Source organism: Flagellimonas sp. 2504JD1-5 (assembly GCF_053618295.1).
In genome coordinates, this window is the sequence record NZ_JBSIOU010000001.1 from 988,665 (window position 1) to 1,104,007 (window position 115,343).

Annotated in this window: 87 protein-coding genes and 1 tRNA gene (1 of these 88 only partly in view); 58 read left to right on the top strand and 30 right to left on the bottom strand. The window is 40.7% G+C overall.

Annotated elements, in window-relative coordinates; translation table 11 throughout:
- Positions 1-470 precede the first annotated feature (470 nt).
- From ACULLG_RS04580 to ACULLG_RS04595, 4 genes are all read left to right on the top strand, one after another.
- Positions 471-1,586 carry an ATP-binding protein gene (locus ACULLG_RS04580; RefSeq protein WP_452125568.1) on the top strand — a complete coding sequence of 372 codons (1,116 nt, stop codon included), beginning with the start codon at positions 471-473 and terminating at the stop codon, positions 1,584-1,586.
- Between the two features lie 102 nt (positions 1,587-1,688).
- Positions 1,689-4,988: a hypothetical protein gene (locus tag ACULLG_RS04585; protein ID WP_452125569.1), complete on the top strand. Its 3,300-nt coding sequence runs from the start codon at positions 1,689-1,691 to the stop codon at positions 4,986-4,988.
- Between the two features lie 7 nt (positions 4,989-4,995).
- Positions 4,996-6,915 carry a DUF3857 domain-containing protein gene (locus ACULLG_RS04590; protein ID WP_452125570.1) on the top strand — a complete coding sequence of 640 codons (1,920 nt, stop codon included), beginning with the start codon at positions 4,996-4,998 and terminating at the stop codon, positions 6,913-6,915.
- 19 nt (positions 6,916-6,934) lie between these two features.
- The gene (locus tag ACULLG_RS04595) at positions 6,935-8,896 is read left to right on the top strand and encodes a DUF3857 domain-containing protein (RefSeq protein WP_452125571.1); all 1,962 of its coding nucleotides are present in this window, start codon (positions 6,935-6,937) and stop codon (positions 8,894-8,896) included.
- Positions 8,897-8,914: 18 nt separating this feature from the next.
- On the opposite strand, the gene ACULLG_RS04600 is transcribed toward ACULLG_RS04595, so the two are convergent.
- A complete protein-coding gene (locus ACULLG_RS04600) occupies positions 8,915-9,211 on the bottom strand; it encodes a tyrosine-type recombinase/integrase (RefSeq protein WP_452125572.1) in 297 nt (98 codons plus the stop codon).
- A gap of 35 nt (positions 9,212-9,246) precedes the next feature.
- The gene (locus ACULLG_RS04605) at positions 9,247-10,122 is read right to left on the bottom strand and encodes a site-specific integrase (protein ID WP_452125573.1); all 876 of its coding nucleotides are present in this window, start codon (positions 10,120-10,122) and stop codon (positions 9,247-9,249) included.
- Between the two features lie 612 nt (positions 10,123-10,734).
- Here ACULLG_RS04605 and ACULLG_RS04610 point away from each other — a divergent pair.
- Positions 10,735-13,362, top strand: coding sequence for a twin-arginine translocation pathway signal protein (locus ACULLG_RS04610; RefSeq protein WP_452125574.1), 2,628 nt, complete (start codon positions 10,735-10,737; stop codon positions 13,360-13,362).
- Positions 13,363-13,370: 8 nt separating this feature from the next.
- Here ACULLG_RS04610 and ACULLG_RS04615 read toward each other — a convergent pair whose 3' ends face one another.
- Complete coding sequence (locus ACULLG_RS04615; protein WP_452125575.1) at positions 13,371-17,561, bottom strand: two-component regulator propeller domain-containing protein; 4,191 nt, start codon at positions 17,559-17,561, stop codon at positions 13,371-13,373.
- Between the two features lie 292 nt (positions 17,562-17,853).
- Between ACULLG_RS04615 and ACULLG_RS04620 the strand changes: the two genes are divergently transcribed.
- The 10 genes from ACULLG_RS04620 to ACULLG_RS04665 all read left to right on the top strand — a co-directional run bounded on the left by ACULLG_RS04620 (position 17,854) and on the right by ACULLG_RS04665 (position 35,390).
- The gene (locus ACULLG_RS04620; RefSeq protein WP_452125576.1) at positions 17,854-19,212 is read left to right on the top strand and encodes a Gfo/Idh/MocA family oxidoreductase; all 1,359 of its coding nucleotides are present in this window, start codon (positions 17,854-17,856) and stop codon (positions 19,210-19,212) included.
- Between the two features lie 59 nt (positions 19,213-19,271).
- Positions 19,272-22,601 (top strand): SusC/RagA family TonB-linked outer membrane protein, encoded by a 3,330-nt coding sequence (locus ACULLG_RS04625; RefSeq protein ID WP_452125577.1) that lies wholly within the window; start codon positions 19,272-19,274, stop codon positions 22,599-22,601.
- A 26-nt stretch (positions 22,602-22,627) separates the two neighbouring features.
- The gene (locus ACULLG_RS04630) at positions 22,628-24,412 is read left to right on the top strand and encodes a RagB/SusD family nutrient uptake outer membrane protein (RefSeq protein WP_452125578.1); all 1,785 of its coding nucleotides are present in this window, start codon (positions 22,628-22,630) and stop codon (positions 24,410-24,412) included.
- Between the two features lie 21 nt (positions 24,413-24,433).
- Positions 24,434-25,993: a LamG-like jellyroll fold domain-containing protein gene (locus ACULLG_RS04635; RefSeq protein WP_452125579.1), complete on the top strand. Its 1,560-nt coding sequence runs from the start codon at positions 24,434-24,436 to the stop codon at positions 25,991-25,993.
- 133 nt (positions 25,994-26,126) lie between these two features.
- On the top strand, positions 26,127-27,539 hold the full coding sequence (locus tag ACULLG_RS04640; protein WP_452125580.1) for a sulfatase: 1,413 nt from the start codon (positions 26,127-26,129) through the stop codon (positions 27,537-27,539).
- 5 nt (positions 27,540-27,544) lie between these two features.
- Entirely contained in the window at positions 27,545-29,215 is a 1,671-nt protein-coding gene (locus tag ACULLG_RS04645; RefSeq protein WP_452125581.1) for a discoidin domain-containing protein, read from the top strand.
- Between the two features lie 16 nt (positions 29,216-29,231).
- Positions 29,232-30,956: a DUF3472 domain-containing protein gene (locus ACULLG_RS04650; RefSeq protein ID WP_452125582.1), complete on the top strand. Its 1,725-nt coding sequence runs from the start codon at positions 29,232-29,234 to the stop codon at positions 30,954-30,956.
- 37 nt (positions 30,957-30,993) lie between these two features.
- Positions 30,994-32,571: an arylsulfatase gene (locus ACULLG_RS04655; RefSeq protein WP_452125583.1), complete on the top strand. Its 1,578-nt coding sequence runs from the start codon at positions 30,994-30,996 to the stop codon at positions 32,569-32,571.
- Positions 32,572-32,615: 44 nt separating this feature from the next.
- Entirely contained in the window at positions 32,616-34,061 is a 1,446-nt protein-coding gene (locus ACULLG_RS04660; RefSeq protein ID WP_452125584.1) for a sulfatase, read from the top strand.
- A 30-nt stretch (positions 34,062-34,091) separates the two neighbouring features.
- Positions 34,092-35,390 carry a sulfatase-like hydrolase/transferase gene (locus ACULLG_RS04665; protein ID WP_452125585.1) on the top strand — a complete coding sequence of 433 codons (1,299 nt, stop codon included), beginning with the start codon at positions 34,092-34,094 and terminating at the stop codon, positions 35,388-35,390.
- On the opposite strand, the gene ACULLG_RS04670 is transcribed toward ACULLG_RS04665, so the two are convergent.
- On the bottom strand, positions 35,384-36,415 hold the full coding sequence (locus ACULLG_RS04670) for a LacI family DNA-binding transcriptional regulator (protein WP_452125586.1): 1,032 nt from the start codon (positions 36,413-36,415) through the stop codon (positions 35,384-35,386). The genes ACULLG_RS04665 and ACULLG_RS04670 overlap by 7 nt on opposite strands.
- 136 nt (positions 36,416-36,551) lie before the next feature.
- On the opposite strand from ACULLG_RS04670, the gene ACULLG_RS04675 reads away from it, so the two are divergent.
- The 5 genes from ACULLG_RS04675 (at position 36,552) to ACULLG_RS04695 (ending at position 42,188) form a co-directional block, all read left to right on the top strand.
- Positions 36,552-37,637: a GHMP family kinase ATP-binding protein gene (locus ACULLG_RS04675; protein WP_452125587.1), complete on the top strand. Its 1,086-nt coding sequence runs from the start codon at positions 36,552-36,554 to the stop codon at positions 37,635-37,637.
- Positions 37,638-37,651: 14 nt separating this feature from the next.
- Entirely contained in the window at positions 37,652-38,539 is an 888-nt protein-coding gene (locus ACULLG_RS04680) for a sugar phosphate nucleotidyltransferase (RefSeq protein ID WP_452125588.1), read from the top strand.
- A gap of 101 nt (positions 38,540-38,640) precedes the next feature.
- Positions 38,641-40,374: a SulP family inorganic anion transporter gene (locus ACULLG_RS04685; protein WP_452125589.1), complete on the top strand. Its 1,734-nt coding sequence runs from the start codon at positions 38,641-38,643 to the stop codon at positions 40,372-40,374.
- 45 nt (positions 40,375-40,419) lie between these two features.
- The gene (locus tag ACULLG_RS04690; RefSeq protein ID WP_452125590.1) at positions 40,420-41,829 is read left to right on the top strand and encodes an MBL fold metallo-hydrolase; all 1,410 of its coding nucleotides are present in this window, start codon (positions 40,420-40,422) and stop codon (positions 41,827-41,829) included.
- Positions 41,829-42,188 carry a rhodanese-like domain-containing protein gene (locus ACULLG_RS04695; protein ID WP_452125591.1) on the top strand — a complete coding sequence of 120 codons (360 nt, stop codon included), beginning with the start codon at positions 41,829-41,831 and terminating at the stop codon, positions 42,186-42,188. Before ACULLG_RS04690 ends, ACULLG_RS04695 begins: the two co-directional genes overlap by 1 nt.
- An 8-nt stretch (positions 42,189-42,196) precedes the next feature.
- On the opposite strand, the gene ACULLG_RS04700 is transcribed toward ACULLG_RS04695, so the two are convergent.
- Positions 42,197-43,078 carry a sterol desaturase family protein gene (locus ACULLG_RS04700; protein WP_452125592.1) on the bottom strand — a complete coding sequence of 294 codons (882 nt, stop codon included), beginning with the start codon at positions 43,076-43,078 and terminating at the stop codon, positions 42,197-42,199.
- Positions 43,079-43,172: 94 nt separating this feature from the next.
- On the opposite strand from ACULLG_RS04700, the gene ACULLG_RS04705 reads away from it, so the two are divergent.
- The 10 genes from ACULLG_RS04705 to ACULLG_RS04750 all read left to right on the top strand — a co-directional run bounded on the left by ACULLG_RS04705 (position 43,173) and on the right by ACULLG_RS04750 (position 58,511).
- Positions 43,173-43,730: a YeeE/YedE family protein gene (locus ACULLG_RS04705; RefSeq protein WP_452125593.1), complete on the top strand. Its 558-nt coding sequence runs from the start codon at positions 43,173-43,175 to the stop codon at positions 43,728-43,730.
- Position 43,731: 1 nt separating this feature from the next.
- Positions 43,732-44,145 carry a DUF6691 family protein gene (locus ACULLG_RS04710; RefSeq protein WP_452125594.1) on the top strand — a complete coding sequence of 138 codons (414 nt, stop codon included), beginning with the start codon at positions 43,732-43,734 and terminating at the stop codon, positions 44,143-44,145.
- Between the two features lie 93 nt (positions 44,146-44,238).
- The gene (locus tag ACULLG_RS04715) at positions 44,239-44,625 is read left to right on the top strand and encodes a response regulator (RefSeq protein WP_452125595.1); all 387 of its coding nucleotides are present in this window, start codon (positions 44,239-44,241) and stop codon (positions 44,623-44,625) included.
- An 87-nt stretch (positions 44,626-44,712) separates the two neighbouring features.
- Positions 44,713-44,784, top strand: a tRNA-Arg gene (locus ACULLG_RS04720).
- Between the two features lie 237 nt (positions 44,785-45,021).
- Positions 45,022-46,266: a site-specific integrase gene (locus ACULLG_RS04725; protein ID WP_452125596.1), complete on the top strand. Its 1,245-nt coding sequence runs from the start codon at positions 45,022-45,024 to the stop codon at positions 46,264-46,266.
- Positions 46,267-47,048: 782 nt separating this feature from the next.
- Positions 47,049-50,498, top strand: coding sequence for a hypothetical protein (locus ACULLG_RS04730; protein ID WP_452125597.1), 3,450 nt, complete (start codon positions 47,049-47,051; stop codon positions 50,496-50,498).
- A gap of 11 nt (positions 50,499-50,509) precedes the next feature.
- Positions 50,510-50,953, top strand: a complete 444-nt coding sequence (locus ACULLG_RS04735) for a hypothetical protein (RefSeq protein WP_452125598.1) — start codon at positions 50,510-50,512, stop codon at positions 50,951-50,953.
- Between the two features lies 1 nt (position 50,954).
- Positions 50,955-56,681, top strand: a complete 5,727-nt coding sequence (locus ACULLG_RS04740) for an Ig-like domain-containing protein (protein WP_452125599.1) — start codon at positions 50,955-50,957, stop codon at positions 56,679-56,681.
- A 17-nt stretch (positions 56,682-56,698) separates the two neighbouring features.
- Positions 56,699-57,391 carry a hypothetical protein gene (locus ACULLG_RS04745; RefSeq protein WP_452125600.1) on the top strand — a complete coding sequence of 231 codons (693 nt, stop codon included), beginning with the start codon at positions 56,699-56,701 and terminating at the stop codon, positions 57,389-57,391.
- 313 nt (positions 57,392-57,704) lie between these two features.
- Complete coding sequence (locus ACULLG_RS04750) at positions 57,705-58,511, top strand: CPBP family intramembrane glutamic endopeptidase (protein WP_452125601.1); 807 nt, start codon at positions 57,705-57,707, stop codon at positions 58,509-58,511.
- A 1,040-nt stretch (positions 58,512-59,551) separates the two neighbouring features.
- Here ACULLG_RS04750 and ACULLG_RS04755 read toward each other — a convergent pair.
- Positions 59,552-60,787, bottom strand: coding sequence for a hypothetical protein (locus ACULLG_RS04755; protein WP_452125602.1), 1,236 nt, complete (start codon positions 60,785-60,787; stop codon positions 59,552-59,554).
- Between the two features lie 114 nt (positions 60,788-60,901).
- Here ACULLG_RS04755 and ACULLG_RS04760 point away from each other — a divergent pair, with 114 nt between their 5' ends.
- From ACULLG_RS04760 to moaC, 10 genes are all read left to right on the top strand, one after another.
- Positions 60,902-63,253, top strand: a complete 2,352-nt coding sequence (locus ACULLG_RS04760; RefSeq protein WP_452125603.1) for a TonB-dependent receptor — start codon at positions 60,902-60,904, stop codon at positions 63,251-63,253.
- A gap of 110 nt (positions 63,254-63,363) precedes the next feature.
- On the top strand, positions 63,364-65,427 hold the full coding sequence (locus tag ACULLG_RS04765; protein WP_452125605.1) for a hydantoinase/oxoprolinase family protein: 2,064 nt from the start codon (positions 63,364-63,366) through the stop codon (positions 65,425-65,427).
- Between the two features lie 2 nt (positions 65,428-65,429).
- A complete protein-coding gene (locus ACULLG_RS04770) occupies positions 65,430-67,091 on the top strand; it encodes a hydantoinase B/oxoprolinase family protein (RefSeq protein WP_452125606.1) in 1,662 nt (553 codons plus the stop codon).
- Between the two features lies 1 nt (position 67,092).
- Entirely contained in the window at positions 67,093-67,890 is a 798-nt protein-coding gene (locus tag ACULLG_RS04775) for an aspartate/glutamate racemase family protein (protein ID WP_452125608.1), read from the top strand.
- Complete coding sequence (locus ACULLG_RS04780) at positions 67,890-68,213, top strand: hypothetical protein (RefSeq protein WP_452125609.1); 324 nt, start codon at positions 67,890-67,892, stop codon at positions 68,211-68,213. Before ACULLG_RS04775 ends, ACULLG_RS04780 begins: the two co-directional genes overlap by 1 nt.
- Before the next feature lie 4 nt (positions 68,214-68,217).
- Positions 68,218-69,417: a cytosine permease gene (locus ACULLG_RS04785; protein ID WP_452125610.1), complete on the top strand. Its 1,200-nt coding sequence runs from the start codon at positions 68,218-68,220 to the stop codon at positions 69,415-69,417.
- 2 nt (positions 69,418-69,419) lie between these two features.
- Positions 69,420-70,502: a DUF917 domain-containing protein gene (locus ACULLG_RS04790; RefSeq protein WP_452125611.1), complete on the top strand. Its 1,083-nt coding sequence runs from the start codon at positions 69,420-69,422 to the stop codon at positions 70,500-70,502.
- Between the two features lie 4 nt (positions 70,503-70,506).
- Entirely contained in the window at positions 70,507-72,090 is a 1,584-nt protein-coding gene (locus tag ACULLG_RS04795; protein ID WP_452125612.1) for a hydantoinase/oxoprolinase N-terminal domain-containing protein, read from the top strand.
- A 106-nt stretch (positions 72,091-72,196) separates the two neighbouring features.
- Complete coding sequence (locus ACULLG_RS04800; RefSeq protein ID WP_452125613.1) at positions 72,197-72,637, top strand: molybdenum cofactor biosynthesis protein MoaE; 441 nt, start codon at positions 72,197-72,199, stop codon at positions 72,635-72,637.
- Positions 72,638-72,640: 3 nt separating this feature from the next.
- Positions 72,641-73,069 (top strand): cyclic pyranopterin monophosphate synthase MoaC, encoded by a 429-nt coding sequence (gene moaC / locus ACULLG_RS04805; protein WP_452125614.1) that lies wholly within the window; start codon positions 72,641-72,643, stop codon positions 73,067-73,069.
- A gap of 3 nt (positions 73,070-73,072) precedes the next feature.
- On the opposite strand, the gene ACULLG_RS04810 is transcribed toward moaC, so the two are convergent.
- A complete protein-coding gene (locus ACULLG_RS04810; protein WP_452125615.1) occupies positions 73,073-74,020 on the bottom strand; it encodes an NAD-dependent epimerase/dehydratase family protein in 948 nt (315 codons plus the stop codon).
- A gap of 64 nt (positions 74,021-74,084) precedes the next feature.
- On the opposite strand from ACULLG_RS04810, the gene ACULLG_RS04815 reads away from it, so the two are divergent.
- Positions 74,085-74,582 carry a hypothetical protein gene (locus ACULLG_RS04815; RefSeq protein ID WP_452125616.1) on the top strand — a complete coding sequence of 166 codons (498 nt, stop codon included), beginning with the start codon at positions 74,085-74,087 and terminating at the stop codon, positions 74,580-74,582.
- Positions 74,572-75,072, top strand: a complete 501-nt coding sequence (locus tag ACULLG_RS04820) for a nuclear transport factor 2 family protein (RefSeq protein ID WP_452125618.1) — start codon at positions 74,572-74,574, stop codon at positions 75,070-75,072. Before ACULLG_RS04815 ends, ACULLG_RS04820 begins: the two co-directional genes overlap by 11 nt.
- On the opposite strand, the gene ACULLG_RS04825 is transcribed toward ACULLG_RS04820, so the two are convergent.
- The 3 genes from ACULLG_RS04825 to ACULLG_RS04835 form a co-directional block, all read right to left on the bottom strand.
- Positions 75,069-75,770, bottom strand: coding sequence for a hypothetical protein (locus tag ACULLG_RS04825; protein ID WP_452125620.1), 702 nt, complete (start codon positions 75,768-75,770; stop codon positions 75,069-75,071). The two genes, ACULLG_RS04820 and ACULLG_RS04825, sit on opposite strands and share 4 nt — an antisense overlap.
- A gap of 102 nt (positions 75,771-75,872) precedes the next feature.
- Entirely contained in the window at positions 75,873-76,682 is an 810-nt protein-coding gene (locus ACULLG_RS04830) for an NAD(P)H-binding protein (RefSeq protein ID WP_452125621.1), read from the bottom strand.
- Positions 76,675-78,954, bottom strand: coding sequence for a M28 family peptidase (locus ACULLG_RS04835; protein ID WP_452125623.1), 2,280 nt, complete (start codon positions 78,952-78,954; stop codon positions 76,675-76,677). The genes ACULLG_RS04830 and ACULLG_RS04835 overlap by 8 nt, the downstream gene beginning before the upstream one ends.
- A gap of 121 nt (positions 78,955-79,075) precedes the next feature.
- Between ACULLG_RS04835 and ACULLG_RS04840 the strand changes: the two genes are divergently transcribed.
- On the top strand, positions 79,076-79,546 hold the full coding sequence (locus ACULLG_RS04840) for a CBS domain-containing protein (protein WP_452125625.1): 471 nt from the start codon (positions 79,076-79,078) through the stop codon (positions 79,544-79,546).
- A 4-nt stretch (positions 79,547-79,550) separates the two neighbouring features.
- Here the strand turns inward: ACULLG_RS04840 and ACULLG_RS04845 are convergent, their stop codons facing one another.
- From ACULLG_RS04845 to ACULLG_RS04855, 3 genes are all read right to left on the bottom strand, one after another.
- A complete protein-coding gene (locus ACULLG_RS04845) occupies positions 79,551-79,904 on the bottom strand; it encodes a hypothetical protein (protein WP_452125626.1) in 354 nt (117 codons plus the stop codon).
- Positions 79,905-79,972: 68 nt separating this feature from the next.
- Positions 79,973-80,449, bottom strand: coding sequence for a DUF6265 family protein (locus ACULLG_RS04850; RefSeq protein ID WP_452125627.1), 477 nt, complete (start codon positions 80,447-80,449; stop codon positions 79,973-79,975).
- 38 nt (positions 80,450-80,487) lie between these two features.
- On the bottom strand, positions 80,488-81,189 hold the full coding sequence (locus ACULLG_RS04855) for an SIMPL domain-containing protein (RefSeq protein ID WP_452125628.1): 702 nt from the start codon (positions 81,187-81,189) through the stop codon (positions 80,488-80,490).
- A gap of 95 nt (positions 81,190-81,284) precedes the next feature.
- Here ACULLG_RS04855 and ACULLG_RS04860 point away from each other — a divergent pair, with 95 nt between their 5' ends.
- Entirely contained in the window at positions 81,285-82,421 is a 1,137-nt protein-coding gene (locus ACULLG_RS04860; RefSeq protein ID WP_452125629.1) for a glycerate kinase, read from the top strand.
- Between the two features lie 13 nt (positions 82,422-82,434).
- Here ACULLG_RS04860 and ACULLG_RS04865 read toward each other — a convergent pair whose 3' ends face one another.
- From ACULLG_RS04865 to ACULLG_RS04880, 4 genes are all read right to left on the bottom strand, one after another.
- Entirely contained in the window at positions 82,435-82,977 is a 543-nt protein-coding gene (locus ACULLG_RS04865) for a GNAT family N-acetyltransferase (protein ID WP_452125630.1), read from the bottom strand.
- Between the two features lie 68 nt (positions 82,978-83,045).
- Entirely contained in the window at positions 83,046-83,321 is a 276-nt protein-coding gene (locus tag ACULLG_RS04870; RefSeq protein ID WP_452125631.1) for an Ada metal-binding domain-containing protein, read from the bottom strand.
- The gene (locus ACULLG_RS04875) at positions 83,305-84,018 is read right to left on the bottom strand and encodes a 2OG-Fe(II) oxygenase (protein ID WP_452125632.1); all 714 of its coding nucleotides are present in this window, start codon (positions 84,016-84,018) and stop codon (positions 83,305-83,307) included. Before ACULLG_RS04875 ends, ACULLG_RS04870 begins: the two co-directional genes overlap by 17 nt.
- Positions 84,019-84,858: a bifunctional helix-turn-helix domain-containing protein/methylated-DNA--[protein]-cysteine S-methyltransferase gene (locus ACULLG_RS04880; protein WP_452125633.1), complete on the bottom strand. Its 840-nt coding sequence runs from the start codon at positions 84,856-84,858 to the stop codon at positions 84,019-84,021.
- A 117-nt stretch (positions 84,859-84,975) separates the two neighbouring features.
- Between ACULLG_RS04880 and ACULLG_RS04885 the strand changes: the two genes are divergently transcribed.
- The 7 genes from ACULLG_RS04885 (at position 84,976) to ACULLG_RS04915 (ending at position 92,218) form a co-directional block, all read left to right on the top strand.
- Positions 84,976-85,731, top strand: coding sequence for a LytTR family DNA-binding domain-containing protein (locus ACULLG_RS04885; protein ID WP_452125634.1), 756 nt, complete (start codon positions 84,976-84,978; stop codon positions 85,729-85,731).
- 240 nt (positions 85,732-85,971) lie between these two features.
- Complete coding sequence (locus tag ACULLG_RS04890) at positions 85,972-86,733, top strand: hypothetical protein (protein WP_452125635.1); 762 nt, start codon at positions 85,972-85,974, stop codon at positions 86,731-86,733.
- Positions 86,734-86,764: 31 nt separating this feature from the next.
- Positions 86,765-88,288, top strand: a complete 1,524-nt coding sequence (locus tag ACULLG_RS04895; protein WP_452125636.1) for a CRTAC1 family protein — start codon at positions 86,765-86,767, stop codon at positions 88,286-88,288.
- The gene (locus ACULLG_RS04900; RefSeq protein WP_452125638.1) at positions 88,288-90,483 is read left to right on the top strand and encodes a molybdopterin cofactor-binding domain-containing protein; all 2,196 of its coding nucleotides are present in this window, start codon (positions 88,288-88,290) and stop codon (positions 90,481-90,483) included. The genes ACULLG_RS04895 and ACULLG_RS04900 overlap by 1 nt, the downstream gene beginning before the upstream one ends.
- Positions 90,484-90,532: 49 nt before the next feature.
- Positions 90,533-90,934: a PH domain-containing protein gene (locus tag ACULLG_RS04905; protein ID WP_452125639.1), complete on the top strand. Its 402-nt coding sequence runs from the start codon at positions 90,533-90,535 to the stop codon at positions 90,932-90,934.
- Positions 90,935-91,326: 392 nt separating this feature from the next.
- Positions 91,327-91,659 (top strand): single-stranded DNA-binding protein, encoded by a 333-nt coding sequence (locus tag ACULLG_RS04910; RefSeq protein WP_452125640.1) that lies wholly within the window; start codon positions 91,327-91,329, stop codon positions 91,657-91,659.
- 136 nt (positions 91,660-91,795) lie between these two features.
- Positions 91,796-92,218 carry a hypothetical protein gene (locus ACULLG_RS04915; RefSeq protein WP_452125641.1) on the top strand — a complete coding sequence of 141 codons (423 nt, stop codon included), beginning with the start codon at positions 91,796-91,798 and terminating at the stop codon, positions 92,216-92,218.
- A gap of 253 nt (positions 92,219-92,471) precedes the next feature.
- Here ACULLG_RS04915 and ACULLG_RS04920 read toward each other — a convergent pair whose 3' ends face one another.
- From ACULLG_RS04920 to metG, 4 genes are all read right to left on the bottom strand, one after another.
- Positions 92,472-92,993, bottom strand: a complete 522-nt coding sequence (locus tag ACULLG_RS04920; protein ID WP_452125642.1) for a ferritin — start codon at positions 92,991-92,993, stop codon at positions 92,472-92,474.
- A 68-nt stretch (positions 92,994-93,061) separates the two neighbouring features.
- Entirely contained in the window at positions 93,062-93,898 is an 837-nt protein-coding gene (locus tag ACULLG_RS04925) for a phosphatase PAP2 family protein (RefSeq protein ID WP_452125643.1), read from the bottom strand.
- 86 nt (positions 93,899-93,984) lie between these two features.
- Complete coding sequence (locus ACULLG_RS04930) at positions 93,985-96,111, bottom strand: Tex family protein (RefSeq protein WP_452125644.1); 2,127 nt, start codon at positions 96,109-96,111, stop codon at positions 93,985-93,987.
- 148 nt (positions 96,112-96,259) lie between these two features.
- A complete protein-coding gene (gene metG, locus ACULLG_RS04935) occupies positions 96,260-98,335 on the bottom strand; it encodes a methionine--tRNA ligase (protein ID WP_452125646.1) in 2,076 nt (691 codons plus the stop codon).
- A gap of 164 nt (positions 98,336-98,499) precedes the next feature.
- On the opposite strand from metG, the gene ACULLG_RS04940 reads away from it, so the two are divergent.
- Positions 98,500-98,664, top strand: coding sequence for a hypothetical protein (locus ACULLG_RS04940; protein ID WP_452125647.1), 165 nt, complete (start codon positions 98,500-98,502; stop codon positions 98,662-98,664).
- An 88-nt stretch (positions 98,665-98,752) separates the two neighbouring features.
- Here ACULLG_RS04940 and ACULLG_RS04945 read toward each other — a convergent pair whose 3' ends face one another.
- Both ACULLG_RS04945 and ACULLG_RS04950 read right to left on the bottom strand, forming a co-directional pair.
- Positions 98,753-100,465, bottom strand: coding sequence for a DUF1501 domain-containing protein (locus ACULLG_RS04945; RefSeq protein WP_452125649.1), 1,713 nt, complete (start codon positions 100,463-100,465; stop codon positions 98,753-98,755).
- Between the two features lie 7 nt (positions 100,466-100,472).
- Complete coding sequence (locus tag ACULLG_RS04950) at positions 100,473-101,981, bottom strand: DUF1800 domain-containing protein (protein WP_452125650.1); 1,509 nt, start codon at positions 101,979-101,981, stop codon at positions 100,473-100,475.
- Positions 101,982-102,149: 168 nt separating this feature from the next.
- Here ACULLG_RS04950 and ACULLG_RS04955 point away from each other — a divergent pair, with 168 nt between their 5' ends.
- The 3 genes from ACULLG_RS04955 (at position 102,150) to ACULLG_RS04965 (ending at position 104,537) form a co-directional block, all read left to right on the top strand.
- Positions 102,150-102,509, top strand: coding sequence for a YraN family protein (locus ACULLG_RS04955; RefSeq protein ID WP_452125652.1), 360 nt, complete (start codon positions 102,150-102,152; stop codon positions 102,507-102,509).
- A 58-nt stretch (positions 102,510-102,567) separates the two neighbouring features.
- Positions 102,568-103,227 (top strand): aspartate kinase, encoded by a 660-nt coding sequence (locus ACULLG_RS04960; protein WP_452125653.1) that lies wholly within the window; start codon positions 102,568-102,570, stop codon positions 103,225-103,227.
- 149 nt (positions 103,228-103,376) lie between these two features.
- Positions 103,377-104,537: a serine hydrolase domain-containing protein gene (locus ACULLG_RS04965; protein WP_452125654.1), complete on the top strand. Its 1,161-nt coding sequence runs from the start codon at positions 103,377-103,379 to the stop codon at positions 104,535-104,537.
- Here ACULLG_RS04965 and ACULLG_RS04970 read toward each other — a convergent pair.
- From ACULLG_RS04970 to ACULLG_RS04995, 6 genes are all read right to left on the bottom strand, one after another.
- Positions 104,517-105,233: a Dph6-related ATP pyrophosphatase gene (locus ACULLG_RS04970; RefSeq protein WP_452125655.1), complete on the bottom strand. Its 717-nt coding sequence runs from the start codon at positions 105,231-105,233 to the stop codon at positions 104,517-104,519. The two genes, ACULLG_RS04965 and ACULLG_RS04970, sit on opposite strands and share 21 nt — an antisense overlap.
- 35 nt (positions 105,234-105,268) lie before the next feature.
- Entirely contained in the window at positions 105,269-108,778 is a 3,510-nt protein-coding gene (gene mfd, locus ACULLG_RS04975; protein ID WP_452125656.1) for a transcription-repair coupling factor, read from the bottom strand.
- A 137-nt stretch (positions 108,779-108,915) separates the two neighbouring features.
- Entirely contained in the window at positions 108,916-109,548 is a 633-nt protein-coding gene (gene pdeM, locus ACULLG_RS04980) for a ligase-associated DNA damage response endonuclease PdeM (RefSeq protein WP_452125657.1), read from the bottom strand.
- A 1-nt stretch (position 109,549) separates the two neighbouring features.
- Positions 109,550-109,843, bottom strand: coding sequence for a type II toxin-antitoxin system RelE/ParE family toxin (locus ACULLG_RS04985; protein WP_452125658.1), 294 nt, complete (start codon positions 109,841-109,843; stop codon positions 109,550-109,552).
- Positions 109,828-110,061 carry a hypothetical protein gene (locus ACULLG_RS04990; protein WP_452125659.1) on the bottom strand — a complete coding sequence of 78 codons (234 nt, stop codon included), beginning with the start codon at positions 110,059-110,061 and terminating at the stop codon, positions 109,828-109,830. Before ACULLG_RS04990 ends, ACULLG_RS04985 begins: the two co-directional genes overlap by 16 nt.
- A gap of 38 nt (positions 110,062-110,099) precedes the next feature.
- Positions 110,100-112,562: a ligase-associated DNA damage response DEXH box helicase gene (locus ACULLG_RS04995; RefSeq protein ID WP_452126530.1), complete on the bottom strand. Its 2,463-nt coding sequence runs from the start codon at positions 112,560-112,562 to the stop codon at positions 110,100-110,102.
- A 113-nt stretch (positions 112,563-112,675) separates the two neighbouring features.
- Between ACULLG_RS04995 and ACULLG_RS05000 the strand changes: the two genes are divergently transcribed.
- Complete coding sequence (locus tag ACULLG_RS05000) at positions 112,676-113,098, top strand: TerB family tellurite resistance protein (protein ID WP_452125660.1); 423 nt, start codon at positions 112,676-112,678, stop codon at positions 113,096-113,098.
- Between the two features lie 2 nt (positions 113,099-113,100).
- On the opposite strand, the gene fbp is transcribed toward ACULLG_RS05000, so the two are convergent.
- Positions 113,101-114,102 (bottom strand): class 1 fructose-bisphosphatase, encoded by a 1,002-nt coding sequence (gene fbp / locus ACULLG_RS05005; RefSeq protein ID WP_452125661.1) that lies wholly within the window; start codon positions 114,100-114,102, stop codon positions 113,101-113,103.
- Positions 114,103-114,214: 112 nt separating this feature from the next.
- Here fbp and ACULLG_RS05010 point away from each other — a divergent pair, with 112 nt between their 5' ends.
- Both ACULLG_RS05010 and ACULLG_RS05015 read left to right on the top strand, forming a co-directional pair.
- Positions 114,215-114,697, top strand: a complete 483-nt coding sequence (locus tag ACULLG_RS05010) for an N-acetyltransferase family protein (protein ID WP_452125663.1) — start codon at positions 114,215-114,217, stop codon at positions 114,695-114,697.
- A 28-nt stretch (positions 114,698-114,725) separates the two neighbouring features.
- Positions 114,726-115,343, top strand: the 5' portion of a protein-coding gene (locus ACULLG_RS05015; RefSeq protein WP_452125664.1) for an aspartate kinase. It continues 633 nt past the right edge of the window; the window shows 618 of its 1,251 coding nt (coding positions 1-618); it begins with the start codon at positions 114,726-114,728; its stop codon lies beyond the right edge, outside the window.

Genomic DNA, 115,343 nt, shown 5'->3' on the forward strand with positions numbered 1-115,343 from the left:
ATTTCCATAACTTTATAATGTTTTAAAATGGTTGCGTTGACTAAAACCTTTAATAGGGGATTCCTGAAATTCTATCTGGTCCTTTGTAACCTGATTAGAAGAGAATGGGGACTAATACTTACCATGGGCCGTTAACCCAGGATTTGGGTGAGTTCACCCCATTCTCTTTTTAAAAACCAAAGTTATCCACAAAAAAGGAAGTTATGAGTCTCCCCCGGACCCCCTCTTTTCAACATCATAAACAATGGTTTTAAATAGAAAGTTAATCTAAAGGTATTTGGGGAATTATAGCTATCGAATGCCAACCGCTAAAAACGTAACAAAGGCATTTGTACTATAATTGTTCTTATGTTATATATAATCAAAAAGTAATTATAATTACATACGGCTGTTTTCCAAATTCAGATAGTTAATAAGTGAACATATTCACTAAAAAACATTACTTTTGGTGAGTTAATTCACTAATAGGAATGATTAAAAGAGTTCTAGAGCAGACAATTGTTCAAAAATTAGGCAAAGGGAAAGCCATAATTCTAATTGGACCAAGACAAGTAGGAAAGACAACCCTTATAAATTCTATTCTGGAGAACAAAGAACATCTGTTTCTGGATGGGGACGATTCTACGGTAAGAGCATTACTCACCAACCCCAATACCGAACAGATCAAAAGTATTATAGGAGGTCATGAAATTATTTTCATAGATGAGGCCCAAAGAATTGAAAATATTGGGTTGACCCTCAAAATAATCACGGATCAATTCAAATTAGTGCAATTGTTGGTGAGCGGTTCATCAGCTTTCGAATTGAACAATCAAACCAGGGAACCTTTGACCGGACGAAAATGGGAATACAAGCTATATCCCATTTCGTGGCAAGAATTGGAAAGTAGCATTGGTTATGTGAAGTCTGAACAGCAACTTGAATTGCGGATGCTGTATGGCATGTATCCAGATGTCATCAATAATCTGGGAGATGAGGTTGAGGTATTGAAAGAACTAACCAATAGTTACCTGTACAAAGATATTCTGGCGTTCAGTGGTATTCGAAAACCCCAAGTATTGGAAAGGCTATTGCGCGCATTGGCTTTACAAATTGGGAATGAAGTGAGTTATAATGAACTTGCTCAACTTGTAGGAGTAGATAAGAACACGGTAAGCAATTATATCGATATTCTTGAAAAAGGGTATGTGATTTTTAGATTGACTAGTTTTAGTAGAAACTTACGGAATGAAATAAAGACCAACCAAAAGATTTTTTTCTATGATACGGGGGTGCGAAATGCCATCATTGGAAATTTTAATGCTCTTGATAGTCGTAGTGATACTGGTGGACTTTGGGAAAATTTTTTGATTAGTGAGCGCATCAAAAAATTGGCCTATGAAAATTCTTTGGCCAATTCTTATTTCTGGAGAACCAAACAGCAACAAGAAATTGATTACGTAGAGGAAATATCAGGAACGATAAAGGGCTATGAATTCAAGTGGAACCCTAAGGCCAAAGCGAAATTTCCAAAATCCTTTATGGAAACCTACGATGCCGATATTGACGTGATTCATCGGGAGAATTTTCGAGAGTTTGTCATGTGATCACTTTTTAAAACAGAATAAGTTAATCGATACTTCTGGCAATAACCTCGAAATTCCCTACAACAATAGTGGAATTATCAGGTGCTTTTTTATATTTGAGAAATGAAGAAACACCTACTCCTACTACCAACCCTTTTTTTTAGCCTTCTTATTTCTGCCCAGGAAAAAATCCCTTTCGTAGACTATAATACTGTAAATGAAAAGGTAGGTGAAACCGCAGAAAAAGGAGAGTATGAAAAAACAGTGGAATATCTTAACAAGATTAGCAAAAGTGACTCTACCTATTGCTCGGTAATGGTTACCAAATCATATTATTTGATGGCTCAAAAAAAGTATAATGAGGCCATTGCAATAACGGATGAAGGACTTGGTTCCAAATGCTATGATTTACATAGTTCATTTTACGTAAACAAAGTGGCTTCACTTTTGGGGCAGGATAAAAATCAAGATGCTCTTGATATTTGTGAAGTAGGATTAAAACGTTTTCCACAGAATAAGACCTTATGGTACAATAAAGGAGTTTGTTTGGAAAAAACAGACAAATGGGAGGAAGCAGTTGATGCATATCAAAAGACAATTCTTCTAGATCCCTTTTACAAAAACGCTTATTTAAAACTGGGAGACATCTGTTACAAACAAGAATTAATTAGCCAGGCCTTAATGTCCTATAACATGTACTTGGTGATTGAACCTGATGCCAGTAATGCGTTTAGCCTTTTAAAGCTGCTCAATACCACCGCGCAAAGTAAGAATACGTATGAGAAGAATCCTGATATAAATGTTTCTGAGGATGATGAGTCGTTCGAAGAAATTGACTTGATAATCAATAATCGAGTTGCATTGAATGAAAAGTATGAAACAGGCAACGAAATTGACATTGCGCTTATAAGACAAAACCATGCCCTTATGGAGTCTCTGAAAAACTTTTCAGGTAATGGGGGATTTTGGGATACCAAGTTTGTCCCATACTATCAATGGATAGTGAATCAGGGGCTTTTTGATGCTTTCAGCTATACCATCTCATATTCTATTGAGAATGAAACTTACGCAAAAGTTATAGAAAAGAAGATAGATGAGATTCAGGAGTTTTTTGACCTATCCAAACAGAAGTGGGTTGATATCGTAAAGAACAATACCATAAAACAAAATGGAAAAGTAGAAACGTTGACTTACTATTTTGAAGATGGCTATACCAAAGGCATTGGTAAAACTGAAAATAATGTTGTCGTAGGGCCTTGGGAGTTGTTCAATGATAAGGGAAGATTGACAGCAAAAGGAACATTTAGTTCTGATGGTAGTAGAGATGGAGAGTGGATTTTCTACAACGCACAAGGAAAAATTAAAGAATCGGCCCAATATGTAGATGGAAAATTGAATGGAAAAAATGTTCTATATCATGAGAATGGAAAACAAAATATTCTTGCCAATTACAAGAATGGTAATTTAGAAGGAGAGTATTTACTGTATAACAAAAATGGCGCATTGCAACAAAAAAAACAATTCAAAAATGATGAGTTGGATGGTGAGTTTTATTCTTACCATGATGTTGGTGAAGAACTACTAAAATCCAAAGCGTCGTATGTAAATGGAAAGGTAAACGGAAAGTATAGCGAATACTTTCCTACTGGAACGATAAGCTCCGAAATAAATTTTAAAGATGGAATGGCTCATGGTCAAGAGACTAAATATTATTTAAATGGGCAGCTAGACACCGATTTAAACAGCAAAAATGGATTTGTTGATGGGTATTACAAGCTGTTTTATCCAAATGGGTCGTCAAAAGAGGTTGGACAAACTTTTGAAGGGAATTATGTAGGACACTGGCAAACTTTTTATAGCAATGGCACTCTAGAAAGCGATTTTAACTACGATGACAAAAGCCAAACGGACGGTGAATATAAATACTATGACATTGATGGAAAGCTACACTATATTTTTGAATACCGCAGAGGTGAATTTATTGCCTATAAGTACTTTGACAAAGAAGGTAATGTGATTGAAGAAAACCGCAAAAAGGGAGGTGAATTTTATTACAAAGGGCATTCTTCATACGGTAAAATCAAGTCTGAAGGATTATATGATATTAAAGGAGGAAAGAAAGGCAAATGGAAGTATTATTCCAAACATGGCATTCTTACTGATGAAGGGGTGTATGAAGACAATAATTTACAAGGAGAGTATAAAGGATATTATACAAGCGGGGAATTGCAATCTATTTCCCATTATAAAAATGACTCACTAAATGGTTATTATGTCAATTACCATAAAAACGGAAAAATAAAAAGACAAGGATGGTACAAGGACAACAATCTTCATGGAGAATGGAAATCATACGCTCCAGATGGCATAGTTTCAGAAATCAATTTTTATCATAAAGGGTTGCTTCACGGAGAGCAATTGCTTTTTTCTGGAAAAGGACTTAAAACCCAAGCCAGTATTTACAATTACGGCGATCAATTAAACGACACTTATTATGATATAGATGGGAATGTTGCCTATACTATTAAATATGAGAGTGATAAAGAAAAATATGAGTTAGTATTCCAACATCAAAACGAAAAACCAGGTACGAAAATAACATACGTCAATGGCATAAGACATGGCCCTTTTTCATATTTTGATTTCTATGGAATAAAGAAAACCGAAGGTAATTACTTAAACGGAAAGTTACATGGAGAGGTGACTTGGTATCATGATAATGGAAAGGTCGAAACCGTGGCGAATTATATGAATGGAGAATTGGACGGGGATTATATTTATTATTATGAAAATGGGACTATAGACACCAAAAATTATTATAACTCAGGAAAGCTCCAAAAGAATGCTGTAAGCTATTATGAAAATGGCAACATAAAAAATAGAAGTGAATATTATGATGATATGCGACACGGTAGAAGAGAAACTTATAGTCCAACTGGAAAATTGCAGCTTGTTAGATTTTATGAGCATGGACGTTTAAAAGGTTACAGCTATCTGGATGAAAATTTAGAGGAGGTGCCAATGATTCCTATGGAGAACGAAACAGGTAAAATGTTGACCTATTATGATAATGGGAAGATATCAAGGGACATGGAGTATAGTAATGGGAACTTGGTCAATGTGTACAAAGAATATTATTACTCAGGGCAATTGCTAGAAGAAATATATTATATCAAAGGAGAAATTGACGGAAGAAGAGTTGAGTACTTTTCCAATGGCAATGTTAAAAAAGAGCGCAATTATACATTAGGTAATCTAAACGGTATTGTCAAAGAGTATTTTGAGAATGGTAATCTGAAAAGGGAAACAACTTATTTGCATGATGTTAAAGAAGGTGTCTCGAAAGAGTATGATGAGAATGGGAAATTAATAATTGAAGAAACTTATTTCAATGGCGATATTATTTCATCTACTTCCAAATAGAAAGGGTTTGAGAAAAAGAACGCTTATCATACTGCTACTTGGGTATACCTCATACTCACAAATTTCTACTGACTATAAAAAGTATAAGGAGCAATATCCAAACGCCCAATCTATTAGATTGAACCAAGAGACAGTTTTGAATATTGGTCTTGACAAGGGACAATTTGTAATATCCCAAGAGTTTTTAGAGGAAGACATATTCCTGTATGACAGTGCTAAAAATGACGCAAAACAATCTTTGAGCTATTCCTCTTTTTACGAGTTGGAAAAAATTGAAGCATCTTCATTTGTGATAAGGGACAATAAGTATGAAGAGCTAAAAGTTTCTGATTTTAAGGATAAAGATGAACTGGATGGATCATTTTACGATGATGTAAAATCAATCAATTTTATTTTCCCCAGTTTAGGCCAAGGAGCAAAAACTAGACTAAGTTATAAGCAAACAATAAAGAACCCACGTTTTTTAAGTGCCTTTTATTTCGGGAACTTTTACCCTATTCAAAATAACAAGTTCACTATCATTTCTGACAATGCCATTAACCTTAGGTTTCAAGAGGTTAACATGGAAGGTGTCCAAGTGGAATTCACTGAAAAAAGGACTAGAAAACAGAATATATATACTTGGCAAATAAAAAACATTGATGAATTCAAGTATGAGGAAAAAGCACCCAATTATAAAAGCATTTTACCACATATCATCCCAATCATTGTTTCATATCAAACCAATGGAAAAACTGTTAACCTTCTTGAGGATGTGTCGGATTTATATAGGTGGTACTTTTCCCTTGTGGAAAATTTAAATGAAGAGCCAGCTCCTAAAGAATTGGTGCAACTTGTTGAAGATCTAACAGCTGACAAAAAAAATGAGCTTGAAAAAGTAAGAGCCATTTATTACTGGGTACAAGAAAATGTAAAATACATAGCTTTTGAATATGCCTTGGGCGGATTCGTTCCAAGAGAAGCTAATGAAGTTTTTCATAAAAAGTACGGTGATTGTAAAGACAACTCCAATTTATTATTAAAAATGCTCGATATAGCCAATATCAAAGGAAACCTAGCTTGGATTGGCACAAGAAGTATCCCATATAGCTATAAGGATGTTCCAACTCCATCAGTTGATAATCATATGATTTTACATTATGAGTATCAAGGGAAATCTTATTTTTTGGATGCTACTGGGAGGTTTAACCCTATGGAAATACCTACATCTTTTATTCAAGGAAAGGAGGCATTGGTTTCGATGGGAAAAGATTCATTTATGATAAAAAAAGTCCCAATTATTGATCCATCAAAAAATATCTATAAGGATTATTCTGTTATCGAGTTGCAAGGCGATAATTTGAAAGGAAAATCAAGATCTGAATTATCTGGTTATGGAAAAATAGACCTCTTCTATCGCTTGGAAAAAAATAATACTAAAACAAAACTCCTTGATATATACAATTCAGGTTTTCGAAAGGGAAATAACAGTTTCCAAATATCCGATTTTACCGAGAACAACAAATATAGCTATGATAAAAACCTCATTGTAGAATATGATTTTAACGTGCCCAATTATGCCAAAACTTTGGGAGATGAGATCTATATTAACTTGAATCTGGGAAGGACTGTCATTTCTAACTTAAAAACAGATAGTGATCGAACTGTTCCATTGGAGCACAGATATTTAGATTCAGGAGAGTATCAATACGTATTTAATATTCCTGAGGGCTACACAGTTGATTATTTGCCTGAAGGCATAAATCTATCTAATCAATACTTTGACTATGGCATTACTTATGAACTTAAACCAAATCAAATAGTCTACAAGCGTCACTTTAAGCTTAATGCATTGATTTTTGATTCCGATGCTCAAAAAAAAGTAAACCAGCTTGCAAAAAAAATTGAGCGGCAACATAAAGAGGTTGTTGTGCTCAAGAAACAATAATATAACTTCCAAAACCCATATGAGAAATCTTTATTTTCTGGTAATTGTTTTTTTATCCTATTCGATTCACGGCCAAGACAAACTTTTCGTGTCAAACTACAATTGGGATGAAACCCCTAAATATGAATTACCTGTAGACAGTGAAGAGCCAATGATGGCTTTAAAGGAAAAATACGTTACAGAATTTGCCTATTCGGATAACGCTTTTACTGAACATTATCTGGAACACAAGGCGTTTTGGTTAAACAGCAATGAGAAAATTGAGGCATATAATAAAATATATTTGCCTTATTCCACAAATTCTGTGCTGCTTGAAAACAAAGCAAGGGTAATTACCAAGAATGGAAAAATCATTGACTTGGACGAATCAAAAATATTGACCGCTCAAGACGAAGAAACGGGGAAACACTACAAGTATTTTGCCTTCGAAGGAGTGGAAAAAGGTAGTGTCATTGAATATTTTTATGTAGAAAAGAAAAAGCCAAGCTACAGCGGAATAGCATTTCGGTTGCAATCAGATTTTGAGAAAAAAAATGTTGATTTTGACTTATACTCTCCATCGAACCTAGTATTTCAGTTCAAAAGCTATAATGGATTGCCAGAAGTCGTTAAGGATACATTATCAAAAGACAGATTGCATTGGAAATTAAATTTAAAGAATCTAGAAGGTTTACTCAAGGAGGAACAAGCTCCTTATGCTGCCTCTCGTGGCTATTTGATTTATAAGCTTGACAAAAATCTAAAAACCAATAAAAGCGACTTATCCTCGTATGGAAACGTTGCTCAGAATATTTATAACTATTACTATGCTGAACCAAGCAAGAAAGCAAATTATTTAATTCAACAGTTTGTAACCTCTTCAACTAAAAATAGTGATGATTTAGAATCCAAAATCAGAAGTATTGATAATAGAATAAAATCTGGCTTTATCTTATCGGAATCTGGAGGTGATAACCTGAAGAATCTAGAGGAAATTCTTGAAAAGAAGATTGCTAGTTCTACTGGAATGATAAAGCTTTATGTCACTCTGTTAAGACATTTTCAAATAGCTCATGAAATTGTTATAACATCTAATCGTAAAACTTTAAAATTTGATAAGGATTTTGAAGCCCACAATTTTTTGAAGGACTTCTTGATTTATTTTCCTGACCTGAAAACTTACCTTTCACCTACAGATATGCAATCCAGATATGGTTATCCACCAGCCTTTTTAACGGATAACTATGGTCTTTTCATAAAGGAGGTAAGTGTTGGGTCTTTTAAATCTGCTATAGGGAAAATAAAATATATTGAACCATTGAATGCTGATAAAACCATTGACAAAATGGTAATTGATGTCCAGTTCGACCAAGAAGATTTAACCTATAACTCGATAAAGTTACAGCGTTCTTTTTCGGGTTACTATGCAATGCCGTTCCATCCGTATATGGATCAAATAATTGGAGATAACAGAAATGAAATGATGGAGGGACTGGCAAAAACCATGAATGAGAATATTGAGGTTAAAAAAATGGAATTGGTCAATGAAAGCCCAAACCTTTTTGGGATAAAGCCAATAGAGTTTATAGTGGACTTAAAGTCTGATGCTTTTGTTGAAAAGGCAGGACGAAAATACTTATTTAAACTAGGGGAACTAATAGGCCCTCAAATAGAAATGTATCAAGATAAAAAACGCGTTCTTCCTTTGGAGAACGAGCATACCAGAAGCTATTACCGAACACTTAACATTACTTTACCAAAGGGCTACAGGGTGGTCAATCTGGATGAACTCGACATAGAGAACAAGTATGATGAAAATGGAGAAGAGCTCTTTTCATTTATCTCATTTTATGAATTAAAGGACAATGTTTTAAGCATTACCGCAGACGAACATTATAGAACCAATATTGTTGCCCCATCCATATTTGAGGAATTTAGAAAAGTGATCAATACCGCTGCGGATTTCAATAAAATAACATTGATATTAGAGCCTAAAGGATGATAAGGGAATTGACCCTATTTAAAGTAGAAGCTCAACCGCCTTGTCCAAAACTGAATTATCCAGTTCCTTGAGGTAAGCCTGGGTAATTGCCAAGTTCTGATGTCCAAGGGATTCACTGATAATGTCCGTAGCGACTCCCTTTTGTTTTAGGCAATTGGCAAAACTGTGTCGGGCAACATAACTACTGATGTTCTTTTTAATTCCACATAAATCTGCCAATTCTTTTAATTGTTTATTATAAATGCCCAAAACCTTATGCTTTCTGTTGGCTATTTGTACAGGGTCAAGGTCTTCCTTTAAAAGGATGGGAAACACATATTTCTTACTTCTACCATATAGCTTATAGTAATCTAAATGTCTTGTACGGGAGGGACTATTTTGACACTAAAGTTTCCTTTGGTCTTTGACCGGGTGTAATAAATGTAGCCCGAATGGATATTTTCCCATTCCAATTCCATCATGTCCTTAAAATTCATCCCCCTGGTATAAAAGCTAAAAACGAAGTAATTTTTTGTGTCAATTAAATGAGGATAATTGCTCATGTCAAGGTTTACAATGGCCATGACCTCATTAAAATCTAGGGCTCTTTTAGCAGCCTTTCCCTTTAGCTTGGAAATCTTATATGCTCTAAAGGGATAGTAGCTCTCTTTTGTGATACCTCGTTGAATGGCCATATTGTAAATAGCCCTGATCGCTCTCATTTTGACACCTATTCCCCCGTCGGTTCCTCCCTTAGACCTTAAAAATGCCTCATACTTGTTTAAGAAAGTCGGATTCAGTTCTCTAAATGTTAGGCTTTGAAATTTATTGAAAATTTTCACAGAGGTTTGTGCGTCATAAGTCACTTTGGCATTTCCAATTCGTCCTGCTCTTTTTTGTTCATCTATGATTTCATCCCAAAATGCAAAAACATCCTGTTTGATCGGATTGTAAGCGATTCTATATTTTCGGTCAAAATCATAAATCGTATAATCAGGGTTGTCAATTTCCAATTCAGTGATGACCTTAAATGCTCTTTCCTTAAACTTTAATAACAGCCTATTGTTTTGAATGTGGTTTTCTTTTCGCTTATTGAAACTTCTTGTTGAGTCTACCCACTCATCAATTTTGGAACTGAATGGTGTCTTGTAGAATTTGGATTGCCGTTCTTTGGTTACCCGAAGGAAAATGGGATAGGTTCCATCTGATAATTTTTTCTTCCTTAAAATGATTTTTATCGAGGCCATAACTGATATGTTTTTTAGGATGCCTTTTGATATTTGGGTACAACATAGGTACAACAAATAGGCTATTAAATGTAGAATTTATGCAACCAAAAACAAAGCCAAAATCGCTAAAATATTGGAAATCAGAACAAAAGAAATCAAATATAACTATATGATAATCAATATTTTAAGTCTGCTAATCAGAGAGTCCTTGGTTCGAGCCCAAGAGGGGGAGCAAAAAGAAAAAGAGCTGCACGAAAGTGTGGCTCTTTTTCTTTTTAACCTTTTGTTGCATGAAGTTTATCCCAAGCGCAGACGAGAGGAGCCCATGAGGAGGAGCAAAGCTAAATTAGGGTTTTCGGGAAACCGGAAGTCTTTCTAGATTTAAATAAAAACAAAGAGGTTCTCTTACTTTCTTGATGACAATAATAGGTTTTCTCGTATTAGAAGCGATCGGATACTATTGATTCACTATATTAGTACCTCATTGGACTAACACAAACATTTTTTATTTGGTTTTTTTTAAGGAAATGACTGTAATGCCTGTCATATCCAGAAGATTCTTATGCCTTATAAAACCTAGTTAAGTATTAACCAAGGGAATTAAAAAATTCCATGATTTGAGAACTGTCCATGAAAAGAAGAAATTATCTAAAAACCTTATTGGTTGGAGCTATTGCTCCCTGTATTTCACCTTCCGTACTTGCTAATAGCACGTTTAAACCTTGGCCTTACCCACAAGGACTGAGCTTTAATAGTAATTGGCATAATTGGCCCAATATGAAATGGGTGGGACCCGAATATTGGGGTAACCGACTGCAAGATTGGTATTTGGAGAATGGCAAGGTCATCTGCGATGTTACCGACAAGAATCGAAGCCTTCATTTACTCCCTGTTCAAAAGCCTGAAAAAATGGTTGGTTTTATCACTTCTGTTACGGTTGATGTGCTCCACCCAAAACTGGAAAGCTATGATGAAGGATGCTTAGGGATTCTGCTAGGGGTAAAAGGGCCTAATAATGATTATAGGTCTGCAGCAGTGTTTGGTAAAGGAACACCTTTTGGGTTCACGCCAAAGGGCAAGCTCAAAGTTGGTAACCGGATTTTTGAAACTCCGTTGAACACTATTCCTAAAAAATTTGGACTCATAGTTGAGGCAATTCCCGACAATAATTCTTATAAAGTTAACGTTTCCGTGACCAATCCAGAGGAGGATGTTCTACTTTACAAACAAGAATTGATTGAATGCTCTAATGCCCAACTCACTGGCAATTTTTCCTTGTTGTCCGATTTTAAACTTAAAAAAGGAGAAAATTCCGAAGTGCCAAGTGCCGCATTTTCCAACTGGCATATTGCTTCGGAGGATTTAACCTTCAATGAGGATAATTTCTTTGGACCGATTTGCTTTACCCAATATACCTTGAACAAAGGCAAGCTTAAGCTTACCGCCCAGATGGCGCCTATTGAGAAAATTGAAGGACATTTTGTTCATTTTGAAATGAAAAATGATGAAGATATCTGGGAAACTTTTCAATCAAAGACCATTGAACCTGAGGGGCGTTCTGTTCATTTTTCTGTTATCGATTTTGTACCAGAAAATGATGTTCCCTTTAGAATAAGCGTTGACATTCCTTTGAATCATAAAATTGAAACTTACCATTATGAGGGAACCATAACCAAAGAGCCTCATCACAAAAATGAAATCAAAACAGCAGTTTTCAGCTGTAATTTTCACTACGGTTTCCCGGACGTGGATATTCCGGAAAATGTATCCAAATTAAACCCGGATATTATCTTGTTTCTAGGTGACCAGTTTTATGAAGGAACAGGTGGTTTTGGAGCCACTTTTAGAGGAGAATTTGATAAAATGTGCCTGGATTACCTACGAAAATGGTATATGTTTGGCTGGTCGTATCGTGACTTGTATAAACATAAGCCATGTGCCATAATCCCTGATGACCATGATGTATATCATGGCAATATTTGGGGTGAGGAAGGTGAAAAAGCCAATACTTCCAGAGGTTTTGGGGCCTTTGCCCAAGATAGTGGCGGCTATAAAATGCCAGCGAAATGGGTGAACATGGTGCAACGAACCCAGACGGGTCATCTACCTGATGCGTACGACCCATCTCCCGTGAAGCAAGGGATAGGGGTATATTATACCCATTGGAACTACGCAGGGATTAGTTTTGCTATTCTAGAAGATAGAAAATTCAAATCGGCACCTAAGAATGTGCTGCCTAAAGAAGCTGAGGTGAATAATGGTTGGATAATGAGTGATGACTTCGACATAAAGAAATATCGTGATGTTGACGCCGACCTTCTGGGTGAAAGACAGCACAAGTTTCTTGATGACTGGGCTATGGATTGGAGCAATAATGTCCAAATGAAAGCAGTTCTTTCCCAAACCAATTTTGCCACTGTCGCAACACTTCCTGAAGGGGCCAAGACCGGAGCTGTTATACCTTCTTTGCCCATACCGAAAAAGGGAGAATATGTGAACGGTGATCGCCCAACGGTTGATATGGATTCCAATGGTTGGCCCGCCAAAGGGCGTGACTTTGCCGTAAAAAAGATAAGAAAAGCTTTCGCTTTCCACATAGCAGGAGACCAACATCTGGGCAGTTTTATCCAATATGGATTGGATGTGCATGGAGATAGTGGATATGCCTTTGCAGGACCGGCCCTAAACAATATATGGCCGCGTAGATTTTGGCCTGATATTGACAGTAGTAAACACACCTACGAAGATCCGGCTTATTTGGGTGAGCATATGGATGGTTTTGGAAATAGAATGACAGTTTTCGCAGTTGCAAACCCGCATGACACAGGTAAGGAACCCAAAATTTTGCACAATAGGGCAGTGGGCTATGGTTTGGTAACTTTCAACAAGAAAACAAGGACCATTAAAACCGAATGTTGGCCAAGGTTTGTTGACCCAACTATTCCGAACAGCCAATATCCAGGATGGCCGATTACCATCACGCAGGCTAACAATTACCCTAGAAAAGCGGTCGCGTGGCTTCCGAAGATTAAATGGACAGGGAACTTTCATCCTGTAATAAAGGTGTTCGATGGCCAAGAGCAACTTGTGTATGCCATAAGACCAAAAACCAGCGGTTATAGACCAAAGGTTTTTGAAAAAGGAATCTATAAAGTTGAAGTGGAGGTGCCAGAACTGGGGTTAAAAAAGACCTATACCAATTTGAGATCAAGAAATAAGGATAACAAGACCATTGTTGTCAATTTGGAAAGCGAATGATTTAAACCTTATGTAAGAGGTTCAGGTGCTACGGACTGTAAAGCCACTATATTATATTTTTCAATCAGTTTGGCTATACCCACCTCTTTACATTCACTTTTAATGGCCATGGGGGGTTTTCCAAATTCGTCTTTGAAACACTTGGTGAAGTATTTTGAATTTTTATAGCCTACCATATAGCCCGCCTCGGAAACATTGTATCCGTTTTCAAGGAATAACAGGGCCGCATGTTTCAATTTCAGGGTTTTGTGAAAATCGACAAGGGTCTTTCCGGTAATTTCTTGGCATTTTCTGTAAATCACCGAATAACTCATATTCATAAGGTCGGCCAGATCTTCTAACCTAAAGGTTGTGTTTTCCAAATGATTATTTAGCGCATTTACCAATCCTTCCAGGAAAAGATCATCCTTGGATTTGACTTTTTCCATTTGTGGGTCACTGATCACATCTGTTTTGTGCTTGCTTATTGTCTTTGCTTTGCTTTCAAGAATGTTGTTCACCTTTACCAAAAGCTCATTGGGATTAAAGGGTTTTTGAATATAGGCCAAAGCCCCGGTCTGTAACCCCACTAATTTGGTTTTGGCAGCATCCTTGGCCGTAAGCAAAACAATTGGAATATGGGTGGTCGCTTTTGATTTGATCAGGATCTTGCTCATGGTTATCCCATCCATCGCAGGCATCATAATATCACTGACAATAAGGTCGGGGAGGTTTTTTTTGGCCAACTTTAGCCCCTCTTGTCCGTTGTCGGCTATCAATACATGGTATTTCTCATAAAATAGGTCGCGTAAAAATATTTGCATTTCCACATTGTCTTCTACAATAAGTATCGTGGCACGCTTATCAACTTTGGTTTGTGCTGAAAGGTCCAACTCTCGGAGCAAATCCACTTCGGCAAGCAATTTGGGGAATTTAGGTTTTGTATTGATACCAACTCCTTTTTCTTCTTTGGAAAAGAAATCCCCTGTTTTTAAGCTAACCGTAAAGCACGTTCCCTCATCTGAAGAGGCAACTTTTATTTTACCATGATGCAGGTTCACCAACTCCTTGGTAAGTGCTAGTCCTATGCCCAATCCCTTTACATTCTTTCCCACTTCAGATTGATAGAACATCTCAAAGATATCTTCCCTCTCCTCTTGGGGAATGCCCGGCCCTGAGTCTATCACACAGATCTTAACCCTTTTTTTGCTCTCCTTCACTTGTAAAATAATTGTTCCGCCCCTTGGGGTGAACTTAAAGGCATTGGATAGCAGGTTGTAAAAAATATGTTCCAGTTTTTCCGCATCGTACCACAAAAACAATTTTTCTTTTGGGTAATCTTGAACAAAATCAATATCCTTGAACCTTGCCTGTTCAGCAAATGAATGGGCAATTTTACCAAGATCTTCAATGATATTTTTACGCAGTGCATAAACCCGGAGCTTGTTAAGCTCTCTATCACGAACTGTCATAAGACCTTTGGAAATCCTGGAAAGTCGTTGCGCATTGTTTTTGATCAAAGAAAGTCTTTGCCGCAACAGTTGATTTCCGTTGGACGCTGCCCTCTGTAACATGTCATCAATGGGTCCTGTGATCAATGTCAATGGAGTTTGTATCTCGTGGGACATCTTGGCAAAGAAATTCATCTTTAGGGCATAGAGCTCTTTCTCTTTGTTGAACTGAAACTCTTCCCTGTGCAGTTTGTTTCTGAGCCGTACCCAAAAAACAATGCCCAATACTAGTAAGACCGCGATAACGCCGTATATGGCATAGGCAAGTCCACTGGCCCACCAGGGTGATTTAATGGATATGGCTATTTGCTTTGTGGGAATATTCCAGATTCCTTTTTGGGTTCCAGCCTTTACTTCAAAGAAATATTCACCAGGAGGGATGTTCGTGTAGGTGGCAACACGCTCCCCTCTTGCGGTAATCCATTCCCTATCAAACCCCTCTAACCTGTAGGCGTAATGATATTCCGGTTTAAGTACATCCCCAATTGCGGCAAACTGAAATGAGAAAGAGGATTGGTCATAGTCCAACTTTAACGATTCTACATATTCAACCCCTTTTTCTATTTGGGTGGGGATCAAATCAGTAGCTGGTTTGTTCAAAACTTCTATCTGGCTAATTGCCAGATTCGGTGTCAGTTCATTTTTTTTAATCAAACTGGGATAAAAAGCGCTTACGCCATCATCTCCGCCAAAATAAAGCATGCCACGGGTTGCCTTAAAGGCACTTTTACGTGCAAAGTTATTTCCTTGAAGGCCGTCAATGTTAAAATATGAACCCAGTGAATCTCTTTTAACATCATAATGGTGGAGTCCATTTCTGCTGCTCAACCACAGTTTGTTTTCATCATCGAACAGCATTGCCGTTATGGTCAAATCTTTAAAACTGTCGTGGTTCATGAACGATTTATAGGAAAGGTCAAGTGTGTTTAGGTGCATCAGCGTGCCTGAAAGGGATGTTATCCAAAGATTATTATCCTTGTCGGATACCATATAGGCAGGATCGTAATTATTGGTGTCCTCACTGTGTGTCTTTTGATAATATTCAATTTTTTTGAAGGATGAGTTTTGTAGAATATCCGGGTTTTCGTCAAACCTAAAAAGACCTCCCCTGTTTACACCTACCCATGTTGTGCCATCCTGTGCTTCATAGATACTTTCTGAAATGACACCAGACAATCCATGCGAACCATAACTGAAATGTGCCAACAGCTTTTCATGTTCATTAAAAAGAAGAATACCCTCTGTTGTTGTGGCCCAAATGCGGTTTTTTGAGTCCAAATAAAGAAAACGAATGTCGGCACTTGATTTTTCGGATATTTCTGGAATCTTGACTTTTTTGAACTTATCCAGATCAGGATGGTATGCGTAAAGGCCATTTTTATAGGTAGCTATCCATACTTTTTGGTTCGAATCTTCAACAATACGTTGAATATATTTTCCTTTGAAGTTAGATGGGTTGTCACTTCTAATCCCATATTGAATGCTTTTTCCATTAGGAAACACCCTGTTCAATCCCTTTCCATCGGTACCTATCCAAAGCGATCCATCTCCTGTTTTGAGCATACAAAGAATGGGAGAGGGAACGTTGTCTTCCGATCCGGTATAGTATTGAACATTGCTATTATAGTTTGGAAGAATATGCATTATTCCTTGCTTGCATACAACCCAAAGATTGCCGTGGGTATCTTCTGCGATATTCGTGACGGTATTATTGGTAAGTGAAAACCTATTATTGTCTTGGTGCCTAAACTGTGTTATTTTATAATCCTCCGCATCAATTTTGATTAATCCTTCCCCATCCGTACCAGCCCAAATGTTTCCACTTTCATCGCAATAGAGCACATAGAATGTTGGGGTATGGCCGGACAGTTTCACATGGGTATCCGAAATTGGGAATGACTCCAATCTTTGGGAACTTGGCTCATACCAATAAAGCCCGAAATGTTCTGAGGCAATCCAAAGTTTGCCTTTTTTGTCGGCAACCAAAAGGAGAGAATGTGAAACTTCATCATCAAAAGGCACATCCAGTTTTTGGAGTTGTTTAATATCCTGTTTGTAACCATAGACCTTGCCCCCCAAGGTACTTATCCAAATCTGGTTCGAATCCGTTACTGCAATATTGTTGATTGCTTGGGGAAGATCTTGAATATTGGGCAGGGTTGCGACCCTGGACATTTGTGAATGGGAGTAATCATATTTGTAGAGAGAGCCTTCGGCCGAACCAAACCAAACAAAATCGTCATAAGGAACAACAGCGGTAATTCGGAAAGATTTTTCTCCTCCAGATAAACTATCCTTAAAATGGATATACTTACCACTTTTGTCCATTCGTGTCAACTCACCATTATATGTGGCCAACCAATAATTGTTCTTTGGGTCTTTTTTAAAATATACCTTACGCTTGTTAACAAACTGGTATCCAAAAATGGTAGAATAGGATTTAAAGTCGAAATCATACCCATTGAATTTATAAATACCGTTAGTGGACGAAATAAGGATATTTCCCAGACTGTCATTTTCTATATTGGTAGAGGGGTGGAACGCCCTTTCAAAATGGATGAAGTTATGCAGCTCTTGGCTTTTAAGAAATTGAAAGTTGGTCAGAACAAGAATGCAGAAAAGGCCAAGTTGAATATGAAAGGCATTTTCAGCTTTCAGCTTTACATTTTTAAGAAGTGTCTCCTTTATTTTTGTCAATCCAGTTCCCATGTTCTCATCTTATTCCAAGCCAAAATCTATATGGTATCGATTCGCGGAACAGTGCCACGACAATAATCGTATTCAAATTACATTTTTTTTGGACAAACAACGAATGTTGTCGTACACATAATGTAGTTAAAGATATTTTAAATTGAGGATATACAAACGGAAAAGGCCTAAAAGCTGAAAATTTAGGTGGTCTTAGACTAAAAAAGATACCCTTTTTGCTAGCGGTTATCCTAATATTTGACAATACTCAATTGAACGAGGACTAATCATAAAAATACCTTTTGAACATATTATGAATTCACGAAGAAGTTTTGTAAAAAAATCAGCGTTGGCAGGTACCGGTCTGGCGCTTGCGCCCAACCTATCTTTTGGTGCCGGAAAGAATACCTATGCAGATAAATTAAATGTTGGTCTTATAGGTGTTGGTCTGCGTGGAACCAATCATTTAAATAACCTTTTGCTAAGGGATGATGTTATAGTTGGGGCCATTTGCGATGTGGACGATGCAAGGATTCGATTGGCTTTGGATATCATTTCAAAAAAAGGAAAAGAAAAACCTAAGGTCTTTGGCAAAAATGACTATGACTATCAAAACCTGCTTGACCTGAAAGAGTTGGATGCGGTAATAATTGCAACACCTTGGTTATGGCATACCCGAATGGCCAAAGATGCTATGCGAGCCGGAAAATATACAGGACTTGAAGTATCGGCAGCGAATACCCTTGAAGAATGCTGGGATTTGGTCAACACCCATGAGGAAACCGGAGCACATCTAATGCTTTTAGAAAATGTCAATTACCGAAGGGATGTGTTGGCCGTGCTCAACATGGTCAAACAAAACCTCTTTGGGGAAATGGTTCATTATAGATGTGGGTACCAACACGATCTTAGGGGCGTACTTTTTAATGATGGCAAAACTGCCTATGGAAAAGGAGCTGAATTTGGCGAAAAAGGCATTTCCGAATCCAAATGGCGTACACCACACTCCCTATATAGAAATGGAGATTTCTACCCAACGCATGGGGTGGGTCCCATTGCCGCTATGGCCGACATCAACCGAGGAAACCGTTTTTCGACCATTACATCGCATGCCACCAAGGCCATTGGGTTTAAAAATTATATTGTGTCGCAAGGTGGTGAGGAACATCCCAATGCAAAATTAAAATGGAAGCAGGGAGATATAGTAACAAGCACTATCGAGACTACAAATGGTGAAACCATAATCATAACACACGACTGCAATTTGCCCAGACCCTACTCTTTGGGTTTCAGGGTGCAAGGTGCCAACGGATTATGGGAAGCAGATGGTCGCCGAATCTATATTGAAGGAGCATCGGAACCACATAGATGGGATGAGGCCAAGGAGTGGGTGGACAAATACGAGCATCCCTTATGGAAAAAATATGGAGAATATGCTAGAGGAGCTGGGCATGGGGGAATGGACTTCTTTGTAATCAATGCCTTTGTGCAATCTGCCCAGCAAAATATAGCACCGCCAATGGATGCTTATGATGCTGCCGCATGGAGCGCAATTACCCCGCTTTCAGAGTTGTCCATTGCCAACAATGGTGAGCCACAGGATTTTCCTGATTTCACAAGAGGAAATTGGATAAAAAGAAAACCCTACAATTGGATTAAGGACACCTATTAAATTTTAATGCAACCAACTATATAACTAAAACAAATTACTAACTAAAAAACGAATGATTAATGCAAAAACTGAAAGTTAAACTCGTATTTCTGTTGACCTTTGTTATTTGCGGTGCAATATCGGCCCAAAACATTAAGGTGACGGGAAATGTAACAGATGCTGATACTGGGATTCCCATTCCAGGCGCTAGCGTTATAGAACAGGGCACAAATAATGGAGTCGCAGCAGATTTTGACGGAAATTATGAAATAACCGTTGCTTCTAGTGCATCGCTTGTAATAAGTTCCATTGGTTTCGTTTCGCAAACGATTTCGTTAAATGGACGAACCACGATAAATGTTTCCCTATCCCCCGATGTTTCGCAATTGGACGAGGTGGTTGTGGTCGGTTTCGGTACCCAAAAGAAGGAGAATGTGACCGGAGCCACTTCATTTGTAAAAATGGAAGAAGTCCTTGGAGACAGACCCATTGTCAATGCGGCTCAAGCATTGCAAGGAACTGCTCCCGGATTGCAGGTGGTATCAAACTCCGGTCAGCCGGGTGCAACAGGAACCTCCATAAATGTGAGGGGATTTACCTCTATAACAGGAGGAACACCCTTAGTACTTATCAACAACGTTCCAGGTAGTATAAATGACATTAATCCGCGGGATATAGAATCGGTATCCGTACTCAAGGATGCCGCAGCATCATCCATCTATGGTGCTAGGGCGGCATTTGGTGTAGTGCTGATAACCACGAAATCCGCTGGCAGGAATCAAGCTGTGAAGTTTGCCTATGACGTGACCACAAGCGTATCCAGGGCAGGTGAAATTCCTGAAAAGGCCACAACCCGAGAGTTCGTCGAAGCATTGGACACTTTTGGAGAGAACAGTTATTTTGCCGGCCAAAATGTAGATCAATGGGTCCAATTTTTAGATTCGTATGACTCAGGGGGCGATGGTTTAAGTTTGGTGACAGACCCCATTTCTGGAGTAACATATCCAATTCATTATGATGAACCAAGCGGGCAATACTATCCATTGGATGAATCGGATATCATAGGTGATTTTATTGACAATTTTGGATATTCCACCATTCACAACTTTACAGTCAGTGGAGGGAGCGAGACCATTGGGTATCGTTTAGGAACAGGATACAGTTTTGAAGATGGGGTAATGGTTACCAATAAAGACTCATTTAGGAAGTACACTGTAAATGCCTTAGTTAATGCTGACATTTCTCCTAAATTGACCTCAACTTCCAATGTGATTTTTAGATCAAGCATAAGATCGGTCCCTAGCGCGCAGTACAACCAAGCGTTGCAGCTAAGAATGTACGATCCAACTGGCTTTTTTGAAGATGCCGATGGCTTGGTGCTGCCTTTTGCAAGTCCAGGAAATTTAGTCCGTTTTGTGGAACCCAACAAAATTGACGATGACAACCTTAGGTTGTTCCAAAAGTTGGAATATAAACCAACCGATGCAATATCTCTTACTGGGGAGTATACGTATGAGAAGAACAGTATTTTTCAGGAGAACATCAACAATGGTGCACGTTTTTTCAGCACTTTTAGATTCAACCCAACCACTAGTGCAGAGAATGCCGCCAGAAGCTCAAGTATTCGCAATTCGCAGACCCATAGGATTTATAATGGACTTAACCTATATGGAAAATACAGAACCAGTATAGCGGAAAAACACAATTTCGAAATTCTTTTGGGTGTTAACCGTGAAAGCGAAAAGCAGGAATTCTTCAGTGCATTTAGAAATGACCTGATTGACCCAACCACCCCAACATTTAATTTGGCCGTGGGTGAAGACTTTTCGATAACGGATTCCTATTTTGACTGGGCTGTAATTGGCTTTTTTGGTCGATTGAACTATAATTACAAGGAACGTTATTTCATAGAAGGTAATCTGCGTTATGATGGATCTTCATTGTTTGCTGAAGGTGATCGCTTTGTGTTGCTGCCCTCCGTTTCAGCTGGCTGGAATTTGGCCAAAGAGCGCTTTTTTGAAAATGTGGATTTTGTGTCCTTGCTTAAACTGAGGGCATCCTGGGGAGAAATTGGAAATCAAAGAGCAACTCGAATCAATCCAGATAATGGCAACATTGTTAGGGACTATTACCCTACCATTCCAGGTTTCGAGGATTTTAGAACAGAATGGATCAACCTAGGAACCGATTTAAGATATATTTCATTTAATCCGGCCCAATTGATCAGTGCTGGACTCACTTGGGAAACGATCACCAGTAAAAATGTTGGTCTGGACGCCAATTTTTTTGACAATAGATTAACTACCACATTCGACCTGTTCACTAGAGAAACATCTGGAATGTTGATTCCGGGAAATCCTTTGCCAGCTGTGCTTGGAACAGATCCGCCTTTTGAAAATGCAGCAGATCTGGAAACCAAAGGCTGGGAAGTACAATTGGGATGGCAAGACAGAAAAGGTGATTTCAGTTATGGGGTCAATATTAATGTTTGGGATAACCAATCAGAAATCACAAAATATGATAACCCGGGAGGATTGCTAGGGAATCATTTTAACAATACCCCAGATGATAATTTCTATTATGTTGGAATGAAACCTGGTGAAATTTGGGGTTACGTTACAGATGGATATTACACCGTGGATGATTTTGTAGATGGGACCTTGGATGCCGATTTAGCTGGACCAAACCGTGAGTTGAGAGATGGTGTGCCATTCATTGAAAACGCACCTGCCCCTTACCCCGGGGATATAAAGTACAAAGATTTAAACGGTGATGGATTTATCAATAGTGGCAATAATACCTTGATTACCGAGGTTGATGCCCAGGGGAATCCAGTTAGAAATGCAAATGGGGCTATCGATACTGGAACAGGTGACCGAAAAATCATCGGAAATACTACCCGAAGGTATCAATTTGGGATCAACGGAAACGTTGGCTATAAACAGTTCGATTTCTCATTCGTACTAAATGGTGTAGGTAAAAGGGATTTATGGCGAGGTACAGGACCGGATTTAGACCTTATTTTTCCATTCCCGGGAGGGTTTGACCATATTTACAAGCACCAATTGGATTTTTGGACCCCAGAAAACCAAAATGCATTCTATCCCAGGATTTATGGAGATGCATCAACTGGTAATACTGATAGCAACTATGGAAGAAGCCGATTTGTACAGACCAAGTATTTGAGCGATGAGAGTTATCTACGGGTTCAGAATATAACCTTTGGGTATTCATTGGGACAAGGGGTGCTGGACAAACTCAACATTGACAAGTTTAGGATTTTTGTGTCTGGTAATAACCTGCATACATTCGACAAACTGCCTAAAGGGATGGAGCCAGACCAGAGGAACGACGGTGGCAGGTACCCCATAATGGCGCAATTTACAATGGGCTTTAATCTTTCCTTCTAATGGCTAATGACGAAAACAACTCAGTTATGAAAAATATAAGAACAATATCAATGATGGCCCTTTGCCTTCTAATAGGTTTGGGAACTAGTTGCGAAGATGACTTGAACCTTGTTCCAAGGGATGAGCTTTCGGAGGCGACCATCTTTTCCACATATAACAATGTAAAAACATACGCATGGAGCTTCTATGACTTTTTGGAAGGACATCCAAGAACAGCCGCATGGTCCGCTACCCGAGATCTTGATGGTGATTTAATGCAAAACGGAGGCAGCACCGTTTCAAGGGCATACCTGTCGCAAAACATGTCCGTGCCTGCGAGTTCAGGAATTTGGACAAATTCCTATGCCAATATTCGCAAGGTTAATATTATGCTCGATAATATAGGAGATTCCGGTATGACCATTGAAGAAATTGCCCATTGGAGGGGAGTCGGACTATTTTTTAGGGCCCATGAGTATTTCAGGCTATTAAGTTTTTATGGTGGTGTACCATGGGTAGAAGAGACCTTGACCGATTTTGATACGGATATCCTTAATGGCCCACGTGATTCACGTGATACCGTGGCCAGTAACATTTTAAGGGATTTGCAGGAGGCGGTCCAAACCATCAAGGAAAATGGTGATGGCGATAACACGGTAAATGCCGATGTGGCTAGGGCTTTATTGTCCCGATTCGGGCTTTTTGAAGGAACTTGGAGAAAATATCACGGACTGGGTGATCATGAAAGGTATTTCAATGCCTCTATTGATGCTTCAGAAACACTCATTTCAAAATATCCAAACCTTCATCCAAGCTATGATCAAGTGTACAATAGTGAAAACCTTGAAGGTGTTACAGGTATCCTATTGTACAAGGCCTACGTAATCGATGAGCTAACGCATTGGGTTTCAACCAATACTAGGTCAACCAACAATAAGTACGATATCACCAGAAAAGGGATAGACATGTTTATGACCAAAAATGGTCTTCCGATCTATAACGCTACGAACACACAATATCAAGGAGACAAGGATTTCCATGCGGAATTCAGGGATAGGGACGATCGTTTGTTGGTTGTTACCCCACCTCCGTATCGCGTAAATGGGAATGGGACCCAAAATTGGACACCTACCGGAGACGTAGCAGATGAAGAATATTTTGATATACTCATCAACATTACAACCGGATATCCGTTCAAGGAGCTTCCCGATAGAAACTGGTCTGGAAGGGTTACAGGTGAAGTACCAAACTTTACCATGTTATTGCCGACACAGACAGGAAATGGATTTAGGTTCTGGAAGGTTTGGAACGATCATAACGATCGGGTTTCTTCTGCCGATATAAGCGATTTTGCCATTTTTAGAATGGGAGAAGTGTTTCTGAACTATGCAGAAGCAACCTTTGAAATGGGTCAATTTACCCAAAGTGTAGCCGATGCCACTGTTAACAAGTTGAGACAACGAGGCAATGTGGCGAATATGATAGTAGGATCCATAGGAGCGGACTTTGATCCGAACAGAGATCCTTCTATAGATCCAATTTTGTGGGAAATAAGACGTGAAAGGGCCATTGAATTGCTAGGAGACGGTTTCCGTCGCGAGGATCTGAGAAGATGGAGAAAAATGGATTATGCCACGGAAGTGAAATTGGGTAGATGGATCACGCAGGCAGATTACAGTCAAAATATTCCAATACAGGGAAATGCTCCAGTAGGATATGTTCAATTGATCCCAATTGATCCTCCAGTATTTCCGGACCACTATTACTTATTTCCGCTTCCTTCGGAGGAGTTGGTGCTCAACCCCAATTTGGAACAAAACCCAGGATGGTAAACCAAACAAAAAACAAAAAGTATGAAAAGCAATAAAATATTTTTTATCATATGTATTGGCCTATTGGTTTTGGCCATTGGGTCATGTACCAATGATGATGGCTATGCCAAAACGATCAACATAGATCCAACAAAGATTCCTGAGGTGTCGTTCACAGCCTCGGCCACAACAATTTTGCAGGATGAGTCAGTCACCTTTGAAGATACCTCTACAGGAGATCCATTTTTATACACATGGGAATTTGAGGGAGGAAATCCTACCCGAAGTACAGAGGCAAGTCCGACAGTTGAATATCCTATAGCTGGAACATTCAATGTCAGTCTAAAAGTTCGAAACGATTTTGGCGCCAATGAAGTAATCAGAGAAGGATTCATTACTGTTGAGAGTACTGCAGAACCTTTAGATCCGGCCATAACGGTTCGAATGAATTTTGAGGAAAGCTTTTTAAACGAAGGCTCTGTTGGTGGGGCGGGGGCCTCATCTGGGGCGCCTGCCTATGAAACCGGAATAATTGGCGATAACGCCTATACCTTTGACGGCTCCAATGCGGTCACCTTGTCGGGGCACACAGGGGTGAACGGGCCCAATCCGAGAACCGTATCGGCATGGGTAAAGACGACGACCACATCAAGGATAACAATTTCCCATTGGGGTGCATCAGGAACCGGTAGCAGGGCAACCTTTGCGGTGAACCCTGACGGTACCATACGTTCGGAATTCCAGGGAGGAGGCCTGAACAGCACCGCCGCCGTGAACGACGGTGAGTGGCACCATGTGGCCTATACCTACGATGGAGCCGTGCTCACGGTCTATGTCGATGGTATCGCAAGTGCATCCTTGCCCACCACAATAATCGATACAGGAAACGCCGGAGAGACCGATGTAGAAATAGGAGCACAGTTGGGGGCCAGGATATTCAATGGAGCCATGGATGATTTTAGAATTTATGATATTGCTCTTGACGCAGGGAGAATTGGCCTATTGGCGGCCCAACCAACCATCGAGACCCAGTTAAACTTTGAAGGCAGCCTTTTAAACGAAGGTTCTGTTGGTGGAGCAGGGGTGTCCTCTGGAGCACCTGCCTATGAAACTGGGATAGTTGGCAATAATGCCTATAGCTTTGACGGCTCAAATGCGGTCACTTTGTCCGGGTACACAGGAGTCAACGGGCCCAATCCAAGAACCGTGTCGGCATGGTTGAAGACCACTACCACGGAGCGAATCACAATTTCCCATTGGGGTGCATCAGGAACCGGTAGCAGGGCAACCTTTGCAGTGAACCCTGACGGCACCATACGTTCAGAATTCCAGGGCGGAGGCCTTAACAGCACCGCTGCCGTGAACGACGGCGAGTGGCACCATGTGGCCTATACCTACGATGGAGCTGTGCTCACGGTCTATGTCGATGGTATCGCAAGTGCATCCTTGCCCACGACAATTATTGATACAGGAAATGCCGGGGAGACCGATGTAGAAATAGGAGCACAGGCCGGGGCCAGAATGTTCAATGGAGCCATGGATGATTTTAAGATCTATTCAGCTGCTCTTTCTCCTGAAGCAATAATGCTTTTGTCACAATGATAATAATGTAAAAAAGAAGTTTAGTTTGAGTTAGTTCGTGAGAAGATGCCCGCAACATTCGAATTATGGGTTGATTGTTCGGGCATTCTTTCTTTTAATAATTTAGTCTGTTAATAGTAGAATCTGCGATTTTATGAAGATCAAACTCACATTGTATACCGTTTCGGTGTTATTGGTAATGAGTTGCGGAACCAGGCAATCATCCGACACTACAATTCAGCCAAAACCAAACATTATCCTAATCAATATCGATGATTTGGGTTGGGGCGAACCATCTTTTATGGGCAGTGCCTTTTATGAAACTCCGGTGATTGATAATTTGTCCAAGCAAGGGTTGATTTTTACCAATGCCTATGCCGCAGCGGCCAATTGCGCACCGAGCAGGGCGAGCTTAATGACAGGTAAATGGACGCAAAGACATGGAATTCTAACCGTGGGAAGCTCCGAAAGAGGAAAATCCGCTGATCGGAAAATGATCCCTATTGTGAACAAGACCGATATCGACGAAAAGTTTTTGCTTATTCCAGAATTGCTTAAGGAAAATGGTTACCACACCATCCATGCGGGAAAATGGCATTTGTCCGATAATCCCTTGCAAAATGGTTTCGCGGTCAATATAGCGGGCAGTCATGCCGGACATCCATCCGGGTATAATGCCCCATTTAAAAACATCGCCCTAAAAGCTGAGAAAGGAGAAAGATTGACTGGTTTGATCATGGACGAGCTTATTCAAACCTTGGAAAAAAACAAAGAACCATTCTTTGTGAACTATGCCCCCTATGCTGTGCATACACCCATTCAACCGGTGACCTCTTTGCTTGGAAAATATGAAACAAAGGAAAAAATCCCAGGGAAGAGCAATCCCAAATACGCGACCATGATTGAGGACGTGGATTCCAATATCGGAAAGCTCATTTCATATCTAAAACAAACGGATAGATTTAAAAACACCATAATCATATTCACCTCCGATAATGGGGGCTTGTTTTTTGTGAGCAATCAACATCCATTAAGGGCAGGAAAGGGGAGTTATTACGAAGGTGGAATTAGAGTGCCATTCTTCATGGTTTGGGAAGGTAAAATAGAGAGGGGCAATACAAATAGTACGCCCATCTCAAATATCGACATTTATCCAACCCTGTTAGAGATGGCCGAAATTGGCCCTCCGGGAGATTTGATTTTGGATGGGAATAGTCTTTGGCCAATTCTGTCAAAACAGGAAGTTTTAGAATCACGCCCCCTGTTCTGGCACTTTCCGGTGTATCTGCAAGCCGTTGTTGGACAAAATGAGAATCGCGACCCAAAGTTTCGTACACGACCCGGGTCAGTGGTTCGATACGGCAAATGGAAACTGCACCATTATTTTGAGGACGATGCCCTAGAGCTTTATAATTTGGAGGATGATCTAGGAGAAAAACACAATATGGTTGATACTTTTCCAGAAAAGGCGGAGGAATTGTACCAACTTCTAGAGCAATGGCGAGCAGATACCAATGCTCCCATTCCAACTGAAACTAACCCCGAATACCAGCAACCAACAAGATGATAACGATGAAATTAAACCACTATACACTGATTTTTTTGATGATTTTGATGGCCTCGTGCTCATCAGATAGTATCGAAACTCCAGATCCACCCACCACCAATGAAAAGCCTGATGAACCCAAAGAACCGGAAACCCCAGTTGAAGATATTTGGAGTGTAAACAGGGCGGATCAATACGCTGTAAATATCATTTTCTATAAGCCTTCAGATTTTAATGTGACAGACGATATCGTCAATCAACTGAGCGATATGGCCTTATACATACAAAAATGGTACGAAGTACAGATGAATCTTAACGGGTATGGCAACAAAACCTTTGGTTTGATTACAAATCAAAACGGAAAGGTCAGGGTTCATGTAATAGAAAGCAATAATCCCAGTTCTTACTACCGTTCCAAAGAAGAGCAGAATCCATATTCCACCCTCCAAGAATTGAATGCAGCCGTAAATAATTATTTCAATTCCAATCAGGGCTTTAAGGCGAGCTCACATTCCTTGATCTTATCCAACGAGGAAACCCTGATACGTTTTGTAGGCTCTGGTAAAAATGCCTATGCAAGATCGGCCGATTTTAATCTGGTTCCATCCGGAAAGTTTATTGGGGACCTACAGCTCATGAGTTCGGCAGGACTTGGCGGAATAATGCACGAGCTGGCACATGGATTAAATGTGCCGCACAACTGCCATAAAAATTCTGAACTGCCCAAAATATCGTTGATGTCTTTTGGTAATCACACTTATGAAAATGGACAGGAAGACATGGTTTTTATGACCAAGACCACAGCCGCCATTCTAAATGTGAACGAAGCCTTCAACAAAACCAACAATGGTGTTGCGTACTATGCCCAAGATGCCATGGAATTATTGTCTCTGACGGTGGCGAAGGATGCAGTGAACAGCCACATACATGTCGAAGGCACCATATCCTCGGATGTCACCCCGACGCATGTTTACATAAGTAACGATGGCGCTCCCAACGGTCAGGCCAACAACAATTATGATGATGTGACCTTCGTCACGGAGTTTACCAGTTTGGGAGATGGCAAATATGGTTTTAGTGCGGATATGCCCTATGCAGAACTGTTCAATAATTATAAGGATGATGGGAAGAACAACATGCTCCTGTCCATAAAGGGATTGACCACCCAAGGGAACAGGCATGAACTTTACAGATACAATTACACCATAGACCTTGCCACCCAAATACCCAATGACGATGTAAACAAAACCTATGAGATTTTTACATTTTCGGATCGTTCAGCATGGAGTATTACGGCAAATACCACAAGCCCGAACAGTGCCAGGAACGTAAATACAACTTTGGACGGGGATCTTTCCTCATACTGGCACAGTAATTATCCGTATGATATTTCGGCCAGTGGTAATCACGAATTGACCATAGATATGGGTAGCGAAATGGAGTTCACTGGATTATATCTGCATTCAGATAGAGGTGGAACCAACTTTCGTCCAAAGCACGTCATCGTTCAACAAAGTGCTGATGGAAACGCTTATAGTACGGTAAAGGAGTTCGATTTGGAAAATATTCCTGAAAACCACTTGCTTTTTGATGCTGCGGTAACCACAAGGTATCTGAAAATATCGGTGAGTGAGGTGCACATATCTTCAGGAACGGAAGAAAATCTTATCCTGAATGAAATAGACCTTATCAATTAATATTCATCCATCACCAATGAAATTGGATAGAAACATGTTAAAGGCAAATCTTATATTCTTGCTCCATTTTGTGTTTTTGTCTTGCTCGGCAAGTCAAAATGACATCGTTCCAGATATCAACACAAATGAAAAAGAGGAACCGACACCAAATACTGATAATAATGACGATGTTGAGGTTCAAGCTGCATTGGTATTTACGCCCAACGAGAGCTTTTTTTCTCCAGTTGGCACATTAAGGGCGCATTTGAGGGACAAAACCACTGGTAATGAATATAACAAGAATGAGTACTACGATTATATTTATGACTGGAAGGTACTTACGGACACCATTATTTTTGGGATTGATATAAAAACTGCTGGTGATTTGACCATAAAACCCGAAATGGGCATTCCTTCAAGCCAAGTAGGTTCGGAATTGCTCATTTACTTGGATAATGAAAGTCAAGCAATTACCTTGGCCGCAACTGGGTTGGAAACAACGTATCAAATCCAGAATGGAGCGGTCTTTGAGCATGTTTCAACAGGATTCCATACCATTAAGTTACAATTGAAATCCTTGGCGAATGCCAGTGTTGGGATTGGACGTTTGAATAATTTGCACATTTCGGGAACAGCGGCTACAAACTCAGAAAATGTTATGCGCCGTTATCGTGCCAAAGCGGTTCACTGTAAATGGGAAATCGCTGATGCTGATACACAAATTGAAATCAGTGTGCATGAACTTACGATAGCCAGTAAAAATGTGAACTTTTATCAACCGATTACCACCCCATTTGGCTATACAGGATCAACATGGGACAAAGACACACAAACCTTTGGAGGGTACAACTTTTCACTTTGGTCATACGGGGCCAACGACCCAGTACCTCCCTTTTATCAAGAAAGCCATCTGATTGCCGTAGGCCCAGGTCTAGAATTTGGCTCTTACGGCCATGAAGGTACCGGAGTTAAACCCCGTGGGCCGCACCCATATTTTGGAGAGGATACTGAGACACAAATTATAGCGGTGCGAATGCAGCCTGGTGAAATTTACGATACCTATTGGAGTTATTACCTAAGTCCAATCGATGGACATTGGAAACTTTATGGTTGTGGAAAAAAATACAATAAGAGCGGAGAAATCAAATATTTGACCACCGGGGCCTTTGTGGAAGTTCCGGGCGGCGCACATGTGGTAAGAAGCGGACATCAAGTCTGCGAGACCCAATATAAAGGCTGGCAACGTGATGTTTCGGGCAATTGGCATCCAATAACCACAATGCGGGGCACCACCAATGTGACCAATCTGAGCGCACGGGACTGGGAGGTAATCGGCAATAAATTTTCCATGCAAATGGGAGGTTGGGGAGCAACCGGAACGCCTAGCAAAACACTTTCAATAAGTTCACCAGATCCAGTTCCCTATTATTTGGAAGGAGATTATATAAGCGAACTATTTAAAATGCCCGCCAACTTTGAGCATGAGGATACCACCGAAATCTCATCAAGTTCTGTAAAAATAAATTTTACCATGTCCAACTTGGGAACCAATGCCGTTGCCCAAGTTTTTTGGGGAAAGGAGGAAGGATTGACCAAAGAAGAAAAGTGGCAAAATAACATGGCAATTCCTGTTTCCGAAGGAGCAAATACTATAACTTTGGAAGCCTTGTCACCTACAACGGAATATATGTACAGGATTAGAATCACCAATGATCAGGGTATTACTTGGTCTTTCGATACACAAAAATTTACAACCTTATAATATTTTTCATATTTATCGCACCTATCACCACAATACTATGCAACATACCAAAATAACCGCATTGGCTCTTCTGAGCATGCTAGTTTTATCCTGTAAAACAAAGCCTCAAAAAGAAAACGGGATTACAGAAACCCAAAAACCCAATATCATCTATATTTTGGCAGATGACCTTGGCTATGGAGAATTGGGAGCATACGGCCAGGAAAAAATTGAAACCCCAAATATTGATGCCTTGGCTCAAAATGGCATGCTGTTTACCCAACATTATACAGGGGCACCTGTTTGTGCTCCGGCACGTTATATGTTGATGACTGGCAGACATGCGGGACATTCCTATATCCGAGGAAACCATGAATGGAGAGAAAGAGGAAACGTCTGGGACTATCGTGAAATGATTTTGGACTCCACACTGGAAGGACAACACCCAATACCATCCAACACTGTTTTGTTTCCGCAGTTATTGCAAAAAGAAGGGTATACCACGGGAATGGTGGGTAAATGGGGACTTGGGGCGCCGCATACCGATGCCATTCCGACGAAAATGGGCTTCGATTTTTTCTATGGATATAATTGTCAACGACAGGCGCATACCTACTATCCGGTTCACTTGTATAAAAATGAAAACCGCGTTTACCTTAATAATGATACCATCCCACCAAATAAAAAATTGGCCAAAGAAGCAGACCCGAATGACCCGGCCAGCTATAAAAATTACAATCTAAAGGATTACGCTCCAGATTTGATGTTTGACGAAATGATGGGATTTGTATCTGAAAACAAGGATAACCCCTTCTTTTTATATTGGGCATCCCCAATACCCCACAATCCGATTCAAGCTCCGCAAAAATGGGTGGATTACTATAAAGAAAAGTTTGGTGAGGAAGAACCGTATTTAGGAAATGCTGGTTATTTTCCACATCAAAATCCAAGGGCTGGCTACGCTGCCATGATTTCTTATTTGGATGAAAATGTAGGAAAACTGGTAAAATACCTCAAAGAAAATGAACTTTATGAAAATACCATCATCATGTTTACATCGGATAATGGGGTGACCTTTACCGGTGGTACTGATGGAGAATTCTTCAATAGTTCGGGGGTTTTTGGTGAAGCATATGGAAAAGGTAAGGGCTTTGTCTATGAAGGCGGTATTAGAGTTCCCATGATCGCTTCTTGGCCCAATCGCATTAAACCCGGTTCCAAGACCGATCACATATCCGCACATTACGATGTAATGTCAACATTATTTGACCTTATAGATATAGAAAACCCTTTGGAAACCGACGGCATTAGTTTTTTACCAACACTTCTAAGTGAAGATGGTCAGGCTGAGCACGATTTTCTGTTTTGGGAATTTCCTGAATATGGAGGTCAAGTTGCCATTCGAATGGGGGATTGGAAAGTGGTACGACAAAACCTAAAGAATTCAAAAAAGGAACCGACATTGGAACTTTACAATCTTGTACAAGATCCCGCCGAGCAAAATAACGTTGCCGACGAAAATCCAGAAACCATCGCCAGAGCTGTGGAAATTTTCTCAAAAGAGCACACAAATTCAGAAGTGGAAAGATTCAGGATTCCTTTGGTTGAAAATGGATTGCTTTCAGAAGGGGAGTAAAATTCTCTTTCTTTGATTAGATTTATGATCAAATAACCAATCAAATGATGCCATGGAGATTCATGGGCGCAATACTGTGTCTAGCATTGTTTTCATGTAAGACCACTGTTGAAGAACAAAAAAGACCCAACGTACTTTTTATTATAGCAGACGACCTGACCACTACAGCCGTTTCTTCTTATGGAAATAGGGTGTCACGAACCCCAAACATTGATAGCCTTGCCGCTCAGGGAACAAGATACACCAGAGCCTACTGCCAATATCCTGTATGTGGCCCCTCAAGGGCATCATTTATGACCGGGTATTACCCAAATGCTACCCAAACCTATGGTTATGTCAGTGGAAGGGAAAATATTGGTGATGAGAGGGTCACATGGTCCCAATTGTTCAAAAACAATGGGTACTATACTGCTCGAGTGAGCAAAATTTACCATATGGGAGTTCCTATTGATATCGAAAAAGGCTCTGATGGAAAGGATGACGAGGCATCTTGGACGGAACGTTTCAACAGTCAAGGACCTGAGTGGACAGCTAAAGGTGATGGGGAGTTGGTGCAAGGAAATCCAGATGGAACCAAATCGATTCGAGGAGGAAATGTGATGACTATAGTAAAGGCAGATGGTGATGACTTCATTCATTCCGATGGAAAAACAGCAGAAAAGGCATCAGAATTGATCAAGAAACACAAAGACCAACCTTTTTTCCTTGCGGTTGGTTTTGTTCGGCCGCATGTTCCTTTCGTAGCTCCAAGAAATTATTTTGAACCCTATCCCCATAAAGAGATTAATCTCCCGTATAATTTTGAAGGAGACTGGGATGATATTCCCGAAAAGGGAATCAATTATGTGACCAGCAAGAATGCCCAAATGGATTCCATTCAAAAAAAGAAGGCCATTGCAGCATACTATACTTCAGTTGCTTATATGGACGCCCAAGTTGGTAAGGTTTTGAAAACTTTAAAGGAAGAAGGGCTGGAAGATAATACTATTGTCATCTTCACCTCAGATCATGGATTTCATTTGGGCGAACATGAATTTTGGATGAAGGTCAGTGTGAAGGAAGAATCAGCTAAGGTGCCCTTGATCATTAAAGTTCCTGGGAAAAAGCCAGCCACATGCAATTCTTTTGTGGAACTTTTGGATTTATACCCAACCGTTGCTGAATTGGCAGGACTTTCATACTCTGAGCATATTCAAGGAAAAAGCTTGGCAAAAACTCTGGATAACCCCAATCATAAAGTTCGGAATATGGCCTTTTCCGTAACCCAAAATGGAGAAACATTTCTATTGCGAACTGATGATAGGGCATATATTCAATATGGAGAAGATGCTTCTTTGGGGGTTGAATTATTCGATATGAAAAAAGACCCGGGTCAATACACGAACTTGGCACTGCTTCCAGAATATGTAGAAGAAGTAAAGGATTTTCAAGAAAAATTGAAAGAGAAACTAAAGAAGGTAAGATCCAACGATTTGGGAATTGATTATTAGAATCTTAAATTCTATGCCGAAAACCATCCAATGAAAAGTCATCTTCTGATATTTTTTGCAGCGCTTATAACCTGCTGCAAGCCCAATCCATCCATTCAAAACCAGAGGCCCAATATTATTTTGATCATGGCCGATGATCTTGGTTATGAAACCTTGGGAGTTTACGGCAGTGAAAGTTATAAAACTCCCCATTTAGATAAACTTGCCAACGAAGGCATGCGCTTTGAGCATTGTTATTCCACACCTCTTTGCACACCCTCAAGAGTTCAACTGATGACAGGAAAATACAATTTCAGAAACTACATTGGTTTTGGTTTGTTGGATCCAAATGAGAAAACTTTTGGGCATTATATGCAGGAGGCGGGATATAAAACTTGTATTGCCGGTAAATGGCAATTACTTGGGAACCCACACCAACAAAAACTGGCGGGAGGAAAGGTCGGAGCCCTTCCGGAAAAAGCTGGTTTTGACGATTATTGCCTATGGCAAATTGATGAATTCGGTTCGCGCTATAAAGATCCCCTGCTCAGTATCAAAGGAAAGGGAACAAGAAAATATGAAAATAAGTTTGGCCCCGATTTATTTGTGGAACATATAAACACCTTTATGCGTACCAACAAAGACAATCCTTTTTTTGTGTATTATCCCATGGTGTTGACCCATGATCCTTTTGTTCCAACTCCGGATAACGAAGAATTTAAGGGCTTCGATGCCAAATCCAAAGTCAATGATCCCAACTATTTTGGCGAAATGGTTACCTATATGGATAAATTGATCGGACGGATTGTCAAGGAAACGGAAGCTCTTGGAATTCGTGAAAATACCTTGATATTGTTTATTGGAGATAATGGAACAGACAGGAAAGTGGTATCAACAATTAATGGTTCACAGTTAAAAGGGGATAAGGGATTTACCACTGATGCAGGAACACATGTGCCGTTTATTGCCAATTGGAAAGGAAAGATAAAAGCGGGAAGTATCAACACCAATTTAATTGATTTTACAGATTTTTTGCCAAGTATTCTTGAAGCTGCCACCAGCCGAAAGCTTGCAGAGAATCTATCCGATGGCCTTAGTTTTTATTCCCAGTTGATAGGGGAAGAACATGTTGCCCGGGATTGGGTGTTTTGTCATTATAATCCCAATTGGGGAAAATTTGAGCCCAAAAGATATGTTCAAGACAAAACATGGAAGCTGTATGAAAATGGAGAACTCTTTAATATTGGGATAGACCCCTTGGAGAAAAATCCATTAAAAGTTGAACAGCAATCTGAAGTTGTAAAAATTAAAATAGAAGGCTTCAAAAATGTTCTGAAGGAATATCAATAAAGATAACTACCCATATTTTCGGAGTTAATAATTTGGATGGGGAGCAAACTTTTCTTCGAAAACTCCTTACCCAAAAGGAGGTTGTCCACCAGCCCTTTCAATCCCAAAGAAGCCTGTAGTTTAGGAGATTGATGGATCAGAAATTTAATGTCGCCAGCTTTTAAAGCTTCAATATTCTTCTCAAGCAGGTCATACCCCACCACAACCTTGGTCTGTCCAATTCCATTTAAGGCTTTTACAATGCGATAAGCTTTTGATGTGGTAACAAAAATACCATCGACTTGCTCATTACTTTCTATAAAGTCGGCGAATTTTTGTTCAAATCCATCTGCACCAAGCGTAAACGTAATCACTTCGTAATCCAGCAGTTCATCAAAAAATTGCCTAAAACCCCGTTCCTTTTCCCGCAAATGGACAGCGTTGGTCGATTCTTCATCAATATGCACAAGAGCAATTTTGGTTGGAGCATTAAGGGCATCGGCCATCAATTTTGCTGCCACCCTGCCACTTGTGAATAAATCCAATCCAACATAAAGATCTACAGTGCTGCCATGAAAACTGTTAAACGTACCCGTAAGCACATCCCTGTTCTTTAGCTCATCCAAAAGAAGGTCACTTTCCTTTTCAAACAGGGGTACAAATAGAAAGGCATCTATATGTTGATTCAAAAGACCCAGGCCAACATCTAAAAGTGATTTGGGTTCACTAGGATTATAATAATGCACGGAAATATCAATATCAAAAGCTGCATATTCGTTTACAACTTCTTCAATACCTTGCTTTCCAAATGACCAAAAAGGATCACCAGCAGCATCAGGCAAAAGCACTTTAATACTATAGACCGTATTGTTCTTAAGCGTACGAGCTATGGGATTGGGCTTATAGTTAAATTCTTTAAGTGCGTTGTTTACACTGAGTAAAGCTTTTTTGGATACTTTCCCGCGATTGTGCAGCACTCTGTCAACAGTACCAATGGATACTCCAGCTGCGGTTGCGATATCTTTTATCGTGTATTTTTTCCTCATTCCCTACAAATATATCAAAAAGAGATCGCTAAAAATGTGTACGTTAACACATTTTGTTATATTTGTCCCGTTCAAGGTAATATGGAACCCACAAATCGTATGGGAAATAGACGTATTTTCGTCGCAAAAGAATAAAATGCACAGAGATAGAATCGTAGTAAAGGCACCGGGGAGGACCTGTTTGTTCGGAGATCATCAGGATTATTTGGGTCTTCCAGTAATCGCATGTGCAATTGACAGGTATATGATTCTTACTGGAGAAATAAACAACAGTGAACAACTGGTGGTGAATATGCCAGATGTTGGTCATCAAAGAATTTTTACTGTCGCTGGAGAAAATCCTCTGCCCGAACCAGGAGATTTTTTGCTTACCGCACTTAAGGTACTTGAAAAATATGACTGTGTTCCCAATAGAGGTTATAATGTGGAGATAACCAGCAACATTGCCATAAACGCAGGAACTTCAAGCTCAAGTGCCTTGCTATTGACGTGGGCCCAGTTTTTGATTGAGGCTTTTGGCTGCAATCAAGAAGTTACCAAAGAATTTCTGTCTCGGGTGGCCTATGAAGCTGAAGTAACCTATCATGGAAGTCCCGGCGGAAAGATGGATCAGTATAGTATTGGAATGGGAAATATCATTTATTTGGAAACTGGTGACGAGTTTTCATATGAAATGTTCCATAAACCAATTGCAGGATTGATTGTTGCTGAGTCCGGAATACCCAAACAGACGACTGGTGTTTTGGGAGAATTGAAGACCAAAGCGCGGATGGCCATTGAGGAGGTTGAGAAGCAATGCCCGGATTTTGTCTTGGAAAAAACTACCGAGGATGAAATTTCAAAATATCTAAAACATGTCCCAGAGGATTTGAAAATTTATTTTTCAGCCGCAATCATCAACCATAGCATCACCCAGCAGGCCTTGCAAGAATTCAGGCAACCTGAATTGAATACATCCAAAATTGGGGAATTAATGAATCGCCATCACCATATCCTTAAAGATTATTTGGAATTAACCGTTCCTAAAATTGATTCCATGGTCGACGCCGCAATCGAAGCTGGAGCACTAGGCGCTAAAATTGTCGGATCCGGAAGAGGTGGTAGCATTGTGGTATTGGCGAAAGATGGAGATCAAGAAAAAGTAGTTAAAGCCTTGATGGAAGCAGGTTCCGAAAACGCTTATGCAGTTTCGGTAGATGAAGGTGTAAGAATTATTGAATAAAATCTAATTATAAAATGAGCAAACGTACTACTAGTTTAGTGGTTTTGGCCGGTGGAGCCTCTTCGCGAATGAAGAAACCACCGCGGGAAGGCAAAGGTCTTTCAGAAAAAGAGATTCAAGAAGCCAATCAGAGGAGCAAGAGCCTGATTAGTGTGGGCAACGACGGTCGCCCCATGATGGATTACGTGCTGTACAATATCAAAAAAGCAGGTTTCACCAACATTTATATCGTAATTGGCCCGAAGGGAGATTTGTTCAAAAAGTTTTATGGAGATCAAGACAAAAACAACGATTTTCATGGCATGAAACTGTCATTTGCGGTGCAACATATCCCTGAAGGACGTGAAAAACCTTTTGGTACGGCCGATGCCCTATATCAGGCCGTGGAACAGTACCCCGAATTGAATGAGACCAGCTACGTAGTTTGCAATAGCGACAACCTCTATTCAGTAGAAGCATTGAAATTACTATCTGAAAGTACCTCGCCCCATGCCTTTATTTCGTATGACAGAGATGCCTTGAGTTTTCCTGCGGAAAGAATCTCCAGATTTGCTTTGGTCGAATTGGATTCCAATGGGAGTCTGACCAACATTGTCGAAAAACCAGCTGAAGATCAAGTTGAAAATTATAGGGATGCATCTGAAAAACTAAGGGTCAGCATGAACATCTTTAAGTTTGATGGAGCCATGATGTTTTCCTATCTAAAAAATTGCCCTGTTCATCCAGAAAGGAACGAAAAAGAGCTTCCAACGGCTTTGATGAATATGTTAGCGGATAATCCAAAAACAATGGCAGGGATTCCATTGTCCGAACATGTACCGGATTTGACTTCCAAAGATGATATTGCAGAAGTAAAAAAATATTTGGAACAATACTATCCTGTCTTGGATTGGGATTTTTAAATCCCTCAAGGGAGACCTTGCAAAGGCCGACTTTTCAAGTTTAGGCCCTTTCACTATGCATTCCCCTTTTTGAACCTTATTTTTACATAAAGTTCAATTGAATGCTCAAAAAGCTTTTTCCTATTTTATCATGGATAAAGGAGTATGATCGCCAATATTTGTTTAGCGACCTAACCGCCGGCGTTACCTTGGGCATTATGTTGGTCCCACAAGGTATGGCCTATGCCATGATTGCCGGCATGCCTCCTATTTATGGACTCTATGCCGCCTTGGTTCCCCAGCTGATTTATGCATTGACGGGAACTTCAAGGCAATTGGGAGTGGGTCCTGTAGCAATGGATTCTTTGTTGGTCGCTGCCGGAATAGGAGCACTGCAACTTGCCGATACCCAAGATTATATTGCTGCCGTTTTGTTTCTTACCCTAATCATTGGAGGTATACAATTGCTTTTGGGATTCTTAAAAATGGGCTTTTTTGTCAATTTCCTATCCAAACCGGTAATCAGTGGCTTTACGTCTGCAGCGGCCATTTTAATAGGATTGGGGCAATTGAAACATATACTAGGCGTTGAGCACGGGCAATCAAGTAAGATATATACCCTTGTCGCCAATGTTTTTGAAGAATTGAATGAGATTAATTTGTACACTCTGGGATTGGGAATAGCTGCAATACTCCTTATTCTCTTGGTCGGAAAGATGAGCAAAAAAATACCTGCCCCATTATTATTGGTGATTTTGGGGATTGTCACTGTTTTTGTCTTTGGACTGGAAACCAAAGGAATCAAGATAGTTGGCAATATACCAAGTGGAGTTCCAGAATTTAAGGTGCCAAATTTCAACCTCAACAGCTTGGCGCAGTTGATGCCCATAGCAATAACGGTGGCATTATTTGGTTATATGGAATCCATTTCCATTGCAAAATCGCTGGAAGAAAAACATCCTGAATACGAGATTGATGCCAATCAGGAATTAAGGGCGTTGGGACTTTCCAATATATTGGGATCCCTGTTCCAATCCTTTCCCGTATCGGGCAGCTTTTCAAGAACAGCGGTAAACGATCAAGCTGGAGCAAAAACAGGAATGAGCCTGATCTTTAGTGCGTTGATCATTGTTGGAACCTTGTTGTTTCTGACCCCCTTCTTTTACAACTTGCCTACAGCGGTGTTGGGCGCTATCATTATTGTTTCAGTTTTTGGGTTGATAGACATAAAGTACCCAATAGTTCTTTTTAAACATAGGAAAGACGAATTCTTCTTGCTGATCACCACTTTTATTATGACCCTTTTTATTGGCTTGATTGAGGGAATTTTGCTAGGGGTACTGCTCTCCTTGCTCCTCTTGGTCTACAGAACCTCCCATCCGCATATTGCCATATTGGGAAGAATCAAAGGGTCCGACTATTTCAAAAATGTTGAGCGATTTGCCAATGAGGTGGAAATCGATAACGACAAACTAATTTTCAGGTTTGATGCCCAACTATATTTTGGAAACAAGGACTATTTTAAAAAAGAGTTGTACAAACATCTCGACCAGAAAGGGGCACAACTTAATTATGTGATATTAAATGCCGAGGCCATAAATTATATCGACAGCAGTGCCGCGGCTATGTTGGAAAGAATTGTAAAAGATCTGCAAGCAAAAGGCATTCGTTTTTTTATTGCTGGGGCCATTGGACCTACACGCGATATTTTTTACAGTAGTGGATTGATAAATATCATTGGAAAGGATAACCTTTTTGTGCGAACTTTCGAAGCTGTTGCCTTTTGCACAGATCAAAAGGGAAGAAATGAAATTCAAGAGAAAATATCATTGCAATCCAAAGCAAAGCATTTGTAACTTTGATTGCTTATTTGCGATGGATTTAATTTAAATCTTTATAAAATGAAAATAGAACAGATATACACCGGATGCCTAGCCCAAGGCGCTTATTATATAGAAAGTGAAGGAGAAGCAGCTATAATAGATCCGCTGCGGGAAGTAAAGCCTTATATCAAAAGGGCAAAAGATGATGGAGCCGAAATCAAGTTTATTTTCGAGACCCATTTTCATGCCGATTTTGTAAGCGGACATGTAACCTTGTCCAAAGAAACCGGAGCTCCAATTATTTATGGCCCCAACGCCAATCCATCTTTTGATACGATCATTGCTGAAGATGGCCAAGAATTCAAATTGGGCAAATTGACCATTGTGGTCTTGCACACTCCCGGTCATACCATGGAGAGTACAACCTATCTGTTAAGGGATGCATCTGGAAAAGACCATGCCATATTCAGCGGTGACACCCTGTTTTTAGGAGATGTGGGCAGACCCGATTTGGCTCAAAAAGCCGCGGACATGACACAAGAAGAATTGGCGGGCACCTTGTTCGATAGTTTAAGAAATAAAATTATGCCCCTGGCAGATGACGTAATCGTATACCCTGCACACGGAGCAGGATCTGCCTGCGGGAAGAACATGATGAAAGAAACCGTGGATACACTGGGGAATCAAAAGAAAATGAACTATGCCCTTCGGGCCAATATGTCACGGGAAGAATTTATCAAAGAGGTTACAGATGGCCTGTTACCCCCACCTCAGTATTTTCCTTTGAATGTAAAAATGAACAAAGAAGGTTACGAGGACATCGACGCCGTTTTGGAGCGTGGCACCCAAGCTTTGTCACCGGATGCCTTTGAAGCAGCAGCCAATGAAACCGGAGCTGTTGTTTTGGATGTTCGACATCAAGACGATTTTGCCAAAGGACATGTGCCGAGATCCATTTTTATCGGATTGGGAGGTAGCTTTGCCCCATGGGTCGGAGCCTTGATCGCGGACGTGGAACAACCTATTCTTCTAGTCGCTCCGGATGGTAAGGAAGAAGAAACCATAACCAGACTCTCCAGAGTTGGATTTGATGGCTCACTGGGCTATTTGAAAGGTGGGATGGATGTTTGGAAAGCAGCCGGCAAAGATGTTGATACCGTTGAAAGTATAAATGCAGAAACGCTTAAACAAAAGCTTGAAGCCAAGGTTCCGGTATTCGACGTTAGAAAAGAACCTGAATATAATGCCGAGCATATTGAAGAGGCCAAATTGACGCCATTGGATTTCCTCAATGATCATTTGTCTGAATTTCCAGAGGAAGAAACCTTCTATGTGCATTGCGCCGGAGGATATCGAAGTATGATTGCAGCCTCTATTTTAAAAAGTAGGGGAATCCATAATCTGGTGGATGTAGCCGGTGGATTCAAAGCTATAAAAGAAGCTGGCATCCCAGTTACCGATTTCATATGCCCAACGACACTGAAATAATGGATTTTCGAAAGTTTTGGATTCTCATTTTAATTGTTGGACTGGGTTGCAAACAACAAGAATCTGAGGTCATTACAATCACAAAACCTGAACTGACAGCGGTTTTGGAACATGAAGATGTCCAATTGATAGATGTTAGAAGGCCGGAAGAATATAATCAAGGGCACATTAGCGGATCTATAAATATCAATATTTTGGATTCCGGAGGCTTCGAAAAAGCAGCGGCTTTATTGGATAAGCAAAAACCAGTTTATATCTATTGCCAGGCGGGGAAAAGAAGCAAAAAAGCCTCCAAAAAATTGAAGGCAATGGGATTCATCACCATTTATGATTATTCTGACGGGTACGGATCCTGGTAAAGCAAAAACTAGGCTTCTTCTTTTTTTGATTTGAATCCATAAACCAGTTGTTTCCAAAAACTTTTTGGCACCGCCTTGTCCCCGGGAAAACCAAGTGGAATGGTTCCACTTTGTTCTGGAATGTAATTGGTCTTAAAAACATAATCCCACAAACTTAAACTGATGCCAAAGTTCACTCCGTATTTACCCTCTGGTAAAGTGTACGAGTGATGATATAAATGCATTACAGGGTTGTTCAAAATGTATTTCAATGGTCCCCAGGTCAATTTGATATTTGCATGGTTCAAATGCCCAATGGCAATCGCGGCAAAATGGACAATGTAAGCCTGTTCAGGTTCAAAACCTCCCAAAAGCATTACTCCCAATGTTTTTAGAGGTTTGTACAAAATGTTTTCCATCCAGTGATAGCGTAAATGGGCTGCAAATCCCATTTCTTTAACACTGTGGTGAATTTTATGAAACTGCCACAACGCCGGAAATCGATGTAAGCAGATATGAGTGAACCACTGCACAAAATCGAGTAGAACGAAGAATATGACCAATTGTAACCATTGCGGCCATAATGAGGGGTTGACAAGGGCAAAACTTTTGGAAGTGATTCCAATGTCAAGGAAAAGAGCTTCAAGAAGTTTGTAAAAACCACTGATAATTATAGCAAAAATGAAAAAATTGAAAAACATGTAAAACGCATCCAGCCAAAAATCCTTTCGAAAAACAGACTGTTCTTTTCGCCATGGGAAAACAATTTCCATACCCCACACCAACAAAGAGATTGCAACCAGCCCCCAAAAATAATTGGTGTACCAGGGCACATCAAAAAGTATAGAATTCCAGGTCCATCGCAAAGAACCTTCAAAGCCCTCTACCAAGGCCAAGACATAATCATTCATAACCGAAAGATAGAACTATTTTCAACCATTATTAAGTGTCATTTCATCCATATTTTATTTAAAGGCTTAATTTTATAAAAATAAGAGAAACACTATGGAAACTATTTATCAACCTTGGCCTTGGTATGTGTCGGGACCGTTGGTTGCATTGGTCATGTTTATCTTGATGATGGTGGGGAAAAACTTTGGAATGTCCTCGAACCTAAGAACGCTTTGCACCATGTGCGGAGCTGGTAAGCATGCGGATTTTTTTCGATTTGATTGGAAATCCCAACGTTGGAACCTAATGGTGGTTATTGGAACCATTATTGGAGGATACATTGCGGCAAATTTTCTATCACCCGAATCATCGGTGGCCATCACAAATGATACCGTTGCGGAATTACAGACCTTAGGGTTTGAGAGTGCTGGCTCGACCTATCTGCCCACAGAACTTTTTGGGAATACAGTATTTGCTGATTATAAAAGCCTCATTTTACTTGTTGTCGGCGGCTTTCTTGTGGGATTTGGTGCCAGGTACGCTGGCGGATGTACCTCGGGCCATGCGATTTCAGGTCTCAGTAATTTACAATTACCGTCATTGATTGCCGTAATCGGTTTTTTTGTTGGCGGCCTGTTCATGGTTCATATTTTGTTTCCTTTGATTTTTTAAGATGAGAACACTTGTATATTTAATAATAGGAATATTTTTTGGGATTTTATTGTTTAAATCCGAAGCAGCATCATGGTTTCGCATTTATGAGATGTTCCAGTTTGATGCATTTCATATGTATGGGATCATTGGCTCGGCTTTGGCAATAGGAATTGTATTGATACAGCTGATAAAAAGATTCAATCTTAAATCTTTTTACGGAGAGAAAATTGTAATACCTCCAAAAGCCAAAAGCTTTAAACGGTATATGTTCGGAGGTATCCTTTTTGGACTTGGGTGGGCACTTGCCGGAGCATGTCCTGGGCCTATTTTTACATTATTGGGAGCTGGCTTTCTTCCCATTGTGGTTGTTTTGGCCTCTGCAATTTTGGGAACCTTTGTATACGGGGTTTTAAGGGATAGATTACCGCATTAAGAGGGTCTTGACGAGATATTTTGGCATGATGACGAATTTGACAGGTCATTTAAACCCAAGATACTAGATTTATGGGTTTGTAAAGCTTTGAACGTGCAAAGAACAGTTTGTATAATCGATGATGATATGGTATCGCAGTTTGCTACCAGATATTGCATTCAGCAATACCAAGAAGATTTTAACATCATTACTTGTGCCAGTGGTGAGGAAGGAATCTCAATGTGTCTTGATTTGGTGGAAAACAATATAAGTCTTCCAGATATCATTTTTCTCGATTTGGTCATGGATGGAATGGATGGATGGGCCTTTATAGAAAATCTCCAGAACCTCTTTAAAGAACAACAGCTGCCTAAAATTTATGTGCTCTCGGCTTTTACCAATACAAAGGACCGCGCTATTGCCAAAGAACACAAATTGGTTTCCGGACATATAGACAAGCCATTGTCAAGAAATCGTTTGGAAGGAATTTTTGAAGGATGATATTGGAACTTATGCCAAATTAGGAAGGTGGCGTGCACTAAAGTTTTTCCACAAAAAAGCATATTTTTGCTATCCATTTTTGGGAACGGCCCCGTAGTTCAATGGATAGAATAGAAGTTTCCTAAACTTTAGATGCAAGTTCGATTCTTGCCGGGGCCGCTTTTTAACATTTAAAGGAATCTAAAAAACCTTTAAATATATTGATTTTCAGCGTTTTACATTTTTTTGATTTTAAATGACATCGTTTAAAACCATTCAATTGAGTTCACAAATCGTCAACATTTTTAACCAAGTGTTTTCGTATTTTGAACCTTGTCATTTTAGAACTGTTAAATAAACGATTTATAGGTGATTCGACTTTCGTCTTAAACTAAGTTTAACTTAAAGACGATTGTAATGCGTACTTCTTCAACATTTTCTATCCTATTTTGGATATACTCTAAAAGAGTCAAGAATAACCAAGCACCGCTCTATGCTAGGATAACTGTAGACAGGCAAAAACTGAACATTAGTCTCAAAAGAAGGGTTCATATAGGGTTATGGGACCCTCAAAAGCAAAGAGTTAAGGGAATTGGTGAAAAATCCAGGAGTATTAACCAATATCTTGATGAGGTATATACCAAACTATTTCTATGCTATCAGGAGTTAAGAACCGAGGATAAGCGAATTACACCTCAAGCCATAAAATCAAAGTTCATAGGTGACGATAAGTCAGAGCGTTATACTTTGAGAGATATCTTCGAGTATCACAATACAAATATGTTCGGCAAACTACATTATAATACTTCAAGATTATATATTACAAGTCAAAATTATATACTGCTTTTTTTAAAAAAGAGATACAAAATCGAAGACATTGAACTTGCTGACCTTGACTATAAATTCATTCTTGATTTTGAAAGCTTTCTACGAAACCATAAACCAAGAAACTATCGGGAGAAAATTGGAAACAATGCAGTGATGAAGCACATTCAAAGACTACGCCGAATGATTACTCTTGCCTATCAATTAGAGTGGATTAATCGTGACCCATTCCACAAATTCAAACAAAAGCTACTGCCAACACAAAGGGGTTTCCTTACCTCAGAAGAGTTGGACAATATGGAGAAATTGAATATAAAATCTATCCGCTTGCGAACAGTTAGAGACTTATTTGTGTTCAGTTGCTATACAGGTATTAGCTATATTGACGTAATGCTATTGACCAACCAAAGTTTAGTTCTTGGCGTGGACAATACCACCTGGATTGTTACGCAGAGGCAAAAAACTAGAAACTCAGTAAAAATACCTTTACTCTCAAAAGCTACAACCATAATTGAGCGCTATCAGCTAGATAAACGATCAAGGATGAGTGGCACATTGTTTCCAAAGATATCCAACCAAAAAGTGAATGCTTATTTAAAAGAGATAGCAGTATTAGCAGGAATCGAAAAAAACTTAACCTTTCATATGGCTAGACATACGTTTGCAACAACAGTAACTCTAACCAACGGTGTACCTATTGAAACTATTTCAAAAATGCTGGGTCATTCCAAATTGACTACTACACAGATTTATGCAAAAGTTCTTGAAAGAAAAGTATGTGACGACATGCAGCTTCTGAGAGAAAAATTGGAGGGAAAAATTAATATAGCCCAATAACAGTTGTGTTGTTGGTCATTGGTGATGACTGGCAGACGTCCAATCTTCCTTATCTCTTTGTTTATGGCACTTCCAGGAAATTTTCCAATTGAAGGTAGCCAGAACAGGTAACTTTTTATTTGATATAACCATATATGGCATGTATACCCATTTGGTCAAAACTGTTCCAAATCGGTCGATGATCATCAATCTGTACCGAACAGTAATTTTGCGGGTTCAATTTTGAAGTAACCATTCAAAAAGTTATCAACAATGCACAATGGGGTTTAAATTTCTGTTTTTTAAACACTTACACTAAACCATTGAAATTTCTTCATGTTTATTAGGGATAAAAACTATGTATAAAAGTTGAAAAAAATTAGAAATTTCATATAATTTTCTTACAGCTAATTCATTTTTTACTTCATACCCGTTTATCAATGACCACAACCACAATTCCCGAGGCATTACTTTCCGGCATTTCCCTTCACTATTTCAAAAAACATAATCAACACTATTGCCCTCATCAGCAAGATACGGGTTGACGTTGTATGTTCCGCAGCTTTGCCACCCAATCCAAAAACTTTGTTCGATTTATAAATCGAACAAAAAAAGCAAGCTGTTTTTTTCCGCTGGCCAATAGAATCCTGTAAGATTACCTAGGCATAATTTTCATAATAGACCAAAAAGAAACAATCGGTGGCATCCATTTTTAGAACATAAGAATGTGCTCCTCCCAAAAATTCATTTCAAGATGAACCATATAAACATTAACACAATCAATAATCCTAAATAGCGCTCAGATGGACAATAAACACTCTTTCCTGTTCCTCATATCATTGCTGTTGCACATCGCTTTAGGTGTTGCACAGGAAAACGGGAATGTGCAGGACCTCTACAAGACCGAACTCGATAAAATGGTAAAAGTGCCCGTTTCGCCCGAAGCGGCCGCCTTTATGCAATATGGCGACACCCCGGTGAGCCTTTATTCAGGTGTGCCACAGATCAGCGTGCCCCTACACACGCTACAGGGAAGGGAGTTCAACCTGCCCATGACGCTGACCTATGATGCCTCAGGCATCAAAGTGGAACAATTGGCAACATGGGTGGGCCTTGGGTGGAACCTGAATGTCGGTGGCCGCGTCACAAGGGTCGTAAATGGACTCGCCGACGATTATCTCCAAGGTGACTACGCTTCCATAACGACCAGCACCTCCCTTATGGGCAGTGCCACGGTGGTGAGCAGGATAAACCAGTACAGGGCAAATAACAGTACTTTTTCCAGTACACCTGCCGTAGAAGACTATTTTGACTTTCTCTACGAGATCAGCCGGAACTTTATCGATACCGAGCCGGACTACTTCCAGCTCAATGCCCCAGGGATCAATGCAACCTTCGTAAGGGACATTGAGGACAATAACAAGCTCAAGGCCCTGAACAACCCCAGGATAAAAATTATCAAACTCTCCAATGGCTGGGAAGTGACCAATGATGATGGCACGGTGTACGAGTTCCTTGGGGAGATCGAGACCACCCTGAAACACGGGAACGACGAGCTTCCCAACGGAGCGGTCATCAACGAATATGAATCCTCATGGCTGCTTACCAAGATCACCTCGCCCAACGGCAAGGATGTCTATGCCTTCGCTTACACCGATTTTGGATATTGGGCCCAAGAACAACTGGGATCCTCCGCAAATCGTGTGACCACAAACTTTGTGGACAATGTATATACCTATCCCGCACCCACTCCCCAATATGGAAGTGGTGCCGGTTATTGGGTCAAACAACAGTTCCTGACCTCCATTTCGCATAACGGTACCATGTTGATGAGCACCAACATGGGGACAAGGCACGATATCGATGAAAATGGCAACAATACCCGATTGACGAGCATCGATCTATTGGACCTAGAAGGTAACGACCTCAAGACCATAGAGTTCGATAATGACCACTACTTCAACTTGGACGGTGGCAATCCGGCGACAAAGGACCGCTATGATATCCGGTTGAAACTTGACGGTATCACAATCAAGGGGAAACAGAACGGGGTACACCAGACCTATGGGTTCGAGTACGAGAACCCGGATGGGGTGCCTCCTCGGGATTCCAACTCCCAGGATTATTTTGGGTATTACAACGGACAGAGCAATTCATCGCTCATCCCACACTACGAAACAGGAAATTATGTTTTCAACGGGGCCAACAGGGAGCCCAATACAGCCTATGCAAAGAGGGGAATGTTGACCAAGATCACCTACCCGACAAAGGGTTACACAGAATTTGAATATGAAGGGCACGATATCTATAGAACGGAAACCGTTCAGTCCACGGTCCACTATTTGGACATTGGCTTGACTGGATCTAGTTCCACAGATGGCAACCTGTACTATGATGACAACGGGCAACTCTGTGATGACCGATTTTTGGACCATAGCCTGCCCAAGATACTCATTAAGAAGTTCACGATCACGGATCCCGGCAGCTATAATATTTCCTATACGGCAAATGGGGCCGAAGCTGAAGGCTATATCATGTATGTGGGTTCCAATGGGAGCTATGATAATTATTGTGACTTCTATACGGCGTCAAGCGCAGCCCATTGGTTCTCTCTTTCCAGCTACAGCGGGTCGGTCACATTTGGTGCCGGGATCTATCAGGCCATGATCGTCCTTGACGAAAACTCCCCGGGCAACTATGGAACCGTGGATCTTGAGGTTACACGATTGGAATCGGCCACCAGTTCGGGCAACTATGACATCGGGGGAACCCGAATCAAAGAGATCCGTGATTATTCCGGTACTAATGAGCTTGCCCGTACCAAATCCTATTCCTATCGGGACGATCAAAACAAGAGTACTGGCCATGTCAATTTCCAGCCCGTCCTTTCCACGGTCAAATCTTTCAATACGAGCAGCAACCCGGTCACCCAGTTGGTACGTACGGCTACATTTTCCAAGGGAGATGAACCCTATGTGGTATATCCCTCGGTAAGGGAATATGTTTTGGACGGCCAGGGGAACTCCGAAGGCTATACCCTACATACCTTCCATAGGGATTCCAAAGGGGCCGTACCGCGGATGACACCCCCTTATGAGAACAACTACTATGGGGACCTAAAGGCCAGCCAACTTGTTGGACAGACACAGATTGATGCCAGCGGGAACATTGTCTCCAAACAGGATATCGACTTTTACCAGACCTCCACCGGGCATGTATCCATGAACGGATGGGTGAACTATACCGAAGAGGGCAATTCCGACAAGCGGATCGCCATAAAAGAGTACACCTCGGGAGGGGGCAGCATCTACTATACCTATGAATATCTATTAAATTTTGAGTGCACCGGAACCAATTTCTGCGGGGTTCCAGGCTATATATCCAATCCGCAGGCCTACGGGTATGAGTCCCTCCTTGACCAAAAGTACAGTGCGCTGAAGGGTAGGTTCAGTTTTATTTCAGGGGCCTACGGAGGAGTTTCCTCGGTCGTGGACAGCCTGTACCTCAAGGATTCCAATGACAATCCCCTGCAGTTGGTCACCACAAGGGAGACCACATTTGACCCTGTGGTGGATTATTTGCCAAGGACGGTCAGGACCACCGACAGCAACGGGGAGATCTTCGAGACCACAAATTATTATCCAAAAGATAATAACGTAACCGGCGCATCGGGCCTTATCACCAAGAACAGGTTGGCCGAGCTGGTGAAATCAGAGACCGTTAAGGACCCGGATGCCACCAACCCTATCAAGATCCAGGCCACGGAGAAGGAGTATGCCAGTGTCGGGGCCCTGATACTACCTTCCTTGGTAAAAACTAAAAAAGGGGAGAGCAACACCCTTGACAGGGTGGCCTTTACCCATCATAGCAACGGGAACCTAAAAGAGGCCAATGTGATCGATGGCCCCCAGACCACCTATGTTTGGGGATATGGGAACCGGTATCCCGTGGCCGTTGTCAGCAATGCCTCCCAGACCGACGTCAATGGGGTGAACCTCAATATGGTCCTGGTCAACGATGTAACGACCTCGGATGCGGCCATGCGGACAGAGCTCGACAAGCTAAGGGCTAACCTGAGCGGTGCAATGGTGACCACCTATACCTATGACCCCTTGGTCGGGGTGACCAGCGTCACCGATCCAAGTGGTCGCACTGCCTATTACGTATACGACCAGCACCACCGGCTCATAGAGATCAGGGACCAGGACAACAATCTTGTGACGGACCACCAATACCATTACCAAGGACAATAAAACATATAACCATGAAATACATTTTGTACAACGCGACCATATTGATCTTTTTCCTTTTTAGCGGGGCACTTTCCATGGCCCAGGAATCTGGGGCACATCCCTTGGTGGGCACCTGGGCCTTCGACCAGGCCGCCTCGTTTGAAAAGATGCTTCCCGAGGACAAGCAGTTCCTTGATTCCGATCCCAGGGCCAAGGCGGAGATCTTGACCAGCTATGCCGGTAGGGTGCTCATGTTCGGACCCGACGGAAGCTTCATTCAGAACGACCCATCGGGAAGACGGGTCAACGGCACATGGGCACTGCAGGGGCAGAACCTTGTCATACAGGGTATGAACGGTAGCCAATGGGTCCAGCAAGTGGCATATTTGGACAGTTACCGACTGGTCCTCAAACAGATCGCTAAAGGGGAGGCAAAGCCCTTGCTCCCAGAAATCCACCTCACCAAAAACCAATAACATGAAGATTTCCATCATAAAATCACTATCCGCAAAGATCCTTGTACCAAAACTGGTGCTTTTCCTTGGCCTATTGACGGCCATTCCGGCAACGGGGCAATATACCCTGATCGGCCCCTCCAGTGCCCTTCAGGGAGAGACACATACCTATACCGTGAGCGGGTCGAACATATCCAACATCACCTGGTACACGGGCAATGGTGCCACAACCTCCAACCAGACCCCCTATAGTATTGATTACACCTTCCCGAATTCGGGATACTCATTGGTCAAGTGCAAGGTGGACGACGAGTTCAACAACTCCTATTGGCTCAAAAGGAACGTCAATGTCTGTGGCATCCTATCGCCGGGCAGCCTTGACAGCAACCAGACCATATGTTACCAAGGGGACCCGGGTCCGATCACCGGAACATCGCCCACTGGGGGAAGCGGGATCTATACCTATAGCTGGCAGTACTCGACCAATGGCACAAGTGGTTGGACCACCATCAGCGGGGCAACCGGCTCTTCCTATGACCCCCCTGGAGGGCTTACCGCATCCAGGTGGTACCGAAGGAGCGTCAGTTCGTGTAACCAAATCAAATTCACAAGTGCCAGAAAGGTGACCGTCAGCATCGTCTCCGAGGCTGGGGGGACCAACAAATCCCGTTGTGGCAGTGGGACAGTGGCCCTTACCGCCACAGTGGGCACCAACGGGAACACCATCCGTTGGTACAGTGCATCATCCGGGGGCACGCTCCTTCACACGGGAACCAGTTACACCACACCGAGCTTGGGCTCCACTACCACTTATTATGCGGAGAGCTACAATACATCCACAGGGTGCAAGGCCCCTACAAGAAAGGCCATTCAGGCCATCATAAATCCGGTACCATCGACCGCCGGGGGAAGCAATGTCGCTCGCTGTGGCACCGGGACACTTACACTCACCGCCACGATCGGAAGCAATGGGAACAATATTCGCTGGTACAGTGCATCATCCGGTGGGACCCTTTTGTATACGGGACCCAGCTTTACCACACCGAGCTTGGGTTCCACCACCACCTATTATGCGGAGACCTTCAACGCATCCACAGGGTGCAAGGCAACCACAAGAAAGGCCATTCAGGCCATCGTCAACCCAATCCCGTCAACGGCCGGGGGGAACAATGTTTCCCGTTGTGGTCCAGGGACTGTGTCCCTGAGCGCTACCGTGGGTAGCAATGGGAACACCGTCCGCTGGTACAGCGCCTCTTCCGGCGGCACCCTTTTGCACACAGGGACCAGCTATACAACGCCCAGCATCAGTTCCACCACCACCTATTATGCGGAGAGCTACAACAGCTCCACAGGGTGCAAGGCATCCACTAGAAAGGCCATACAGGCCATCGTTGACCCGTTGATGACCTGGTATGCGGACACCGATGGTGACGGCAAGGGAAATGTATCGGCAAGCACTTCTGCCTGTACCCAGCCTTCCGGGTATGTATCCAACAGCTCAGATTATGATGATTCCACGGTGATGATCACCGACATTGCCCCGCAGACATTCTATTATGATGTGGACGGTGACGGGTTCGGTGTAAGCAGCCCTACGATCTATGCAAGTTTTAGGCCTTTGGGCTATGCCACCAATGCCTCCGACCAATGTCCGGACAGAGCGGGATCCAACAATGGTTGTGACTACGTTGCCCCTACCCTTAGCGATGCCAACTATGTCAGCACCCGTGTCTACCAATCGGCCATGTCATCGGCGAGCAGCATCAAAAACAACAGTGATGTCCTGGAGAGCGTCGGTTATTTTGACGGGCTTGGAAGGAGCAAACAGCAAGTCTCGGTAAAAACCTCAGGCACGGCTACCAGGGCCTCAAGCCCAAACACCCCTGCAGAATGGAGCATGGACTGGAGCGTTGGAACTGGGGGTACGCCCTTTTTCAACCAAAATGGAGCCACCACGGAGAATGAGCGTTTCTATGGTCCAAACCCTTTTGGGGAGACCGATCTTATATGGCGTTGTGGGAACGAACCCGATAGCGGTTCCGATGGCGGCTGGAACACCGATTATATCAATGTGGACAAGACCAAGACCTACCGCTATATGGTATGGGTACGCCGTGATGGCTCACATAATGGGTCGACCTACCATGGAACACAAAACGTTGAAGTAATTACTGGGGGCAACCGGGACAATCCCTATTTCTGGTCGGGCGACCTACCCCAATTGGGAGAATGGTATCTTCTAGTGGGCATAATACACCCCTACACACATGGCAGTACCGATACCGGGGTCAGCGGGGTCTATGATATCAACGGTAACCGGGTAATAGACAGATATGAGTATAAATGGAGAAGTGACACTACCACCTCCAGGTTCCGGAGCTACTTTTACTACAGCACCGATGTGAACGCACGTCAATACTTCTACAGACCCATACTGGAGGTAGTGGACGGCAACGAGATCCCATTACAGGAAATGTTCAAGACCGGAAAAACAGATGACATTGTCAGCCATGTCAGTTATGACGGCTACGGGCGACAGGACAAACAGTGGCTGCCCTTTGTTGCACAGACCGGCAATTCCGGGAGTGACCGCGGCGATGTCTCCACTTCCATCCAACAATATTATCTGGACAATTATGCGGATGATTTCACCGGTGTGGCCCTGGCCAATGTAAACGCCTATTCCCAAACGGATTTTGAGGCCTCGCCCCTGAACAGGGTCCTCGAACAGGCCGCTCCGGGCAAGGATTGGAAACTAGGTGGTGGTCACTCCATCCGACTAGATTATCAAACGAACGGAACAGGAGAGGTCCGTAGTTATAAGGTGACAACATCCTTGGCCAACAATACCTATACGCCCATCCTGGTGTCCAATGGACATTATGATCCGGGCATGCTCACCAAAAACGTGACCAAGGACGAGAACTGGCAATCGGGCCAAACAAACGTGAACGACCATACCGTGGAGGAGTTCACCGACAAACAGGGCAGGCTGGTGCTCAAGCGTACCCACAACAATGGGGAGCACGACACCTATTATGTGTACGACGATTTTGGCAACCTTACCTATGTGCTGCCACCAAAGGTGGTGCACGACAGCAGCATCTCGGCCACCGAGCTCACGGAGCTGTGCTACCAATATGTATATGACGACCGTAACCGTATGGTGGAAAAGAAGGTGCCTGGAAGAGGATGGGAATATATCGTATACAACGTTTTGGACCAGCCCGTGCTTACTCAGGACGCCATACAAAGGCCTAATAAAGAATGGTTGTTCACCAAGTACGACGCCTTTGGAAGGGTGGCCTTTACAGGACTACATCTTCATCCAAGTGTCATTAGCAGGGAAACCATGCAGGGTTATGCCAATAATACCTCAGGGTACAGCCAATATGAGACCAAACAAGGAAGTTCTTCGACCCTGGCCGGAACCACGATTTATTATTCCAATACTTCCATCCCATCGACGGTTACAGAAATCTATACCATCAATTATTATGATAGCTATGTGGACACTGATGGGTTGAATGTTCCGGCCACTGTGCTCGGGCAATCCACTGCCAGCGGAACAAGTTTAAAAGGCCTGGCCACTGTAAGCAAGGTACGGGTTTTGGGCACCAGCGACTGGACCACCGCCATAACCGGTTATGATGTCAAAGGAAGGGCCATCTATGCTGCCAGTAAGAACAATTACCTGAACACCACCGATGTGGTCTGGACCAAACTTGATTTTACGGGCAAACCGGAACAGGTGCAGACAGACCATACCAAGGCCGGGCAAAGTACCCTGACCACGGTGGACGATTTTACCTATGACCATGCTGGAAGGCTCCTAAAGCAGGAACAGACCATTGGCGGAATCAAGGAGACCTTGGTGGAGAACCATTATAACGGGCTCGGGCAATTGATCACCAAAGAGACCGGAGGTGGACTGCAGACCGTGGATTACGACTTTAACGTACGCGGATGGCTCAAAAAGATAAACGATCCGGGCAACCTCGGCGCGGACCTCTTTGCTTTCGGCATCAATTATAACATGGTGGGCCATAGTGGTAGTGCCTTGTTCAATGGCAATATTGCCGAAACCGAATGGAAAACGGCCAACGACAATACCTTGCGTTGGTACCGCTATTCATACGATGCCCTAAACAGGATTACCAGTGGGACCAGTGGTAGTACCAATGGTTCATGGGACAATAAGCATAACCTGAAACTGGTGGAGTATGATAAAAACGGTAATATCACAAAGCTTAGAAGGAACGGCTACCACTCAAATGGTACCTTTCAGGAATATCTTGACCAAATGGATTACACATATGATGCCGGAAACAAACTAACCGATATCTATGAGGCTGGGCATCACTATGCCGGGTTTGCCGACAAGGCCAACACACAAACAGGGGATTACGCCTACGATACCAATGGTAACCTTACCATGGATTTGAACAAGGGCATACAGACAGATGGCATTACATACAACCATCTGGACCTGCCCACCTCTGTGACCGTGCCCAGTGGTACAATTTCGTATATTTACGATGCCGTGGGCACCAAGCTGAAGAAGACCGCGGGAAGTTCTGTGACAGAGTATGCCAATGGTTATGTGTATACGGGCAATACCACCTCCACTACCCTTCAGTTTTTTAACCACCCAGAGGGCTATGTGTACAAGGATGGTAGTGCCTATAAATATGTGTACCAGTACAGGGACCATTTGGACAACATACGTTTGAGCTATGAAAACAACGGTGGCACGGCTGAAATTGTGGAGGAAAACAACTACTACCCCTTTGGCCTTAAGCACAAAGGCTATAACGATGCGGTGTCCCCCCTTGGGAACAGTGTAGCGCAAAAGTGGAAGTTCGGCGGCAAGGAGCTCGATGACAGTTTTAACGGCGAACTGGACACCTACGACTTTGGTGCGCGTAACTATGACCCTGCATTGGGTAGGTGGATGAACATAGACCCCATGGCAGAGGCCATGCGTAGGCACTCACCGTATAACTATGCGTTAAACAACCCGATGTTCTTTATAGATCCTGATGGAAGGTCGCCGATTGGACATAACGGCGATGATATTTGGGGACGTACAAACCCTTTTGGGGATACCCCTGGAATAATTGCCTACGCAAAGACACCTGATCCGGATGATGAAGAGGAGGAATGTCCAAGATGTGATGACATTCACGTTCTGGTAAATACAATCCATAGAGCAGCGGAAAAACATGGAAGGGATTTCGCAGAAGCAATTATTAAGGCTTCAAAGGGAGAAGCGAACGATTACAACGAGCTAATTGGCACGGAGTTCTTTGAATTGGAGGAACCTGTAGCTTTGGGAGACAACCTTCCTGAAACAAAGAAAGATGATAAGCCATATAAATTTACCTATAGCTCAATTCCGGTTTTAAGTGATGATGATGTAAAGATGTTGCAAACTGCTATAAACAGAATTTACTTACAAAAGGATAAATCGAAACAAAATATTGCAAGAGTACAAATATTGGTAAATAGCGAGAACCAGCTTGGGGGTGCAAGACCTGAAGGTACAGTTAGATTTCGAAACAGTGATGGAAAACATATAGCCAATTTATGGATAACAAAAAACGAAGACGCTACCAATTTCTGGAGAACTCATTTTACAAACATTCGAAATACATCTTTTATGAGCACCTTAATGGCTCATGATAGGGACAATGGGACCAGTTTGGCAGAAAAATATAAAGAAACTACTTATGGAATTATTGAATGAATCAAAATGAATAAATTATGACAAAAATAAAATTCAAGACTATCAGCTATATCCTGGTGTTCTTAATATTCGTAAATATCTCCTGCAAAGAAAATCTGGTAAATAATGGAATTTATGTGACATATGAAAGCTCTGATATTAATTTTGATGGTGAACATTATGGTTTTGTCACCGTAATAAATGACACCATAAGGGCAAATAGTTATGGACTTCCGAATGATGGAATATATTCGAATGAAAAAAAATTCTTCAAAGTTAATGACAATACCTATCAAAGTATATATGACTCGGATAAGATTAAAGCCATCCCCCTCAATGACTCTATCATCCAAATTGATTTTGAAGATGAGATAACTCAGAGATACCTTAAGCTGGAAAGTAAAACCAACATCATTAGTTTAAATTTAGAAAACAAGAGATACAGATATAAACTAGGAGAAAATTCTTATTCCATTGCTTTCAAAGACAATGGAACTGCGATAGGTGTTAATGAGGCAACCTCTGATACAGTAAAATATGACTGGAAAAAGATTGTACTTTCAAATAATGTGTTGATTATCCTAAACAACGACCTCTATTCCTACCATTTGCGTGTTGATTCTTTAAAAACTGATGAAATTATATTATCTCGTTTTGTTGAAAACACAGCACAGATAAGATTTAAGGAGGTGGAAATTGTTACCAATAAAACAGATAGTCTAACTAGGTAATGGGGTAACGTAGTAAAATAATTTTTTTTTCGTGGATTTAAGGCCAGAAAACCCTCCCCTCCCACTGGTTTCCAACTAGTGGCTTAAAAACAACCAACAACAGCAGTTCATAATGGGCTGCTGTTTTTTCACCCGCCCAACCCCTCTACCCTTTTTGGTTGGTTAAGTGGAGGAGCTGTTCGAGATTTTTCTTTTTATTCAATTCAGAGATACGAAACCATAATTTACATTTCCCCCAGCTAAGAGAAAAAACACGTATTCCTTAATTTTAAAAGAAAGCTACTTTTGCCAGAAATGAATAAATACAGATAATTTGAATCAATTACTGAAATGGTTTGGGCTCACCCTAGTATTTTTGATAACCTATAACATTCTCAATCTTATCGTTCTAATGAGTTTTGAAGCACTTTTAGGCTTGAGGTATATCAATTTTGCACTTCCAATTGCCCATGTTATTGATGCAATAATTGTTCTTTTTATTTACAGAAAATATGGAAGACCAACTCTGTTAGGGTCCAATAATCTGATTTCAATATGGGATATATTTCTATTGCTGATAATTTCCGCATCTGTGGTAGTCATAAAAGATCCCATTTTAAACTTGTATGAAATCTTAGGAATAAAAGAATTACCTAAAAACACATCAAATCAAGTTTTAGATGTTTATCAATTAGGATATGCTTTCTATACCATCCTGTTGATACCAATAATAGAGGAGTTGTTTTTTCGTGGAATCATGTTGGAAGAATTTTTTAAAAAAAACCTGGGTCTTAAAAAGAGTATATTGTTTAGTTCCTTTTTATTTTCATTGATTCATTTTAACCCAATAGAATTGGAAATCTCCTTTTTCTATGCTTTGAGCAATTTTGTTTTTGGATTGATTGCAGGAATAATCTACTGCTATAGGAGAAATGTTTTACCTGTTATATTCTTTCATATAATGGTCAACCTAATTGCATCCGTGATCAAACTGTATTACGGAAGCTATGTCGCAACCTTGTCAAGTTTGAATTTCAACATTATTTACTGGGGATTGTTCCTCGTTTCGTTCTTAGTTTTATTAATTATGCTCTATTTGTTCGCTATTAAAGGAAGTAATAGTGAAAAGGCAATAAACTAATTTCTTCACCGACAACAGCAGTTCAATTTGAGCTGCTGTTTTTTCACCCGCCCAACCCCTCTACCCCTTTTTGGCTGGTTAAGTGGAGGAATGGAACACTGGTTGTTTAAGTCATGCAATAATTAAAAACAAGGGATATTCTTATTGAAAAAATGAATTCAAGATGTGTCTTTGTTACCACAAAGACATCTTGTTTTGCTCCCTTTGGTCGCAAAATAAAACCTTCCGTTGCATGAAACCTCTTCGCTTGCAAAATGAAAGGGCGAGTGAAACTTCGTTTCACGCTGCAAGCCCAAATCATACCAAAACAAACCTGCTGAGCGAGGTAAAAGTTCTATTGTAAAGCAAAATTGGGTCAACTTTTTACCCTGTTTATGTGGCTTCCCAAAGGATTTGACCCAATTCTGAAAAATATTGATTGGAAAACGGTTTATTTCCTATGTTCATGAATCAACCAAAAAGCATCATTTCGTTATCCTTGGTTTTTGTGTTTTTACTGTAAATTTTTTCAATGTTTTCAGGGGTTCCTAGGGTTTTTACAGCAAAAAATGAAAATTTTATTAAGAGAAGTAATCTGCAAGAAGTATTAATTTTACTGGCCTTTTGGCCAGAACTTGGATAACGTAGCACCGGCTTGCCGTGCTACCCTCTCGCTGTACAGATTTGGCCTACTTCGTATCCCAAATGCTGCACACCCCACTGGCCTTAAAAATAGGTTGTGCGCCCTCTTCCAATTTTATTTGACGCTTATCTCCCGAATCGCTATAAAATCGGAACAGGGACCGTGCGCATAGTTTAAAGGTAAGGATTTGGGAAAAATGCAAGATTTAATCGAAACTCATTTCATTTAAGCTCTTTCAATTACATTTGTAATGACGAAGGAAAAATCACCAAAAAAGTTCACAAATCGTCAACATTGAAAATCATAAAAAGCTGAAAACCCTTTAAACAAAGGGGTCTAAGGAAAAAGTTCGATTCTTGCCGGGGCTACTTTTTAAACCTTGGGATATTTGTTTTTGATTTGAAAACATGGGTTGGGATTAATCCAGACTACAAATGTTTACCATTCCGGCCACAATGTTGTTGTTGATATCCACTCCGTTAAAATGTCCTTCCACACCCTCGCTTTTGTTTATGAAATCCATTGCGTTGATGTAAATGGATGTTTTTTGAAGATGGAACATTCCGGAAACCCTGAAATCCAAGTTGAGAATCTGTCCTTTGTTTAGAGCAACAACTTTGTCATCTTCTATGATTACAGAATCATTTAGACTAACAATATTATAATGATATTTTTCAATCTTTAGATTGATAGTATAATTTTCACCTGCTATGTTAAAATCAAAAACATAGTCACCAGCCGACTTTGTCAAAACCTGGGCATATGGACTTTTCTTGGAAAACATAAGTGGGTTTTTCCTAATGTTGCTCTCCACAACCAATCTCACCTTATTCAATTCCTGGCAAATGATGGGGTCAAAAGATTTATCGTTTACTTCTTCCTCGATCTCTGCTTTGGTATCGAATTTTTTTAATATCATTTTTCCAGCAATTGCCCGGTCGTATTTATCAAATCCAGAATAGGTTCCTATCAGATAATGTCTTTCATTTGGAGAGGACTTACCGATAAAGAAAATGAACTTTGCCCCCTCACTTTTCTTGTTTCCAACAAAATATTTTGTGTCAAAATGTGCGAAATCTTCACTTTGACTTATGGTTCCATAAAAGGTATACACACCTCTTGCCCCATTTTCATCAACGTACACATATATCATTTCCACGGTTTTCCAATCATTATAAATGATTACTTGACCCTTGTTCATTTTGTTGTCCTCTCCAAAATAGTAGCACACGTAATAATGGTCTATTAAACTTCCACGCTTGTTCAACAGGTCAAACTGTTTATCCCGCTGTTTTTGGGTAAACAAGTCACTTTCAATAAATTCAATGATGTCACGATATCCCAGATAATTGAAAAATAGGGACCTGTATTCCCGGCTAATTTTAATTACGGGTTTGCCAGAAGACGATTCTCTTAGCTTATTATATAGGTATTTCCCGTTTACATACCCACGCAGAACCAGCTCAAGGTCGTTTTTAAGATTGGCCTTATCAGGATCATAGTTTCCAAAACCATATAATTGAGAGTCTTTGTACTTGCCTTCTATTTTGTGCGATTCTTTAAAATGTGCAATTACCCTATTTAAAAGTACCGAGAACACCTGTTTGGTCAGGAGCAAGGTTTCGCTTTCATGCCTTTCCAATATGTTTTCCATTATTTTCCAATTTTATAAATAGGAATTACTAAAATATAATTTATAATTCGGAAAAAAAATTTAGGAAAATTGACCTGTCTATATTTAACCAACTAATTTATAATCAGATAACCCATGCTACGATCAGTTTTATTGTTTACAATGCTTTTACCTTTTTATTGTTTTTCCCAAAACATTGAGGTAAGCGGTAAGGTTCAATCTGCCGAAGGCCCTCTTTTAGGTGTATCCGTAATTGAACAGGGAACAACAAATGGTACCACTACAGATTTTAAGGGCAATTATGCTATCCGGGTAAGTTCAGGGGCAACTTTGGTCTTTTCTTATCTTGGATTTAAGACTCAGGAAATAACTGTCAATAGTAATGCCTTAAACGTAACCTTGGAAGAAGATGCTTCGCAACTTGAAGAAGTGGTTGTAAAAGGATTTGATAACGTTGTTGGTAGAGCACGACGTCGCGCGGAATCCGTTCAATCAATTCCAGAGTCTGTCGTAACCTTTACTGCACAGGCCATTGAGACCAAAGGAATTAATAATGTGCAAACCTTTGCCGATCAGATTCCGAATGTGAATTTTACCAATTCGCAGAATATAGGTAACAACTTTATCACTGTTAGGGGAATATCGCATATCCGAAATGGAGAATCACCAATTGCTTTTGTAATTGATGGAGTTACGCTGCCCGATGCGAATTTAATCAACCAAGAATTGTTCGATTTGGCATTGATTGAGATTGTTAAAGGACCTCAAGGAGCACTTTATGGGAGAAATGCCATTGCCGGGGCGATTAATATTGTGACCAACGAGCCCACCAATATACCTCGGAATAAGATTCAGTTTGGATATGCCAACGGAAATCTTTTACAGGCACAGTTGGCATCCACCGGGCCGCTGATCAAGGATAAACTTTTCTACAGGGTTTCTGGATCCTATAAAAAGGGTGATGGCTTATTAAATAATGTGACCTTAAATACCGCTCCAGATTTTGTAGAAGATTTGTCTATAAGAGGTCAGCTAAAAGCTGTTTTGTCTTCCAATACAACGGCGACCCTCACAGGTCAGTTTATTGATGCCGAAGCTGGAGCGGTATATTATGCCTCTCCTACTACTGGGAATCCAAATATTGATCCAGATGATTTTGACAATATGGCCATTCAAGGAGATCAATTTGGGCGTTCCACCCTGGATGCCATCTATGGAAATCTAAAATTCGATTTTAATTTGGGCAATGTTAAACTAACGTCCTCATCATCTTATAACAAAGGAGAACGTAACCATATTGGTGATTTGGATTTTACTCCAGCTGACGTTTTAAGACAGATTCAGGACAGTAACACGGAAACCATCAACCAAGAATTCCGATTAAGTTCCACGGATGCAGATAGCAAAGTTAGTTGGGATTTGGGTGCATTCTATCAAAAGTTGGATAAGCAACTTATTACAGATGCTACCGCTGATTTTGGTTTTTTCGCACCGCCTTTTCAGCCTACAGGAACACAATCACGGTTGGCGATTGGAAACTTTACCAATACTTATAATACCATTGCGGCCTTCGGATTTATGGATTTTCAAGTTTCAGACAAGTTGACTTTATCTGCAGGACTCCGCTTTGATAGAGATAATATTCAGCAAGACAATGTAACGGAAAACACCAATCCTGAAAAAACGGATACGCAATTGCAACCCAAACTTTCTTTGGCTTTAAAAGCCACCGAGAACACGTTGCTTTATGCCAATTATGGCCGCGGATATCGAACAGGTGGATTTAATCAAGGAAACACGGTTCGCTACGATTCAGATTTTGAAGCGGAAACAACGGATAATTACGAAATTGGGATGAAGAATACCCTTTGGGATGGGCGATTTATTCTGAATTTATCAGGGTATTACATTGATTTCAACAATCAACAACTATATGCCCTTGTGCTGGACGGAGGTAACGGTAGTATTCTCATCGGAAATTTCAATGTTCCAGAAAGTGAATCTGTGGGATTTGAGGCAGACCTTAAATTGAGGGCCACAAATTGGTTGGACATCCTAGGAAGTTATGGCGTGAGCAAAGCTAGGATAACCGAAGGAACTTCAACCGTGAGCACCGGAGCCAATGAAACCATAAATGTTTCGGGCAACAATACACCGCTGGTACCACAAGATAGCTACAGTTTTGGATTGGAGTCAAGCTTTGATATTGCCAAGAACATTTCATTCAACGGAAATGTCAATGTAGAAGGAACAGGAAAAATATATTGGCATGAAGATAATGCCGCGGTGTCGTCAGGATATAATCTTTTGAATGCTCGACTAGGTGTTACCTTCGATAATTTTTCAATAAACCTATGGGGAACCAACCTCACGGATACGGAATATATTACAGAATTTTTTGCGCAGACATTCTCCAATGGCGGCTCTGATTTGGCCTGGCTAGGTCAACCTGCCACCTATGGCGCCAGTATTGCCTATAAGTTTTAATCGACCTGGGCAGCACAACTATTTTGAGTTAGTTTAAGTTAAGTGATCCATTGCAAATGCAAAGCCACTAAAACTCCTTAGTGGCTTTCTTTAAACTTTAAAGAGAAAATATGAGAGTCGCAACAGACATAGGCGGGACTTTTACAGACCTGGTATGCCTCGAATTTGACAAAAAATCAGGCAAACCAACAGGGGTAAAAGTTGCAAAATCAGATACCACTCCTTCCAATTTTGAACAAGGTATTCTGGACACCATTGACAAAGGAAGTGTAGATCTAAAAGAGATAGAATTCTTTGCCCATGGCACTACAGTGGTCATCAACGCGCTGACCGAACGCAAAGGCGCCAAGACGGCATTGATTACTACTAAAGGTTTTAGAGACGTTTTGGAGATAGCACGTTGTAACAGACCTGACCTGTTCAACTTCAATTTTGTGAAACAACCTCCTTTTGTCCCCAGATTTTTAAGATTCGAGGTTGAGGAACGAATGAATTATAAAGGGGAGGTGATCAAAGAGTTGAACATGGCCACTTTAAAAGCCATTCTTAAAACCTGTAAAGAGGAAAAAGTTGAAGCTATTGCTGTCTGTCTTTTGCATGCTTATAAAAATCCAGGGCACGAAATAGAATTGATTAAGGAATTATCAAAATTAGACGACTCTATTGAAATCATTGCATCACATCAAGTAACTCGAGAGTGGCGCGAGTATGAACGAACCAGCTCAACAGTTTTGTCGGGCTATGTCCTCCCAATTGCTAAAAAATATCTTAACCAGCTAAAGAAAAAATTGGAAGTGAAGGGATTGCGCGATACTCCCTATATCATGCAATCCAATGGCGGAATTACTACACTAAATGATGTAAAGAACAACCCAATCACCATGGTGGAATCTGGTCCTGCAAGTGGTGTTTTTGGAGCCATAGCCTTGGGTAAGGTTATTGGGAAAAAAAATCTAATCGTTTTGGACATTGGCGGAACCACCGCTAAATGTGCGCTGGTTGAAAACGGACAGGTAAAAATTACAACGAATTATAAAATTGAACATTCAAGAACTGAAGCAGGTTATCCCATTCAAACTCCGGTAATAGATATAGTTGAGATAGGAAATGGAGGCGGAAGTATTGCTTGGATAGACGAAGGAGGTAAAATGCATGTTGGCCCCAAAAGCGCAGGAGCTCAACCTGGACCTGCGGCCTATGGAAGAGGAGGAAAAAATCTGACCACTACCGATGCCAACATTATTACCGGACGCATTCATCCCGACTATTTTTTGGGAGGGGAATTGAAACCCGACTATCTAAGTATTGACAAAGCTTCCAAAGTGTTATGCGAGAAACTCAATGCCTCCAAAGAAGACATTGCCAAAGGCATTCTTCGCATCGCCAATTCCAATATGGTAAATGCGTTAAAGCTTATTTCGGTAAACAAGGGATACGACCCTCGGGATTTCACCATGGTGGTCATTGGAGGAGGTGGTTCAATGCACGGTGCCGACCTGGCTAGGGAGCTTCAAGTGTCCGAATTGATTGTGCCTCCGCACGCTGGAGTATTTTCCGCCTTCGGAATGTTGATGTCGGATATCCGAAGAGACTATATCAGAACCAATGTGATTACCCTAGAACCAGAGCAACGGACTACAATTCAATCCACTTTTGCGGAAATGGAAAATGAGGCTATCAAGAATTTCAAATCGGATGGATATAAGGACGACGACGTCAAGTTCACCTATTATACCGATTTACGTTATGCTGGTCAAGAACACTATGTTAAAGTACTGTTGTCCAATTTTGATGGCACTACTCCTTTGGAAAATATAATTCGGCATTTTCACAAAGAACATAAAAAGCATTATTCCTTTGAACTCGATACCATGGTAGAATTAGTGAATTTTCATTTAGTGGCCGAAGTGGTAGTGGACAAACCTGATTTTCCAAAATTAGATGTGACAGGCAAAAAAGTTGAAGATGCGCACTTTGATACTAGAGAGGTAGATTTTGATGATTTGGGTATTCAACAAACAGCCTTTTATCATAGAAATCTCTTGCAACCCAAAATGCAAATCAAAGGACCTGCGGTAATCGCCGAAAAAGCAACTACTACCCTGGTTACTCCGTTGCATATTGTACATGTTGACGAATATGGCAACTTGATCCTAACCTTAAAAAAAGCCTAGCTATGGAAAAATTTACCTTAGAAATCATACAGGATGCATTGGTTGCGGCTGGCGATGAAATGTTTCAAACCTTGCAGCGCACCAGTATGAGTCCAATTATTTACGAATCATTGGATTATGCCGTGGGCATTACAGATGCCAAAGGCGAGTTATTGGCTCAAGGAAATGGGGTAACCGCATTTTTGGCCGCTCTGGATTCGGTAGTTCGGGCTACTCTTGAAAAATTCAACGGAGAAAATGCCTTGGAAGAAGGGGACGTGGTGATTGCCAATACGCCATACGCCGGAGGGGGAACCCACCTCTCCGATGTTTCTGTGATATATCCCGTATTTTACAAAAATGAGCTGGTCGCCTTTACGGTAAATAAAGCACATTGGACTGAGCTGGGAGGGACTTTTCCTGGTTCCGTCTCTACCGTGGCCACGGAAATTTACCAAGAAGGACTACACTTCCCTTTCATAAAAGTGAGAGCAAAAGGTAAAATCAATGAGGCCATTGTTGACTTGATAAAATCCAATGTACGATTACCAGATAGTACCCTTGGCGATCTGTATGCCGGAATTGCAGCAGCAGAAGTGGGTGCCCACAGGGTAATTTCAATTATTGAAAAATATAGCCTGGATACATTCATCAAGGCAAAAGAAGATTTTCTCGATTATGGGGAGCGCATGTGCATTGAAGCGCTAAAGAAAATCCCAAAGGGTGTTTACGAAGGAACAACAGAGATTGAGGACAATGGTTTTGGAGAAGGTCCTTTTCCCATAAAAGCTAAAATTACAGTAACTGATAAGGAATTCATAGCTGATTTTAACGGGTCGCACCCTCAGGTGAAAGGGGCAACCAATCTAGCGTTTAGTGGTTTGGTCACAGGTTGCCGAAGTCTTTTTAAAGCCATAACCACTCCTCGCATGGATGCCAACGGCGGAGCATTCAGGCCAATGAAAGTCATCTGTGAACCTGGAACAATTGTCAGTGCAGAAGCACCTTCGGCAGTATCGGTTTATTATGAGGTTTTGATCACTTCAATAGATTTAATCTGGAAGATTTTGGCTCCGTTGATTCCAGATAAATTACCCGCTGGACATTTACGTTCGGTTTGTGCCACCTTCATTTCGGGAATGCATCAAGATACAGGACAATTCTATATTCAAGCTGAACCCTTGGCGGGCGGATGGGGTGCTTCCTCCAACCATGATGGAAATCGTGGACAGCTTTCCTGTGGTAGTGGTGAATCCTATAACATTCCCATTGAAATACGTGAGATGCGCTACGGTATCCAAGTAGAACAATATGCTTTTCATAACGAGGGGGGAGGATATGGAGAATTTCAGGGGGGTAATGGCCAGTACGTAGACTATAAAATTGTTTCGGAGGGAGCGCACGTAACGGCCGCTTTTTTAGGTGAAAAAACAAAAACTTGGGGGATGAAAGGAGGGCATGATGGTTCCTACAATTATTTCATGATCATTCGAAACGATGGCACAAAAGAAAGGCATAGCCTGGGAACAAACATCGCCTTGGAAAAAGGAGATATCGTAAGATGTGTTACCGCTACCGGAGGAGGTTATGGAGATCCAAAAAACCGTTCAAAAGAGCAAGTGATGTTGGATGTAAAAAACGGCTACATCACTAAAAAGGAAGCAAAGGAATTCTATACAATCTAATATGGAAGATGTCTTAAAAATAATGTATTTGAATCCAGTAGGTTTTGATGCTTACGATGCATTTTTTGCTGAAATGATCAAAGATAACAAGTTCTCAAATACCGAAGTACATGTCACCTCTTTACAACCGACCGTTGGTCAAATGGATAACCTGGAGTACAGAACTTATAATGCTCTTATTGCTTCTGATTTGATCAAGGCTACAAGGCAAGCCGCTATGGAAGGCTTTGATGCTATGATTATCGGTTGTTTTTATGATCCTTATTTGTTGGATGCCAGAGAGATTTCGGGAGATATGGTGGTTGTTGCCCCGTGCCAATCCTCAATCGAGATAGCGCTAAAGCTATCAAACAGGTTTTCGGTGATAATTGGTCAAAAAAAATGGGAGCATGAAATGCATTCGACTATAAAAGAGTATGGTTACGGGGAGCATTTAGCATCCTTCCGGGATGTTGGTATGAATGTTTGCGAATTTCAAAAAGATCATGAAATTACTGCCAGCAACCTTTTTAGGGCTGCTGAAAAGGCAGTGACTGAAGATTTTGCGGAGTCCATAATATTAGGATGCACTTGTGAATTTGGTTTCTTTCAGGAAATACAGGAAAAGCTTAAAGTGCCTGTTATTGATCCTTCATTGGCTGCATTAAAACAAGCCGAACAGGCAGCCATGCTAAAAAACAGATTTGGTTGGAAACCTTCGGCCAAATGGAGTTGTGAACCTCCTTCGGAAAAAGATATTGAACAATTTGGACTGTTCTCGGAACCCTATCAATTTGGTAATCGAATCATCGTGAACTAATGGAGGTAAAAAAAATCACATATCCAAAACCCGATGAGCATTATAACAAGTCCTTTTTTCATGTTCAAAAAGAGCGGACAGAGTTTCAAATGGGGACCGTATTCCTGAAAAAAGGGATCCGAATTCCCGAAGTAGGGTTCACCAGACATCCAAGTCATGAAATATCCATCATTCAACATGGAAATATTCAAATGCTCAATGAAGATGGTTCCATCAAAGGCTATTTAAAGTCGGGAGATGTGGTTTACCTCGAAGCTTTTGAGGCTCAGGCAGGTAATGTTCTGGAGGATACAAAACTTATTTACGTGTTAATCAAGACATAACAGTATGGAAAACAATCAAGCAAATACAAAATGGTACAGCCTTGCCGGGATTTGGTTCGGTGGCATTGTAAGCGTACCTGCCCTGCTTATTGGCAGTTCTTTAATAAGCGCCCTGAGTTTCAGCACGTCTATTTGGGCAGGCCTTATAGGTTTTGGTTTTGTGGTTCTCTTTATGTCTTTGTTGAGTATGGCGGCTGTAGATAGAAGAAAAGCTACCGTAGCACTAGCATCAAGTAGTTTTGGCGAGAATGGGGCGAAAATAATCGTTGCCTTGGTAATTGGTTTGTCGACCTTGGGATGGTTTGGAATCCAAAGCAATATTGCAGGAGCCTCTTTTTCAAAAATTCTATTGGAAATGGGCGGGCCTGATATTCCGATTTGGATAACCTCGGTTTTTTGGGGCATCATCATGGTACTTACCGCAGTTTTTGGGTTTAAATATTTGAAATGGCTCAATTATATAGCCGTACCTGCCATTGTTTTGCTTTTGATTTATGGTCTTGTCATCACCTTTAATACCCATAGCTTTCAAGATGTACTGGACTTTAAACCTGAGAATAAAATGCCTTTTTTACAGGCAATAGGTCTCACCATTGGATTTATCTCCGTCGGAGGTGTGATTTCGCCAGATTACAATCGCTTTGCGGCAACCAAAAAGGATGCCGTTTTAGGTTCCATCTTCGGAATTATTCCTTCGGCACTATGCCTGTTGGCCATTGGTGCAATTTTGGCCATTACGCAAGGAACCTATGACATCGTTGAAATATTTTCCAGCTTAGGGTTTCCATTTTTTGCAATGTCGATTCTTATCCTGGCTACTTGGACATCCAATGTTATGAACATCTACTCCTCCGGACTGGCCTTTAATGACCTTTTCAAATTAAGTGATGCTTCGCGCTCCAAAACTACTTTGCTGGTTGGTATCGTGGGAATAGTACTTGCAGCTATTGGAATTTTATCTCATTTCATGAGCTTCATAACCCTGCTCACTATCACAATTACGCCAATAGCAGGAGTCATGATTTCGGATTATTACATCGCCAAAACATACCAGCAGGAAGCTGCGAAAATCAACTGGAAAGGAATATGCTCTTGGGGCGCTGGAGTAACAATCATGCTGATAATGGACTCCTCAATCAAGAACATTCTAGGAATTGTGATTGCTGCATTGGGGTATTATATCTTAAAAAAAATGATGAAGTAAGTATGCGAAAAATTGGAACAAAAGACATTGAATATATAGCCATGGGTTCCACCGTTCTCGGAACAGGTGGGGGTGGCGACCCATATATTGGGAAGCTTTTGGTAAAACAGGCCATGGACAACTATGGTGAGGTGAATCTAATCGGTGCTGAGGAACTTAAAGATGATGCCTTAGTGGTGCCTATAGCTGCTTTTGGAGCCCCGATGATTTTGGTGGAAAAACTTTTTTCAGGAAATGAATTCACAAAGGCTTTTGAAATGATGGAGGAATATTTGGGCAAAAAAATAGATGCCGTAATGCCTGCCGAAGCGGGTGGGTTAAACGGTGTCATCCCATTTGCCGTGGCTGCTCAAAAAAACATTCCCATAGTGGATGCCGATGGTATGGGGAGGGCATTTCCCCGTTTGGAAATGGTAACGTTCACCCTACATGATATTCCAGTTTCACCAATAGCCCAAGCAGACGAAAAAGGGAACAGGAACATATACCATACCATCGATAATGTTTGGGGAGAAACCTTGGTTGGAGCTACAACAATCCAAATGGGAGGTAGTTGTGCCATTGGGTGCTATCCTATGAGCGGAGCGCAGGTCAAAAAAGCGGCGGTGCATGGTATTGTGAGCTACGCTCAAAAGCTCGGAGAAGCGATACTAGATGCAAAAGATAAAAATCAAACCCCACTGGATTCATTGATCCAAGAAGCATCGGCCATTAAATTGTTCACCGGGAAAATCAGCAATGTCACCATCAAAACTGAGGGCCGCTGGAATAAAGGTATTTGCGAGATATTGGGACTGGATGAAAATCAAGGTTCCAAAATGGAGTTGGACTTTCAAAACGAGTTTTTGATGGCGAAAAAAGACGGTCTTCCTGTAGCCATTACCCCAGATTTGATTGTGCTCATCGATGCAGAAAATGGGCAACCCATCACCGCCGAGGCTGTTCAATTTGGAACACGCGTAGTGGTTTTAGGGATGAAAGCCGATAAACAATGGCGAACACCAGAGGGCATTGCTCTTGGAGGCCCACAAAAATTTGGTTATGAAGAAAAATTTATTCCCATAGAGGAATTGAATAAAAATTAAGCTTATGTACTATAAAATTGGTGTTGATGTAGGAGGTACCAATACTGACGCCGTATTAGTATCGCATACCAATAAAATATTGGCCAAAACCAAACAAACAACCACCTTGGACGTGAGTAGTGGAATCAGAAATGCCATTAATGCGGTCATTTCAAAAGTGGACATTCCCAAAACAGATATCAAATACATCATGTTGGGCACCACACATTGTACCAATGCTTTGGTGGAACGAAAAGAACTGAATAAGATAGGGGCCATTAGAATTGGTCTTCCAGCGAGCAGCTCTATACCAACAATGGCCGACTTCCCAGAGAATTTAAAAACATTACTGGGAGAACATATTTATATGGTTCATGGAGGTTATGAATTTGATGGTCGATTGATAAGCCCATTAAATGAAGAAGAAGTAAAAAAATACCTTCGCGCCATGAAAGGTCAAGTGGAGTCTTTGGCCATAACGGGTATTTTTTCCAAAACCCTACCTGATCAGGAGTTACAGGTAGCTGCTTGGGCCAAAGAAATTCTAGGCGCTGAAATAAGAACAAGCTGCTCCCACCAATTGGGCGGCCTAGGGTTGTTGGAACGGGAAAATGCGGCCATTTTAAACGCGGCATTGCAAAATGTAGCTTCGAAAATGGTAAATGCTTTTAAAAATACAGTCCACGAGTTGGGTCTTTCGTCTCAAATGTTCATTGGACAAAATGATGGTACATTGATGTCTTTGGAACAAGTACAAGACTTTCCCGTGCTAACCATTTCATCTGGTCCTACAAATAGTATTCGTGGAGCTGGAGCATTATCAAAAGTGGAAAATGGAATTGTTATTGATGTGGGAGGAACTACTTCGGATGGCGGAGTTTTGGTCAATTTTTTTCCTAGGGAAAGTACCCAAGCCGCGCAAATTGGGGGCGTGCTTACCAACTTTAGAATGCCCGATGTTGTGGCTGTTGGGATTGGAGGAGGAACCATTGTGCGTTTTAAAGAAGGGAAATGTGAGCTGGGTCCTGATTCCGTTGGGTACCAACTTAAAGAAAAGGCCATAGCTTTTGGTGGGAATACGCCAACGCTCTCTGATTTCTTTTTAGCAAATGATGAATTGAAAATTGAGGGAAGCAGGGATGCATCAATCCTTCGCGAAGCAATAGAAAAAAATGCAGCTATCTCATATGAAGAAGCACTAATTGCTGTAAAACACCAGATTAAGTCCACCATTGAACAGTTGGTGGATAAACTAAAGACAGATTCAACAGAAATTCCGGTAATAGCTTGTGGTGGAGGGGCATTCCTGCTACCAAAAGAAATCAATGGCGCATCAAAGGTGATTTTTCCAGAAAATTTGGAAGTGGCCAATGCTTTCGGAGCATGTATTGCCCAAATTGGTTATGAGGAAGAAATGGTCATTAATACCATGCAACAAGAAGAGAGCAAAGCTTTGGAGGACCTGCTTCAGAGGGTCAAGAATGAGCTGCTAAAAAATGGAGCATTGCAAGACAGCGTTAAGGTTTTGACCAAAGAATCAATACCGCTTGCCTATCTGCCAGGAGCAACTAAACTGAAAGTGAAACTTTGTGCAGATTTAATAAAGTAGGCAGGCAGATTGATCAATTCAATCCGTATTAAAGCTGTTGTTGACTGCTTAAAACATCAAACCCTTTTGATTTTTCTTAGTTACCTTAGCAGAAACTAATGCTTCTATGGAAAAGAAAGTAAAAAATGTGTTTGTAAATGGGGCCATTGCGCCATCCTTTATTGCAGATTCCATTGCAAAACACCAATCCAAGACAGAAATTGGAGCACATGATATCTTTTTGGGCCAAGTTCGTGCAGATGAAATTGAAGGGAAAATCGTTGGCGCTATCGAATATACTGCTTATGAAGACATGGCCAATCTTAAGTTCCATGAGATAAGAGAAAACACCTTTTCAAAATTTGATATCACATGCATGCACATTTACCATAGTTTAGGTAAAGTAGGTGTTGGTGAGATTTGCCTTTTTGTTTTTGTATCATCACCCCACCGAAGAACGGCTTTTGAAGCGCTGGAATATGTTGTGGAAGAAATAAAATCTCAGGTTCCGGTCTTTGGGAAAGAATTATTTGAAGATGATTCCTATCAATGGAAAATAAATACATAATCTATGGTCGATATCACACAAAAGCAATCTACCCATAGGACTGCCATTGCACAAGCCGTGGTCAAAGTTAGCTTAGAGGAAACCATAACGGCCATTAAAAGTGGAACTGTCCCAAAAGGCGATGTGTTTGCCATGAGCAAAGCCGCGGGATTTCTTGGTGTAAAAAAAACAGCTGATTTGCTACCGGATTGTCACCCGTTACCAGTGGAAAACTGCGCTATAGATTATTCCATTGATGGTTTGGAGATTAGGGTGATCATAACTGTAAAGACCTTCTATAAAACAGGGGTGGAGGTAGAGGCCATGCATGGAGCCAGTGTTGTTGCCCTAAACATGTACGATATGCTCAAACCTATTGACAAAGGAGTTGAGATTCACCACATAAAACTCTTGAAAAAAACTGGGGGCAAGTCCGATATCAATCGGGATTGAAATTTATTGCGGCTTTCTTAAATTTTCCAACATTTCTTTAGTAGTACTGTCAAGATCAAATCGTGGCTGCCAGTTCCAGTCTGCTTTGGCTGCTGAATCGTCGATGCTGCTTGGCCAAGAATCCGCAATTTGTTGCCTAAAATCTGGATTGTAAGTCACTTTAAAATCTGGAATATGGGATTGTATGCTCTTTGTAATTTCCTGCGGACTGAAACTCATACTTCCTAGATTGTATGACGATCGGATGTTTAGATTTTCTGCCGAACTTTCCATCAAGCTGATGGTGGCTCGGATAGCATCATCCATGTACATCATGGGAAGTTTGGTGTCCTTATCAAGAAAACAATTATATTCTCCGTCTTCCAAAGCTTTGTGATAGATTTCCACAGCATAATCTGTAGTTCCACCACCGGGCATGGTTTTCCAACTGATCAATCCTGGGTAGCGAACACTTCGAACATCCACACCATATTTGTTGAAATAATATTCGCACCAGCGTTCTCCAGCTTGTTTACTTATACCATAAACCGTGCTGGGTTCCATAATTGCATTCTGGGCTGTATTTTCCTTTGGAGTATTCGGACCAAAAACGGCAATGCTGGATGGCCAGAATATTTTGCTTATTTTTTTCTCCTTTGCCAAATTCAGCACATTGAAAAGTGAATTCATGTTCAAGTTCCATGCCCGCATTGGAAATTTCTCCGCGGTGGCACTCAACATGGCGGCCATTAAATAGACCTCATCAATTTCATAATGCATTACCACATCTTCTATTGCTTCATAATTGGTGGCATCCAATATTTCAAAAGGGCCTGAATTGGAAAGTGTCTCTGTGCCCTCTCTTATGTCACTGGCTATAACAGTTTCAGTACCGTGTTTGGCCCTAAGTTCCATGGTGAGCTCCGTGCCAATTTGTCCACAGGCGCCAAGAATAAGAATGGGTTTCTGCATTTAAAATGAAGTTAATTGTATCAAGGCGCAAAGATAGCCTTTATTAAAATTTGTACATTCGCTTATGCGAAAATTGTCCTATTGGGTTGCCGTTATTTTACTATTGGCGGCCTGTAAAAATAATAAAGTAGCTCCTGACGAAGTAGAAGGTGAAGACCTGGCATTCAACTACCAAAAAATGCCAAAAAAACTGGAATTAAACCCAGAAGCTACCAAACTAGTGGAAAGTTGGGTAGAGTTTAAAACCCTATCCAGTAGTTTTGATGTGTTGTACAAGGCAAGGAACAACGAAGACCTTGTTCTGGCCATTGATGATCTTATCGAAAAAGAAAAACTCTTGGCGGCTTCTACTTACCCTGGTGTTCTCGACGATTTTCAGATCAAGAGCAGGCAACGGGTGCTTAAAACCTATTTTCTAAAAGTAAAGGCCAGTATTTTGAACAACCAAGACGCCACGGAGCCCACTATAGAAATGTTGGACGCATACAATGCCTTTAGAAGACAGTTTAATGTGGTTTTGAACAGCCAATTGGATGAAAAATTAATTCTGGATGAAGAGTAGGATACTTTTATGGGTTGCAATCGCCCTTTGCTTAGGTCTTAACGCTCAAGAAAATGAGAAAAAGATAATAGCCGGACTGTTAGACCAATGGCACCAAGCAGCGGCCAATGCCGATTATGAAGCCTATTTTGGAATGATGACCTCGGATGGTGTTTTTATTGGCACTGATGCAACCGAAAATTGGCAAAACGAGGCATTTCGAGAGTTTTCAAAACCCTATTTTGACCGGGGAAGAGCGTGGAGTTTTACAGCAGTGGAACGAAACATCTATTTGAATGGAGCAAATGACATCGCATGGTTCGATGAGCTTTTGGATACCCAAATGAAACTTTGTAGGGGATCGGGAGTAATTAAAAAAGAAAATGGGCAATGGAAAATTGCCCACTATGTACTTTCAATTGCTGTTCCCAACGAAAATGTTGGAGAAATTATTCAACTTAAAAAGGAAAAAGACAGTCTTTTACTGCTTGACCTTAAAAAGAAGAACTAGTTTTTGTTTTCTGCCTCTGGTTGTTGCTTGCGCGATTCTAAAGCCTGCTTGCTCAAACTTGCCAAATTAAAATTGGGATCAATCTTGAGCGCTTCATCAATAGAAGCGATGGCCGTATCGATATTGGTTTTATCCTTATTGAAGATTACCAATCCTTTTAGGTGGTGAAAAGCTGCCTTTAACGGAACCTCATAAGGTTGTTGTCTTTCGTAGAAGGCATATTTTTGGTCATCCTTGGCATTGACAATACCATATTCAATGTTTGTAGAAGCACCATCATTATCCCCGACTTGGATTTTTAAATCGGCCAGTTCGTACGCTAAATAGGCAGATGGGTTTCTGGTGAAAAGCACCTCAAAATGTTCCAAAGCTCTTTTGGGTTGGTTCAATGCTTTTAAAGAAACCGCTTTTACTTGTACCGCTAAATCAGAATCATCAGTTTTCTTTTCAATCCCTATAGTGTTCAACGCTTGCATATGTTGACCGTTGTTCATGTAAACAAAAGCCAATGTGTCTCTACGTGCTGTTGAAGGCGAAAGTACATTTAGGTGTGTCAGCGCATTGATGACACCACTAATATCACCCTGTAACCGCATTTCATTGTAAAATGCTTTATAGTGTTCGGTAAGCTCGTTATTGCTTTGTGAAATTCCGTTGAAACCTATGAATAAAAGCATCAACACCGCAAATTTTCTCATCTCTCATGTTTTTTGGTGCGCCAAAACTAAAAAAATAATTGGTATTAAGCTGTTAAAGAATACTATATGAATCGATAAAACACAGAATTAGGATTTATCAATTCATGAAATGATAGAAGTGTTCATGCTATGCGACTTATTCGTGAAGTTTTTGCTTACAATAACCTTGTTTAATTTGGATGGAGGGCTTTCAGAATAATCAGGAGGTGTAATGCCCATTTTTATTGCTTCCCGCGTATAAAAATCCTTTTTGGTTGGATGAAGGGGGTAAACAGCATTAAAAATTTCTCTCCAATAGTTGTTCGCAAGAATGGTACTTATCATGTAGATGCAATCGTCCAGATGGATCAAGTTGATAGGGTCATTCCCATTGGTGAGGTTTTTCCTTTTGGACAGCATAGTCACTGGATGACGGTTGGGGCCAATCAACCCTCCAAAACGAATGATGGTTGTATTGAGTTCTTTATCTTGAGCGAAGAGTTGTTCGGATGCCAACAATTGTTTTCCTGATTCAGTGGCAGGTTGGGGAATGGAGTCTTCCGTCACCTCACCTTCAATGTTGCCATAAACGGCCGTACTGCTTACGAAAATAATATGTGTAACAGAATTCTTCTTTATTTCACGATGCAACAACCTCATTTTATCATAAAAGCTCTCTGAATTACCACTTCGAAGTTTTGGGGGTACATTAATGATTAAAAAATCTACTTGCCTCAAGAAATTTTGAATGTCACCTGCAATTGATGTGGCGGATAAGGCAATTTCATAGGCAGTTATTCCATGATCTTCCAATACCGAAAGTTTTTCCTTGGAGGTCGTGGTGCCATGAACGTCATGCAAATTGTCGGCCAGTTTTATGGCAAGAGGGAACCCCAGCCATCCACAGCCCATAACACCTATTTTTTTATTCAAATCTGAGATTTTTGGTCACTAAAATTGCATCATTGAGCACAAACGGCATGGGTATGCTGGTTTCTGGTCGTTCTGGAACAGTAAAATCCGGATTGCTTAGCAAATCATTGGATGATTCGTAAAAACTGAGCTCCAAAACAGAATCTTTGGGAAAACTCATTTCCAACTCGGTGTAATCATTATTACTGATATAGTGTGTTACCAATTTTTTTCTTCGCTTTTCTAAGAAATTGTCCGATAAGGCAATCTTGTTCACTTTAACTGAACTGAATTTTATCGAATTAGCATAAATGTCCAGTCGGTTCACATCCCTTTTTGGAGTAACGCACAATTCGAGGATACGATTATCGCCAACGATTGTATCTTTTACCGTATCTATCCATGGAATTGCAATATCCTTTTTTGGCGCTTTGGCGGTGTAGGTAAACCCAGAACCGTATTTGCTGGCAAGGGTTTTAAATCCTTCTGACTCGGAAATTTTGGATTTGTCCGTTAAGAACTGTCCGTTCCAATCAATTAACTGTTTGTCATAGGTGGCCCAAACGGCACTATTGTTGTCGGCATCATAAACGTATAGCAGGCTGCTTGGTTTAGGTCGATTTTCATTAAAATCAGCTTTGATATGGGCCGCAATGCTAAAAACGAAGAAAAGGAAGAGGGATAAATAAGCCAATCGGTTTTTGCTTTTAAATCGTCCAAAAAATGGAAGGACCAGAACAAAAAGAAGCGTGGTAAAAATGGTTGTGGCAACAAGCATTTTTAACCCAAGACCTACTGGAAACATTTTAATAAAAGGAGCATAAATGAAAATCGCAGGGAGCGCCAGAAATACAAGCAAGAATGGGCTTGGTTCATCTTGATTGATGGCAACCATTAGTGCAACAAGCAACCCAAACAAAGGAACAACAAAGAAACTTGCACCTTGCAGGTAAACCGATACCAATCCGCACACAAGCAACCATATAACAATTGGGCCAACCAAAAGCTCGGAGATGCTCAGTTTCCGGAACTTATGGTAAAACCAAAAACACACGGCCAGTGATATCAGGGCAAACGACATTATATATAAATGCCCGTTATACATAAATCCATGCAGCATATCACTAAAACCGGGATACCACCATTTTATGGCTTTCCAGCCGAAGTAACCAACAAGGCCATTTACGGTAAGTGATAGTAAAAGGGGTAAAAATCCTTTGAGCATCCCAATCATGCTCAATTTTTGCTTTTTAAAACCAAGAATCAACAAAAGGAGAAAGCCAAAAAGTGCAATGGCAAACATGGGCCATATCCATCCAAACGGATAGGAAACCAATCTAAAATAGGGAAGATTAAAGTAGATATAGTCTTCGCTGGTTTTTAGATTATTCAAGTCGGCATCGCTAAAGTAACGAAGTAGGGGCATCAAATAACTTCCTTGATGAGCTAGGGTATTTTTGTCCAAACGCTCATAACTGTCAAGAACTGTGTGATAGTCATAGTGGTCATCGATAAAGGCAAAGTTAAAACCCTCTATATCACCATCTTCCCTGAAAACAGTAAGGTCAGTGTCGTTCGGAAGCATTTTATAAATACTGTAGGCCAAAGAATTCGCTACTGGGTATTTCGGGTTTGCGGCGGTAAATTCCTTGATCAAGGTACCGTTGCCACCGTTGGTTTCAATAAGCATATAGCTGGGGCCCCCACTACCGCGAGCTTCAAAATTCAAAACCAGCCCAATGTCCTTTGCCCAAGGGTGTTTTTTCACAAAAAGGTCCGCTCCATTTAGACCCAATTCCTCAGCATCTGAAATAAGAATGATAATATCGTTTTTTGGTGTTTTGTTTTCGGCCAAAAAAGCACGTATTCCTTCCAAAATAGTGGCTACACCACTTCCGGCATCACTGGCACCGAGTGAGGAATGTGGATTACTATCGTAATGAGACAGTAAAAGCAAAGCTTTACCATTTCCAGAACCCTTGATTCGGGCCAAAATATTCGTAGCCTTGCTTAGATTGGCCCAGTCGCCTGCGGTATATCCTTCTTGTAGTGTAGCTTCAAGGCCCATGTTTTGAAGCTCAGCAATGATATGACTTCGGACGTTTGCATGACCCGGAAAGCCGACGGCATGAGGTTCCTTGGATAGGTTTTTAACATGAACCAGAGCTCTGTCCGTTGAAAACGAAGTTGGTGAAGCATCCAAATCTGCCTTATAGGAAGGCATTAATGATTTATAGCTCCAATAAACGGCCAATAAAAGAAAAAGAAAGGCAAGTGTTCGGGAAAGTTTCATTGTTTATTGCGTTGGCACATAAAAATAGGAAATTATAAGAGGTTTGTGCATTTGAACCCAAAAATTTAAATTTTACGAGGAAAAATCCTATATTTAAGATTCAACCTTAAAAATCAGCACTATGGCAATTAAAAGTTTTCGAGGTGCTAGAGCAAAGGATTCCTCAAAAAAAGAATATAAGGCCCCGATACTTGTTGAGGACTATATGACCAAGAAATTGGTGACTTTTGCTCCAGAGCAGTCTATTTTGGAAGTGATGGAAGCTTTTGCCAAGCATCATATTTCCGGAGGTCCGGTAATGGATGAAAATGGGTTTTTGGTAGGAATTATTTCTGAAGCTGATTGTATGAAGCAGATTTCAGAAAGTAGATATTTCAACCAACCCATACTGGATAAAAGTGTAGAGCGTTTTATGACCAAAAACGTGCAGACCATTCCGCACGATATGAGCATTTTTGATGCTGCTGGGGTTTTCGACAAGCATAACAGACGTCGATTACCCGTTATGAAAAATGATATTTTGGTCGGGCAAATTAGCAGAAAAGATATCGTTATAGCCGCACTTAAATTGAGTGCGCAAAATTGGAAGTAATCATTTACTCCCGTTTAACGATCATGTAGCGGTCGTTATCCAAAGGCAAGTATCCAAGATCATAAAGGAAGTAGTATGTACTTCCTTTTTTTGTGGTGTAAAGATTGGTGATGTATTCAAAATCGAAACCTTTGTCAATCAATCTCATTTTGGTGGTCGTGGTCTTACCATCTTTTAATGGAAAACTAGCTAGAATCCTATAATTTTTACGTAATCTGTTGTTGATGTTTCGGACCAGATTTTTGCTATCCTTGTTCAGTTTGTTGTTATAGGCGTTTCTGCAATGGTCGGAGCAATATTTTTTGTCGACCCTACCTATCAACTTCTCACCACATTCCAAACAATGCTTTTCGGACATACTCTTGATTTAGGATACTACAATATCGTACTTTTTTGCAAAATGCTGGAATTCAATGGTGTTTCAAATCAGAAACGTTTATAACTAAATGCCAACTCTTCGGAATTGACAACTACGAAAACCCGCAATTCATGGTTACTGGTTTTTTCCATGGTCAGGCCTTCAAAAAACACTTTGTCTTTTTCAAGTTTCACAAGTTTGAAATCAACGGTTCCATCCTTGGTTTCCCATCCTTTTAAATCACCATGAAAGTGTTTGAGCTGTAAGATGAGTGTTGCATCTATTTGTTTAATATGTCCAAATTCATAGAAGGAAACTTTGCCATCATTTACAAGTTTGAAGGAAAACATCATGGATTCTCCCAGTGGGGGACTCCAAATTTCTTCGACAATACCTCCCAAAGCCTCCCCTTTCCAATGACCAGTTATCCAGGAGACGTCATCCAAGGAAGCATCGGGGGATTGCTGATTTTCTTTTAATTGAAGTGTGTTTTGGGCATAACTAAAGCCAAAACCAAATAGTAAAAAGCAAATTAAAAGTCTCATAGTTCTTCATCTTTTTAATAAAGACGAAGCAACACTATTTATTTGGACAATTCGAATTTGATATTTACCGAAGTCTCCACCTTTATTTTCTCAAAATCGATATCCAAGGGTTCAGCTTCGGCCATATCCATAGACATTGCTTTCATTTCCATGCGAGGAGCTTGATTATATCTTGGATAGTAAGGAGTCGAGGTATCCATAATATGAATGGCGGCACCAACTTTTTGTCCAAGAGGCGCTGTAAGTGCTTCCGCTTTTTTCTTGGCTTTTTTAACCGCTCTGGATTTGAGTTCGAGCTCCAACTCATCCATTTTGGAATATTCAGTTTTTTCAAGATGGGTGTTGGCAATATCCAATTTTTCGAGAGCCACCATTACTTCACCTGCCTTTTTTCCTGAATGGACTAAAAGGGAATATTGTTTGCTTTTAAGCACAGCTTTTTGTCGTAAGAAATATTTTTTAAAATTGCTGCTCAAATCTTTGATGACCAATTGCTTGTCTAAATCTATACCCAGGGCACGTAGACTTTGTGCCATCTTGTTTTCTTGTTCCTCCACAGATTTCCGTCCTTTGGAATCTTTTTCTTGTATTGTAATGCTCAAATAGATTTTATCGGGAGTGACCAAGGTGTCTACCCTAGCAGATGTTTCCAGATAAGGGATGTCTAAAAAGTTTTTGGTTTGTGCAGAAGTAGCCATAACAAAGCTGAAGAATATTAAAATGGTTAATGTGTTTTTCATGATATGAAATTTATTTAAAGGTAAATACTTTGCTTGGGGAAGCAAAACATGTGCCATTATAAATTGACTAAAAAAGAAGTCTTATTTTTAATGACATGAAGTTCATTTTAGCGCCAGACAAATACAAAGGATCACTGAGCGGAAAGCAGTTTTGCGAAATCGTGGAGAAAGGGATTCGAAGGGTGTTTCTGGATTCCGATTTAATTCATATGCCCTTGGCCGATGGAGGTGATGGCACCATGGAAGTGGTACAACATTATTTGCAAGCTTCCAAAATTGAGGTGATGGTCAAAGACCCGCTTTTTAGAGCTATTGAATCAGGATATCTTATTTCAAAAGAAAAGAAAATTGCATTTATTGAAATGTCCGAAGTTTCCGGCTATAAGTTACTGGCTAAGGACGAACTGAATTGCATGAAAACCACTTCCTTAGGATTTGGGGAACTAATCAATCATGCTATAAAACAAGGTGTCACTGAAATTGTTTTAGGAATCGGTGGAAGTGCAACCAACGATGCAGGAATGGGAATGGCATCTGCCTTGGGGTATCAATTTTTAGATGAAGAGGGAAACCAACTTTCCCCAATAGGAGAAAACCTAAGCCAAGTCTCAAAAATTGATGTTTCAAACGTACTTCCTGAGCTTAAAAACGTCAAAATCAAGGTAGCTTGTGATGTCAACAACCCCTTCTATGGGAAAGAAGGAGCGGCTTATGTGTATGGACCTCAAAAAGGAGCCTCTCCGGATGAAGTCGTTCTTTTGGACAAAGGATTGCAACATTTTGCCAAGGTTATTTACACACAATTTGGAATCAATGTTCAGGATATTTCAGGTGCTGGTGCAGCAGGAGGGATGGGCGCCGCAGCAAAGGTCTTTTTAAATGCGCAATTAACTTCAGGCATAGATCTAATAAAAGAAATAGCAGATTTTGACAATGCCATTGATGGTGCAGATTGGATTATTACCGGTGAAGGCCAACTCGATGGTCAAACACTTTCCGGTAAAACCATTGATGGGGTGATTCAATCAGCTAGAGCAAAGAACATTCCCGTAGCTGCGCTCTGTGGATCAGTTTTAGTTTCTTTAGATGAGATGGAAGCTATGGGGTTGCAATATGTTACCTCAATACTAAATGAAATTGGGACTTTGGAAAAGGCAAAGCGGAACAGCGCTCAAAACTTGGAACTGGCGAGCTATAATTTTGCCAAACTTCTAGAACAAACACAAAAGTAACCGCTGGAAAATACTACGAATAGGACCTTCTCCTTTTAAATTCCAGCGAATTTTTAACCGTTGGCCATTCACTGTTCAAAATGGAAAATACCACCGTATCTCTAAGAAGCCCATTGTGGTCCACAATATGGTTTCTGATAATTCCATCCTGTTTGGCCCCTAGTCGTAAAATGGCATTTCTTGATGGATGGTTATGAAAATGTGTTCGGAATTCAACCGCTATGGTGTTTAGTGTCTCAAATGCATGAGAAAGTAACAAATATTTGCATTCGGTATTGATTCCAGTTCGCTGGGTACGTTTGGCGTACCAGGTTGCACCAATTTCTACGCGTTTGTTTTTCGAATCAACATTTAGATATCTTGTTGTACCAATAACCTCGCTTGTTACTTTGTCCATGACAACAAAAGGAAGGGATACACCCAACTTTTGCTCCTCCAATACTTTCTTTACATAACTTTCAACAGTGTCCGCGGAAGGGGCGGAGGTATACCATAATTCCCATAGATTACCATCTGATGCCGCTTCCAGCAAAGCTGAAATATGAGAAGTTTCCATTGGGACTAATTTTACTAAGTCTCCTTCCAATACGATGGGGTTCAACCAAGTTTGCATGCTATCTGATTTTAGTTTTCAAAGATAACCCTATTGTTTTTCCAAACTGTATATTTTGTTCGGATACAATGTCCACAAGGTCTATATCCCTCTTGCAAAGCCTCTTCTTCCGAAGAGAAGAAAACACGGTTCGTTACTTTCATTCGTTTGCCTGATTTGCAATGTAACTGTCCGTATATTTTTAACTTCCTGTTACCTGCCCATTGTATTTTTTGACGTTTTAGAGCATGAAAAAGCTCAGATGGGGTCAAGTCCTCGTGTGTAATCATATTAGGAAGAAGCATCATGAAAAATGATTCCTAACGTATGCCGTTCTCCTGAATGAACTTTGCTCACCCCATGCTTCATGGCCACTCTATAATGACCTTTTTTACCTTGGCTCGGTCTAAAATTGGTGGTAAACAATAACATTGATCCTTTTTTTGGACGGAGAACAATGGCTTGCGATTGTGCTCTTGGAATTTGTTGTGTCAATACAAATTCACCTCCGGTGTAATCAACATCTCGATCATTCAAGAAAAGTACAGCCTGCATAGGAAAATAGACCTCGCCATACAAATCCTGATGCAAAGTATTGAATCCTCCCACTCCATATTTCAAGATTAGAGGTGTGGCCAAATGTTGCCCATTATTGCCACATGTGATATGAAGTTCCTCTAGTTTGGATGGAAAAGAAACATCCAATTTCAAATTCTTCATCCAAAGGTTGGCGACCGGCACTAGTTTTGGATAAACAAAGGTTCGCAATTGATGAATTAAATCAGGCAAGGGATATTTGAAGTACTTGTATCTCCCTTTCCCAAACCGGAACCGCTCCATATCAACAACCTTTCGATACAGTTTGTCGTTTTCAAAATTTTTGATGAGCGCACTGCAACTTTCGTCATCCAATATATTTTCAATAACGGAATAACCTTGTTTGTGCAATTCCTGCTGTACACCTTCCCAAGGTATTTCAGCTATTTTTCTTTTCAGAGGCTCCATCTATTCAACTTGTGCAGCTTCCCATCCAATAATAGCTGTCTTTCGGGTACTGTCCCATCGATACCCTCCAAAACCGCCAGAGGATTGAATTACCCTATGACATGGGATTAGGTAGGCAATAGGATTGCTACCAATGGCGGTCCCCACCGCTCTCGATGCCTTTGGTTTGTCCACCATCTTGGCAATTTTCCCATAGGTGGTGAGATTTCCCTTCGGGATTTTGAGCAATGACTCCCAAACCTTCAGCTGAAAATCTGTTCCCTTTAAATGCAATTTGATGTCGGAAACTTGGCTCCAGTCTTTACCAAAAACCATCAATGCATTGGCTTGTATTTGATCTACCCTTTGGTGATAATTTGCTCTGGGAAATTGGGTTTTTAATTCATACAGTCCCTTTTCTTCATCCTCTGTAAATGAGATATGGCATACCCCTTTTGCAGTCGAAGCAATTACCACCAGTCCGAAAGGACTCTGCGCATAACTATAATTGATATTGAGGTTTTCTCCATCATTTTTAAATTCGCCAGGAGTCATCCCTTCTATGGAAATAAACAGATCGTGCAATCGGCTTGTACCAGACAATCCTGTATCCATTGCAGCGTCAAAAAGTGTGGCGCTATGCTCGCCCAGAACCTTTTTTGCATGCTGAACGCTTATATACTGAAGAAATTTTTTGGGACTAATGCCTGCCCAATCGGTGAACATACGTTGAAAGTGATAGGGACTTAGATGTACCTTTTCTGCAATTTCATCTAAAGAAGGTTGTTCCTTAAAATTGGCATTGATATGGGCAATGGCTTTGGCAATTCGATTGTAGTTGATGTTTTCTTGACTCTCCATAACTTCTAATTTGTTTTCCAAAAGTATTGCCAACTTCCTTCGTTCAAAACCCGATTCTTGCTATCTTGAGATCTATCAAAAAAATAGCATGTAAATCCAATATTGCACTAATATAGTATGAAGACTAAAAACTTTTTAGCGCTATTGACCACAATTACCCTTGTTTTGGGCATATTGATCTATTGGCGGGAATATGCTACAAGAGACCAGGTCACACTTTTGCATGTAGTAGTCTGGCAAGCACTTATTTGGTTACCGTGGATTTTGATTTTTTTGATGTTCAAAACCCTTATTGAAAGATTTAGAAAGATGTCATATGGAAGAGCGCTTATTGTAGGCATAGGATTCGTATGGATTGCTCTTCATTTTGGCTGGTTTTTTAACCTTAGTTCAACCGTTAGTCCTTATTTGGATTTACCAGGCTCCAAATATGGGGTGTACCGATATTTTTTTGTGTTTTGGACCTTGATTGATTTCGGAATCCTTTGGTTTGTAATTGATAAACTTTGGTGGACTAAGGAGGAAAAAATAGCTTCCCCATTGCTTTTTGAATTAACACGTGGTGGAAAAAAACACTTTTGTGAACCATCACAGATTCATTGGTTGGCCGCAGAAGATTATTATACTAAGTTGTTTACATCGGAAGGTGTTTTTTTAATGCGGAAACCTTTGAAATCGTTTTATGATGTGCTTCCTGAGAACACGTTCAAAAAGATTCATCGGTCAACCATTATCAATGTGGATTTTGTGTCTGAACTGGCAAGGGGAACAGGAAGTACCCTTGAGGTTATTATGAAAGATGGCACCAAACGGAGGGTGAGCAAAAGTTTTATCAAAGACATCACACACTTTTTTAAGGACAGAACGCTTTAAGTCCATTCACTGACAAAAACAGGTCAGTTTACTGCAAAACCCATTTTTCTTCTAGTGTATTGGGTAAGTTTAGGTGTTGGAAAAATCCATCAAATTCTTCATTCAAAATCAAAAAACGGAAAATAATATACGCTCGCATGTATTAACGGTAAATTCATGAGAAGAAGGAGTGATTGCTTATGTGGATATGTCTTTGTTGGCATTAAGTACAACACTTTAACAACAAACAAATTTTGGAAAATGGAATCTAAATTTAACAAATCAAAGCTCACAATTTGTTGCTATACAATAGTACTTATCTCTCTTTTTTTCATAAATGATGTTTTTTCTCAAAGCAACAACAAAGGTATACGTGGTGATTCAATAGCAGTTAAGCATTTAGAAGCTATGGTCAATACAATGGGAGGCACAAGAATATGGTCGCAACTTAAAAGTGTTCATTTTGTGCATAGATGGTATTTCTGGGATAGGGATTCATATCTCGAAAATGAAATTTTGGATTTAACTGGCCCACGTTCTTGGGTAACCATGAAAAATGAAACATACTCCAGGATAAGGGCTTATAGTCCAGAGCACAAATATTGGAATATAATAAATGGAGAATTTAGCTATACAAGTGATGAGGCATTCAATAATGCAATGGAAAGAGCCCCGTATAGTATCTATCGCATTGCGAGAGCGGTAGCAAACAGTGATTCTAATTATGAAGTAAAATTTGGAGAAGAAGAATTTCCTGGAGTTAGAAGAATAGAATTTTATGGTCCAGACAATCAATACCATGGTCATATCGTCCTGAATGGTAAAAATGAACCGCTAGTTTGGGCCACGACGCAATATAAATACACATTCGGGCCTATGAAAGAATTCGGGAATCTTAGAGTTCCAAACTGGGCCGTAACAGGAAATGGGGCAGTGACCTATGAAATGATTTCATTAATAGGAGATAATCAAGTGCCGGACCCTAAATTATTTATTCCACCCGCTGAAAATGTAGGGGATTGAGTAACTGAAAAACTACTGCCAAAATCCATAAATGGGTATTGGCCTCGAAAAAAATGAACGGGTGATACGATTGACAATTTTTCTTTTGTGGGTCTTTTGCATATCAGAACTGACAGCTCAAGATTTTCGCTTTAAAAGTGCGCCTACCGAAGGTCCACCACAAGGTTCTCGCGGAGTGTCCATTGCGGATTTGGACGGCAATGGGCTGCTCGATGTTATAGTGGCCAATCAGGTAGATTCGACACAACTTTTGGGAAATACCATTCATTTTAATGAAGGTGAGAAATTTAGAAGGGTTGCAATTTCAGAAAATATGGTTAATGCGTGGAGCGAATCTGTTCATACCGTTGATGTGGATAATGATCAAGACCTGGATATCTTTTTCACGACGCAATTTGGGGTTCCAAACCTCCTTTATCTGAATAATGGAAAGGGAAACTTTTCAGCTACAACAGCCGACGATTTGAGCACCAACTTTACCAATTCTCCAGGAGCCTGTTGGTGCGATTATGATCTGGATGGCGATATGGATGTTTTTGTTGTGAATCGGGACGGTGAAGATGATAATCTATACGTAAATAATGGCAAGGGACAGTTCAAAAAAGCAAATTCAGGACCTTGGATGAGTAACAAAGGAGATGGAAGAGCCTGCGCTTGGGGCGATCTAAATGGAGATGGATTCCCTGATCTCTACGTAGCCAATTTTGTGGTCAAAAGCAACGGGAAATTCACCGGTAAACACAGAAACTATTTGTATTGGAATTCACCAAAGGGGGAATTTAAAGAACAGAGGGAAGGAATGTTGGTGGAAGAACTGAATGCTTCCTACGGAGTCTCGTTTGTGGACTATGATACTGATATGGATTTAGATATATATGTTACCAATGTAGCCCGCTCTGACGAAAATGCGCTCTACCAAAATTCAGGATCAGGGGTTTTCGAAAAAATTACAGATAACGGGATTACTTACGAAGTGAGAAGACCGTCAAAAGGACAAACCTGGGGCGATTTCAATAACGATGGTCATCAAGATTTGTATATCGCCAATGGAACGGAGGGGTATCCGGAAATTCAAAACTTCCTTTTTGCAGGTATGCCTGATCATTCTTTTAAAAGGATTTACAAGGCACTTGCTGCGGTTGATGGACATATTTCCGCTGGAACAGCTTCCGGAGACATAAATCGGGATGGATATCTTGATTTATACGTATGTAATTGGGGCGGAGAAGCCGAACCCAATGATTTCTACGTCAATCAAAACAATGCTGGCAACTGGGTTATTTTTCAACTCAAGGGGATAGCATCCAATAGTTACGGAATTGGAAGTTGGGTCAAGCTCACTACATCAGATGGAGCTGTTCAAACCAGATACCTTATTCGCGAGACTGGCTATGGAAGTGAAAATGCCCCAGAAATTCATTTTGGATTGGGTGCCGAGAAGATTGCGAAAGTTGAAATCATTTGGCCCAACGGCAAAAAACAAGAAGCAACTGATCTTGACGGGAATTATATATATCAGGTAATCGAGGGGAAGCATATAAAACAGGTAGAATAATGAAAAATACACTTGGAAGAAGAAATTTTATCAAACTAACGGCATCCGCAAGTGGTGCGCTTGTGATTGGCGTACATTTTCAATCGTGCCATACTGAAAAAACACCTGCTGAAAACTTCGAGTTCTTACCGCTGGTGACCATCGATACTGATGGGCTTGTGACCCTTATTGCCAAAAATCCAGAGATAGGTCAAGGGGTCAAAACCTCATTGCCCATGATTTTGGCCGAGGAAATGGGAGCCGATTGGAAAAAAGTAAAGGTTGTTCAAGGAGACTTCAACAAACTATATGACGAGCAATGGGCCGGCGGAAGCTATGCCATTATCTTGAATTGGGATTTAATGCGAACAGCAGGAGCCAAGGTCAGGTTTGCTCTTATCGCGGCGGCATCCCAAAAAATAAATGTTCCGGCTGTAGAATTGATCAGTAAAAATGGCAAGGTGCTTCATCAAGCATCCGGAAAATCCATTCCTTTTGGAGATTTGGTGAAGGAAGCAGCGCAGATAGCACTACCAGAGGAGGTTGAATTTAAACCCGTGAATTCATTTGACATTGTCGGCCAACCCATTCCTCAAGTAGATTTGGATAAGATGGTTTCCGGACGTATGGAATACGGGATTGACATTAAACTGCCAGGGATGGTATATGCCACAGTACGAAAGAATCCCGTTTTCGATGGTGGCGTCTCTGATTTTGATTCAACAGCAGCAAAAGCCGTAGATGGGGTTATCGAGGTAATTGAATTAGACAATAAAGAATATGGAGGAAGACTTATAGGGTCTAACAGCCCAAATTTTGTGAATGGCGTGGCGGTTATTGCCAATTCAACCTGGGCAGCATTCAAGGGAGCACAAAAACTTGAAATCAACTGGGATAATTCCAATTCAAGAAAGGAAAATACCAAGGAGATCTTCGAAAGTTTCCACCAACAACTTAACTCAACATCGATAGAGAGAGAAGATGGAGATTTTGAGTTGGCAAAAAAGGAAGCAACATCTTACGAAGAGGCTATATATGAAGTTCCATTTTTGGCCCATGTTACTATGGAGCCCATGAACTGTACCGTTGATTTTAGAGATGATATGTGTGAGGTTTGGGCACCAACCCAAAACCCAGGAGCCCTACAAGAAGGACTGATCAAACTGTTTGACCTGAAACCCGAACACATTAAAATTCATATGCCACGAAGTGGCGGTGCTTTTGGGCGCCGGTTTTATGTGGATTATGCGATGGATACTGCCATTTTATCCAAAGAAATGGGCACACCGGTAAAACTGACTTGGTCTAGGGAAGAAGATATACGACATGATTGGTATCGCCCGGGGAGCGTTCAAAAGTTAGCCGCCACACTTGATAGTACTGGTATGATAACCGGATGGCAACATATTTTGACCAATGCTTCTCGTAAAACATCTTTAGGCCGGGAGGGTAGACCAGCAGGAACGGAAATCGATGAATATGAATTTCCGGCAGGATTTGTTCCAAATTTGCGATTCGAATACGGTCATGTTTTAAGCGATGTGCCTTTAGGACAATGGCGCGCCGTATCTCCTGCGGCAAATACATTTCCAATCCAAAGCTTTTTAGATGAGCTGGCATTCAAAAATAATACGGATCCCATTGATTATTTCTTGAAATTCATTGGTCCAGCTAGAATGGTGCCTGTGGTCGGGGAATACGAATTTGATAATGCACGATTCATTAATGTGATTGAAAAAGTCAGGGAGAATTGCAATTGGAATTCACCACTGCCCGAAGGGCAGGGCAGAGGTTTTGCAGCGCGTAAAATGGCTGGGTCATTCATTGCTGAAGTTGTAACTGTGGAGGTATCAGATGCCAACAAAGTAAAGGTTATAAGTGTGGATGCAGTAGTGGATTGTGGCATTGTGGTAAACCCATCAGGGGCTTTGGCACAGGTGGAAGGAGCTATTTTGGAAGGAATTTGTGCAGCAATGTATGGAGAAATCACATTTAAAGATGGAGCTACAGAACAATCCAATTTTCATGATTATCGATGGATGCGAATAGGCGAAGCCCCTGAAATACATATTGAATTTATAAAGAACGACCTACCTCCGCGAGGATTGGGAGAACCACCTTTACCTCCAGCAATTCCCGCGTTGACCAATGCCATTTTTGCCGCTACCGGGCACCGCATTCGGAAATTGCCAATTATGGGCAATTTCAACACCTGACCCTTAGCTTCGCTTGTTTTGGATTATCTTTAGGAATGCATAAGTTCTAATGAAGAGATACCCATCCAAAGTCAGCTATGGCTTGCTTTTGTTTGTTGTTACCGTGTTGATCGGTACTTCCATTCCAATTGTTTCACAGGGAAATTGGACCGGTGTCGGTATTAATGTGCTGGTTTTGCTATTTGTTCTTTATGTATTTTTTTCAGTTCACTATATAATCGAAGGGAACGACTTAATCATTAGAGTAGGAATTTTGTTCAAGTGGAGAATTGAAATATCCACCATAAAAATGATAGCCAAAAGCAACAGTTGGATCAGTTCTCCGGCGGCATCATTGGATAGACTTAATATTATCTACAAAAAGCATAGTAGTATTTTGGTTTCACCGAGGGACAAAAAAGGTTTTATTAAGGAACTTACCCGGATTAATCCGGATATAGCACTACAATAGTTAAAAAAGAGACGTGAGTTGGTCATAAAGATGCCGAAAAAAGAATCCATGCCCATACCTATGTACAATGTGAAGAAGAGCTAAAATGCAAAAAGGGATAAAAGTCGAGTGACCTTTATCCCATATATGGAACTAACGCTGTATTCTATAAAGATTTCCCCAAATCTACCCAAACATTGTAAGAATACTCTTATAAAACTGTTGATTGTGAATTTTATTGTCCGCTAAGTCAGAAAAGAATCCAAACCCAAAGAATTACAACCGATTACATCCGTTTACAAACGAAAACAAATGTTTTAAAACCGATTCGTGTTTTTGACCCATACTAAGTTTGCCCTGTCGGACAATAAGAGTGCGATAGTATTAACTGTTTAACCGTAAAATTTAAAAACATGAATTCACTTAGAAACAGAGTACAGTTGATTGGAAACTTAGGAAATGACCCTGAAATGGTAAACTTGGAAAATGGAAACAAACTCGCTAAATTCTCCATTGCCACAAATGAAACCTACAAAAATGCGCAGGGAGAAAGGGTAACAGATACCCAATGGCATAATGTCGTGGCATGGGGCAAAGTTGCTGAAATTGCAGAAAACTACTTGGTGAAGGGTAAAGAAGTGGCTGTTGAAGGGAAATTAACATCTCGTTCTTATGAAACCAAAGAGGGTGAGAAAAGGTATATCACAGAAATCAAATGCAACGAGCTATTGCTTTTGGGTAAATAGCATAGATAACATTTTATCGAGAAAGGGGGGCAATTGACCCCCTTTCTTTTTGATTATCAATGTTTAACAGTAAATTAAAGAAAGATGATGCAACCTTTTCGAAAATTGAATGTCTTATATATGAAGTCAAGTCAAGATGAAATTTGTTCAGATACATATCATAATTTTAATAAGCTGTTGCGGTATCGGAGTTTCCGCCCAAGGGAACCTGAATACCAAGCATAGCTTACGTTTTTATGAGACTTTGGCACAAAGGGATGCTAGTTACGAACATTCCTTTCAAAGGATGGCTCATCAAGATGAACAAGATTATTGGTTGGACCAACAAAATTTTGAAAGGCATTTGGGAACAGCAGATTTCACTTCCTATTTGGTTTATATGAAGGGCAAGAAGGATGCCTACTTGAACAATCTGCAAAGCTGCGAAACTACTTGTAGACATAGCGAACTATATTTCGAAAAAGCAGGAGAATATCTTTCCTCCTCCGACTTGGACACACTGTTGATGCCACAATCAAGTGAGATGGCCGAAAATGTCCCGAAAAGAAAACAAAACTGAAAAAAAGAAAACCGCCTACAGGCGGTTTTTTTATGCAACTTTCTTTAATAGATCAAAACAAGGACAACGTTTACAGCGCTTGTTTTCACTCTTTTTGTATTTTTTACAACATTTGGTCTTGCAATTGGAAGGGCAAAGTTCCCTTAATTGAGACTTGTTGTCTTTCTTTTTTTGCTTCTTTTTTCCCATTGCGACTTGCAGTGGGCCAAAAATAGTTATTTTAAATTAATCTAAATAAAAGATTTATCAACAATTATCCCCCTGCGGTATCAGAAGCTGCACTGGCCACCGTTAATTGCTGTATGTCGCGGTCAAAAAGATAGAGTCCGCCCTTGTCATCACCGATCATATTTATCTTGTCCAATACAGTTCTAGCTAATGCCTCTTCTTCCAGTTGTTCCGCAACGTACCATTGCAAGAAGTTATGGGTGGCATAATCTTTCTCCTCTAAAGTAATATGCACTAGCTCGTTAATGCTTTGCGAAACAAAAACCTCGTGATCATAGAGTTGCTGTAACATGGTTTGTAGTGAACCAAAATCGGTTTCCGGAGCTTTTAATTCTGAGACCACCGCATGACCACCACGTTCGTTGACATATTTGACCAATTTGAGCATGTGCATGCGCTCTTCATCGGAGTGGCCGTACATGAATCCTGCAACACCTTCAAGTCCTTTAACTTCGGCCCAAGAGGCCATGGATAAATATACTTGCGAAGATTCTGCTTCTATTCTGATTTGCTCATTGAGCGCTTTTTCAAGTTTTTTGGATAGCATATTCTTGATTTTAGAAATGTAAAATTACGAAATGGGTTTGACTCTAAATAAGTAATGGTCAAAGAGCTCTAAAACTGGACAGCCACTCCCATGGTACCTGGGCCAAAATTGAGATTCCAGCTCAGCTTTTTCTGATTATCATTATATTTTTCATCGTATTTGGAATCGAGATAACGATCTATCGATTCTACGATAAATATGCTGAGCACTGTGCTAAAGGCCACATCGGAAACCCAATGAAAACGATCTGTCACTCTTGCAAAGGCAGGAATAAGCCCAACGGTGTATATTCCAGCCTTCACCCACGGACTCTTAAACTGCTTGGCAATTGCATAGGCGTTTGTAAAGGCCAACATGGCATGACCAGAGGGGAATGAATCATAATTTAATACCCTTTGTAGGTGGAAAGGATCAAACACATTGGATGGATCACCACTTTTGGGCCTTGCCCTTCCAATAAGTCGCTTGCTTACTTGTTGTAAAAAGCCTCCGGCCGTTGCAGAAGCAATCAAGAGAACACCAGTTCTTCTTAATTTTTCATTTTTGGTAAACAGACCGGCCAAGTAAACCCCGCCTGTGAGCATATAATTGTTCTCAGGACTTCCGTATTCATTTCCATAATCCACCAAAAAATCAGGAACATCTTCTCTAAATCCACCTACCCAATGATCTAGTTCATCATCCACGGTGTAAAGTAAGGCTGTGCCAGCTACCATATAACCAAAATTGGCCCAGTCGTTTCCTTGCCAATGAAAAGGGCGACTATACGAATGGCCAATGCCACCAAAAACATTACCCATGTCGTAAGTGAAATTGTTCCAAAGATTATCCTTTTTAATATTGAGGTCTTGGGCGGTAGTGGTCATTGCCAAAAGTAACAGAAGACTGATAACGAATGGTTTCATACTATTGGAGGTTAAATAACTAAAGTTAAAAAATAATTTTTCGAAGAAGTTAATTAAATGGATAGGACGGGATTTTCCTCAGAACATTACTTTTTATGTAATGACAATTGAATGCGTTTTCTAGGGATGTCCACATCCAAAACCTTTACAATAACCTGTTGGTGCAAACTAACATGCTCGTTCACATCTTTTACAAACGAATCGGATAGGTTGGAGATGTGGATGAGTCCACTTTCCTTAATGCCAATATCCACAAAACAACCAAAGTTGGTGATGTTGTTCACGATTCCGGGTAGCAACTGGCCTTTTTCCAGATCTGTAATTTGTTTTATATTTTGATTGAAAGTGAATACTTTGGCTTTTTCCCGGCGATCTAATCCTGGCTTTTCAAGCTCTTCTAAAATATCTTCCAGAGTTGGCATTCCAATGGTGTCCGTGCAGTAGATTTTTAGATTGATGCTTTCCAGAATGGATTTGTTGCGAATGATATCGGACAAAGGGACACCTTGATCTTTGGCCATTTTTTTTACAATGGAATAACTTTCAGGATGTACTGCGGAATCATCCAAAGGATTTTCACCTGCCTTGATACGCAAAAATCCAGCTCCTTGTTCAAAAGCTTTTCCGCCCAGACGAGGCACTTTTTTAATTTGTTGTCGATTGGTAAAAGCACCATTTTCATTTCGATAGGCAACAATATTCTCTGCTAGTTTTGGTCCAATTCCAGATACATAACTGAGGAGGGGTACACTGGCAGTATTGATATTCACTCCAACAGAATTCACACAACTTTCCACCACTGTATCCAAGGATGTTTTTAGTTTGGTTTGATCTACATCGTGCTGGTATTGCCCTACACCAATGGATTTTGGGTCTATTTTGACCAGCTCCGCCAAAGGATCTGCCAATCGACGGCCTATGGAAACAGCCCCTCTAACCGTTACATCATAATTGGGAAATTCTTCCCGGGCAATCTTGGAAGCGGAATAAATAGACGCCCCTGCTTCACTGACCACAAAAACTTCTATTGGATTTTTAAAATGGATTCGTTTCACCAAACGTTCCGTTTCCCGAGATGCCGTTCCATTACCAATGGCAATAGCCTCAATTTTATGGGCATCAACCAAAGAGCTAATTTTTTTGATTGCACCGGCACTGTCATTTTGTGGAGCATGTGGATAAATGGTTTCGTTATGTTTTAGATCGCCCTGTGCGTCCAAACAAACCACTTTGCATCCTGTTCTAAAACCTGGGTCTATGGCCAGAATGCGTTTTTCACCTAAAGGAGCTCCAAGTAATAATTGCTTTAAATTTTTAGAGAAAACCTGAATCGCATCAGCATCGGCTTTTTCCTTGGCATTTTTTAAAAGTTCGTTGGATAATGAGGGAAATAAAAGCCGTTTATAGGCATCGGCTATTGCCAATTCGATTTGCTCAGCACAGGAATTGCTGGATTTGACAATCCGTCTTTCAATATTATTTAGCGCCCTTTCATCATCAATTTCGATTTTGATTCGAATAAAACCTTCCTTTTCAGCTCGTAAAATGGCCAAGAACCGATGTGAAGGGCAACGGGCTAAAGGTTCGTTCCAATCAAAATAATCCCGGAATTTTTGCGCTTTCTCGTCATCCTTTTTGGTTTTGATGACTTTGGTTGATAGGATAGCGTGTCGCTCCAATTGATTCCTCAATTGATTGCGAATATCACTTCGTTCGTTGATCCATTCGGCAATAATATGACGGGCACCTTCCAGGGCATGATCTTCATTTTCAAAGTGGTTGCTGAGGTATTTTGATGCGATGAATTCGATTTCATCACTTCGTTGCGCCATAATGATTTTGGCCAAAGGCTCTAGTCCATTTTTGCGGGCGGTCTCCGCTTTTGTTTTTTTACTTTTTTTGAAAGGAAGGTAGAGATCCTCCAAACTGGTCAGATCAGTGCAATTTTGAAACTTGGATTCAAGCTCTGGAGTCAATAATTCTTGTTCACCGACTGCTTTTAAAATGGCCGATTTTCGTTTCTCAAGGGCCTCAAATTCTGTTTTGAACTTTACGATAGCACCAATCTCAACTTCATCCAGATTCCCGGTACGCTCTTTTCGGTAGCGTGCGATAAATGGAATAGTGCAATCTTCATTTAATAAAGCAATAGTATTTGCCACACTCTTTTCAGAAAGTTGGGTGTGCTTTAAGATGTAGGGGATGAGTTGCATGAAATGGTTTTTGTCTACTTAGGAGTTTGTCACTTCGAGATGTCGTCCTAAACTTGTCGAAGGAACATCGAGAAGTCTTAAAGTCTAAACTTTTTTTAAGAGGTCTCGACTGCGCTCGACCAGACATTTGTTTTTGTTCTTTTCGAAATTAACTTATGCCCTCTCCGTTCCCGACCCCGTTTTCATCTGGATTCACGAACACCAACTTGCCGTCTTGGTCTTCGGTCATGAGAATCATGCCTTCGCTTTCTACACCACGAAGTTTTCTCGGGGCCAAATTAATCAAAACAGTTACTTGCTTGCCTACTATGTCTTCAGGTTTAAAGCTTTCAGCGATGCCTGATACAATGGTTCGGGTATCTAGGCCAGTATCCACCTTTAAGACCAAAAGCTTGTTGGCTTTTGGCATTTTTTCAGCCTCTATAATAGTTCCCACGCGCATGTCCAGTTTGGTAAAATCGTCAAAAGTGATAGTATCTTTTTGCGGGGTAACTTCTTTCTCCATCTGTTCGTTTACTTTTTTGGTGGCTTCCAGTTTTTCCAATTGGGCTTCAATCTCTTTGTCTTCCACTTTGCGGAACAGTAATTCGCTTTTATTGATTTGATGCCCTGCAGGCAGCAACACTACTTTTGCGCTTATTTCATTCCAGGAGGTCTCGACTGCGCTCGACCGGACATTGAGGATTTTCTTGAGTTTCTCTGAAGTAAACGGCAAAAAAGGCTCGCTTAGAACTGCCAATCCTGTTGCAATTTGCAGAGCGACGTACATTACGGTTTTTACCCGCTCTTCATCGGTTTTAATCAATTTCCAGGGTTCCTCATCGGCCAGATATTTATTCCCGAGTCGTGCTAAGTTCATCAGCTCTTGGCTAGCTTCTCTAAAACGGTATCTGCTGAGTGAATTGTCAAGAATTTCTGGAAAGGCCTTTAGGGCTTCCAAAGTTTGTTTGTCAATATCCTTCAGTTCAGAAGGAGTGGGGACAATACCATCATAATATTTATGGGTCAACACAGCTACCCGATTAATGAAGTTTCCAAAAATGGCGACGAGTTCATTGTTGTTTCGGGCTTGAAAATCTTTCCAGGTAAAGTCGTTGTCCTTGGTCTCGGGAGCGTTGGCCGTTAATGCATAGCGCAAGACATCTTGCATATCTGGAAATTCTTCCAAATATTCATGCAGCCACACCGCCCAGTTTTTGGAAGTAGAAAGTTTATTTCCTTCCAAATTCAAAAACTCGTTTGCAGGGACATTTTCAGGAAGTACGTAATCGCCATGTGCTTTCAACATACTCGGAAAAATGATACAATGGAAAACAATGTTATCTTTTCCTATAAAATGAAGCAATTTGGTGTCTTTATCTTTCCAATAAGGTTCCCAATCCTTGCCTTCTTGTTCGGCCCATTCTTTGGTTGATGAAATGTATCCGATAGGGGCATCGAACCAGACATAGAGTACTTTTCCTTCACCGCCTTCAACAGGAACAGGGATACCCCAATCCAAATCACGGGTAACAGCTCGGGGTTTTAGCCCATCATCAATCCAAGATTTGCATTGTCCATATACGTTGGGTTTCCAATCGTTCTTATGCCCTTTTATTATCCATTCTTTTAGGAAATCCTCATAACGGTCTAAAGGTAAAAACCAGTGTTTTGTCTTTTTCAATGTCGGAACTCCTCCCGTAATAGTAGATTTTGGATTGATTAGGTCAGTGGCATTCAATGATGATCCACAGTTTTCACATTGATCGCCGTAGGCTTCTTCATTCCCACATCGAGGGCACGTACCAGTTACAAATCGGTCGGCCAAAAATTGTTGGGCCTCTTCGTCATACAGTTGCTCAGTAACTTCTTCAATAAAATCACCTTGATCATAGAGTTTTTGAAAAAAATCGGAAGCGGTTTTATGATGAACTTCAGCTGAGGTACGGGAATAATTGTCGAAGGTGATTCCGAAATCAGCGAAAGACTTTTCGATGATGCCGTGATATTTGTCAATAATCTCCTTTGGAGATACACCTTCTTTCTTCGCCTTCATCGGAATGGCTACTCCATGCTCATCACTACCGCAAATAAAGGCCACATCATTGCCCTTCAATCGCAGATAGCGCGAATAGATATCAGCAGGCACATATACACCGGCTAGATGTCCAATATGAATGGGGCCATTGGTATACGGTAAGGCTGCCGTAATGGTATATCTTGAAGGGGTGTTGGTCTTCGACATATTGTACTTTAATTAAGCCCCAAAAATACTGAATTTCATTGGAGTGAATCTATCCTTTTTTAAGACTTGATCATAGCCATGATTGAATGAAAAAATGATGAATTTCCAGAATAAATGATCAAAATATCAGTTATTTATAGGAATACACCTACAAATCAAAAATAATGAGTACTGGTAATCCAAAAAAATTCAAAAAACTTGAAAGATTTAAAGCTGTTCTACAAGAGGACCAAAAAGAAGAATTGTCCAAAGTTTATAAGGACAAAAATCATGAAGTGAAGAAAGCATTGGGCTTTAAAACTGATAAGGACAAACCCAAATTGACTTAAAAAAGAAACCTCCGAATCGCGCATTCCAAAATTGGGGTGGGGATATGCACTATCGAAGGATTCTGGAATTTTACTTTATCCTTTCGGATTACATAATCATTACGGATTTACTCATTCTTTCCTCGCCAACCGAAATACGATAGATATACTTACCAGTGGAAAGTGTATCCCGCATTCTTTCGCGAATATTGATTTCAGCAGAGCCTTCCAGCATCATTTCATTGAAAACGGTACCTACATTTTGCCCGAGGATATTGTACAATTGAATATCAACATGGGCGGCAACAGGCATTTCCAAATAAATATGTGGGGTTCGCTCCGTTGGATAATACGGTCTGTGAACAATAGCAGCCAATGCATCTGGATCTGGATCCATTCCGTCTGGGCTTGGAGGAGTATCTGGCAATGTTGGTGGATCACTATCCATGGCGATGTCATCAAATACTTCCCCACTACAGTTGAAGCCAAGGTCAATGGCTTGATACTGATAGCCCAATAAGTGTTCTTCTACTTTGGCTCTTGGTACACAGAGCCATTCAGCAAGCACAGTGCCATAAAGGTTTCGGAAATCCATGGTGTATTCCAGGTTACCTCTACTGTTTGGACTGTCCAAGGAAGGATGATCTCCAACAAAGGCACTTCCGTTCAATCCTGATCCGAAGAAAAGGGTAGGCGCAGCTTTACCGTGATCGGTACCATTGGAACCATTTTCAAAGATTCTTCGCCCGAATTCTGAGAAGGTCATACTCAACACCTTGTCGTCTTGCTCGGTAAAGGCCACATCTTCATAGAAATTGTTGATGGCAACCGAAAGATTGGTCATTAAACGTTCATGAGCTAATGGCTGATTACCGTGGGTGTCAAAACCTCCCATAGAGATCATGTATACTTTGGTGCCCAGGTTACCTTTGATCAATCTTGCCAATAGAGCCAGTTGCCTAGCGAATCCGTTGTCTTGGTATTCTACTTGATTTTGTCCTCTTTCGTACGCTTCGTGAATTTTACCAGCATACTCATACGTAGTGTTGGCAACCCCTCTTAAGAATCTAAGCTGATCACCATACATACAATTGTCGAACGGGGCATTTTCGATGTCGTAAAAGAATCCGGTCTGCGCAATTTCTTCCAACTGGTCAATATTGTTGGTTACAAATGCGTAATTGGTTTCTTCTCCTTGGAATACCAAATTGGAAAGGTTTCCAATCTGGATAGCTGCTGGAGCTTCTGGCGGATTAATTAGGTAATCGGGGTAACATTCTTCAAAATGTCTACCCATCCAACCTGTGTTCAATCCGGTGAAACCTGTTGTGGTGAGATCGGTATTGGCAAAAATGTCGGACCCTGTAAAATGGGATAGACTTTGCCCTTCATAACCCACTCCGTGAACAGCTTTAAACTGTCCATCACCCCATAAGGGTTCTAGGGAGTTCATATAGGTTGGCACACCGAAATCATCGGTAAGTTTTAGGACCTTACTTTCTGGGATGTAAATGTTAGGTCTTGCATTAGCATAAGTATCATATTGTTGTATGGGAATAACAGTGCTTAATCCGTCGTTACCTCCGGACAATCTTATCAATATTAAGATATTGTCTGTCTCCGCATCTGCAATCGCAGCTGACAGGGGTGATGGTGCAGAGGCAGAAACTAAACTGCTTCCCAAAAACATGGATCCAGAACCGGCTATACCCAATGCTTGGATAAAGGATCGTCGGCTCCATGCTTTATGTTCTAAATCGTGACCTTCGTGTTCAAGGCCTTTGTGTGGTGATGTATCGTGAGTATGATGAGTATCGCACATGGTGAGGTTATTTTAGTTGAAATTCGGGTTCTCTAGACAAATGTCTCAGTAAAACATATACTTGGGTAGGTACTTCCATACTTGCTGAAAGTATCCAAAGGCTCAATCCGCCAGGAATATAGTCCGGGGAATAGTAGTTTTCTGGAACATCATCAATCTTGAACGCATCCATGGCGTTTTCAAAATCTTGATCTGTCAGTAAACCTTTTGGCGTGAATTTGTTCACTAATGCACGTACCACGGTTTCTGGATTACTGGTATTGGATTCACCAGCTCCCACGGCATCCATGGCCAGTGTTCTAAACTGTTCTGGATTGGCTTGGAAGAATTGCTCCAAGAACACCTCAGAAGTCAACCAACGACCAATAATAAAATTGGTATTGATCCACTGACGGTCTCGTTGCCAACCAGCCACATCAAATGGATCAAACATGGTTTGTCCAATCAATCTTGATGCATCTATCACATTGATTACGGTATTGTCGTCATAGGTAAACCCTGTTTCCTTGATCATTCCCATGTACAGGTCGAACGGGCTTTTTATGATAACTCCAATGGCATCTTCATCAAAAAAGTGTTGACTTTTAAAAAGCTGGCGAAGAACGGGAGCGAGCTCAAAGTTATTCGCAGTGAAGGTTGCTGCCATTCCATTGATAATGGCCTGGGCATTGCCATCTGCATCATCGGAATCAGGATGTACAAAGAATTCATATAATTTTTTGCAGATAAACCATGCAATTTCGTTGGGCCTTTCTGTAAACAGGATGTTATGAACGTCATCATAACCCCAATTTCCGGTTTGTCCAAAAATGGTTTTGTTCTCGGTATTAAAATCTGCTGGGTCAAATGTAACCTGTGTACAACCTACCTCGCCATTTTCGGTATATCCTGAAATGGCCTTCGCAGTTTCAATGATATCTTGCTCTGTATAGTTATTACCCTCACCAAGGGTGAAAAGTTCATACAGTTCGCGAGCGTAGTTTTCGTTAGGATTGTTACCACGGTTTCTAACACCATCCAAATAATAAAGCATGGCACTGGTCAATCCAATTTCGCTTACAAAGGTTCTAAAGTTTCCTAGAGCGTTTCGCTGTAGACAGTTTATATAATAGTATAAAAAGGAATTACAATCATAAATATCCAGCTCGGTCACAAAATGATTGCTCCAAAAGAAGCTCAATCTGTCACGTAGGTTATTATCCAAAAGTGAGTTGCCATAAGCAATGGCAAATTCTTCTTGTTGTGCCCTTCGCAGTTGCCTTGCTAGATCATCATCTTCAGGATAATTATCATTGTTCCAATCGGCCCACGCAGGTGGGGCAATTGGTGCAAGTGCAAGAGCTTGATCTACAAGATTGTCAACAAGGGTATCAGCTGTTTGGCCAACAGCCGCATTAATGGTCTGTACAGAGGCACTAAAACCTAGCCTCCGGTACAAATGGGCAGCACGTAGCTCATCCAGAGGATCAGTGTACGGCGCCAAAGTTGAGGAATTACAATTAATAAAGTACTCCATAGCAATGACTGGCGTTAATTGGTCTATAGTTTTGGGGCAACTATATGTTTAGATAACGTTGGGTGTGGTTCAGTTGAACCGACAAATTACAATCTAAACGCTGTTTTTGCCATGAACTACCAAATTTTTCGACGAACTGCATTAATTTTTTAATATTTTTCAAAATACATGGGAAAACACAATGAATTTGGAAAGCTTGGAGAACAAAAGGCCCTGGATTTTTTAGTAAAAAGGGGCTATAACATTTGTGAAACCAATTATCGATACCTAAAAGCTGAAGTGGACATCATTGCTGAGAAAGACGGTATTCTTTGTATAGTGGAGGTAAAATCCAGGACGAAAAGTTTTTTGGAAGACATTTCAGAAACTATCAATCAAAAGAAAATCAAGTTAATTGTGATGGCGGCTGATCAATATGTGCAAGAAAACAATTTGGACGTGGAAGTACGTTTTGACATCATTTTGGTTATTAAAAAAGGGGGAGCATTTGAGATTGAGCACACAAAGAATGCCTTTTATCATTTTTAACCATTTGTTTTATTTGTAACAATGTGTTATTTTTGTCCCACCAATCCAAACCAAACAAATGAAAACGATTTCGGCCGTAGTTGAACATTACATTAAAAAGAAGCCCTTCTTGCAAAGCGCATTGGCGCAAGGAATAATTAACCTTACCTCTTTATCGCGACAGATTAAACCTGAAATTTCCGATGCCTTGGGCAAGGAAGTAAAGGACGGAGCAATTGTTATGGCACTCAAACGCCTTTCGGATGATCTTGAGTTTAGGGCAACACACCGAATTGTAAAGGTCTTGAAAAACATTGGGGAGATTACCGTTCGTTCTTCGTTGACCGACTACACTTTTTTGGCCTCAGATACTATTTTGGGACAACAGGCTAAATTGTTGGAAGAGGTAAACCTGAATCAAGATGTGTTTTATACATCTTCCAGAGGGGTGAACGAAATCAATATTGTAATCAGCAGTATTATGGATGGGGTGGTTGAAAAATACTTCAAACATGAACGTTGTACCCAAAAAGCGGAAAATCTATCATCCATTACTGTAAAGTTGCCAGCAGAGAATGTCTCTGTACCCGGAATCTATTATTTCATCTTTCAGCGATTGGCTTGGGAAGGGATAGTACTTTACGAAGTTATTTCGACCACAAACGAATTCACTATTTTGGTAAATGAAGAGCAGGTGGATGTGGCTTTTAAGACCATTAAAGATTTAAAAAGTCTGTAGTAAGTTATTATTACTGAACTGCACTTAAAAGATAAACCTCTCAATTTCATTATAAAGAGGGGAATGCAAGGTTGTTTTATTTTCTTCTACTAAGTTTCAGCATATAGATTTCAATCACTAACTTGATTTCCAAAATCAACTGTACTTTAATGAAAACAATTAGCTGCTCAATCGTTTTGCTCCTTTTTCTGTGTGCCCCACAACAAACGGTGGTAGGCCAAGAATTTTATTTTCCAGAGCGAAACGAAGTTTGGAAGAAAGCGGCACTAAATCAATTCACCTGTAATCAGGAAAAACTGAAAACTGCAGTTGATTTTGCATTGGAAAATGAATATTCGGGTTCGCAAGATTTACGTCAAGCCATCTTAAAAGGATTTCAACGGGAACCGTTTCATGAAATTCTAGGTCCGACCAAAAAGCGAGGAGGCCCTGCAGGAATGATTATAAAAAATGGATATCTACTAGCCTCATGGGGAGAAACTAAACGGGTAGACATGACCTTTAGTGTCACCAAAAGTTTTCTTTCCACTACGACAGGGTTGGCCGTGGACAAAGGATTGATTTCAGATGTTGATGACAAAGTAGGGAAGTACATTTGGGATGGTACTTTTGATGGCGCGCATAATGGAAAAATAACATGGGAGCACTTGCTCCAGCAAAATTCGGATTGGTCGGGAGAACTTTGGGGCCTAAAAGATTGGGCAGATCGCCCTCCCAGTGAAGGCGGATTGGACGATTGGAAATTTCGAAAACTCAATGAACCAGGTTCTGTGATGGAGTATAATGATGTTCGGGTCAATGTGTTGTCCTATTCGCTTACCCATGTGTGGCGCAAACCCTTACCCATGGTTTTAAAAGAGCATTTTATGGATAAGATTGGTGCCTCTACCACTTGGCGTTGGCATGGCTATGATCATGCTTGGACCGAGATCGATGGTATTCAAATGAAATCAGTTACGGGAGGTGGACATTCCGGAGCTGGATTGTTTATCAGCACAGAAGATATGGCTCGATTTGGGTTGGTGTTTTTGAATGATGGGAAATGGAAAGACAAACAAATCATTAGCAAGGATTGGATTGCCAAAGCAACTGAACCCTCACTGCCTAACGTCAATTACGGTTATATGTGGTGGTTGAATAAAAAAGGTTCCAGACATTGGGAAGGTGTTCCCGAACATCTTTTTTATGCAGCTGGATTTGGGGGCAATTTTATTGTAATTGACCAAAAGACCGGATTGATGTTGGTAACCCGTTGGTTGGAACCTCAAAAAATAGGTGAGTTTGTAAAATTAGTCTACGACGCCTTTTAGCAAAACATCGCGAAATCCAAATTTTATGGGATTTTTTTTATCCGAGGGATTGTCATAAACCCTAAAAATAGTTTCGCCCAATTCAAATGCTATGGGATGTCTAAAAATAGGTCCGTCAAAACAAAAGGTGTGGAACTCTCCATTCTCACCACAGGGGTCAACATCTTTTGGGAATTGGTCAATGAGCTCTGGAGATAGCTTTTTTCCCAAAAAAGAAGCATCCAGTTTTGAATTGTTGATACAAACAATTACCGCCCGGAAGCCCAAATCGAAAAACTCCTCAAGTAGTTCACGGGTATCCCTTTTCCAGATTGGGAAGATGGTCTGTATCCCGACAGAGGACAACATTTGTTCCCGGTAGGCCTTTAGATCTTCCAAAAAAATATCACCAAAAGCGGTATGCGTGTAACCTCGACTTTTTAAATCTTCAATTTTGTTTCCCATCAAAGTGCTATACTCTTCCATTGAGGGGCTTTCAGGAACCTCAAGAATGTCCAAAGGAATTCCAACAGCTTTAGCTTGAGTTTCCAAAACCTCTCTTCGCAGTCCATGCATAGAAACCCGATCATAATGTGCATTGACCGTGGTCAACAAACGATCAACGGTATATTGATTTTGTTGTTGCAATTGATAAAGCGCCAAGGCAGAGTCTTTTCCAGAGCTCCAGTTAAAATAGGTTTTGGGTTTTGTAGGCATGGAGCGAAGGTATGAAATCAATCCCTTCCGTCACTTTATGACACCTTCCCTTGACCAAGGGAAGGAGCAAACGGCTCCAAAGCCATCAAAGCCTTCTCCACACTCGTAATCCCATCAAAAACCAATAACAAGCGTAAACCATTTCGGGTTTGTTTTTCTTTTAATTGACAGGTTCTAGGGTTGGATTGAACATAATTCAACACCAGGGTAAAAGCTGAACTTTGATAAAAATCGGATTGTTGGTCGGCAATAAAATAACCCAAGAACTTACCTTTCTTTAAAATGACACGTTCCAATCCAATACTATTGGCAATCCATTTAATACGAACCGAGTTGAGCAGATCAACCGCTGAGGTAGGCAATTCTCCAAAGCGGTCAACCAATTCCCGCTCATACTTTTGTAAGCCTTCTTCGTCCTGAACTTGGTTCAATTGGGTATATAAATTGAGGCGCTCCGTAATGTTGTTGATATAATCGTCTGGGTAAAGTAGCTCAAAATCAGTGTCAAGTTGAGTGTCCTTTACGAATACTTTTTCTTGTGGGCCTTCTACCTCTTCGTACAATTCCTTAAACTCATTTTCTTTGAGTTCTTCAATAGCTTCGCTCAATATTTTTTGATAGGTCTCAAAGCCAATTTCGTTGATAAATCCACTTTGTTCACCACCTAGCAGATCTCCGGCGCCACGAATCTCTAGGTCTTTCATTGCAATATTGAAGCCGCTACCCAATTCGGTAAATTGTTCCAAGGCTTCAATGCGCTTTCGAGCATCGGGTGTCATCACTTCGTAAGGAGGGGTAATAAAGAAACAGAAAGCCTTTTTGTTACTTCGCCCTACCCGACCTCGCATTTGGTGCAGGTCGCTCAAACCGAAATTGTTGGCATTATGGATAAAAATGGTGTTGGCATTGGTCACATCCAAGCCGCTTTCCACAATGGTGGTGGAGACAAGCACGTCAAACTCCCCATTCATAAAAGCCAACATCAATTGCTCCAGTTTTTTACCTTCCATCTGTCCATGTCCAATTCCGATTTTTGCATCGGGAACCAGACGTTGGATCATTCCAGCCACTTCTTTGATATTTTCAATGCGGTTATGGATAAAGAACACCTGTCCGCCACGTTGAATTTCATAAGAAATGGCATCTCGAATGATTTCTTCATTAAATCGAATTACCCTGCTTTCAATAGGATAGCGGTTGGGAGGAGGGGTATTGATGACTGATAGATCACGAGCAGCCATCAAACTAAATTGAAGTGTTCGCGGGATGGGGGTTGCCGTCAATGTAAGCACATCTACATTTTCCTTGATGGATTTAAGTTTATCCTTGACCGAGACACCAAATTTTTGCTCTTCATCCACTATTAACAATCCCAAATCCTTGAACTGCACATTTTTGTTGACCAATTGATGCGTACCGATGATAATATCAATTTTCCCTTCGGAAAGCCGTTCCAAGATTTCCCGTTTCTCCTTGGCTGTTCTGAACCTGTTGAGGTAATCGACGGTCACGGGAAGTTCACCCAATCGTTTTTTAAACGTATTGTTATGCTGAAACGCCAAAATGGTAGTTGGCACCAATATAGCTACCTGTTTGCCATTGTCCACAGCCTTAAACGCAGCGCGAATAGCTACTTCAGTCTTACCAAAACCAACATCCCCGCAAATCAATCGATCCATAGGGCGTTCACTTTCCATGTCTCTTTTTACATCCTGGGTCGATTTCTCCTGATCAGGAGTATCTTCATAAATGAAAGATGCTTCAAGTTCATGCTGCAAATAACTATCTGGGGCATATTGAAACCCTTTCTCCAGACGACGTTTTGCGTATACTTTAATGAGGTCAAAGGCAATTTTTTTGACCCGACTCTTGGTTTTTTGCTTTAGTTTTTTCCAAGCGGCCGAACCTAGCTTATAGATTTTTGGTGGCGCCCCATCTTTTCCGTTGAATTTGGAGATTTTGTGTAGCGAATGAATACTCACATATAAAATATCCCTATCACCATAAACCAGTTTAATGGCTTCCTGTTTTTTGCCTTCAACATCGATTTTTTGAAGTCCGCCAAACTTTCCGATACCATGATCAATGTGGGTCACGTAATCTCCAATTTCGAGTTTGTTCAATTCCTTTAGGGTGATGGCTTGCTTTTTGGCATAGCCATTCCTTAATTGGAACTTATGATAGCGTTCAAAAATTTGATGATCCGTATAGCAAACTAGTTTTAAATCATGATCAATGAATCCCTGATATAATGGAAAAACAACAGTTTTGTAATGAACGGTTTCTTCAACTTCTTCGAAAATATCATTGAAACGCTTGGCCTGTTGTTCGGTGGAACAAAAGATATAATTGGTGAAACCTGAAGTATGATTTTCATTCAAATTTTCAATGAGCAGGTCAAATTTTTTGTTGAACGCTGGTTGGGGTTTGGTGTTGAATTGAATCGTTGTCACACTGAGCTTGTCGAAGTGTGATTTCTCATCAAGTCGTGCTTCGACAGGCTCAGCATGACTTGACATTCCACCCAACTCAATCAATCTAAAATTATCAAGTTGCGATTTCAACAAAGCTGAATGCACAAAAAGCTCTTCGGGTTTGGCATGTTTTAACTCACCTTCAAGCTTAGCAAAGCTTTCCTCAGCTTTTTCAAAAAACGAATCGATTCGGCCATAAACCAAATCCAAGTTTTTGGAAAAGATGACCGTTTTGGGCGAAATGTATTTTAAAAAACTCTCCCGAGATTCCTGCAGAAATTTGTTTTCCACATTTGGAATGATAGTTATTCGCTTTACTTTTTCTGTAGAGAGTTGGGTTTCCACATCAAAAGTCCGAATACTGTCCACTTCATCTCCAAAAAATTCGATACGATAGGGCTCATCATGCGAAAACGAAAACACATCCACAATCCCTCCGCGAACTGAAAATTCTCCGGGCTCCGTAACAAAATCGACCCGATTGAACTGATATTCAAATAGAACTTCATTCAAAAAATCGAGTGAAAGCGTATCCTCTAGCTTGATTTTCAGCGTATTCTTATCCAGCTCCTTTCGGGTGACCACTTTTTCAAACAGCGCATCGGGGTAGGTAACAATTACTGCCGGTTTTTTTCTTGAATTGATACGGTTCAAGACTTCTGCCCTGAGCAACACATTGGCATTGTCAGTCTCCTCAATCTGGTAGGGTCGGCGATAACTTCCAGGATAGAAAAGTACTTCGCTTTCCCCAATCAATTGCTCAAGATCATTGAGGTAATAGGCAGCTTCCTCTTTGTCATTCAACAAAACCAGGAATGGTAGTTCTGCCGATTTGAACAAGGAAGAAATTACAAACGAAAGGGAAGAGCCGGTAAGGCCTTTTGCGTTGATTTTTGATTCCCCCTTTGAGGGGGGAGTAAGGGGGGTGTTTTTGGATTCTGATAAGTTCTCGACCGCTCCTTCGACAGGCTCAGGATGACCTTTTGAACTGACATTTAAGGCAATAGCATCCCTCAGTTTCCCAAGTTGGGGAGACTGTTCAAAAAGTTGGGAAATGGACGATTTGGTCAATCCAACAAATTTGCTGCAAATATAAAATGAATTGTCCCCTTGAGGGGACGTTAGGGGTGTTTTTTTGTAGGAAACTTGTACGATTGTCACTTCGAACTGTCATTTCGAAATGAGGAACGCAGTAACGATTGAGAAATCTAAACTTTTACCACTTCATCCTCAACAATGGCAAAAACTTCGTCTCCTTTTTTGGGTTTTAGGGTATAAGTTCCAGTGAATTCCCCAAAAGCTGGAAAGATGAGCTGATTCTTGGACTTGAAAAAACAGGAGAGCCGTAAGTTTTGACGTCCAAAACCTTTGAGCTTTATAGCGGGGTGTATGTGTCCGCAGAAATTGAACAGACCTTCCCGTTTTTCTGGGTGATGGGTCAGTAGGAAATCTTCTAAGATTAACTCTTGAAAAATAGGAATTCCCAACGCTTCAAACTTATGAGGGGAGATGATATCGTGATTGCCAGACACCAAAATAATTTCCGAAGGGGTTCTGCTTACCCAATTTTCAAATAGCTCCCACTCTTTGTTCAAGGTCGAATGAAACAAATCGCCCAAAACACAGATTTGAAAGGGATTAAATTCGGAAACAATCTTATCCAAGAGCAAATAGTTTTTATGGACAGCTTTTCTTGGAACTGCGGCTCCAAATTTTCTAAAGTGTGCAATTTTCCCTAAATGGACATCACTGATCAACAACATGGATTTTTCATGCCAGAACATCCCACCCAAAGGGTGGAGGGTAAAATTATTGCCCTTGATTTGAATTGATGTGCTCATTTTAGAGTTTAAGTGTCTTTGGACTTTGTCGAGTATCCCAAACTAAATGAACAACAATTTCATTTGCCCTTACCTCATAAAATATCTTATGCTGTTTTTTAATAAGAACTCTTATGTCATCAATATCCGTTTTGATTCCCAAGAGAGGATATTTTGCAATGAGTTTTATGGTTTGGTGGATTTCTTTGTTGAGCTTTTTGCTGTATGTTTTGGATTGGTTCCTGTTGCAGTAAAACTCAAGGATTTTGGTGAAGACAGTATCTGCCCTTGAGGTCCAGATTATTCTTTTAGCCATTCCTCATCCCTTTTATTCACAGTTTCGGAAGTAATCACGTTTCCTTTTTTGTAGTCTTCCAAACTTTCAGAAATGAGGTTTTTTTCCAAATCGGATACTTGATATTCTTTTTTGGAGGTATAGGTTTGAAGCATTTCTTTGAAAAGAGAGAGCGTATGGCTATCCTCTATAGTGAGCAGCTTTTTGATAATGTCATTTTGAAGCTCAGAAACACTCATGGGTAAATCTTTTAAGTAAAGATAGTTAAATTGAAAATTTACCTTGTCAAAATTTTGGTCATCCGTTTAATACGGTCGGCCAGTTTTTCATTGGATAGTTTTTCCCGTAATCTGTCTGTTATAATTGGAAATGAAAAGGGAGTAGGGTTTTGGCATTTTTTCCAAACAATTTCTTGTTGGGCTATGCGTTCCAAGGCCAACCGAAGGCGGCCTTCCTCAAGCTGATGTTCGAAGGTCTCGGTAAAGGCCTGTTGATACAGTAAATTATCATCCTCAAAATCCTTGAACACGTCAAAAAGCAATTGTGAACTGCTTTGCAGGTGTTTCATTTTGATGCCTTTTTCGGGATAACCGGTAAATACCATACCGCTTATTACAGCAATATCCCGGAACTTACGACGCGCCATTTCGTTGGAATTCAAACTTTTTTGAAGATCACTCAACATATATTCCGGAGTGAACAAATTATTATCCAACACTGCCTGAATATCTATTTCCTTATCGGAAAGCAGTTCAAATCCATAATCGTTAAACGCCAATGAGCAAGTGATGGGAGAGAGCAGGCTAATCCGATAGGCCAACAAACTGCTCATTCCCTCATGAATGGCCCTACCTTCAAAAGGGTAAAAAATATGATGGTAGCCATCATTGGTTTTAAAGGTTTCAATTAAAAATTGGTTGGGTTGTGGAACAATGCTTTCTTCTCTTTGTTTAGCAAACAGAGGGGCCAAAGACCGTATTTCGGGAGATTGGGCTTTGGATTCCAATTCTGCCGAATACAATTCTTGACGCAACAGTTCGGACATTTTTGCTGAAAAGCTCAAACGTCCACCCATCCACGAAGGGATTTTGTTGCTCCGCTTGGATGAATTCCTTACTTGGGCGGTCATGTCTTTTATTCGGATAAACTCAAGATTGCGTCCAGCAAAAGTGAAAACATCACCTGGGGATAATTTTGAAATAAAAGACTCCTCTATGGTGCCGATGTACCCTCCTTTTTGGTAACGAACCGATAGACTAGCGTCACCCACAATAGTCCCAATCTGAAATCGATGTCTTCGGGCTATGGCCAAGTTATTCACCTTGAACCTTCCATCAGATTCCACTTCTACTTTTTTGTATTCGTCGTAGGTCTTGAGACTCTGGCTACCCATCACCAAAAAATTCAACAACCATTGCCATGTTTCCTCGGTAAGGGTTTGATAGCAGAACGTATTTTTAATCTCTGGGTAGATTTCGTCTGGGTAAAATCCATCGGAAACAGCAAGTGTTGTCAAATATTGAATCAAAACATCATAACTGTTCAGGTAGGGAATTCTATCTTCCACTGCTGCGTTCAATACGGCTTTTTGCATCGCCGAAGCTTCAATAAGTTCCATGGCATGTGTAGGCAAAAAGTAGATGACACTTTCCTTGCCAGGTCGATGACCGCTACGTCCTGCACGCTGTAAAAAACGGGCAACACCTTTTGGGCCTCCAATTTGTACTACAGTTTCCACCGGAGCAAAATCCACACCCAAATCCAGACTGGAAGTGCAGACAACCGCTTTTAAACTTTCGTTCCGAATGGCCTGTTCCACCCAGAGGCGGGTATCTTTATTGATACTGCCATGGTGCATGGCAATCTCCCCGGCATATTCGGGATGTTTCTCCAATATTTTCTGAAACCAGATTTCACATTGCCCCCGGGTGTTGGTGAACAACAATGTGGTTTTACTATTATTGATAATAGGAACTACATCTTCCAACAAACGCAAGCCCAAATGTCCGCGCCAAGGGAAGGTTTCCATTTGTTTTGGAATGATACTTTTTACCGTAATTTTTTTATTGAGGTTGGCTTTGACCAATATCGAATTTTCAAGTTCTAGAGAAGTAGGTCCCAATAACACTTCACGGGCTTGCTCCAAGTTTCCAATAGTGGCAGAAATTCCCCAAATGCGTAAGTTTTTGCAGATAGTTTTTAGCCGCGAAAGGCCCAATTCCATCTGTACTCCTCTTTTGGAGCCTAAAAGTTCGTGCCATTCATCAACTACTATGGCAGAGCAATTCTTAAAAACCTTGTCATACCCCTTGGAAGAGAGCAACAATTGGAGACTTTCAGGTGTGGTGATCAACAGGTCGGGCATGCTCTTTTTTTGCTTCGCCCTTTCGGCAGTTGAGGTGTCACCGGTTCGGATGCCAACGGTCATTTGTGTTCCCAAGTCTTGGGTTATTCGCTCGGCAGATTGTTTGATCTCTTGGGAAAGTGCCCTTAAAGGCGTTATCCAAATAGCTTTCAAACCTTTTTTGTGCTTTTTCTTATAATCCGGGTTGTTTTTAATGTAATTCAGAACAATAGGAAACCAAAGTGCGTAGGTCTTTCCACTTCCGGTTGGGGCATTGAGCAGACCATGTTTTCCATTCAAAAAAGATTTCCAGGTCTCTTTTTGAAAGGGAAAAGGTTTCCAATCTTGTTGACGGAACCAGTTTTCGGCAATATGGAAAAGTTCGGATTGTTGCAGTGGAACAATTTTGAAAAGTTAGATAACAAAATGAAAATTACAAATTTCTTTTGGTCATAATTTTACAATCCTTTCTACATTAAGAATTATATTTGCCGAACAAATTTTTGCACATGCCCATTTTAGATTTATACGAGCACGGAGAACAGCGTAAAAACTTGGCTCATTTTGCCACTTTGGCCACTTTGGCTGCTGCTGACGGTATTATTACTGAGGAAGAAAAAGCCATCCTTGATAAGTTTGCCTTTAAATTGAACATTACCGATGCGGAATACAAAGAGGTAATGAAAAAAGAGAATAAATACCCCATTGAAACTCCGCATAGTGGAGAAAAGCGTTTAATGCGTTTGTTCGACTTTTTTAAGATGGCATTTGCTGATCAAAGCATTGATGAGGACCAGGAAAAACTTATTGAAAAATATGCTATTGGTTTGGGTTACTCACCGGAAGATGCCGTGGAAATCATCAAAAAGTCATTTGATATCTTCTGTGGTAAGATAGCTTTTGAAGATTACCAATATCTACTTAAAAAGTAGGTCTAGGATTGCATAAATTCCTCGGCCTTTTCCACCATTTTTTTACTGCCACAGAAAAAGGGAACACGCTCATGCAATTCTGTGGGTTGTATTTCCATTATACGTTGGTGTCCGTCACTTGCCTTGCCATTGGCTTGTTCAGCCAAGAAAGCCATTGGATTACATTCATACAATAACCGCAGCTTTCCTTTTTGGGCCTTACTGCTTTTGGGATACATATAAATTCCGCCTTTGATCATATTTCGATGGAAATCGGAAACCAAGGAACCAATATATCGTGAAGTATAAGGTCTATCTTCTTCTTCTTTTTGGCAATATTTGATGTAATCTTTCACGCCTTGCGGAAAATGAATATAGTTCCCTTCATTTACAGAATAGATTTTGCCCGTTTCAGGAAATTGCATGTTGGGATGAGATAGGTAAAAAGTGCCGATGGCAGGATTCAGTGTAAAACCATTCACCCCATGCCCGGTGGTATAAACAAGCATTGTGGACGTTCCGTAGATAATATATCCTGCAGCCACTTGGTTTTTTCCAGGCTGAAGGAAATCTTCCAAAGTTACAGGAGTTCCTACTGGCGTTATCCTTCTATAGATTGAAAAAATAGTCCCCACCGAAACATTTACATCAATATTGGAAGATCCATCTAAAGGATCGATAAGCACTACGTATTTATTCTGATGGTTTTCGTCCTGACTATTTATGCTGATGTAATCATCTTCCTCCTCCGAAGCAATTCCGCAGACGATTTCCCTATTTTTTAATGTCTGAATAAACTTTTCATTGGCTAATACATCAAGTTTTTGTTGATTTTCACCTTGTATATTGGTGTCTCCGGCAGTGCCCAATATGTCCACCAAACCTGCTTTGTTCACTTCGTGATTGACTACTTTAGCGGCCAATCGTATGGCATTGATCAATTTTGAAAGCTCCCCAGTGGAGTACTGGAATTCGGTCTGGTTTTCGATGATAAATTCACCAAGAGTCTTGTTCCTATTAAACATGAATGAAGGCTGTTTTATTTGGCGACAAATATCGTGTATTTTGTGAAACTATAACGATTTCGCCCAGCGATAATTATAGATATTTATAACTTTGAGTTTTATTTATAACAACATGGAATATTCAATCAGGAATTCACGCAAGGAAGATATGCACAAGGTTTTAACTCTTATCCAAGAATTGGCAGAATTTGAGAAAGACCCCAAAGCTGTTGAAGTAACCGAAGAAGATTTGATCAATGATGGATTTGGCGACAGCAAGCTTTTTCATTGTTTTGTGGCAGAAAATGAAGATGATATCGTAGGGATTGCCATGATATATCCTAGGTATTCCACCTGGAAAGGTCCCACGGTGCATTTAGAGGACCTGATTGTTACGGAAAAAATGAGAGGAACGGGTTTGGGTACCGCACTTTTGGATGAAGTTGTTAAATATGGTCATTCCCTGGGCGTTAGAAGAATTTCTTGGGAAGTTTTGGATTGGAACGAACCGGCCATTACATTTTATGAAAAGAAGGGGGCCTTGGTAAGACGCGATTGGGATGTGGTTCAGCTCGATGAAAAAGGAATTGAAAGATATATTGAAAATTTAAACTAACCCTTAGGGTTATATACAAAAGAAACTTATGAGAGTTTTTAAGTTTGGAGGAGCATCGGTAAAAGATGCAGAGGCAGTTCGTAACGTTGTAAAAGTGCTGCAAGAAGTTGGACATGAGGATACGTTTGTCGTTATTTCCGCAATGGGCAAGACCACTAACGCGATGGAAAAGGTGGTTACTGCTTATTTTAAAGATAAGTCTGCTCTTAATACTTCAATACAAGAAGTTGTTGAATACCATGAAAACATTCTTATGGACTTATTCGACAACAAGAATCATCCCGTATATGCCAAGATAAAATTGCTTTTTGAAGAAGTTAAGGGCTTTCTTACTTGGAATAAATCGCCAAAGTATGCATTTGTGTATGATCAAGTTGTTGGCTATGGCGAGTTGGTATCAACAACAATCATAAGCGAATATTTAAACAAGGTTGGAATCCCTAACGTATGGCAAGATGTTAGAAATTTGATCAAGACCGACAACAACTATAGGGACGCCGCCGTAAACTGGGAGCGCACCCAAAGTGAAATTTCCAACAAGGTGGATATGTCAAAGTTGAACATCACCCAAGGTTTTTTGGGAAGTGATGATAACAATTTTACTACCACATTGGGAAGAGAAGGTTCTGATTACACTGCGGCCATC

What these genes read in the sequence shown, in the direction of transcription:
- ACULLG_RS04880 (WP_452125633.1), bottom strand. Translation starts at nt 84,858, where the DNA reads ATGGAGAGTCAAGAAAACATCAACTACAATCGAATTGCCAAAGCCATT.
- ACULLG_RS05000 (WP_452125660.1), top strand. Translation starts at nt 112,676, where the DNA reads ATGCCCATTTTAGATTTATACGAGCACGGAGAACAGCGTAAAAACTTG.
- ACULLG_RS04615 (WP_452125575.1), bottom strand. Translation starts at nt 17,561, where the DNA reads ATGGGAACTGGATTGACAAAAATAAAGGAGACACTTCTTAAAAATGTA.
- ACULLG_RS04960 (WP_452125653.1), top strand. Translation starts at nt 102,568, where the DNA reads ATGAAAACGATTTCGGCCGTAGTTGAACATTACATTAAAAAGAAGCCC.
- ACULLG_RS04755 (WP_452125602.1), bottom strand. Translation starts at nt 60,787, where the DNA reads ATGGAAAACATATTGGAAAGGCATGAAAGCGAAACCTTGCTCCTGACC.
- ACULLG_RS04635 (WP_452125579.1), top strand. Translation starts at nt 24,434, where the DNA reads ATGAAAAGCAATAAAATATTTTTTATCATATGTATTGGCCTATTGGTT.
- ACULLG_RS04675 (WP_452125587.1), top strand. Translation starts at nt 36,552, where the DNA reads ATGCACAGAGATAGAATCGTAGTAAAGGCACCGGGGAGGACCTGTTTG.
- metG (WP_452125646.1), bottom strand. Translation starts at nt 98,335, where the DNA reads ATGTCGAAGACCAACACCCCTTCAAGATATACCATTACGGCAGCCTTA.
- ACULLG_RS04670 (WP_452125586.1), bottom strand. Translation starts at nt 36,415, where the DNA reads ATGAGGAAAAAATACACGATAAAAGATATCGCAACCGCAGCTGGAGTA.
- ACULLG_RS04940 (WP_452125647.1), top strand. Translation starts at nt 98,500, where the DNA reads ATGAGTACTGGTAATCCAAAAAAATTCAAAAAACTTGAAAGATTTAAA.
- ACULLG_RS04885 (WP_452125634.1), top strand. Translation starts at nt 84,976, where the DNA reads ATGAAGACTAAAAACTTTTTAGCGCTATTGACCACAATTACCCTTGTT.
- ACULLG_RS04725 (WP_452125596.1), top strand. Translation starts at nt 45,022, where the DNA reads ATGCGTACTTCTTCAACATTTTCTATCCTATTTTGGATATACTCTAAA.
- ACULLG_RS04850 (WP_452125627.1), bottom strand. Translation starts at nt 80,449, where the DNA reads ATGAGACTTTTAATTTGCTTTTTACTATTTGGTTTTGGCTTTAGTTAT.
- ACULLG_RS04930 (WP_452125644.1), bottom strand. Translation starts at nt 96,111, where the DNA reads ATGCAACTCATCCCCTACATCTTAAAGCACACCCAACTTTCTGAAAAG.
- ACULLG_RS04775 (WP_452125608.1), top strand. Translation starts at nt 67,093, where the DNA reads ATGGAAGATGTCTTAAAAATAATGTATTTGAATCCAGTAGGTTTTGAT.
- ACULLG_RS04860 (WP_452125629.1), top strand. Translation starts at nt 81,285, where the DNA reads ATGAAGTTCATTTTAGCGCCAGACAAATACAAAGGATCACTGAGCGGA.
- fbp (WP_452125661.1), bottom strand. Translation starts at nt 114,102, where the DNA reads ATGTTTAATAGGAACAAGACTCTTGGTGAATTTATCATCGAAAACCAG.
- ACULLG_RS04665 (WP_452125585.1), top strand. Translation starts at nt 34,092, where the DNA reads ATGAAAAGTCATCTTCTGATATTTTTTGCAGCGCTTATAACCTGCTGC.
- ACULLG_RS04890 (WP_452125635.1), top strand. Translation starts at nt 85,972, where the DNA reads ATGGAATCTAAATTTAACAAATCAAAGCTCACAATTTGTTGCTATACA.
- ACULLG_RS04800 (WP_452125613.1), top strand. Translation starts at nt 72,197, where the DNA reads ATGGAAAAGAAAGTAAAAAATGTGTTTGTAAATGGGGCCATTGCGCCA.
- ACULLG_RS05010 (WP_452125663.1), top strand. Translation starts at nt 114,215, where the DNA reads ATGGAATATTCAATCAGGAATTCACGCAAGGAAGATATGCACAAGGTT.
- pdeM (WP_452125657.1), bottom strand. Translation starts at nt 109,548, where the DNA reads ATGAGCACATCAATTCAAATCAAGGGCAATAATTTTACCCTCCACCCT.
- ACULLG_RS04745 (WP_452125600.1), top strand. Translation starts at nt 56,699, where the DNA reads ATGACAAAAATAAAATTCAAGACTATCAGCTATATCCTGGTGTTCTTA.
- ACULLG_RS04620 (WP_452125576.1), top strand. Translation starts at nt 17,854, where the DNA reads ATGAATTCACGAAGAAGTTTTGTAAAAAAATCAGCGTTGGCAGGTACC.
- ACULLG_RS04585 (WP_452125569.1), top strand. Translation starts at nt 1,689, where the DNA reads ATGAAGAAACACCTACTCCTACTACCAACCCTTTTTTTTAGCCTTCTT.
- ACULLG_RS04765 (WP_452125605.1), top strand. Translation starts at nt 63,364, where the DNA reads ATGAGAGTCGCAACAGACATAGGCGGGACTTTTACAGACCTGGTATGC.
- ACULLG_RS04835 (WP_452125623.1), bottom strand. Translation starts at nt 78,954, where the DNA reads ATGAAACTTTCCCGAACACTTGCCTTTCTTTTTCTTTTATTGGCCGTT.
- ACULLG_RS04705 (WP_452125593.1), top strand. Translation starts at nt 43,173, where the DNA reads ATGGAAACTATTTATCAACCTTGGCCTTGGTATGTGTCGGGACCGTTG.
- ACULLG_RS04895 (WP_452125636.1), top strand. Translation starts at nt 86,765, where the DNA reads ATGGGTATTGGCCTCGAAAAAAATGAACGGGTGATACGATTGACAATT.
- ACULLG_RS04870 (WP_452125631.1), bottom strand. Translation starts at nt 83,321, where the DNA reads ATGATGCTTCTTCCTAATATGATTACACACGAGGACTTGACCCCATCT.
- ACULLG_RS04640 (WP_452125580.1), top strand. Translation starts at nt 26,127, where the DNA reads ATGAAGATCAAACTCACATTGTATACCGTTTCGGTGTTATTGGTAATG.
- ACULLG_RS04780 (WP_452125609.1), top strand. Translation starts at nt 67,890, where the DNA reads ATGGAGGTAAAAAAAATCACATATCCAAAACCCGATGAGCATTATAAC.
- ACULLG_RS04770 (WP_452125606.1), top strand. Translation starts at nt 65,430, where the DNA reads ATGGAAAAATTTACCTTAGAAATCATACAGGATGCATTGGTTGCGGCT.
- ACULLG_RS04915 (WP_452125641.1), top strand. Translation starts at nt 91,796, where the DNA reads ATGAAATTTGTTCAGATACATATCATAATTTTAATAAGCTGTTGCGGT.
- ACULLG_RS04655 (WP_452125583.1), top strand. Translation starts at nt 30,994, where the DNA reads ATGCAACATACCAAAATAACCGCATTGGCTCTTCTGAGCATGCTAGTT.
- ACULLG_RS04950 (WP_452125650.1), bottom strand. Translation starts at nt 101,981, where the DNA reads ATGGAGTACTTTATTAATTGTAATTCCTCAACTTTGGCGCCGTACACT.
- ACULLG_RS04855 (WP_452125628.1), bottom strand. Translation starts at nt 81,189, where the DNA reads ATGAAAAACACATTAACCATTTTAATATTCTTCAGCTTTGTTATGGCT.
- ACULLG_RS04790 (WP_452125611.1), top strand. Translation starts at nt 69,420, where the DNA reads ATGCGAAAAATTGGAACAAAAGACATTGAATATATAGCCATGGGTTCC.
- ACULLG_RS04965 (WP_452125654.1), top strand. Translation starts at nt 103,377, where the DNA reads ATGAAAACAATTAGCTGCTCAATCGTTTTGCTCCTTTTTCTGTGTGCC.
- ACULLG_RS04810 (WP_452125615.1), bottom strand. Translation starts at nt 74,020, where the DNA reads ATGCAGAAACCCATTCTTATTCTTGGCGCCTGTGGACAAATTGGCACG.
- ACULLG_RS04955 (WP_452125652.1), top strand. Translation starts at nt 102,150, where the DNA reads ATGGGAAAACACAATGAATTTGGAAAGCTTGGAGAACAAAAGGCCCTG.
- ACULLG_RS04990 (WP_452125659.1), bottom strand. Translation starts at nt 110,061, where the DNA reads ATGAGTGTTTCTGAGCTTCAAAATGACATTATCAAAAAGCTGCTCACT.
- ACULLG_RS04795 (WP_452125612.1), top strand. Translation starts at nt 70,507, where the DNA reads ATGTACTATAAAATTGGTGTTGATGTAGGAGGTACCAATACTGACGCC.
- ACULLG_RS04840 (WP_452125625.1), top strand. Translation starts at nt 79,076, where the DNA reads ATGGCAATTAAAAGTTTTCGAGGTGCTAGAGCAAAGGATTCCTCAAAA.
- ACULLG_RS04875 (WP_452125632.1), bottom strand. Translation starts at nt 84,018, where the DNA reads ATGGAGCCTCTGAAAAGAAAAATAGCTGAAATACCTTGGGAAGGTGTA.
- ACULLG_RS04595 (WP_452125571.1), top strand. Translation starts at nt 6,935, where the DNA reads ATGAGAAATCTTTATTTTCTGGTAATTGTTTTTTTATCCTATTCGATT.
- ACULLG_RS04700 (WP_452125592.1), bottom strand. Translation starts at nt 43,078, where the DNA reads ATGAATGATTATGTCTTGGCCTTGGTAGAGGGCTTTGAAGGTTCTTTG.
- ACULLG_RS04785 (WP_452125610.1), top strand. Translation starts at nt 68,218, where the DNA reads ATGGAAAACAATCAAGCAAATACAAAATGGTACAGCCTTGCCGGGATT.
- moaC (WP_452125614.1), top strand. Translation starts at nt 72,641, where the DNA reads ATGGTCGATATCACACAAAAGCAATCTACCCATAGGACTGCCATTGCA.
- ACULLG_RS04865 (WP_452125630.1), bottom strand. Translation starts at nt 82,977, where the DNA reads ATGGAAACTTCTCATATTTCAGCTTTGCTGGAAGCGGCATCAGATGGT.
- ACULLG_RS04645 (WP_452125581.1), top strand. Translation starts at nt 27,545, where the DNA reads ATGAAATTAAACCACTATACACTGATTTTTTTGATGATTTTGATGGCC.
- ACULLG_RS04605 (WP_452125573.1), bottom strand. Translation starts at nt 10,122, where the DNA reads ATGGCCTCGATAAAAATCATTTTAAGGAAGAAAAAATTATCAGATGGA.
- ACULLG_RS04900 (WP_452125638.1), top strand. Translation starts at nt 88,288, where the DNA reads ATGAAAAATACACTTGGAAGAAGAAATTTTATCAAACTAACGGCATCC.
- ACULLG_RS04650 (WP_452125582.1), top strand. Translation starts at nt 29,232, where the DNA reads ATGAAATTGGATAGAAACATGTTAAAGGCAAATCTTATATTCTTGCTC.
- ACULLG_RS04760 (WP_452125603.1), top strand. Translation starts at nt 60,902, where the DNA reads ATGCTACGATCAGTTTTATTGTTTACAATGCTTTTACCTTTTTATTGT.
- ACULLG_RS04695 (WP_452125591.1), top strand. Translation starts at nt 41,829, where the DNA reads ATGGATTTTCGAAAGTTTTGGATTCTCATTTTAATTGTTGGACTGGGT.
- ACULLG_RS04925 (WP_452125643.1), bottom strand. Translation starts at nt 93,898, where the DNA reads ATGAAACCATTCGTTATCAGTCTTCTGTTACTTTTGGCAATGACCACT.
- ACULLG_RS04970 (WP_452125655.1), bottom strand. Translation starts at nt 105,233, where the DNA reads ATGCCTACAAAACCCAAAACCTATTTTAACTGGAGCTCTGGAAAAGAC.
- ACULLG_RS04815 (WP_452125616.1), top strand. Translation starts at nt 74,085, where the DNA reads ATGCGAAAATTGTCCTATTGGGTTGCCGTTATTTTACTATTGGCGGCC.
- ACULLG_RS04740 (WP_452125599.1), top strand. Translation starts at nt 50,955, where the DNA reads ATGAAGATTTCCATCATAAAATCACTATCCGCAAAGATCCTTGTACCA.
- ACULLG_RS04630 (WP_452125578.1), top strand. Translation starts at nt 22,628, where the DNA reads ATGAAAAATATAAGAACAATATCAATGATGGCCCTTTGCCTTCTAATA.
- ACULLG_RS04660 (WP_452125584.1), top strand. Translation starts at nt 32,616, where the DNA reads ATGATGCCATGGAGATTCATGGGCGCAATACTGTGTCTAGCATTGTTT.
- ACULLG_RS04690 (WP_452125590.1), top strand. Translation starts at nt 40,420, where the DNA reads ATGAAAATAGAACAGATATACACCGGATGCCTAGCCCAAGGCGCTTAT.
- ACULLG_RS04820 (WP_452125618.1), top strand. Translation starts at nt 74,572, where the DNA reads ATGAAGAGTAGGATACTTTTATGGGTTGCAATCGCCCTTTGCTTAGGT.
- ACULLG_RS04920 (WP_452125642.1), bottom strand. Translation starts at nt 92,993, where the DNA reads ATGCTATCCAAAAAACTTGAAAAAGCGCTCAATGAGCAAATCAGAATA.
- ACULLG_RS04680 (WP_452125588.1), top strand. Translation starts at nt 37,652, where the DNA reads ATGAGCAAACGTACTACTAGTTTAGTGGTTTTGGCCGGTGGAGCCTCT.
- ACULLG_RS04625 (WP_452125577.1), top strand. Translation starts at nt 19,272, where the DNA reads ATGCAAAAACTGAAAGTTAAACTCGTATTTCTGTTGACCTTTGTTATT.
- ACULLG_RS04710 (WP_452125594.1), top strand. Translation starts at nt 43,732, where the DNA reads ATGAGAACACTTGTATATTTAATAATAGGAATATTTTTTGGGATTTTA.
- ACULLG_RS04910 (WP_452125640.1), top strand. Translation starts at nt 91,327, where the DNA reads ATGAATTCACTTAGAAACAGAGTACAGTTGATTGGAAACTTAGGAAAT.
- ACULLG_RS04685 (WP_452125589.1), top strand. Translation starts at nt 38,641, where the DNA reads ATGCTCAAAAAGCTTTTTCCTATTTTATCATGGATAAAGGAGTATGAT.
- ACULLG_RS04845 (WP_452125626.1), bottom strand. Translation starts at nt 79,904, where the DNA reads ATGTCCGAAAAGCATTGTTTGGAATGTGGTGAGAAGTTGATAGGTAGG.
- ACULLG_RS04580 (WP_452125568.1), top strand. Translation starts at nt 471, where the DNA reads ATGATTAAAAGAGTTCTAGAGCAGACAATTGTTCAAAAATTAGGCAAA.
- ACULLG_RS04735 (WP_452125598.1), top strand. Translation starts at nt 50,510, where the DNA reads ATGAAATACATTTTGTACAACGCGACCATATTGATCTTTTTCCTTTTT.
- ACULLG_RS04945 (WP_452125649.1), bottom strand. Translation starts at nt 100,465, where the DNA reads ATGTGCGATACTCATCATACTCACGATACATCACCACACAAAGGCCTT.
- ACULLG_RS04825 (WP_452125620.1), bottom strand. Translation starts at nt 75,770, where the DNA reads ATGAGAAAATTTGCGGTGTTGATGCTTTTATTCATAGGTTTCAACGGA.
- ACULLG_RS04610 (WP_452125574.1), top strand. Translation starts at nt 10,735, where the DNA reads ATGAAAAGAAGAAATTATCTAAAAACCTTATTGGTTGGAGCTATTGCT.
- ACULLG_RS04730 (WP_452125597.1), top strand. Translation starts at nt 47,049, where the DNA reads ATGGACAATAAACACTCTTTCCTGTTCCTCATATCATTGCTGTTGCAC.
- ACULLG_RS04905 (WP_452125639.1), top strand. Translation starts at nt 90,533, where the DNA reads ATGAAGAGATACCCATCCAAAGTCAGCTATGGCTTGCTTTTGTTTGTT.
- ACULLG_RS04985 (WP_452125658.1), bottom strand. Translation starts at nt 109,843, where the DNA reads ATGGCTAAAAGAATAATCTGGACCTCAAGGGCAGATACTGTCTTCACC.